The sequence below is a fragment of the Citrobacter sp. Marseille-Q5395 genome (assembly GCF_947057495.1).
Classification (GTDB): domain Bacteria; phylum Pseudomonadota; class Gammaproteobacteria; order Enterobacterales; family Enterobacteriaceae; genus Citrobacter; species Citrobacter murliniae.
This window is the reverse complement of the sequence record NZ_CAMSEL010000022.1, coordinates 1-86,575: the sequence shown is the minus strand read 5'-3', so window position 1 is coordinate 86,575 and position 86,575 is coordinate 1. Positions and strand designations below refer to the sequence as shown.

General features: G+C 50.0%; 94 protein-coding genes, 1 tRNA gene and 2 pseudogenes. 32 read left to right on the top strand and 65 right to left on the bottom strand.

What is annotated here, in order from left to right; genetic code table 11:
- Positions 1-139, bottom strand: a pseudogene (locus tag OH663_RS21745) (IS3 family transposase); the annotation flags it as partial.
- Positions 140-540: 401 nt separating this feature from the next.
- On the opposite strand from OH663_RS21745, the gene OH663_RS21740 reads away from it, so the two are divergent.
- Positions 541-807: a hypothetical protein gene (locus OH663_RS21740; RefSeq protein WP_263525870.1), complete on the top strand. Its 267-nt coding sequence runs from the start codon at positions 541-543 to the stop codon at positions 805-807.
- A 16-nt stretch (positions 808-823) separates the two neighbouring features.
- On the opposite strand, the gene OH663_RS21735 is transcribed toward OH663_RS21740, so the two are convergent.
- From OH663_RS21735 to OH663_RS21515, 46 genes and pseudogenes are all read right to left on the bottom strand, one after another.
- Complete coding sequence (locus OH663_RS21735) at positions 824-1,015, bottom strand: DUF2767 domain-containing protein (RefSeq protein ID WP_263525869.1); 192 nt, start codon at positions 1,013-1,015, stop codon at positions 824-826.
- 107 nt (positions 1,016-1,122) lie between these two features.
- The gene (locus tag OH663_RS21730) at positions 1,123-1,875 is read right to left on the bottom strand and encodes a hypothetical protein (protein WP_263525868.1); all 753 of its coding nucleotides are present in this window, start codon (positions 1,873-1,875) and stop codon (positions 1,123-1,125) included.
- Between the two features lie 86 nt (positions 1,876-1,961).
- Positions 1,962-2,396, bottom strand: coding sequence for a tail fiber assembly protein (locus OH663_RS21725; RefSeq protein ID WP_263525867.1), 435 nt, complete (start codon positions 2,394-2,396; stop codon positions 1,962-1,964).
- On the bottom strand, positions 2,397-2,663 hold the full coding sequence (locus tag OH663_RS26135; RefSeq protein ID WP_476579520.1) for a gp53-like domain-containing protein: 267 nt from the start codon (positions 2,661-2,663) through the stop codon (positions 2,397-2,399).
- Positions 2,658-3,380 (bottom strand): annotated as a pseudogene (locus tag OH663_RS21720) (hypothetical protein); the annotation flags it as partial. The gene OH663_RS26135 and the pseudogene OH663_RS21720, both read right to left, overlap by 6 nt.
- A 722-nt stretch (positions 3,381-4,102) precedes the next feature.
- Positions 4,103-4,729, bottom strand: a complete 627-nt coding sequence (locus OH663_RS21715) for a hypothetical protein (RefSeq protein WP_001650739.1) — start codon at positions 4,727-4,729, stop codon at positions 4,103-4,105.
- Positions 4,713-5,939, bottom strand: coding sequence for a baseplate J/gp47 family protein (locus OH663_RS21710; protein WP_001650740.1), 1,227 nt, complete (start codon positions 5,937-5,939; stop codon positions 4,713-4,715). The genes OH663_RS21715 and OH663_RS21710 overlap by 17 nt, the downstream gene beginning before the upstream one ends.
- Positions 5,936-6,268, bottom strand: a complete 333-nt coding sequence (locus tag OH663_RS21705; RefSeq protein ID WP_050186215.1) for a hypothetical protein — start codon at positions 6,266-6,268, stop codon at positions 5,936-5,938. The genes OH663_RS21710 and OH663_RS21705 overlap by 4 nt, the downstream gene beginning before the upstream one ends.
- Positions 6,265-6,981: a hypothetical protein gene (locus OH663_RS21700; protein WP_045441420.1), complete on the bottom strand. Its 717-nt coding sequence runs from the start codon at positions 6,979-6,981 to the stop codon at positions 6,265-6,267. Before OH663_RS21700 ends, OH663_RS21705 begins: the two co-directional genes overlap by 4 nt.
- Positions 6,978-8,021 carry a hypothetical protein gene (locus OH663_RS21695; protein ID WP_045441415.1) on the bottom strand — a complete coding sequence of 348 codons (1,044 nt, stop codon included), beginning with the start codon at positions 8,019-8,021 and terminating at the stop codon, positions 6,978-6,980. The genes OH663_RS21700 and OH663_RS21695 overlap by 4 nt, the downstream gene beginning before the upstream one ends.
- Positions 8,021-8,296: a phage baseplate plug family protein gene (locus OH663_RS21690; protein ID WP_045441413.1), complete on the bottom strand. Its 276-nt coding sequence runs from the start codon at positions 8,294-8,296 to the stop codon at positions 8,021-8,023. The genes OH663_RS21695 and OH663_RS21690 overlap by 1 nt, the downstream gene beginning before the upstream one ends.
- Entirely contained in the window at positions 8,293-9,009 is a 717-nt protein-coding gene (locus OH663_RS21685; protein WP_045441411.1) for a hypothetical protein, read from the bottom strand. Before OH663_RS21685 ends, OH663_RS21690 begins: the two co-directional genes overlap by 4 nt.
- Positions 9,009-10,922: a lytic transglycosylase domain-containing protein gene (locus OH663_RS21680; protein ID WP_045441409.1), complete on the bottom strand. Its 1,914-nt coding sequence runs from the start codon at positions 10,920-10,922 to the stop codon at positions 9,009-9,011. Before OH663_RS21680 ends, OH663_RS21685 begins: the two co-directional genes overlap by 1 nt.
- 123 nt (positions 10,923-11,045) lie before the next feature.
- Positions 11,046-11,633 (bottom strand): hypothetical protein, encoded by a 588-nt coding sequence (locus OH663_RS21675; RefSeq protein WP_077942018.1) that lies wholly within the window; start codon positions 11,631-11,633, stop codon positions 11,046-11,048.
- Positions 11,633-12,070, bottom strand: coding sequence for a hypothetical protein (locus OH663_RS21670; RefSeq protein ID WP_001650747.1), 438 nt, complete (start codon positions 12,068-12,070; stop codon positions 11,633-11,635). Before OH663_RS21670 ends, OH663_RS21675 begins: the two co-directional genes overlap by 1 nt.
- 3 nt (positions 12,071-12,073) lie before the next feature.
- Positions 12,074-13,468, bottom strand: coding sequence for a hypothetical protein (locus OH663_RS21665; RefSeq protein WP_001650748.1), 1,395 nt, complete (start codon positions 13,466-13,468; stop codon positions 12,074-12,076).
- Between the two features lie 4 nt (positions 13,469-13,472).
- Entirely contained in the window at positions 13,473-14,411 is a 939-nt protein-coding gene (locus tag OH663_RS21660; RefSeq protein WP_001650749.1) for a hypothetical protein, read from the bottom strand.
- Entirely contained in the window at positions 14,395-14,826 is a 432-nt protein-coding gene (locus OH663_RS21655; RefSeq protein WP_001650750.1) for a hypothetical protein, read from the bottom strand. Before OH663_RS21655 ends, OH663_RS21660 begins: the two co-directional genes overlap by 17 nt.
- Complete coding sequence (locus OH663_RS21650) at positions 14,823-15,248, bottom strand: hypothetical protein (RefSeq protein ID WP_200013071.1); 426 nt, start codon at positions 15,246-15,248, stop codon at positions 14,823-14,825. The genes OH663_RS21655 and OH663_RS21650 overlap by 4 nt, the downstream gene beginning before the upstream one ends.
- 8 nt (positions 15,249-15,256) lie before the next feature.
- Positions 15,257-15,745 (bottom strand): hypothetical protein, encoded by a 489-nt coding sequence (locus tag OH663_RS21645; RefSeq protein ID WP_001650752.1) that lies wholly within the window; start codon positions 15,743-15,745, stop codon positions 15,257-15,259.
- Positions 15,746-15,810: 65 nt separating this feature from the next.
- A complete protein-coding gene (locus OH663_RS21640; protein WP_050186211.1) occupies positions 15,811-16,842 on the bottom strand; it encodes a major capsid family protein in 1,032 nt (343 codons plus the stop codon).
- Between the two features lie 17 nt (positions 16,843-16,859).
- Complete coding sequence (locus tag OH663_RS21635) at positions 16,860-17,732, bottom strand: hypothetical protein (protein WP_045441399.1); 873 nt, start codon at positions 17,730-17,732, stop codon at positions 16,860-16,862.
- A 20-nt stretch (positions 17,733-17,752) separates the two neighbouring features.
- Positions 17,753-19,327 (bottom strand): NUDIX domain-containing protein, encoded by a 1,575-nt coding sequence (locus tag OH663_RS21630; protein ID WP_050186209.1) that lies wholly within the window; start codon positions 19,325-19,327, stop codon positions 17,753-17,755.
- Positions 19,328-20,203 carry a hypothetical protein gene (locus OH663_RS21625; protein ID WP_046595062.1) on the bottom strand — a complete coding sequence of 292 codons (876 nt, stop codon included), beginning with the start codon at positions 20,201-20,203 and terminating at the stop codon, positions 19,328-19,330.
- Entirely contained in the window at positions 20,175-21,614 is a 1,440-nt protein-coding gene (locus OH663_RS21620; protein WP_001648831.1) for an anti-CBASS protein Acb1 family protein, read from the bottom strand. Before OH663_RS21620 ends, OH663_RS21625 begins: the two co-directional genes overlap by 29 nt.
- Entirely contained in the window at positions 21,614-22,885 is a 1,272-nt protein-coding gene (locus tag OH663_RS21615; RefSeq protein WP_263525866.1) for a hypothetical protein, read from the bottom strand. Before OH663_RS21615 ends, OH663_RS21620 begins: the two co-directional genes overlap by 1 nt.
- Complete coding sequence (locus tag OH663_RS21610) at positions 22,875-23,903, bottom strand: terminase small subunit (RefSeq protein WP_228099660.1); 1,029 nt, start codon at positions 23,901-23,903, stop codon at positions 22,875-22,877. The genes OH663_RS21615 and OH663_RS21610 overlap by 11 nt, the downstream gene beginning before the upstream one ends.
- 215 nt (positions 23,904-24,118) lie before the next feature.
- Entirely contained in the window at positions 24,119-24,529 is a 411-nt protein-coding gene (locus tag OH663_RS21605) for a hypothetical protein (RefSeq protein WP_194209000.1), read from the bottom strand.
- Entirely contained in the window at positions 24,519-25,070 is a 552-nt protein-coding gene (locus OH663_RS21600; protein WP_194208999.1) for a DUF2514 domain-containing protein, read from the bottom strand. Before OH663_RS21600 ends, OH663_RS21605 begins: the two co-directional genes overlap by 11 nt.
- The gene (locus OH663_RS21595) at positions 25,067-25,678 is read right to left on the bottom strand and encodes a glycoside hydrolase family 19 protein (RefSeq protein ID WP_173781939.1); all 612 of its coding nucleotides are present in this window, start codon (positions 25,676-25,678) and stop codon (positions 25,067-25,069) included. The genes OH663_RS21600 and OH663_RS21595 overlap by 4 nt, the downstream gene beginning before the upstream one ends.
- A gap of 2 nt (positions 25,679-25,680) precedes the next feature.
- The gene (locus OH663_RS21590) at positions 25,681-26,034 is read right to left on the bottom strand and encodes a phage holin, lambda family (RefSeq protein ID WP_001648823.1); all 354 of its coding nucleotides are present in this window, start codon (positions 26,032-26,034) and stop codon (positions 25,681-25,683) included.
- Between the two features lie 489 nt (positions 26,035-26,523).
- Positions 26,524-27,102: a DUF1133 family protein gene (locus tag OH663_RS21585; protein WP_115643621.1), complete on the bottom strand. Its 579-nt coding sequence runs from the start codon at positions 27,100-27,102 to the stop codon at positions 26,524-26,526.
- A complete protein-coding gene (locus OH663_RS21580; RefSeq protein WP_139754434.1) occupies positions 27,099-27,392 on the bottom strand; it encodes a DUF1364 domain-containing protein in 294 nt (97 codons plus the stop codon). Before OH663_RS21580 ends, OH663_RS21585 begins: the two co-directional genes overlap by 4 nt.
- Positions 27,389-27,985 (bottom strand): DUF1367 family protein, encoded by a 597-nt coding sequence (locus OH663_RS21575; RefSeq protein ID WP_263525865.1) that lies wholly within the window; start codon positions 27,983-27,985, stop codon positions 27,389-27,391. Before OH663_RS21575 ends, OH663_RS21580 begins: the two co-directional genes overlap by 4 nt.
- A 447-nt stretch (positions 27,986-28,432) precedes the next feature.
- Positions 28,433-28,771 (bottom strand): hypothetical protein, encoded by a 339-nt coding sequence (locus tag OH663_RS21570; protein ID WP_181626059.1) that lies wholly within the window; start codon positions 28,769-28,771, stop codon positions 28,433-28,435.
- Entirely contained in the window at positions 28,771-30,843 is a 2,073-nt protein-coding gene (locus OH663_RS21565) for a DNA cytosine methyltransferase (RefSeq protein ID WP_263525864.1), read from the bottom strand. Before OH663_RS21565 ends, OH663_RS21570 begins: the two co-directional genes overlap by 1 nt.
- On the bottom strand, positions 30,807-31,079 hold the full coding sequence (locus OH663_RS21560) for a hypothetical protein (RefSeq protein WP_181632690.1): 273 nt from the start codon (positions 31,077-31,079) through the stop codon (positions 30,807-30,809). Before OH663_RS21560 ends, OH663_RS21565 begins: the two co-directional genes overlap by 37 nt.
- Positions 31,076-32,209, bottom strand: coding sequence for a DNA-methyltransferase (locus OH663_RS21555; RefSeq protein WP_181632691.1), 1,134 nt, complete (start codon positions 32,207-32,209; stop codon positions 31,076-31,078). The genes OH663_RS21560 and OH663_RS21555 overlap by 4 nt, the downstream gene beginning before the upstream one ends.
- On the bottom strand, positions 32,206-32,457 hold the full coding sequence (locus tag OH663_RS21550; protein WP_032947062.1) for a hypothetical protein: 252 nt from the start codon (positions 32,455-32,457) through the stop codon (positions 32,206-32,208). Before OH663_RS21550 ends, OH663_RS21555 begins: the two co-directional genes overlap by 4 nt.
- Positions 32,458-32,482: 25 nt before the next feature.
- Positions 32,483-32,731, bottom strand: a complete 249-nt coding sequence (locus OH663_RS21545; protein WP_149911964.1) for a hypothetical protein — start codon at positions 32,729-32,731, stop codon at positions 32,483-32,485.
- Positions 32,732-32,734: 3 nt separating this feature from the next.
- Positions 32,735-33,415, bottom strand: coding sequence for a hypothetical protein (locus OH663_RS21540; protein WP_263525863.1), 681 nt, complete (start codon positions 33,413-33,415; stop codon positions 32,735-32,737).
- 38 nt (positions 33,416-33,453) lie between these two features.
- Positions 33,454-34,842: a replicative DNA helicase gene (locus OH663_RS21535; protein ID WP_263525862.1), complete on the bottom strand. Its 1,389-nt coding sequence runs from the start codon at positions 34,840-34,842 to the stop codon at positions 33,454-33,456.
- On the bottom strand, positions 34,839-35,822 hold the full coding sequence (locus tag OH663_RS21530; protein ID WP_181626064.1) for a helix-turn-helix domain-containing protein: 984 nt from the start codon (positions 35,820-35,822) through the stop codon (positions 34,839-34,841). The genes OH663_RS21535 and OH663_RS21530 overlap by 4 nt, the downstream gene beginning before the upstream one ends.
- A 2-nt stretch (positions 35,823-35,824) precedes the next feature.
- Entirely contained in the window at positions 35,825-36,049 is a 225-nt protein-coding gene (locus tag OH663_RS21525; protein WP_001648809.1) for a hypothetical protein, read from the bottom strand.
- Between the two features lie 22 nt (positions 36,050-36,071).
- Positions 36,072-36,518 (bottom strand): toxin YdaT family protein, encoded by a 447-nt coding sequence (locus tag OH663_RS21520; protein ID WP_016152513.1) that lies wholly within the window; start codon positions 36,516-36,518, stop codon positions 36,072-36,074.
- A gap of 64 nt (positions 36,519-36,582) precedes the next feature.
- Complete coding sequence (locus OH663_RS21515; RefSeq protein ID WP_234610671.1) at positions 36,583-36,783, bottom strand: Cro/CI family transcriptional regulator; 201 nt, start codon at positions 36,781-36,783, stop codon at positions 36,583-36,585.
- An 81-nt stretch (positions 36,784-36,864) separates the two neighbouring features.
- Between OH663_RS21515 and OH663_RS21510 the strand changes: the two genes are divergently transcribed.
- From OH663_RS21510 to OH663_RS21470, 8 genes are all read left to right on the top strand, one after another.
- A complete protein-coding gene (locus OH663_RS21510) occupies positions 36,865-37,275 on the top strand; it encodes a helix-turn-helix domain-containing protein (RefSeq protein ID WP_234610672.1) in 411 nt (136 codons plus the stop codon).
- Positions 37,276-37,465: 190 nt separating this feature from the next.
- Positions 37,466-37,612 (top strand): hypothetical protein, encoded by a 147-nt coding sequence (locus OH663_RS21505; RefSeq protein WP_263525861.1) that lies wholly within the window; start codon positions 37,466-37,468, stop codon positions 37,610-37,612.
- Positions 37,613-37,955: 343 nt separating this feature from the next.
- Complete coding sequence (locus tag OH663_RS21500; RefSeq protein ID WP_263525860.1) at positions 37,956-38,279, top strand: hypothetical protein; 324 nt, start codon at positions 37,956-37,958, stop codon at positions 38,277-38,279.
- A 45-nt stretch (positions 38,280-38,324) separates the two neighbouring features.
- Complete coding sequence (locus tag OH663_RS21495; RefSeq protein ID WP_263525859.1) at positions 38,325-40,598, top strand: exonuclease family protein; 2,274 nt, start codon at positions 38,325-38,327, stop codon at positions 40,596-40,598.
- The gene (locus OH663_RS21490; RefSeq protein ID WP_149911973.1) at positions 40,598-41,152 is read left to right on the top strand and encodes a siphovirus Gp157 family protein; all 555 of its coding nucleotides are present in this window, start codon (positions 40,598-40,600) and stop codon (positions 41,150-41,152) included. Before OH663_RS21495 ends, OH663_RS21490 begins: the two co-directional genes overlap by 1 nt.
- A gap of 2 nt (positions 41,153-41,154) precedes the next feature.
- Positions 41,155-41,337: a hypothetical protein gene (locus tag OH663_RS21485; RefSeq protein WP_016152506.1), complete on the top strand. Its 183-nt coding sequence runs from the start codon at positions 41,155-41,157 to the stop codon at positions 41,335-41,337.
- A 212-nt stretch (positions 41,338-41,549) separates the two neighbouring features.
- Positions 41,550-41,774, top strand: coding sequence for a DUF4224 domain-containing protein (locus tag OH663_RS21475; RefSeq protein ID WP_149911975.1), 225 nt, complete (start codon positions 41,550-41,552; stop codon positions 41,772-41,774).
- Positions 41,775-42,794: a tyrosine-type recombinase/integrase gene (locus OH663_RS21470; protein ID WP_001648800.1), complete on the top strand. Its 1,020-nt coding sequence runs from the start codon at positions 41,775-41,777 to the stop codon at positions 42,792-42,794.
- 106 nt (positions 42,795-42,900) lie between these two features.
- Here OH663_RS21470 and OH663_RS21465 read toward each other — a convergent pair.
- Together OH663_RS21465 and OH663_RS21460 are read right to left on the bottom strand one after the other, a co-directional pair.
- Positions 42,901-42,988: transfer RNA gene (locus tag OH663_RS21465), tRNA-Ser, on the bottom strand.
- Between the two features lie 143 nt (positions 42,989-43,131).
- On the bottom strand, positions 43,132-44,760 hold the full coding sequence (locus OH663_RS21460) for an ABC transporter substrate-binding protein (protein ID WP_200013093.1): 1,629 nt from the start codon (positions 44,758-44,760) through the stop codon (positions 43,132-43,134).
- A 270-nt stretch (positions 44,761-45,030) separates the two neighbouring features.
- Between OH663_RS21460 and yccA the strand changes: the two genes are divergently transcribed.
- On the top strand, positions 45,031-45,690 hold the full coding sequence (gene yccA, locus OH663_RS21455; RefSeq protein ID WP_043015806.1) for an FtsH protease modulator YccA: 660 nt from the start codon (positions 45,031-45,033) through the stop codon (positions 45,688-45,690).
- Positions 45,691-45,778: 88 nt separating this feature from the next.
- Positions 45,779-46,108: a sulfurtransferase TusE gene (gene tusE / locus OH663_RS21450; RefSeq protein WP_045441362.1), complete on the top strand. Its 330-nt coding sequence runs from the start codon at positions 45,779-45,781 to the stop codon at positions 46,106-46,108.
- On the opposite strand, the gene yccX is transcribed toward tusE, so the two are convergent.
- Genes yccX through OH663_RS21435 form a run of 3 tightly spaced genes read right to left on the bottom strand, consistent with a single transcriptional unit; the run spans position 46,105 to position 47,797 of the window.
- A complete protein-coding gene (gene yccX / locus OH663_RS21445; protein ID WP_045441361.1) occupies positions 46,105-46,386 on the bottom strand; it encodes an acylphosphatase in 282 nt (93 codons plus the stop codon). The genes tusE and yccX overlap by 4 nt on opposite strands.
- A 58-nt stretch (positions 46,387-46,444) precedes the next feature.
- Complete coding sequence (locus OH663_RS21440) at positions 46,445-47,233, bottom strand: helix-turn-helix transcriptional regulator (protein WP_200013095.1); 789 nt, start codon at positions 47,231-47,233, stop codon at positions 46,445-46,447.
- A 15-nt stretch (positions 47,234-47,248) separates the two neighbouring features.
- Complete coding sequence (locus OH663_RS21435; RefSeq protein WP_200042401.1) at positions 47,249-47,797, bottom strand: kinase inhibitor; 549 nt, start codon at positions 47,795-47,797, stop codon at positions 47,249-47,251.
- A gap of 212 nt (positions 47,798-48,009) precedes the next feature.
- Between OH663_RS21435 and rlmI the strand changes: the two genes are divergently transcribed.
- Positions 48,010-49,221 carry a 23S rRNA (cytosine(1962)-C(5))-methyltransferase RlmI gene (gene rlmI, locus OH663_RS21430; RefSeq protein ID WP_045441358.1) on the top strand — a complete coding sequence of 404 codons (1,212 nt, stop codon included), beginning with the start codon at positions 48,010-48,012 and terminating at the stop codon, positions 49,219-49,221.
- A 57-nt stretch (positions 49,222-49,278) separates the two neighbouring features.
- Entirely contained in the window at positions 49,279-49,596 is a 318-nt protein-coding gene (gene hspQ / locus OH663_RS21425; protein ID WP_045441357.1) for a heat shock protein HspQ, read from the top strand.
- 105 nt (positions 49,597-49,701) lie between these two features.
- Here hspQ and OH663_RS21420 read toward each other — a convergent pair whose 3' ends face one another.
- On the bottom strand, positions 49,702-50,115 hold the full coding sequence (locus OH663_RS21420) for a CoA-binding protein (RefSeq protein ID WP_045441356.1): 414 nt from the start codon (positions 50,113-50,115) through the stop codon (positions 49,702-49,704).
- Between the two features lie 172 nt (positions 50,116-50,287).
- Here OH663_RS21420 and csgI point away from each other — a divergent pair, with 172 nt between their 5' ends.
- The gene (gene csgI / locus OH663_RS21415) at positions 50,288-50,950 is read left to right on the top strand and encodes a curli synthesis inhibitor (protein ID WP_045441355.1); all 663 of its coding nucleotides are present in this window, start codon (positions 50,288-50,290) and stop codon (positions 50,948-50,950) included.
- A gap of 93 nt (positions 50,951-51,043) precedes the next feature.
- Entirely contained in the window at positions 51,044-51,502 is a 459-nt protein-coding gene (gene mgsA / locus OH663_RS21410) for a methylglyoxal synthase (protein ID WP_045441354.1), read from the top strand.
- Positions 51,503-51,534: 32 nt separating this feature from the next.
- On the opposite strand, the gene helD is transcribed toward mgsA, so the two are convergent.
- Positions 51,535-53,589, bottom strand: coding sequence for a DNA helicase IV (helD, locus tag OH663_RS21405; protein WP_048221744.1), 2,055 nt, complete (start codon positions 53,587-53,589; stop codon positions 51,535-51,537).
- A 125-nt stretch (positions 53,590-53,714) separates the two neighbouring features.
- On the opposite strand from helD, the gene OH663_RS21400 reads away from it, so the two are divergent.
- Both OH663_RS21400 and yccS read left to right on the top strand, forming a co-directional pair.
- Positions 53,715-54,161: a YccF domain-containing protein gene (locus tag OH663_RS21400; protein WP_045449541.1), complete on the top strand. Its 447-nt coding sequence runs from the start codon at positions 53,715-53,717 to the stop codon at positions 54,159-54,161.
- 18 nt (positions 54,162-54,179) lie between these two features.
- Positions 54,180-56,333, top strand: coding sequence for a YccS family putative transporter (yccS, locus tag OH663_RS21395; RefSeq protein WP_200013100.1), 2,154 nt, complete (start codon positions 54,180-54,182; stop codon positions 56,331-56,333).
- Here yccS and OH663_RS21390 read toward each other — a convergent pair.
- Positions 56,311-56,925: a TfoX/Sxy family DNA transformation protein gene (locus tag OH663_RS21390; protein ID WP_045441352.1), complete on the bottom strand. Its 615-nt coding sequence runs from the start codon at positions 56,923-56,925 to the stop codon at positions 56,311-56,313. The two genes, yccS and OH663_RS21390, sit on opposite strands and share 23 nt — an antisense overlap.
- Positions 56,926-57,141: 216 nt before the next feature.
- On the opposite strand from OH663_RS21390, the gene sulA reads away from it, so the two are divergent.
- On the top strand, positions 57,142-57,651 hold the full coding sequence (gene sulA / locus OH663_RS21385; protein ID WP_045441351.1) for an SOS-induced cell division inhibitor SulA: 510 nt from the start codon (positions 57,142-57,144) through the stop codon (positions 57,649-57,651).
- Between the two features lie 355 nt (positions 57,652-58,006).
- On the top strand, positions 58,007-59,065 hold the full coding sequence (ompA, locus tag OH663_RS21380; RefSeq protein ID WP_045441350.1) for a porin OmpA: 1,059 nt from the start codon (positions 58,007-58,009) through the stop codon (positions 59,063-59,065).
- A gap of 86 nt (positions 59,066-59,151) precedes the next feature.
- Here the strand turns inward: ompA and matP are convergent, their stop codons facing one another.
- Entirely contained in the window at positions 59,152-59,604 is a 453-nt protein-coding gene (matP, locus tag OH663_RS21375) for a macrodomain Ter protein MatP (protein WP_045441349.1), read from the bottom strand.
- A 185-nt stretch (positions 59,605-59,789) separates the two neighbouring features.
- On the opposite strand from matP, the gene OH663_RS21370 reads away from it, so the two are divergent.
- Complete coding sequence (locus OH663_RS21370; RefSeq protein ID WP_200013102.1) at positions 59,790-61,550, top strand: AAA family ATPase; 1,761 nt, start codon at positions 59,790-59,792, stop codon at positions 61,548-61,550.
- Between the two features lie 68 nt (positions 61,551-61,618).
- Positions 61,619-62,137, top strand: a complete 519-nt coding sequence (fabA, locus tag OH663_RS21365) for a bifunctional 3-hydroxydecanoyl-ACP dehydratase/trans-2-decenoyl-ACP isomerase (RefSeq protein WP_010429339.1) — start codon at positions 61,619-61,621, stop codon at positions 62,135-62,137.
- 107 nt (positions 62,138-62,244) lie between these two features.
- Here fabA and rmf read toward each other — a convergent pair whose 3' ends face one another.
- The 6 genes from rmf to rlmKL all read right to left on the bottom strand — a co-directional run bounded on the left by rmf (position 62,245) and on the right by rlmKL (position 70,170).
- Positions 62,245-62,412, bottom strand: coding sequence for a ribosome modulation factor (gene rmf / locus OH663_RS21360; protein WP_003035871.1), 168 nt, complete (start codon positions 62,410-62,412; stop codon positions 62,245-62,247).
- 256 nt (positions 62,413-62,668) lie between these two features.
- Complete coding sequence (gene pqiC, locus OH663_RS21355) at positions 62,669-63,232, bottom strand: membrane integrity-associated transporter subunit PqiC (protein ID WP_200013104.1); 564 nt, start codon at positions 63,230-63,232, stop codon at positions 62,669-62,671.
- The gene (gene pqiB, locus OH663_RS21350; protein WP_045441346.1) at positions 63,229-64,869 is read right to left on the bottom strand and encodes an intermembrane transport protein PqiB; all 1,641 of its coding nucleotides are present in this window, start codon (positions 64,867-64,869) and stop codon (positions 63,229-63,231) included. Before pqiB ends, pqiC begins: the two co-directional genes overlap by 4 nt.
- A 4-nt stretch (positions 64,870-64,873) precedes the next feature.
- Positions 64,874-66,127 carry a membrane integrity-associated transporter subunit PqiA gene (gene pqiA / locus OH663_RS21345; protein WP_048221747.1) on the bottom strand — a complete coding sequence of 418 codons (1,254 nt, stop codon included), beginning with the start codon at positions 66,125-66,127 and terminating at the stop codon, positions 64,874-64,876.
- A gap of 14 nt (positions 66,128-66,141) precedes the next feature.
- On the bottom strand, positions 66,142-68,049 hold the full coding sequence (locus OH663_RS21340) for an ABC transporter ATP-binding protein (protein ID WP_045441344.1): 1,908 nt from the start codon (positions 68,047-68,049) through the stop codon (positions 66,142-66,144).
- A 12-nt stretch (positions 68,050-68,061) separates the two neighbouring features.
- Entirely contained in the window at positions 68,062-70,170 is a 2,109-nt protein-coding gene (gene rlmKL, locus OH663_RS21335) for a bifunctional 23S rRNA (guanine(2069)-N(7))-methyltransferase RlmK/23S rRNA (guanine(2445)-N(2))-methyltransferase RlmL (RefSeq protein ID WP_200013107.1), read from the bottom strand.
- Positions 70,171-70,268: 98 nt separating this feature from the next.
- Here rlmKL and OH663_RS21330 point away from each other — a divergent pair, with 98 nt between their 5' ends.
- Positions 70,269-71,378, top strand: coding sequence for a YcbX family protein (locus tag OH663_RS21330; RefSeq protein ID WP_045441342.1), 1,110 nt, complete (start codon positions 70,269-70,271; stop codon positions 71,376-71,378).
- On the opposite strand, the gene zapC is transcribed toward OH663_RS21330, so the two are convergent.
- Both zapC and pyrD read right to left on the bottom strand, forming a co-directional pair.
- A complete protein-coding gene (gene zapC, locus OH663_RS21325) occupies positions 71,375-71,917 on the bottom strand; it encodes a cell division protein ZapC (RefSeq protein ID WP_045441341.1) in 543 nt (180 codons plus the stop codon). The genes OH663_RS21330 and zapC overlap by 4 nt on opposite strands.
- A 167-nt stretch (positions 71,918-72,084) precedes the next feature.
- Entirely contained in the window at positions 72,085-73,095 is a 1,011-nt protein-coding gene (gene pyrD, locus OH663_RS21320; RefSeq protein WP_200013108.1) for a quinone-dependent dihydroorotate dehydrogenase, read from the bottom strand.
- A gap of 244 nt (positions 73,096-73,339) precedes the next feature.
- On the opposite strand from pyrD, the gene ssuE reads away from it, so the two are divergent.
- The 5 genes from ssuE to ssuB are packed head-to-tail and all read left to right on the top strand — an operon-like array spanning position 73,340 to position 77,591.
- Positions 73,340-73,915 carry an NADPH-dependent FMN reductase gene (gene ssuE / locus OH663_RS21315; protein ID WP_045441339.1) on the top strand — a complete coding sequence of 192 codons (576 nt, stop codon included), beginning with the start codon at positions 73,340-73,342 and terminating at the stop codon, positions 73,913-73,915.
- A complete protein-coding gene (locus OH663_RS21310; protein WP_200013109.1) occupies positions 73,908-74,882 on the top strand; it encodes a sulfonate ABC transporter substrate-binding protein in 975 nt (324 codons plus the stop codon). Before ssuE ends, OH663_RS21310 begins: the two co-directional genes overlap by 8 nt.
- Complete coding sequence (gene ssuD, locus OH663_RS21305) at positions 74,879-76,024, top strand: FMNH2-dependent alkanesulfonate monooxygenase (protein WP_200013111.1); 1,146 nt, start codon at positions 74,879-74,881, stop codon at positions 76,022-76,024. The genes OH663_RS21310 and ssuD overlap by 4 nt, the downstream gene beginning before the upstream one ends.
- An 11-nt stretch (positions 76,025-76,035) precedes the next feature.
- Positions 76,036-76,827 carry an aliphatic sulfonate ABC transporter permease SsuC gene (ssuC, locus tag OH663_RS21300; protein WP_200013113.1) on the top strand — a complete coding sequence of 264 codons (792 nt, stop codon included), beginning with the start codon at positions 76,036-76,038 and terminating at the stop codon, positions 76,825-76,827.
- A complete protein-coding gene (ssuB, locus tag OH663_RS21295) occupies positions 76,824-77,591 on the top strand; it encodes an aliphatic sulfonates ABC transporter ATP-binding protein (protein WP_045441335.1) in 768 nt (255 codons plus the stop codon). Before ssuC ends, ssuB begins: the two co-directional genes overlap by 4 nt.
- A gap of 37 nt (positions 77,592-77,628) precedes the next feature.
- Here the strand turns inward: ssuB and pepN are convergent, their stop codons facing one another.
- Complete coding sequence (pepN, locus tag OH663_RS21290; protein ID WP_200013114.1) at positions 77,629-80,241, bottom strand: aminopeptidase N; 2,613 nt, start codon at positions 80,239-80,241, stop codon at positions 77,629-77,631.
- A gap of 265 nt (positions 80,242-80,506) precedes the next feature.
- Here pepN and pncB point away from each other — a divergent pair, with 265 nt between their 5' ends.
- The 5 genes from pncB to OH663_RS21265 form a co-directional block, all read left to right on the top strand.
- Positions 80,507-81,709: a nicotinate phosphoribosyltransferase gene (pncB, locus tag OH663_RS21285; protein ID WP_200013115.1), complete on the top strand. Its 1,203-nt coding sequence runs from the start codon at positions 80,507-80,509 to the stop codon at positions 81,707-81,709.
- Positions 81,710-81,875: 166 nt separating this feature from the next.
- Positions 81,876-83,276 (top strand): asparagine--tRNA ligase, encoded by a 1,401-nt coding sequence (gene asnS, locus OH663_RS21280; RefSeq protein WP_048221751.1) that lies wholly within the window; start codon positions 81,876-81,878, stop codon positions 83,274-83,276.
- A gap of 588 nt (positions 83,277-83,864) precedes the next feature.
- Positions 83,865-84,938: a porin OmpF gene (gene ompF, locus OH663_RS21275; RefSeq protein WP_045441278.1), complete on the top strand. Its 1,074-nt coding sequence runs from the start codon at positions 83,865-83,867 to the stop codon at positions 84,936-84,938.
- Between the two features lie 183 nt (positions 84,939-85,121).
- On the top strand, positions 85,122-86,312 hold the full coding sequence (gene aspC / locus OH663_RS21270) for an aspartate transaminase (RefSeq protein WP_200013118.1): 1,191 nt from the start codon (positions 85,122-85,124) through the stop codon (positions 86,310-86,312).
- Positions 86,313-86,412: 100 nt separating this feature from the next.
- A partial coding sequence (locus tag OH663_RS21265) for a helix-turn-helix domain-containing protein (RefSeq protein ID WP_023892047.1) occupies positions 86,413-86,575 on the top strand: 163 nt, incomplete at its 3' end.

Below are 86,575 nucleotides of genomic sequence, written 5' to 3'. Positions count from 1 at the left end.
GAACGGTGGAGCGCCCCTGAATACCATACCGCTGCTGGGCCTGTTTATAGGTCATCTCGCCTTTTTCAACCTGCTCAACAACAGCTATTTTAAAGGATAGAGGGTAATCGCGTTGGGTGCGTTTGAATTCAGTCATCATCACGTTCTCCGTATTTAAGTCAGGAACGTGTCAACGCTATTCAGGATGGGTCATAGATGTAAAAAAAGCCCGTCTAAACGGGCTTTTTTTGTACCACTTTATGCACCATAAAGTCAAAACCATGCTTCAAGTTATTGACTTTATTACAAATTTGGCGGAAGCGTAGAGATTCGAACTCTAGAACCCTTTCGGGTCGCCGGTTTTCAAGACCGAAAAATAACTATTTAAAATCAATGTGATAACACACTAAAAAAGAATAACAGCATTATATTAAGCATATGAAAAACAATATGTTATACATAACACAACTATCGATATTCTTCTGAATTATGCAGAATGTCTTGACTGATGATCTGCTACTCAACATAATCACTGTATAAAAACACAGTGTCGGACCCCCAATGAAAAACAGAGAATCCAACGTTAGCAGCTTACCCGAGCTCACCAGTTTTGAAGTAGGCTATTCCCTTCTGACTAACGAAGTTTACTTGTCTGCTTCATTTACAGATAACATGGCCTGCATACCAAATTGGCCAATTAAAGAGTTTCCTGACCAGTTTATGTGTATCTCTCGTACGCGGGCGGTTGCACTCATAGGTGAGCTTCAAAAAACTATCGACTACATGAATGCAGGGATAGAACGCCGCTCAGGAAGCCTAATCCAGTAAAAACGGACAGATTACCCTATTCCATTACATCTTTTGCAACAGCATAGATTCTTGACAGATACGCATCATCACTCTGATCCGAGTGCGCTTGCAACATCAGGTTTATGCTGTTTTTGGTAACTGGCTGATTAGTTTCTTTTAGTATGACGACTGCACGTCCAATAACCCTGCATACATCATCAAAAACTGCTTGTTTTTCTTCATCCATCGTTAAATTTCCGTATACACCGCCGAAGAATTTTATTCGCTAGTGGCAAACAACAGGACAAAAACTACACCAATTGGTATTTGTCCTTTATAGACACGGGTAGAGTACTACCCCTTTGTACAGTCATAGGCATCAATCCTGCCTGCATGTTCCGTTTGCTCCGTATCTATAATAATGCCTCTAGAAAATTGTCGTAATATATAATTATTATACGTATCTATTGAATAGCTATTACCGTCATAACTTGCAATAACAGTTATTGCTTTATCATCAGTTTGACCAACCCTGATACCAGATGCCTCATCAACAACTTTTAGTATAGGGGAAATCAATTTATAACCGTTGGAAAAAATAAACCCTACGGTGTCAATATTGTCTTTTACACCGACTCGAATTCCACTATCAGTGCGTTCCAATGAAGGATTGAACGCTACTTTACAATAAAACAAATCACCTTTTTGTACTGGTAACTTTTTACTTCGCTCAGATATAATTTGCTGTTTATACTCATTGGCGACTTTAGTTTGTTCTGCAATAATTTTTTTATTTTCAGCATTGGCAGCATTTACATAGTAATCATATGCGCACAAATCTGATGTAGAATTGTAGCATTGCGAAATTAGCCCTGAGAGAAATTCATCGCTCTCCTCACCATGCCCAATATAATTACGCCTCGCCTCATAGATATTGGAAGGGTCGCCAGGATGACGATTATTAACTGTAAATGGAGTCCACTTTAAAAGAACATCTCTTTTTTGTTGTAAGGTGCCTGCTGATTCTCGATCCCGAGATCTTTCATATTGATAACCGCAACCTGATAAAAGAAGAGAGATTAATAGCACTGAATAAATCTTTTTCATTTTTCATCCCTAAACATATGCACCGATAAGCGCAGTGTACACCATCATCACAGCGCCTCAAATCAACCTGTAAGGTTTGCGACTATTCAGGTTTCCGGCCATTCAATTCCATCGTATGACTCTATGTCGGTAATATGACTCAAATCAAGCCGGCGTAGCTCAGAGCGATAAGTACGTAATGCTGTCAGTTCAATTTCCTCCTCTGAGGTGATATCGCCATCCTCCTGTGCTGCCTCCAACCAGTTAATGCGCTTTGTGGCCTCAGCCATGCGGTTGTCACGTTCATCTGCCGCAATGGCGACATAGTCAATTAGTGCAGGTGTCAGAACCGGATTGCCTTCTGCATCTGCTGAAATTACATTTCCCTCTGACTGACCCGCCATTAAGCGCCGATGTTGTTCGTTTGTAACCCTCACCCCATTATCAGGCCAAATCCCTGACTTTTTATATTCGCTCATGAGCGCCAGTGCATAAAAGGCGTTCGTGGAAGCATCATAAATATACGAATAATTACCGGTCATTTAATACCCCTTTGCAATCCAGTTCAGACCGAAAGTCGACGACGAACCGCGCACAGTAAACCCATGCGTATCGGTCTCTGTCATTGAAATTGCCAGCGTTCCCGTTCCAGTATCATTACCCACAACAGCAGTGCAGACGTTCGGGAATACCGCCGGGAAATTAATACGCTGACCACTGGTAAAACCACCAGACCCCCACTGTGTAATCAGTCCGGTTGCATTATCCCGGTGCCAGCCATTAATCCCTAAACCCGCTGTAGGTAACATCCCGGTTGTCGCCAGAAATACACCAGAACCATCGTCATGAAGCATGAATGGCTTTGTTTTGTCATTCTGGAACACACCGACCTGCGTGATGTACTGGCGTCCAGGCTTAGCGGCTACAAATGAACTCAGCCAACCAGGTCCGCTACCACCGCCCCATATATCACCGTATACGTCGCCATTTTTGTTGAATATCGCACTTCCAGCCTGCAAATTTTCACCAGCAGCGATAACACCGAGTCGGGTACTGATATACGCCCGTATAGCCAGGTCTGCTGAGTTCTGAAATCCGATACCATTCCATGACTTAATGTTCAGGTTGTTACCATTAAAACCTGCACCATCAACGCCACCTATAGCCATCCCCCCAGAACCATCTCCAACCGTAACAAGGGTATCGCCACGCATATTTGGAGCAGAAATATCACCCGTAAAGGCAGCGCCTTCCAGCATCGCCACATGGCGCCACGAAGTAATTCCCGCACCAGTGCCATGACCAAACAATACTTCATGACCAGAGATAGCCAGCACATCCACAACGGAGGTCGGACTTACGACCTCGCTAAGGCTGATTACCTGCCAGTAACTTACCTGGTCTGGCGCATCAGGTGCCTGGTGTGCTCGCATGAACTGGCATCCAGTAGCTGCCCGCGCGCCAATTGAAGTTTTGTCGGCTGCATCGCTGATAAAGGTACCAGCCAGAAGCCTGCCGGCACCTACCTCCATCACATTACCAGGGTTGGTTCCTACATCCCGATATGCAGCTGTACCCAAACCAGCATAAATAGCCCCCGGATTGGTCACGTTGAAAAACGTTTTGGTGTTATCCAGAAGACACATCAGACCAACATCTTTCTGAATGTCGTTGGCGACCAGTTCGGTCTTGTTCCCTTTATAAAGTTTGAACGACCCCAGAACGCGACCGCCCATCGTCAACTGCAATGTACTCGGCCCGGTATTATTCTGCGTCGGGTAAACGACAATCGGCGTCCGCAATGTCCAACCGGTCGCACCATTAACAAAATACGTGGCCGGAAGCTCCAGCGTCAGTGCATTCGCAGTGCCACCAGCAACCCCGGAAATGTAATGCCCGCTCTGGAGCTGCTCAATCTGAACAAACTGGTTTTCTGAACCTCGGGTAGCAAAGTTAGCAATCACGTCATTAAGTGCCCACCCTTTCGCTGTGGTGCCCTCCTGGCCTCGAACCACCGTCAACACATCATTATTGACCGAAGTCAGATGGCAGATTTCGAAAACCGTTTCTTTCGCATCCGTAAGTGTGATTTTGGCGTATGTTTGCAGAGGGTTAGAGGCATTGGCGTAATCGTAGCTAAGCAGACCTGCAAATTTCGCCCCGGTACCTGGCATCACCTGAATCGTTGTCTGCCCGGCGGTAATGTCTGCTGCCAGAGATGAAATGACGTTATTACCGAATCCAGTAATCATTTTTGAACCACCGTTACTGTAAATGTGTAAATAAATGGCAATTTCACCAGTTGCTGGGTGATCGCATCCTTGAGGAAATAGCCAACACCATCGCCGTAATCCGGAATAGTGATAGAAAAAACGCCCTTATCGGGCGTCACACTGATATCGAAGGTATCCTGAACTGGAGGGTCGATCCCGTTGGCTCCGTGTATGAACCGCGCAAGACGCCTTTTCAGCCAGTCGATACAAAAATGCGAGCCGTCACCTTTGTAAAAATTCCAGGTCAGGATCCGCTTAAAGTAATCGTCAGGGACATAAGAAGCAGAACCGGGAACGTAGTTTTTAAGGCCTGCATAAGTGATGGCGTTATACTCAATCGTGTTATACGCCCCGCGCGCAATCGCATCCTCTGAAATCTGGAGTAAAGGTCGACTTTCCCCGTAAATCCCCAGCGCAATCCAGTCCAGCAGATCGCCGGTAATGCTCGGTGATGTCCAGCACGGAAGATTTAGTGCATTCAGATAATCAAGGTTGGCCTGAGCAAGTGAGTTAAAAGCATCAAAGAAAGCGGTAATGTTGGAGTCGTCGTTATATTGAGTGTAAGGATAAGCTGGAATAATCTTTTCAATTAGAGCCTGCATATTGCTTAACCTGAATTTGAGCTGCTGAGGTAGAGAAATAGGCGTACGTGTCGCCGTAAACAAGGCTTGAACCTGCATCAGGCGGCTTGATAACGCCATTGATGCCGACCTGAACATCGATCATTGATACCAGGGAAGGCGCAACCAGACCCGACACCGAACTCAGGAAGATATCCTGAACCTCGAAAATATTTATGGGCTGTCCTACTGCGATTGCGTTGATATAGTCAGCGATGTTTTGTTGTACCGCTTTTGCTATGCCGTCCGGATCGATGTAGATAGTGGAGGCTGTGTTCCAGGTGATCAGGATTGTCGCGTTTTGCGAGGAAGGAACCACAAACGGCACCTGATACACGTCCGGATAAACAGTGATCGCGATGGTCTTCTTCTCCACTGGCGCTCCGGATGGATTCGAAACATCATTAGTCAGAATGGAGATATCCGGCACGGCCTTGTAAATGGCGTAGGCCACTTCGTAGGGGTCACCGCCGCCGACAACCGCAACCCAGCGCCCTAAGGTTGCCTGTCTGTACGAGAGCAGGTTTTCCTGCACCCCATAGACCAGTTTTAGCTCGGTACGATAACAGTCTGGGGTTCCTTGCACTCCGTACATCCCCGCCTGCATAACCTGCGCGCGATATGATGCGTAGTTTTGCTCCGCCGCGCCGGGTAGCCCCGCGGTGAGATTGGTACAGGTTATCTCATAGTCACTCGGCACCGAGGTTTTGATCTGGTTAACAGAACCCGCAGGCACAGCCCATGTCCCTTCTGTTGTCGCCAGGCAATACACAGGGGCTGTCTGGCCGCTCTCAGGGATCACCGTATCACGCAGCACCGTGTAGGTGTAACTTCCATCACCGACGGTAAAACCCTTCGGGATTGGAAACCCTGGCGGCCCCATAAAGACAACGTAAACTGAGGTGTTTGTACCCACCCCGCGCGGGACGCCGTAAATCGCGCCCAACTGCGCCAGCAGGTGAATATTGGCGCTGTACGGGCTGCAGGAGTTAATCAAATCAACACGAGCCTGGTCGCAAACTACCAGCGCACCGACGCTGGTCCCAACCATGTCATCAATTAAAGAGCCGGGTAAATCCGTGGTTATCCCCGGAGACAACGCGGTGGCCGTATTGATAACCTGCTGCCGTAGCGCATCAGTCGTCTGCGGCACCGGGCCAGAAATTGTGTAACTAACGGGTAAATCACTCATACATATACCTGCGTGACAATTTTAGAGCCTGAGTTGGTAATTGCAGAAATGCTGTATACCGGAGGGTCGGTTTCTGTCAGCGCAATCTGCAGAGAGGAAAAATACGGGCTGAACTGCTGCTGTAGCCGGTTAACATAGAATGTCGGCAGTATCTGCTGAATGACTGAGCCATTAGCCGGTATGCCGTGATTAGCGAAGAATGGGGATTCCTGCGGCGCCAGTTTCAGATTTTGCACCAGCGTTGTGAGATACACCGAATCGTTAAACCCGTTTTCGTCCGTCGTGACTGTCACCCATTTCCCGTCTTTATCTCGTCCGTATGTCCTCATTCTGTAATACTCCCGTTGAATTGTGACGTTGGCCTTCCGGTGTTCTGTCCGTTGTTGCCGTTAGAGTGTTGATGTGAATTCAACCATGCTAGAAGTTGCTTCCATCCCTCATGCATAACCTTGGGGCTGGTGCTGGCGGCACTGTCCTGAATTTTTCCACTCTGGCCGGTAAGAGACCACATGCCCTCCGTCAGAGTCAGCACTGTGCCACCGACCGTTACCTTAAATTGTGCAGGCGTAACAATGGTGATGCTCTCGGGGGTAAGCAGAAAAGTTGTGTTGCTGCCAGAATCCCGAAGCGTGATGCCTTCGGGTCCGTAAAGCGTCAGAACGTCATAATCAACGTCCTGCCACTCCGTATTGCTGATAGGCAGGAATACCAAAGCGCTGAGATTTGCCGGAGGTGTCAGGTCAGCTGTTCCACCGCCTAGGCCACTGGCCCCGCCCAGATAGGTATCAGCAGGAATAACGATACCTTTGCTACCCTTGCGCATTGGGTAACGAATATATTCTGGTCCAAACAGTGGGATCGTTAGCTGTGGCAGAACATAGGGGATGTTTCGCAGAAGAAAGGAGACGGTAACCATGTGTCCATCCCGAGCTACCACCGTTGCCGGTAACACCTTACCGGCCATCTGCATCGCATCGGCAATTTTACTTTCGGCGAAATTATTCATATTTCCGCCAAAGTTCATTTTTTGATTTACGCTCATGATGCGGCAACTCCTCCTGTAGGGTGAGCTTCGAGCAGCGTGATCCAACTGTTAGCGTCCGGTTGCCTGCTGTTTCCTATTAAACGGACCGACGACACAAGAAAGTCACCAGTAAAGGCAGAATCGTCTCGAAACTGAGAATATGAAGATGCCTGGATCATCGGCCGCAGTTTCGGCGGCATCCGGATGTAATCCCCCACCTGAATGTCACTGCGCATGACACAGGGAATAGAGACGGTACCGAACTGCACCCAGGTCGGCTGCCCCACCAAATCAGTAAAAACTATTTGTATAGGATTTTTACTTCTGTACGATGCGCTTTTGTTTGAGTCTTTATCCTGGTGGTGGTCAAAATCATTATCGAACACGCGAATCTCTTTACCATTCACCATGGTAATTTCCACACCTGAATAATTACTGTCTTTGATAATGCTTTTACTCAGCGTATTTAACCGCTGTGCAAGCTCAGTCAGACTTCCACAATACATTCCGCTATCGTAGTTATTTATTAACCTGTCACTAACGCTGATAGAGAAACGATAATCCCCGCCCATATTCTGAAAACACTGAGTGAGCGCTACCGAGAGTTTTATCCCCTTATTCCATGGAAGGGTTAAATTAATCGGCGCAAGCGGTGCAGGGTTCACGCTCGAAACCGCACCTGCGGTAACGATAAGATCCATTCTTAGCTCGGTACCCTGCCAGTTACCCAGAACCTGCCAGATGGTTCCTTCAAGCACCAGACCATTCTGACCAGGTTTGGCCAGTGGGAGCCCTTTCGACATACCCAGCCACATTTTGATCGTCATACCAAACATATTTTGTCTGGCCTGCTGCATATCCTGTGGGCTAATCCCCCAGATGGTGATTGTGCTCTGGCCTTTTGGCGTTGATTCACCAAATCGCAGTAGGTCAAACTCAATCATTAAATTACCAGGGTTGAAAACACCGTTTTTAAGGCTGGAATATTGTTTGAAGAGTTTTCCGGGATTACCGTTTTCATCAGGAGGGGAAAAAATCTGGATATCATAATAGCGCATCAGTTAATGACCTCTATTTGCCCCTTTGAGTATCGCCAGACCATTTTTGAAATATTGAACGCTCCGACAAGCAGATTAATATCGTACCCAACTGGAGACGCTACTATCGGAATAGTCAACTGCCGGTTGCCGGAGTTATCCGTAATGTTCAGATACCAGCGCTGAGCTGCTATATTCCATTTCGTCTGGCAGTTATAAACCTCACCATCGAGCACAGGCGTAAAAATCATGCTCTTTTGCTCATTACCTGAGAAAGGATAAATTGCTATGCTCATAGGCCAAATGCCCCACTTAATTTACCGATAAGTCCGATTACGGCCCCAGATACACTGCTACCAAGTGAAGTGTTACCGATTGCAGAGAGAGTATTTGTCCATGCGCTTTCCGTCGTTTTATCACCATTATCAATCTTACTCAGGTAGCTGTTGATAGCCTGATCAGTACCTGTTTCAGTGATGAGAGGTTGCTCGAAATCCCACAACCATTGCCGCTGTGGCAACGGATCATTAGATCCCGTCACATCGCGCACAGTCTTCAATATGCAGCTGTTGTAAATAATGGCTGGCGTTGCAACTATGTACGTCCCGCCAAGATTCGCATGCGCCTGCAGCACAGCCTGTAGCGCGCTGAGCGTGACCAGTTTTGTCATAGCGCCGGTATTATCGTTCACGGGCGCATCCATCAACATAGAAACACGTAGCGGCTGAGCAAGCAGCGCATTCGCGGCAACAGCCTGGTTAGCGAAAGGATAGCGACCGATATCATATTCAATCATCGTCGCCCCCTGCGCCGCCCGCCAGTGGCAAAAATATTTATCCAGATCGGTGAGTTCCATTGCTCCGCCCAGCAACCCGGTAACAAAACTGGCGCTCTGGGTCAACGCCACAATCGGGAGCATCCCTCCGGGAATACTCTGCGCAATACCGTCACAGAGGATCACCGGGGAAATTTCAAAACCTAGTTTGTATAGTTCACGAGTAAATGCCATCAGCCAAATCCTCCGAGTTGCGTGCTGGAAACCACGGCACTACCTCCCGTATTGTTGTAAATCACCACCCCCTGAGAATTACCGCGCCGCTGGTTTTCAGCTATTTGTCGCAAAAGCTGCGTATCTTCAGTATTTCGCTGAGGAGGCATACCCTGAGTTGCCGGAGTGTTCTGGCTGGAGCCAGGCATATCAGTACCGTAAATTTTTCGGTACTGTTCGTTAACCCTGCCAGCATATTCGCGATTCTCTTTGCTGCCCCTGTTTTTGCCGCCGTTGTACCAACGCAGCATTTCTTCTGTATCACCTCCAGCCTGTTTTTTCGCCCAGGACATAACACGCGCACCAGCCATTATGTTATCGCGGGGATCCCATGGATTTTCCCCTGGCTGGAAGTTAGCCGGCATAACCTGCATCAACCCCTGAGCCTGTAGCCCGGAACGGGTTACCGGGCCTTTAGCGTTCTGATCCCACGATGACTCTGCAGCGGCTGTGGCCTTAAGTATTTTGGGGTCGAGGTTGTACTTTTTAGCAGCCTCTTCAAAATACTCGTCATATTCTGAGGGTGCCGTGCCTGTTATTTTATTGAGCGAACGACCGGCCGATTTCAGCCATGACCAGACGGCCGGATCGTTCTGACCGCCTTTCACATAACTTTCCCCGGTTGTAGTGTCTGTTACTGGCTCATTACTGAGTATTGAGGAGTGAGATTTCACATCGTCTATGGATATGCTGGATTTTCCTGCTATCCAGTCGATAACTTTCCCAATAACCGTCGCTAACCGCTCAACACCTGTCATAAAGGCCGCTACATCATTTTTAAATTCGGGTGAGGCGAGATAATTACCAAAGCTCCGGATCCCCTCAGACAGGCCATCAATCCATTTTCCCAGTTCCGGGGATTTCAGAACCGTTTCGATCGCACCTGAAAATGCATCCGACAGTTTTCCCAGCTCTGGCGCCAGAGGAGCGAGCCCCCGGATAAAGGTATTGCCGATACTGACTTTGCTGCGGTCAAGCTGAACATTGAAATCCTGCCATTGCTTCAGCTGTTGATCGGTAATCTGTAGTCTCTGAGTATCCTTCTGGGCCTGTTTTGTCATCGCATCGATTTCTGCATCGCTCATGTTTTTAAAGCGATTCAGATCGTCGAGAGTGAAGTAGTTGGTCAGACCGTAGGCCTCGGCCCCTTGCTGAGTACTGCCATTGCGCACAAAGATATCGCGGGCAGACTTAATCATCTGGGGCAATAACGTTGCCGGATCCTGATTGGGGTTAACACCCATCGCGTTAAACTGCCAGCGCTTGCTGAGGTCCAGTTGTGAATCCCGGATAGCACCGAGTGTACCGACAGGGTTACCCAGTACCTTCTGATAATTGATGGCGGCAGAATTAAGACCGCCAGCGGTCGTGCCCAGCCCCATAGCCGTAAACCGCTGTGCAGAGGCAGTACCCGCAAGACGATTCATCCCCCACAACCCACCAGCGCCAGCCAGCCCAGTAAAGAGCCCCAGCACTGTCCCCCAGGATAACAGGCTGGTGGTGGCATCCTTGATGTGACCCGCGAGTGATTTGGCATCCTTGCTGGCTTTGTTCAGAAAGTTACGAACGCCGCTGGTTTTTTTGTTGAGCGCAGTCTGTGATTTGTTGGCCTTTTCCAGATTGCCGTTCAGCCTGTCCAGCCCATCATTGACGGATGCAATTGCGGCCACACCATCAGTGAAGGCCTGCGTTATCGCCTCGGTACTGCCGCGAACACGTTCCGTTTCCTTTGCTGTTTCGCTCAGGCCATGAACGGCACCGCGCCACTGCTCGGGTAACTCCTCAAGCGCTTTTTGATATTCGTTGAATTTTTCCAGAAATGACTGAAATTTTTCATCCTGAACATCAATTTCAACAACGGATTTAGCCACCATTGAAATAGCCCTTTTTCCTTATCTCTTCGAGAATGAACCGCTGCCGGAAGTGGAGCGGGCTTTTGTAGTCACCACAGTCCAGTTCCCGGCATAGTTCGGCGAACCCTTCACAGGACGCCCAGGTCAGGAGGGAATGTGTGATTGTTCCTGCGGGGCTGTCAGGGTCGGGATAGCAGTAGCCGTTTTCGACTTCGGCAAAGAATCGCGATACTCCGTAATGCTCAATGAGACGAGTTGCCCACTGTACATTTCGAGCGCGTGCCCCATCGTGCCCGCCACAAGGTTCGCTTTCTGAATAGCAGAGCTCACCATAAAAAAAACGATTTCACCCTCGATCTCCCGATATTCATCCGGAGTAATGAGGTCGTTTTTAAATGCAGCGTCCAGCGGGGAAGTTTTCCACACCCCGTTATCATTCCAGATAACCGTAGTCAGGCGCTGAATATCATCAATGATCGTCGGCGCACCCGGAGCAATGTCCCCATTCTCCTGTCGCGACTTGATGATATTTCGTAGCATCATTGCAGCCACACGCGGCGCGCCAACGGTACCAACAAGGGTAAAAAAGTTATTGAACAGATTGCCCAACAACACGCAGTTTTGCTCAACCACTTCATAAGGAAATGGCACTACGTGCAGGTAAACCATTGAGCCATCATCGCGAGTGATCGTGCTGACGAAGTTAAGTTTTTTATCAATTTTCACGGTAATTAATCCCACATTTTATCGTTGGTGATCAGGTACCCGGACAGCGTAACTACGTAACCCGCATCCATACCGTTGAGCTGTAGCTCGTTAAAATTGACCAGATAGCAGTTCAGCACGGTGTAGTTGCCGAACGTGGTCGCGTCCGGCGTCACCACTACTTCGCCCAGCGCGGTATCGGTAGCAAACTGCTTTTGATAGCTGGCTCCCAGCCCCTGTGTTTTCAGCAGATGAATCGTCAGCGTGACCTGCTGATACGGAGCCTGGCTGCCAACGGTCCCGGTGAGCGTGGGTAAAATATCCGTTGCGGCCGTGTCTGGCCGCATGCTAATCCCCTCTTTTCCGAGATAGGACGCGCTGACATTCAGTGCCGGGTTATCGGTGACGGTCACCGCCCCACGAACCCGGTTAAGAAATCCCTGTGGTACTAATGGATTTGGCATTTATTACGCCCCCACAAAATTGGTTACGTTGAGATTAAACGTGATGGACTCAAAGCCGCGTTTCGGCGTAATGACGGCGCTCAGGCCGTTATATTTACCATCGGCGTAATCGGACTGGTTTAGGCTGGTGTAGCTGGCGAATGGCACCGCGTTAATGACGGCGCTGCCCGCATAGGTGCCCTTCTCATACGCTTCATTGAAAGCGTCCTGAGTCAGGCGGGTGTCGATAACCTGCCCGAGGATCAGCCCATAGCTGATGCCAGAACGTAACGTTTTCAGCGCACGGTTCTGCAGGCGGTCGATACCTCGCTGCTCGTAGTAGAGCGGGTTTGTCGTCGTGTTCGAGCCGTTGATCACCTCATTTGCCAGGTCCAGCTCAAGGTTAATGGCGCACCAGGCGACGGAGTACCAGTAGTTGAACGGCATACCATCGAGCATGTGGCCCGCCACCAGCATTTTATTGCTCAGGCCACCTTCTGCCGCCGTGCCGATATAGTTGATGTTGTTGTCCTGCAGTGTTTTCAGCAAAGTACCGTTGCCCGCTGGCGGGTACTCGGTCACGCCGTACATGAACCGGTACGCCATCGGCGGCACCATGTTGGACGAACCCGGATCGTTAGCCAGGGACGACTGAAACGGAGCAGCCATCGAAAACTCTGTGGCACCAATCGCCGGAGCCTCAACCCCTGCGAACACGTTCGGATATTTTCCCGATACCCATGCTTCGTAGGTTGCGATCGTGGTAGTAACGAAAAATTTCACCAGCGAGCCCGGCGACGTGTAATTGTTTGCCAGCGTCTTAAACGTGGTTTCTGTATCCCACTCCCGCGGCACCAGATAAGAGAAAAACTTCTGGTAGGTGTTGCCCAGGGAAATATCTTCATCAATGAAGTTGCCCAGCGCCGCAACGGCAGCAGGAACACTCAATTCCCCCAGCTCCAGAACATATACCGCCCGGCTGGTGCCCTGCGCCCAGTACGTGGTATTCATCTGCTGGATTTCACCCGCAGCGACGGCGGTGACGGTCCCCATCGTGGTAGCAGAGCCCGGATCAGTGTTCAGCGTGTAGGTCAGGGTTTTATCGCCGGTCACCGTAGCTGTATATGCTCCGTTGTAGCCTTTCGGTGCAACGCCATCAATAAAAACGGGAACCTTATCGCCGTCGCTCCAGCCGGGCGACTCAACCAGCGTGACAGTGACGGTATTGGTTGCCCATGCAATGGCTGAAATTGCTTTAGCCGGAGAGACAAGCGATTTCAGATCGTCTTTTGAAGTCAGCAGCTGAAAACTGCCGGGTGTTAACGTCGTGCCGCCGGTAGAGACTAGGGCGCCGGATTTTAACAGGTTCGACGGCTTTGGCGGATTCGTCACCGACACATTAATATTAACAATTGCCATTACATTATTTCTCCACGTAAATGGACGGAATTGCAGACGTGATCAGCTGACGGGCGACATTCCTCATCCGCTGCTGATAATAATTAACTTTGAATTTGATGATTTTTCGCATCGCCATAACGTTGAGCTCGTTCTGCGTCACGCGGTCATCTTTAATAACGGGGATATTCATCACCCCCATTTCAGCCGTATCATTCAGCGTGTAGTCCTGCACATAGCGAAGAAAATCCTCAGCTGCGGCATTCCGTAGCCCGGTGACGTATACCGTCACATCCTCCGTCACCAGCTGATACTGGTTCTGATTTTCGTCAAGGTAAAACGCACCGGCTACAGGCTCAGGATCCCCACATTTCACGGTGGCATAAGGTGGGGAAAGGTTCTGCAAAGAAAGTTTTGCCGGATACATCGGCATGAATTGGCTCAGGGAGAGCCAGATCGGTAGCGAGTTAGAAACCACCACATCTGCAAGATCAATATCGTCAGGCGAGTCAACTATCTGTGACAGCATGTGTGGATAAATCGCATTCCCGGTGTAATGGTAAATATTGGCAGGTTCGTTCAGCCCAGAGCGCCGGGAAAACGCAAACTTAATGCCGTAAAACTCACCTATGTACAGTACCTCAGAACCGATATCGTTGAACGGGTCAATGTCAGACTGAGCAGTGAACGTGACCACATTTTTATCGTAGAGCTGCTCCTCATCCTGGATACTTTCCGTCGTTAAATGCAGGTAACCTTTGACGTCTTTATAGTCGGGTTCGCTATCTGGATCATCTGCAAGAATCGAAGCCTTAACCCAGAAAACGAACCCATCTAACGGCAGCACCTTGCGAACATATTTTGTGAAGGTCACTGAGGCCGAACGGCTTAAATCGTCCAACCCCTGAACCAGCGAAGCATTAAGCTCCGTTTTTGCCTGAGATAGCTCACTGAGGGAAGGCATTCAACACCCCGCTTACCCAGGCCCGCATAGAGGCCTGAAACATTCCCGTATCGATGAAAGAGGGGCGCGGCTCCCCTTTCTTGTTTTTGAAACGTTTGCTGATTCCTTCTAGCGCCCGGGCTGTTGGGACACCTTCGGTACCGTTCATTTCGGCGTTATCGAGAAAAGCGACAAAAAGGTGATGAACCTGCGACATTGATTCCGCAAAAGGATCGGAGGGAGGCGGCGCACCTGCCAGCAAGTTCTCAAGACCTGCAGCAAGGTCATTACTCATCAGTTGAGCAATCTCCTCACCATGCCGATCAAAGAACGTCTGCATGATGTGATATTTTCCCTCAAGAATTTCGGCCACATCTCCGGTGGTCGTATTCTCGTTTTCGTAGGGTATATCCATCACGCCCAGGTGAAGTTTCATGTAAGCCCCCACAAATCACCATATTGCTGAACGATTGCCAGGTACCAGCGACCGTAGGGATCTTTGAGTTGTTGGAGGTCAGCAAGAGAAAGATTTTTTAGCGCGTCGCTGACTTCCCGGGTCTGGCTGGTTGACTCATCTGCGGAAGCACTGATAACACCGGCAGTGAAATTATTAATACCCAGTTTTTCACGTACAGGGCCGAAAACATCCTCGGGTCCGAAGTTAATCAGGAAGGAAGCCGCGAGGTTATAAACCGCCTGCGAATAAAGAACTGGGCTGATACACGCAATCTGGCGGTTCACCCAGTCCAGCGACATTGACCAGGTAAGGTAAATAGAGGGCGCATCATCGGGTAAATCATCGACATTTACGCCCATCGTATTGCGAATAAACAGGATAAATCCGGCCAGATCAGGCATGGCGTTCCTCACTTATTTTTCTTTTTGGATCCCGCATTCACCGCCAGTGTTTCGTCAACGAATTCGGTTTCATCTTTATCATCCGTAGCGTTCAGGCGTTGCTCTGCGCTCACCTCCAACTCTCCCCGATAGCCGTTGTCTTGTTCACTGAGCGCGCTGTCTGTTGCCAGTACTGACGCTTGCCGGCGGTCATGAGCAGCACGATTCAGGTGACCATCGTTATCCCGCATGGCTTTTTCGATCACTTTTGACGCCACGGGTTTATCAATGCTGTAACACAGCCCGATATAAATACGGTTCTGGTCAATTTTTGTTGCGTCAATCAGGCCGTACTCAGCGTGCTGCTGAATAATGAGGTCGATCTCTGCGCGTGTTCCGTCAATAACGACAGCCTGTGAACCAGCATTAATCGGGTGATACACGAGGCGACCTGTTTCAGGTTTGCGATAGGCGAAATCGTGACGCTGCTTGGTGGTATTGGCGATATACAGTTTCATGTGTACTCCTGGTTAAAAAAATCCCCGCGTACCACCAGGTACACAGGGAAATCTGCGAGGGGAAATTAATTGCTGTATTTCATCGAAATGATGGTCAGCGCCTCAGGACGAAGCACCCAGCCGGAAGTGGAGCGCAGTTCGGAAAGTACGTCGATCGCCCCGCCAGCAATCGGAGTTGGGATTTCTCGCGGTGCGGCCATGTCACACAGCATCAGTGATGTCGCTTCCAACGACGGGCTAAGTTTCGCGAATTCGTTAGTGTTGATTTTCGCGTTCACCTCCGGCCGTTCAACTTCTGGCATGGCGATAATGACTGCATCAGTACCATTTGCCCCAGCACCGATTAGTGTATCGTCATAAACCCAGTCAATGCCGCAGTCTGCATCGTCTGCAACACCAGCAACGATCCCTTTAACTGTCGCAGTACCGCCGCCAGGACGCTGGTAACTGGTCAACTGAACAATCTGCTGCATCTCCATCGTACCCAGCGTACGCTGAGGGCCAAGAATAACCATTCGTGACGGACGGCCCATTTGCATAGTGCGGGTGCGGATTGCCTGAATCTGTGCCAGCAGGAATACAGCCATTTCGCCATGATCGTAAGTCAGGACGGTAGTATTTCCGCCACTGTCTGCCGGAAGACTGATAGTGGTCGCACCGTTGGTATTCAGAACACCTTCACCGCCAGCTGGATTCATGCCGTACAGCAGCGCATTTCGCAGTTGCTGGAAAATTGCCTGCCGGGTACCAAGACGCTGAGCTTCCGGCAATGCAATCCCCCAGTTCCCCGCAGCGGCCATATCATGATGATCGTAAATGGCTCGGGCGCGGAACATATACGTTGGCGTACTAACCATTCGTGCATCCAATGCAACGGAGGGTAACTGGTTGGCATTCCCTGACTGGCTGGAGGTAACCTGAGTACGAATATCCAGGCGTTTCATGTAAACGTACTGGTCACCGTCAGACAGACGAACCAGCGGGTTACCGCTGGCCATAACGGAAAACGCGCCGGATGCCTGCTGATAGGACAGGATCATTTCCGGCATGATGTACGACGGATTTACAATTTGATAAGCGGGTGTAATAGCTGGCATCTCTTAGCCTCTCCTGATTACAGCAGAATTACCGCAGCGTTTCCGCTGTCGTTCCAGGTAGCAAAACCCGTTGCCGAATCGTAAGAAACGGTTTTGCTGTTACCCATCTGCATTTCGATGATTTTTACCGGAAGGGCAACGTCCTGCACTTTTGCCGCGCCTACCGTTCCCTGAGTGGTTGCATTGCCCGCAGGTACTGAAACCGGGGTAAAGGTGAATGTGGTTGCCGTAGGAACACTGAGCACCTGAACGATGCCGTTATATGCAGCAGGAGCCGCGCCCGTAATATCCGCATAGCCGCCCACTTTCAGTCCATGAGCACTGGCTGTCGTCGCGGTAGCGAACCCTGCCGCATTGGCAGTGGGTGCAGTCCATGTGATTTCCGTAGTCGCCACATCTGCCGCTACTGTGCTGAATACATCGAGGCAATCCTCAGCAAAGTTCCAGACCAACGGCTGGTTAACGGAAATCCCCGCGCTGGCCAGAGAGATCACTGCATCAGAGGCTTTGACCGGAACACGCATCCCGGAACCAAGACGATAGAAAGACACGCTCATGTTGCTAAGAAAAAGAGGTACTGGCGATTGCGGAGTAGTCAGGCCATTGTGTGCCTGGTTGAATACAGAGAACCCCACCAGTTGTGAAAGAGTGGTAGCTCGTTTGATAACGCTGCCTCGTGGTGCTGAGGATGCTCCCGGCACCAGTTCATTGACAGCCAGACCGCCCCAGAGAGGTTTTACTTCATCGTTGGAGAGGGTACCGGACGCCAATGCATAGCGCGCAGCTGGATCATCCAGCGCAACCCCCTGAATGAGACCATCGGATTTCGTGTAGAAAGTACCGCGCGCATTTGTGGTCTGCATTGGGTTTACTGACAGAACGCTCGACATGTTAATTGTTCTCCGGTTGATTACTGGTTAATGCCAGCGAGCTTACGGCTGACTGCCTGGAACGGAGCCCACGTTGCGGACGGGTCACCGATAAAGGTGCTGATACGGCGTCCGGTGGCGTCGGTGCGAATGACTTCACGCAACCCTGCACCTGGTTCCAGACTGGATGCCGCTGATGCCTGCGCATCGGCATAGATTTTTTTCTCCGCGATGCTCAGGAGTTGACTGTCTGCAATGGCATGCAGATCCACTTCTTTATAATCAGGAGAATATTTTTGCAGACGTGTCATGATGCGGCGGCGATATGGCATCGCACGTTCACCCGCCATTGGTTGCGGCGCACGCTCCCCGAAAGAAGCGAATACACTGTCGGCTTTGCACTGGGTATCAGCGATTTCGTTACGTTCTTCGTCGCTGAGTTCCTGAGGTACACGGCTTTTCATTTCTTCCATGTCCGCACGGATTTTTTCCAGTTCAGCATCAGCTTTTGCCTTTTCTTCGGCTTCTGCATCTGCCTTGGCTTTCGCATCAGCGTCAGCTTTCGCTTTTTCTTCCTCTTCCTTGAGACGGGCAGCATCTTCATCAGCTTTCGCCTTTTCTGCTGCTTCGGCATCTGCTTTCGCTTTTTCCTCAGCATCGGCCTTTGCGCGGGCTTCGCGAGCGTCCAGCGCCTGGTTAATGAGTGCTAATACTTTTTCTTCATCCATTTTCTGGACCTCGTTCAAAAGTGTGTCGGATTTAACTCCCATCGGTTCCCCCAGCTTGTCCCAGACGCCCTGCTCACAAATAGCTAGGTGATCTAGTAAAACAGGAGTTCCTTCCAGCAGTAGCGGTTCGCCATCGACGTCGATCAGAACGTCATCGCCGCCCGTCACCGTGGGGGATGTACTGAGTTGCCGCGTTGAAAGATTCGCGGCGGCGTCGGTGTCGTAAATGCGGGCCATTCCCCACACCTCATCACCTTTAATCCAGGCAAACGTAATCGCCCCAATCGTCCTTGAGGCGAATTCTTCGCTATTGAGTGTGTTTTTTTCTGGATGCCACCAGATAACCGGCAGGCCAGAACACCGGGCGAGAAATTCATCCGTCAGGTAATTTTCAGGGGAGCGGTAGGCGTATTGCCTGAATTTGGATCGCCATGTAACACCCGTTCCGGTGATACGCAGCGCCCACAGGTACATATTTCTGAAAAATTGCGGGGATGTGAGTTGCCCGTCGGCAATAAGCCCGGCAACATCCATTTCATTGAGTGGTTCGGCATCAAGCATCGCCACCATACCAGGGTGTAGCGGATCGGGCAGTTCATTTGGCGAAAACCAGCCACATGCTTGATTTTCATCGTTCAAAACCGCGTCGAATTGCTCAGCATCATCAGCAAGGTAGGTAACATAGCCATCAATCAGGGTATGAGGCGTCAGCGGTGCGGAATAATCAAACCCGCACTCTTCCAGAACTTCACGCCTTGCCGCGGATTCCGGCGTTTCCCCCTCTTCGAGTTTTCCGCCCGGTACCGCCCACGAACCATCATCCCCACGCTTAACCAGAAATATTTTCCCGCCAGACTTAAACAGGATCCCGGCAGCGTAGGTTTTCACTTATCCTCCGTTTTTTATGGTCTCGAAGTTTGCAGAACGACGACCGACTGATTTGTTGCCTTCAATGAATTTCCGCCATTTTTCGGTTTTCATTTCATCAGGCAGGCTTCGGACGTTATAGATGAACGTCAGGTAGCAACGACAAAAGACTTCTTCGCCCGGTTGAGTGATTTCATCGAGATAGCCAGCCGGACCAACCTTCATGAATCCTTTTTTTATCGCCCAGTTGCCACGAATGGCATACACCAGCAAATCACGCTCCTTATGAGGTTCACGGAAATCATAATTTGGCTGTCGCCAGTGGCTATGCCAGACAGCAGCAATTGCCCCACCCTCAGTGGCAATGATGTTATCAATGTTGGCGATAAGCTTATGCGTCTGATCGACCATCACCCGACGCTGCTCGAAATCAATCTGGCGGGCTGATTTTGCGATGTGCTGACTAGTAGCAATTACACCAGACCGGGAAGAAGCCGACAGACCAACGCTCATTTCGCTTATCGGCGGGATACTGGTTGCCCACCCGCTGAAGCGCTGAATTGTCTTATCAATGGCCTGCGTACGGTTGAGTTTTATCAGATCGGCGGATGCCATGATCCGGCGGTCCAGCTCAGCACGAAGTTTCGGCTCAAGGTAATTTAGCGTGAAACGACTCACACCTAGATGGCGTTTCAGCGCTTTTTCCCGTCCGATCTCCAGATCATAAGCTGCAGTTAGCCGGCGGCTGACGTATCGGTACAGGTCATTTCCATCAACTTTGTTTTCTGTGGCATTCCGCAGGCGCTCAGTCCACATGATCAGGCTTTCTTCGCTGCTGTAACCGTATTCCAGAAAATGTTTAATGGCGTCACGCAGCTCTTTCACGAATGAGGCCATCGTAGTTATCCTCGTTATCGTTGCCTGTTGGAGGTGGGTCCGGAGGGCATTGCTCCAGCAATTCGTAATCCAGCTCAAGCCGATCAGCAAACAGGTTTTCGTTCATGTTGGCGTTTTCACAGGCCCATTTGATGAGCGTTGCCCTGTTTTGCGGGTCTTTAGTGAGCTGAGGCAGCAGCACGTTCAGCATCTCAGTAATCGCCTTAAAGCGGGTTTCATCAACTTTGACCTTTTCGCTTTCAGGCTCTTTCAACGCTGACGGCCAGACGTAGTCGAAATTGTTCACCCAGGAATTGAATGCCGCCTCCCAGGTGATTTTTTCGTACTCTGGCACGTCGTTTTTCAATGCTTCGAAAAATTCGCGGGACCAGGCGCGGTATTGCACGATGCGCACAAAGAAATCGTAAAGCGGCTCAAGGTCTTTACGAACGTCATCGATGTATTGCGCTACCGCTTTTGCATCCTCGGTACCTTCGCCAAATCCACGTGTGAATGTCTCGCTGTTAAGCAGAATGGCAGGCATGTCCGCCGCCGTAGCGATATTCGCCAGGATGTGATTACGGGCAGTATCCAGCGGCTTTTCGAGGTTCTGCATATCGAGCGATTCAATTTTGTCATTCTCACCGACCTGTAACACATCGCCGTTTCCGCCTCGCTTCAGCATCCAGCGCTTAATACCGGACATTTTCTGCATCATATTGTTGACGATAGAACTGGCCTGCTTGATAAACGCCACCAGCAGCCCGGCTTTAATCGTTACCATGTCATCAGCGCGCATCGACTGAATGAATGATTTCAGCGGATAGAGCGCACGCTGATAAACGCTGCGCCCGGCAAAACCGAAGGATGACGGAGTGTAGGCCAGATAAATCGGATCCTCGTTCATCATCACGCAGCAGCGGCTATGATGGTAAGGTTGCCCCGCAGCAGTCACGCTTCCCACCTTCTGGAAATCAGCAGAATTAGGATCCTGATTGAGCACCACAGAACCAGCTGTATTCATCGGATCCAACACGTTGAAGGTGATGGATTTTTTATACAGCGTGTCAAACTCAGCGGCTTCGTTCGTGGGCTCGCCGTCAATGAGCATCACCACAGCGCCTACACCGTAAATTCTGGACTGGCGCGCAGTGTTAGCAATGATGCGATCGGCTTTAATTGCTTTCCACTCGCGCTCGAAAGCTTCACGCAGGCGCCTTTCAGGTCCACGAGTAACATGTACAGTTCGTGGTTCTGACATCGCCAGTTTTATCGGGCGATCGACCATCTTTCCGCCCAGCGGGTGAAACAAATAAATCAGCTTGCAGAGCTCGTACCCTGCCTGCGCGCCGGGTTCAATGCTTCCGCCCTCCAGAATCTTACTGAGGACGCCAGCATTACTGCCCATGCAAATATCGTCGTCGTCCTGCATCAGAACCCCTCTCCGTTACCAAGTCCAAGCGCGACGCCGTAGTTAAAGCAGTCAAACAGATCGTCGTCCTGGTCTTCTTCACCGATGATGAACTTGAGCACCTGCGTCAGAAGATGATTTTTCTTCGATTGCTTGTACTCAACGATTTTGTCAAAGGCGTATTTAGAAATGCGTACTTTCCCGGACGCCACATAACCAGAAATGTTGATGGCGCGGGATTCTTTGGGAAGTGACGTTAAATCACTGTCGATAGGGTGTACGTTCCACCCCTCATTAGCGCCCTGCTGTAACAGGGTTATGCCGGTTGCCTTGTCCTCAATAAACAGGCCTGTAGTCCCCATACGCGCGCGGCATATTTCGCTAAGCTGTTTGGCCTTTCCTTCCCACTGAGGAACAATGTCCTTCAGGAAATATCCGTCAATCTGGATAATGTCCCAGTCCAGAATAACGAGGTGTGGCGATGGCAGGTTATCCAGCGCAAACCAGATGCATGCGGATCCATCGTTCTGGAGTTTCCCCTTCTGCGCACAGTCAACGACGCCATAAACCGTATCGCAGGAAAACGGGTAGTCGACAGGCGCGCCATCTTCCAAAATCCAGTCGAGTTTGAAAAAGTTCTGCCCGCGCCAGTCCACAAATCCAGCGTTATATTCCTGCTGAACCACCAGCGGCGGACGACCATCAATAATTCGCGCCAGCGCAGCCGGATTAATAGTCGGGTTGGCAGCTGTCGGTGCGTGATGTTCCTCCCAGCCCATCGATTTATCGTTACAGGCCTGATAGAAAAAATTCTCGTCATCAACGCCTTTTGGCGTACCGGCCATTACTGCATCACCGTCAAAGTCAAGCAGTGTCGGCTCAATTGCCTGTTCCCAGATATCACGCATGCCTTTCTTAACGAGGCTTCCCTCATCAATAATGACTTTGTGATATTTGCGGGAGCGACCAGCATCAGGGTTATCCAGCGTCCAGAACTCGACTTGCCCCCCACCAATGGTTTCGATAATCGCATCGGTCTTACTGGAACTAATCGTGATCGGCTTTAACAGGTCGCGTATAGCTTTAAACGACGGCAGCAGAATTTTATAAGACGGCGCAAACCAGCCTACGCGCATCTGTCGTGCTGCCCAGTTCCCTCCAGCCTGCTCCAGCATCGTTGTCTTACCGTAACGACGCCCGGCACGGATAACTTTTCGTTTTGCAGGAGAACGATAAATTTTCTTTTGCCCTGCATGGAACGGCAGGAACTCTATAACGTGTTCAGTCGCCATCAGGGGAATTCACCAGTTTAATGATCACCGTTGGCTCGCTGCCTTTGCCATTTCCTTTTTCCTTGCCCGTTCCGGGGCCACGAGCAACAAGCAATCTGGCTAATTCACGACGAGCAGCATCCTTATCCGCAGTATTTATTTCGATGCCGAATTTACCGAGCTTCACGCCCTGCAACAGATAACGCGCATCGCCCTCTAAATCACGGGTATCAGCAAAGAACGCCTCCCCCTTTCCCTCCCCGTTGCATCGAGGACAATCAGGGTTAGGATCAGCGTTATCGACAAAACCAATTCCACCGGAAAGTTCCGGGAGCGGTTTATTTTCCGACTCGGCTTTTTTTTCTGCCCTTATCTGCTCTTCTAAATCACGCCACTGGTATTTGTGATTCTCACCCCAGCAATAACGGCAATTGACGCGCCTGTATTGCGCGATTTCATTGGGGTCGGCGTTGATAATGGCGACGAGCTGAGTAATCACATCATCCAGCTCGGCGGAGTAGCGTTTCTGCCGCTCGTTCCTGAGGTGGTGAACATAACGAGAAACCCTGGCATTTCTTAGCATGCGGGATGCATTGGAATATGCTGTGTTTCCTTCGCCTTTGTACCCGGCCAAGCGGTAAGCCTCGACTCTGGTTTTTCCATCCACTACAAATTGTGCGAACGTCATTAACTGGTCAGAGAGCCCGAAATCATCAGGCGTTTCGTCATCCTCGCGAACAGACCGCGACGCAGATAATTTTTCTGCGATTTCCCCTTTATCAGCGCTTTTTTCTTCGCGTTTTACCGACTCCGAATTCGCACTTTTTTTCGGAGTTTTTTTTCGCGATTTTCGCTCCGATTTTTCTGTTTCATCTCCCCATCCAGCCAGCAATGCTTTCGCCGCTTTTATCGAGATATACGCTTTCGCAGTTCCCCACGAAAAACCCTCTCTTTCGCACCACTCCTTAGGAGATATTCCCGTCCGCTTCCATTCATCAGCGAACAGGGATAATCGTTCCTCCCAGTTCACTCTGGACATACAGAATAATCCTCTGGTCTGAAAACTATTACTCCGGCAATACGTGAGAACGAGAAGATCAAAAACAGATCCTTTATGCTGCCGTGAGCGCCAAACCTGCCGGGAAATCAGAAGAAAATAAAAAGCTGCATGTTGTCATGCGCAGGGTGCGCGGTAGGAAACAACATTCGGCTTTGCATTATCGCAGACACTCAGGGAATGCCTGCTGTAATGCCTTAGTCTTTCACAAACTCATCCGTTTTCACCACATACTGACTTTCCAGTAACTCAGCATGTGTACTGGTCACAATAGCCTGGTGGTGTGGATGAACATTTTCAGCCAACCATTTAATCAGCGGATTAGCAGCTTCCTGAAAAGTGCCGTCGTTCTCATAAATCGGCGTACATCTGAATTCATGAACGCGACTGATGCGGACGGATCGAGTTTTCAGTGAATCAGGCTCACAAAAAAGGGTGATAAACTTTTCCCCATCCATGACTGCTTTTCTCAGGTCAAATTGGATGTTGGAGTATCCTGTAAAAAAAGGTCTCCTTTCTTCACAGGAAATTATTCCACTGATCACAGAGTTGGATCTGGGAGCATCAAATAATTCAACCTTCCAGTATTTAATCAACTTAATTTCCATTACCGTTCCCCGTTACTTTGTCGTAAGTGCGCTCGCAGGTTCTTCCGGCGACATAACTCTCATCAGCCTCTTTTGCGAATTTTCCCGCCAGATCGTCAGCTTCGCCGAGCAACTGGGCGAGCAATATTCCGGCCTCGGCTTTTGCCTGGCTTGCTGCTGCAATTGCGGAAATTCTGCCGGTTTCACTTGTTGCGAGTTGCCGTTGTATTTCGGCGAGCTGCTGTTGCAACCCACCGCGAGCACGCTTAGCAGCGTCAGCATCAGCCTGTACTTTTGCCAGTTCTTCATCGGCTTTCTCTCGTTCTTCATTTACGGCGCGCTGGCGGCGCTGCTCTTCAGCTCTTTCGGTTACTTCACGCTGCAACGTAGTGGTCGCATCAGTAAGGTCACGCTGGGCCCACTGCAATTTCCAGGATGAATCCGCTTCTTGGTAACCACGTGAATAACACCAGTACGCTGCCGCACATAACAAAAAAGCCACCAGCAGTATTTCTGCTAATGGCTTCCAGAGTTTTTTGATTACAGCGAAAAGTGTGCTCATACCAACACCGATTTCGCTTTTTCATAGCGGGCTTTACGGTCATCAAGACCATTAGTGCCACCGTTAATTATTTTCGTAACAGCCTTAATATCACCGCTACGTTTTAGACAACCTTTCGAGGCAAAGAACCACGCCGCCGAACGAGCTGCATATTCGTCCTGCTCCAGTAACTGTGGGGACAGTATCAAATCGGCCCCCAGTCCTGCGCCGCAATCCCGATAATTGTCATGACCGGTAATCTGAATCAGGCCACGCCCGCGATAATTCCAACCGTCGTTCTCTTCAATGTTTCCCATTCGGTGGGCGTAAACAATATTAGCGATAGCTTTCTGGTTCGCAGGGTGATCAGCAGTGCGCCCGTAGAGCTGCGCTGTATCACCAGGAAAATATTTCCCGAATGTCGCTTTCAAACCATCAGCAGAATAATTTAGGTTCTCGACAATGCGGGTAAAACCGCCGGACTCATGCCCGACCTGAGCAATGAACATCGCCTGATCGTCTGCAGATTCAATACCAAACTCTTTCATTGCTGCATTTAATGGTTGAAACCATCGCGAGGTAAGGTCGCCGCTGAGATTTGCAGCCTTTTGGAGCTGATCCTTATTCATAATCACACCTTGTTATTGTCGCTACCGACACCAAGTCGATTGCCAATTAACCGCATTGCAAATCCTCGGATGGCATCAACACCAATCAGCCCGACGCCGCCACCGATGGCCACAGACAGAGATTTAGGCCAACCGAAATATTCCAAGGCTGATGAGAAGGTCAAAGTCAGAGCACCACAAAGAAGAATTTCGAGTGTTTTTTTCTTCCAGCCGCCACCACCACCAAAGTAAGCGATGCGTAAACCAGCCATGAATAACGACATGAGAACAGCGCCCAGCGGCGTATCTCCGCGCCACCAGCTCTGGAATAATTCCAGCCAGTCCGGCCAGGTATTGGGGTTATGAGGCATTTTCATGATCTCTCACCTCGCGCATATTGCGGGTGCTAATTGAGGGAATAAAAAATCCCCGAACATCCAGGAGCGGAAACGGGGAAAGGCGTTGCGCTAAACGGACCTGTCAGCGGCCTTAAATGAAAAAGCCCCGGCGTATGCCGAGGCCCATGTGAATAATTGATAGCTATCGATCTTCTAGTTTCTTGCTTGAAATCAAACCACTTGTCATTTCATAACCGTTTATATGACCACAGTAAGGACAGACAATAGGTTCTTTCTCTTTTCCACCGGGAAATCCTCCACTATGTTCCCAGTAGATGAACTCCTTCTTACAGCTCTGGTTGCTACACACTGTATTACTCATTGCATCACTCCATTTAAGGCAAGGAAGTAAACACATAACACAACCAAAGCTTGAGTCGAAGATTTAAATCAATAAAAAACCCGCCTTATGTGAGCGGGTCTTTTTGATTTGTCGCTGCGGGTGTAGCTTCGCGAGCATAGCTGAATTCAAGCAATCCCCGCGCAACTTTGCAACCGGAATCGATCAGCTTTTTTATCGAATACATCACACATTGGTAAGTACAGCATGGCTTCTGCCATCTGCAACCAAACATCAATTCGACTTTCGCAGGTACGTAGGCACCATTCCGGGTGACGAGTATTCAGTTCTCTTGCCATGGCCTTCTTACTCATACGATCCTTGTACCGATCAACTACCAGTTTAAAAAGGCGCTGATGACCTGTACGAACCAATATTTCACCGATCACAGCATCCATTAACAGGCCTTCTTCATCGGTACAGAATGCAAGGTTGCTTTTTTCTTTTCCGGAAAGCATGTCCAGAAAATATGACATCAGTTCACCGTGATCCAGACCCGATGATTTGAGATGCTTCAACACCTGCTGAATAGCAGTTTTACTGACTTTTTTTGACGCGAGAAGGTTATTAAACATGTGACCACCTGAACCAGATCCAATATATGACCATCGGCCCCACATTCGAAGTTTACCCTGAATCCAGACTGACTCGAGGGTGTTTAATCGCAGCATTTCACCACCCTTTCCTGTCGTTGATGGGTTAATCATATAAACGCCTCCTCTCTCCAGATTTGTTGGGTACGGAAAACACCTTCGGCGTGATATAGCCTTAGGGTGTCCTGATCAATATCGGTTTTCACACGACCATCGATTACGTCATGGCAACAGTTGCAGGCAATTGCTGCCTGCATGTCATGTGGTTTGATTCCCATCCCGCAGGTGTCACTCATACGATAATGGGCAAGGACGCTGGTTTCTGGATCAAAATTGCAGATACCAGGAATGCGCACGGTACATATGCGCCCGCGCGCTTGTTTGGTGAGATCGATTTTCTTCATGCTGCATAACTGAATAATTGAGAGGCTGCGTTTTCTGCGGCCTGCTGGGTGGGAAATGTGCGGAACAAAATATAATTCCATAGCACATCAAGTACGGATTTATAGAGTTGGGAAAACTCGAGATCGTCCATTTTGGCAAACGATATGGATTTGGGTTCGTTGCGGGTAGTACCGTCAGGCATTTCGTATTGAGTATAAAAACCCGCCTCAATAGTTACCCAAGCTCGGAATGCTTCAAAGGATTTTACAGCGCTGATATTGCCGGCGCGTTTTTCTGCCTCCTCACGCAGGTACTGATCGGCCAACTCCTGGAGTGTTTCTTCATGACCAGCATAATGGGCCACCAGCTGCACATACCCACGAACCAGCTTTTTATCTGCCGGAGATATTGCACCGCCCGACGGTTGCCAATAATCAAAACCAAGATTCAAGAGAGCAAAAAATTTACGGTGAAATGCCGCATTACGTGCCTGTTTAAAGTCAGCATATAAAACTGCACCAAGACGGAATTTTTTCTCGATAAATTCCCGTGCGTCAGGCGTCGCCGGTATTAATACCCCGCCTGCTGATTTTATAAATGAATACTGCGCCATTGGTTTCCCCTTTAGCGCAGCAATTGCTCAGAAATACAGGTGCCGGGTGTTCAGTCCGGTACCATAATTATATCTTAGTTTTGCCTCTTTGAACAACGACACAACCTGCTTGTTCTGCCAACTCTAACAAAGACTTAAGCGATGCCACATGCTCATCATCGTAGATGTTTCTGAGTGCTGTCACCTTACCATTCTTGCAGGTTATGAGAACGCGACCGTTATCGGGGAGATGTTCCCCTACCTCCGTCTTTTTGAACACGTTCCCTCCTTCACAAGATGACTGTATAAATATACAGTATATATACTCCCAAGTGGCAGTAAGTGCAAACTTTTAAAGGCACAAAACGTTAAAAAATCAAGGCTGGTTAATTTGTACCCATCTGTTTAATAAAGAAAAACCGCCATTATCTGGCGGTTCTCTTTCTTGCTTTTGGTTCTCGTGACATGTCACATTGTCAGTTTCACCGCATGCCATCCGTGAGTAACCCAGCACTGAGAATCACCTGCGCACGGGCATGATTTAACCGGGAGCGCATCCCCGCATTTACCGCATCGGTTCGCGCTGATTGATTTGATATGCCACTTTACACGCGCATCATCCTGGCGAATGAGAAGCGCGATGTATTCACCCATTTCATAGGGTGCGCGGCCCGGTCGACGATCTGCGCAGTTTCGGACAAGCATTTCCATTTCCTGTGCATCCAGCACCAGTTCAAGTTTCCGCTCACCAGCGGCAGACTGTCTGGCACGCTGTGCTGCTTTACGCTCTGCTGCTGATTTTGCCATTACGCGGCCTCCCTACTTACACATAATTCAGGTAAATTAGCCCTTACCAGTGCCTCAGCAAAAGGCGGAGGAACGGCGTTACCGCAGCGAGCAACCTGTTTGTCCTTCGCGTACTTCTTTCCCCGATAGTCCTGGTCGATGATGTACCACTCCGGGAAGCCCTGTGCGCGGTAAAGCTCATGCGGTTGCAGCATGCGCATGCCAATATCAACGATGCGGTAAGTTATGCCGTCAACTGTCACTAGCCCGTCGCAATCCTCGCCGCAGTATTCCCGCAGAAATGCCAGCGTCTGCTGTGCTCGGTGCTCGTCATACCCGTCAGCTGCCAATGTGGTTTTTACCTCCCCTACGTGCTGGCCACCAGCTGTGACCGTTGGCATGGGTTCGTCTGTGCGCTGCCCGTCCCGGCATGTACCGCGCAACTTCACCAGATGTGAGGCAACAACAGCATGGTGATCGACGGTGGTTATCGAGTGTGCTGGTTCGTCCAACCCGACGCCCGGCCCGGAGTAATTCCCGCCGTAATGCTTCGCAAGGAATGCGCTCACCGTCGCGAACTTATTGCCGCCGGCAGTAACGGTACCCAGCGGATTATCCAGTTGCAGCACTCGCGGCTCCTGACCGGGGCGCTCGCCATATCCCATCTGGATCAACGTTGGTGTTACCAGTTGAGATTTACCGCCACCGCCAGCGGTGATGGTGGCGCTCGGTTCATCTGCCCGGTGGCCGACGCTGGCCCCAAACTGGCGGGCTATCACTGGCGCAACAAGACATGCGCGGGATTGTTTCAGAATTGTGTGCGCAGGTTTATCCAGCGGGCGTGGTTTAGCCTGGTATTCACTACCACCATTACCCGCCAGAAATGGTGTCAGCGCGGCTTCTACCAAACCAAGAGCATGCCCATTCCCGCCCGGGCGTTTTGATGTACCAGCAGTTACCGTCGGTACCGGTTCGGTAACGGGCTGCCCGGTTGCGCCGGTACGGAACTTTGTCAGGTGTGGAACGGCTAACGCGTAGCCATGGGTTTTGGTAATGGTCTGCAATGGCTCACTCAGTGCCTGCCCACGGAAACAGTCGTATTTCCCTTTGGTCGTAGTGTGGTTGCATTTCACGATGAACGGCGATGCACTGTCGATAACAAAGCGCTGTATACCGCGCGCGATGCGCTTCAGGGTATTTTCTGCCAGCGTTTTTTTGCGGTCGAAAATCGACGGTGCCGGAATTGTCCAGTCGATACACTCCGCAGCTGTACGCCATGGCGCCAGCCTGCCAGCCTGAACCGCAGGTGATTTCGGATCCCCATGCGTTGGTTCCGGCCACACAATCGGCTTCCCATCGCGGCGCATGACCATGAAGAAACGTTTTCTGATTGTCGGTGCGCCATAGTCGCAGGCGCGCAGTTCGCGATACTCCACGACATAGCCCAGACCTTTAACCAGCCGTGCGGCATCCTCGCTATCAAGCGAAATATTCAGAAACTCACAACATTCAGCCAGCGCCGGATGTGATGCAGAAATACCTGTCGTCAGCATTGCGACAAAGGCGTTAAAGGTCTCACCGATACGCGCCGGGTCAGGACGCTGTTCGACTGGTTCAGGTGGTCCGATAAATTCATCAAGGAAGCGATCCGCGTGACTGATGAATGGCATTTCGCGTAATAATGGCCCCCACGTTTTAAACTCTTCGACGTTCTCCAGTTTCATTACCCGCGGCTCAACATCCAGCCCCCAGCGTAATACTACCCAGGCCAGTCCGCGGATCGCTTTCTCAACGGGTTTAGCGCCTTTAGCTTTAGAAAAGTGGCGGCAATCTGGAGAAAACCACGCCAGCGCCACCGGACGTCCTGCGGTAGCTACCTTTGGTCGAACCTCATACACAGACTCGCAGTAGTGCAACGTATCAGGGTGGTTCGTTGTATGCATCGCCACGGCGTTCTCGTCGTGGTTAATAGCAATATCAACGCTGCGACCGATCGCCATTTCAATACCGGTTGACGCACCGCCACCACCGGCAAAATTATCAACGATGATTTCTCTCACGCGTATTTCTCCATAGCGGTAGCCAGCGAACATGCTGCGATGATGATGGCCGGAACCGGCATTTTCTCCAGCCACATACGGTTGATGTGATGTTTCAGTCGGCGCTGGTGATGTGCCGGGAGATCCCCGGCGTTTTTAACCTGAGAAAAAACCATTTTCACTTCCACTGGCCAAACCGTTTCAGAAATATTAGGAAGAAGTAAGGTTTCCAACTCAACAATCCGACGATATGCATAACCCAATAAAGCGCCCTGTAGCTCAGCGTTCATAGTGCCTCCGCTTTTTCATTTGCATATTTTTTTAACGAGAAAGCCAACCTCGCAGATGCAATGGTTACATAGTCGGGATCAAGGTCGATGCCTACAAAATTGAACCCCTCTTCAATCGCAGCACGTCCGGTGCTTCCGCTACCCATCCACGGATCCAACACAGTACCGCCAGGCTGAGTGATGAGCCTGCAGAGATATTTCATCAGAGCTATTGGTTTAACTGTCGGGTGATTATTTTTCGCGCCCTTCGTACGGCCAGCACCGGCGCGCGGATCATTAATACCCGCGCTTCCCTCTTTACGCCCTCCGGTCATATCACTGGCAGATGTCGCTATAAAACGCTCAAGCCCCTCATCACGTTCGCTCGGTTTTACTTTGGCACAGTAAAAGAATCTGGCGGCACTCCCTTTGTCGCCGTGGTGAACGGTAGCGACACGCTGACGCATACCAAGAACTTGCCCCGTAGAGGCCGCAGAGGGTTCATTACCTGTTACCGGCGCAGCAGCACCAGCATTAGCAGGGAAACAGGCAATCACATCATCACTGCCATCATGGATAATGTTCGCTGGCCAACGGCCTCCCGCAGATTGTTCATAGTCTGCGGCTGGATCTGTTCCGTCGCGTTGATGAGAAAGCAAACAACCAGAACCACCAGATAATTGCTCTCCGGTTGGAATGCGGCAGGCGTTGATATTAAGTGCGCCGGTACCATGCGCTACCATATTTTCTGCAACCGTCGTTTTAAATGGCTTGCGAGCCATTAAGATTGGTTCATGTGCTGGTTTAAGTGCAGTCCCCCAGCCGTCCCATTGGCCATCTAGATTATGTGACTTAGGGAAACCACTACCGTAAATCCAAAGAATTTGGTCACGAATTTCGAAACCAGCATCCTCGGCATTTACAACCAGGCGGTGATAGGTTCGAGACCCACCAAACGCCAGAAGATGACCGCCGGGCTTCAATACCCGCAAACATTCCTGCCACTGCTCTACGGATGGAACGTCGTAATCCCATTTATGATTTTGAAATGAGAGCCCGTAAGGTGGATCAGTAACAATCGAATCGACTGAATTGTCAGGTATTGACTTAAGCACCACCTCACAACGCCCCACATGCAACTGGTACGTCATGGTCTCGCCCCCTCAAGCGTCACTGCAATTTCTTCAAAAAATCTTTCCCGGGTATGGCTAGTCATTGCCGGTACAAACGCGCTCATTAGCCTTGACTGGTCACAGTTTTCATCATCAACGAATAGGATTATTTTTTTATCGAGGCGTGTTTTTGCTTCCTGCAATTGCTCATTTTTGCTGGCTCGCTGGATGTAATCAGCAATAATTACAATGGCTTTATTTGTATATTTTTTGGTGAACTCAGTCATGAGATCCCCCGCATCTTCCAGTTGTTTATCCACCTGATCCCCCTTCGTGCTGCTGCCGCCAATAATTCAAACGTTGTCTGAAAAACTCCCGATAACTCTCCGGCGTCGCGTCAATGTGCTGAATAACAGTCTGGCGAGTAACTTTACGCTCATAGAGCTGACGAACGAGCGCAGCGGCGCGCATGTCGTAATGCTCTTTGAGTTGGCACTCTTGTGGCCATTTCGCACGATTGAGCGGGAGACCGGGCGGGAGGTAATCCGATTGCCCGGTCATGCCTTAAGCCCTCATGTTTTTCTCTGAGTGAACGTAGAAACGGGGATCAACGCTTTTCAGCGTGAAGTGTGTAACCGGCATATCGTCATGCCGTTCGATGCCAACAAAGTTCGACATGCAAAGAGCAAAGACGCGTTTCTGGAGCTGATCCAGGGTAATTTTGATGTCCGGGTAATATTTTTTAATCGCTGACATAATCCCCTGATATGAGAGCGTTTTACCCTTCATAATCGCCACGAGGTATTCCGCCGGCAGTTCGCTGGATTTTTGGGGTAATTGGGATTCAGTAGGATTCTCAATGGGTTTTATGGTATCCAGCAGCAAACGACAGCGGCTGGTAATACCAACCCTATAGCCCGTTTTTTTGTCATAATTCTCTTTGCTTCCGGAAGTCCATACAGTTGCCGTTTCGCGGAGTTTTACGGTCTTCTCTCCATCTGAATAAATAACGGTTCCGGTATGCGTCTTACTGAAACACCGTGGGTTGGTTTCAACAGGTTTTGATTTTTTATTTTTTGGGGCCGCGCGAGCAGTTAATCCCGGAACAGGAACCGGACGCGGGCAAGGTACATAAACCGAACGACTGCGAGCCCTGGCACCTGCGTTCATCCGCCAGATGATTACGTTTGTCCAGTCACAGGCATCGTCAAGTGTCGCTACTTTAGGATAAATTAAATCGGTCATTGGTCTTTCCTCATTGTATTTCACGCTGGTCAGGCGTTTTAAAATGCGTCGGTGTTGTACTTCTCTGCATACTTACGGTGCGTTTTTCTGGGTTTTGCGGCCTCCAGTTGAATCCGTGTTTTTTCTTTGCCGATGTGCTGATCGATCGGCAGAAAGTGTCCGTTTTTAAACTCCTGGTAAACTACGGTACCAGCAGCTGCAAAACGGCATTTACCGAGGATGACCTCAGCTACACCTGCAGCCGGGCTTTCGGGGTTATAAACTTCATCCCTGTACAGAAACAGAATGCTGTCAGCATCCTGCTCAATAGAGCCTGAATCACGCAGGTCTGACATTACCGGGCGGCGCTGTGCCGCCGGGCGCGCATCAACAGCGCGGGAAAGCTGACTCAGTGCAAAGGTTGGCGTGTGCAGGCGCATAGCCATCGTTTTAAGATTTCGGGAAATATGCGCTACAGCGAGATCGTTACGTTCCGCTTTTGGTTTTTTAATCAGGCCGAGATAGTCGACCATGATCATCGCCAGATGCGGGTGACGTCGTTTGTGCGTTTCGGCAATAGCGCGAATCTGTTCAACCGTAAGGTCGGTTGCATCGACAATCCAGATATCGCGATCCGTAAGCTCACCTATCGCAGCGGTTAATCGTGCCCAGTCCTCATCGTACATATCCTGAGGGTTACGCAGACGGGAAACAGACAGATTTCCGGCACCAGCCAGTGAGCGTTCAACAATCTGAGCAGCGGCCATTTCCATGCTAAAAATTAGCGCGCCTCCGCCTTTAGCGGTTACGCCTTCCACAACTGTAAGAGCAAATTCGGTTTTACCCATACCAGGTCGACCAGCAACGACAATCAGATCCTGCGGGTTAATACCTCCTGTAGCATTATCGAGATCTACAATCCCGGTCAGAAGGTTACGAGTGGATTCATCACCTTCCATGCGTTTCTGTACGGTGTCCATGTAGGCGGGCAACAGCTCGTTAATGTGTACCGGTTGGACGTCGCCGCTTTCAGCGGTCATATCCAGTAGCTGCGCCACAGCCTTTTCCACAACCTGATCACGTTGTTCCTGGTTGGTAGCATTGCGGATGCCGTCGGCGCCATCCTGCAAAAGTTTCGCTAGCGCACGGCTACGCCATGCTTTAACCATCTTCCCTGCATACCCTTTGAGATTCGGAATCGTTGCTGGTATGCGGGAAATTTCCGACAAATCAGCCAGGCTTGAACCGCCCAGCGCCTCACTGATGAAAAGCATGTCGATCATGCCGTTAGTCAGTGCCTGTTTTTTTATTTCGCTGAATGCGCGGCGATAAAAACCAATGCTGAATGATTCCTCTGGCGTGGATGCGATCACGTCAAATGCGTCAGGTGTAGCGCCGCCATTCAGCAACCCTGCCAGCACACACGCTTCCAGTTCCTGCGGGGTCATAGCGAACCTTCCCGGGTATTACGTAAAGTTTCTGGTTTCATCAAATAATCAAAGCTGGCGCGCCATCCACCGTTAGAACCGAAATAAAAGTCAGGGGCATCAGCACGGAATTTTTCGAAGTAACCCAGGAATGCTCCCGTAGTTTTATTTTTCATATGGGCCGCCAAGCGAATAATCATCCGGCGGCGATCTGCATCCAGTTCAGCAGTAGGCAGTGTGTCAGCGAATATCTCGTTGTAGCCGTTCATGACTGCATCCGGATCGACATCAGCCTCCATAGTGGCCCATGCTTCGGCATCTGCGAGATAACCATCAAAGCGATTTACACGGCAGATATTGGCTGGTTTAGGTAAGCCAGAACCACGGCGGCGCCATGTCGCCAGAACCCAACGAATAACTAATTGCAGCTCAGCCAGTGTGTATGCTTCCCGCGTTTGTGTCGGCGTAAGCATGAGAACGAACGGCTTAACATCACGGCAACGGGTACCGGTTTGTTCGTTGTAGAATTCCAGGGCTTTTTTAGCGTCAGCAAGGATCCATTCATCGCCCTCCCCCTTCTGGGGGTTAGGGGGATCATTAGGTTCATTGACTGGTTCAAAAGAGTGACTGGTTCTGGTGCCACCACATGGCATAGGGGGTGTGTTTTCTAACGGCATACCTGTGATTTTTGACGGCATAGGGGCTGTGCTTTTTGGTGGCACAGGGTTATCAAGATTCAGGTAATACACATTCGATGTATTTCCCTTACCATTGTTAATACCCATACGATTTTCTTTTGTTAAAACGCCCATGCCAATAAGCGCGTCAATATGCGTACGAACAGCACTCCTGCTGCATTCGCAATGATCAGCAATGTGCTGATAAGATGGCCAGCATTCACCATTATCATTGGCGTTATCAGCAAGTTTTATCAGCACCAGTTTACGGATTGGGTTTCCGGTTTTTATTGCCATAGCCCGGGCCATTAGGGTCATGCTCATAGTCAGATCCCCAGCAGCTCAGCCAGTTCACGACAGGCTATTTCGTAGTCTTTTGGTGTGAGAAAAACGCACGTCTCGATCATCTCAGCTTTGCGTTTCTCATAAATTTCCCATTTTTTAGCGGACAGGCGTTCTTCAAATATTCCCCGTACGTCATGCGCACAGGATGGCTCGCCATTTAAACGCCAGCCGTTCCGCCAGGTGATGCGGTCAGTTGATGTCTGCATATTGGTCTTTCCTCGATACAAGTTAAACGCTGGTCAGGCGCTGTGTTTCCTGTATGGCTTGTAATGCCTGTGCTATCCGCTGTGGTCGATCTCTGGCATCAAGCAACAAGGCAATAATCGCCGCGGCAAAATCACGAATCGCGATGCAAATTAACTGCTGAGTGGTCATCCCCAGCTGTGCATATCGTTCCGCAGGCAATGCAGCCTCCATCGCCATGGCCAGCGCTTTAGTTTTGATTCTTGCCGCTTTCGTTTCACCACGTAGCCAGCGAAAAATCTGCTGCCGGTTGTTGTTGATCGCCCGCCAGTCAGCATTACCTTTTGAATCTTCCATCGGGTGCAGCTTTACGCAGCTGGTATTGCCGCCCATTCGAAACCACATACGAGTGATCTCGATAGCAACATGTTCCTGCCCACGCTCAGCAGCCCAGTTGAAGATTTCTCTTTTCAGTTCGTCGAGGTTTTCCACTTCGTCGCGTCTCCTGTCGCTGAAAACCTGATTAAGCGTAATCAGATTTCAAATACGCCCTTTGTTAAGCTGCAGTTGTGTTGTTCGGTTCCAGATAAAATTCAGGGTCATATTTCAAAGCCCCATCTGTAACGCGGTCCAACCTTGCAGCTCGGCGCTCAGGTATCACATTTCCCCAGCGAGATACTGCTGGAAGAGAAACTCCTGCGGCTTGAGCCAGCTTTGTGGCGCTCCCAAAGAACGCTAAAGCATCGTTTTTAAACATTGCCGATCTCCACTTTGTTAACTTTCGGAAACAAAATTACGAGTTAAAGAAAATTAAGTCAAGTAAATTTATATTAACTACATGAACAAAATCAGCCCTGGCGAGCGCATTAAAAAGCGACGTAAAGAACTCAACCTAACTCAGCGTGAAGTCGCAAAACTCGCGCAGGTATCGCACGTCACAATCTCTAAATGGGAAAGTGATGATAACGAGCCTCAGGGCAGGAACCTGTTCCAGTTGAGTCAGGCCTTGCAATGTTCGCCCACCTGGATTTTATACGGGGACGAAGACAAACAACCTGCTCTTCCAGCCGTATCTGAAGAAGATAAAATCACATTAGATGAGCTTGAAGAGCAGCTACTCGAGCTTTTTAGGGCGCTACCTCGTTCAGAAAAAGAACGTCACGTAACTGAGCTTCGCGGAAAAGTGGATGATTTTAATCGTCTGTTTTACGAATTGCTCCAAGCACGAAAAACCTCCAAGAAAAAATAAACCCGTTTAAATCAAGTAAATGGATGAATCACGCCCCTAAATTTAACTTTTATAAACAAATTATTGTTGACTGATAATTTAACCTTTATTAAATTAACTTCCATCAACGACGCACTAACCACGCGGCAGTTGTTCAGAAAAACGTTCTGACGGTCTGGAAAGACAGACGCCGAATTGAGGAAAGACCAATATGACCAAGAAAGACATGACCGATATGCTGATCAGAGCTCATGGGGTCTCGTGGGAAACCGCGTATCAGTACCTTTTGGAATCAGAATGGGTCTTCTGGATGGCTTCAGCATGTATCCGCGAAGACCAAGCAAGCGGACTTATTTAACGAGAATTGCCTCGGGTCGCCGACAGTACGATGACATGCGGGAAAGACCGCAACGAATCCAAAATCGCTGTGTGTAGTCTTTGCCCAGTCCCTACGATGGGCTCCTTTTTTCACACGGCAATGACTACCGAGGAAAGACCAATGGGCATGACCAGCCCTGACTGCCGGGAAAGACCGGCAAACTTTAGACGTAAAAAAGCCCACCTGAGTGGGCTAATTTACCCCAGCGGAGACCAATCCGCCAGGAAGGTGCCACAGGGGACCAACCCTGTAGCGAGGAAAGACCAATGCAGGACAGAGCCAACATTGATCGGCTCTGAGTATACATCACTAAGGAGCCGCTATGGAAGCGCTTGCCATACCAGTAAAACTGTACATTCACTACCACACCCAAACGTTTTCTTCGGATAAATACATCGTTGCCACCTGTGACATGTCACGCAACTTTCCGGACACCTACGTTTTGTTGGAAACCCGTGAAATTACCCTTGATATAAACCAGCCAGAGCCATTCGACATCATTGCTCTGCAGGTCGACCAGCTGCGCGGCCAGAAAGAGACGATTGCGGCGGAAGCACAACATCAGATTGACCGTGTCGACGACAAAATACAGCAACTACTGTGTATTGATCATACCCCTGTTCAGGAAAGCGATATCCCATTTTGATCAGCCGGCGCCAGACCAGCGCCAGTAACCAAAGAGGAAAGACCAATGACCATCTACAACGGCTTATTTGAGCCAAAAAAATCAGCGGTTAAAGATTGCGGGGCCGTTCAGCTGGCGATCGCAATTGATGCGCCAAATAAAAAAGTGGCAGAAAGCATCATGACCGGCAAACTCTGGGAAGCCTACCCAGCCAACGGTGACAACTATTTCAAACCCAAGTTATGGGAACATGCTGAAGGTCTGCCGCTGCCGGTTGTTGGTAAGTTCGATGAACAATTTGCCCTGGCACACACATTCGACGGGGAAAAATGGATCATCAACGAACCTGAGACCAACGTTTCAAACCTGCCAGCCAGTAACGAGATTATCGATCTGGCAAAGCTACCATCCCGGGAACGCTTCGCGGCCGTCCTTATGTTCAGCGATTCTCCCATTGATGGCGTTCTTTACTCTCAGGTGCTGGACTATCTCGATAATTTGGAAAATAACGATGAATCCTTTGATGAGGATGATCGGGTTAATCTCAATATTCTCCACGCGCTGCACAATAACGAACCCGTGCAACATATGCATGTTGAAGGGCTGAATAATCTCATTCAGGCCATTTACGCAAACTTTGAAGATCAAACACCGGGTAAGGCTGCGATTTCACAATTTATTAAACGCTGGCTGGAAAACCCAAGTAAGCGTGATGAGATGGTGCCAAACAAAACATCATCACTTAGTACCTGCGTTAAAAATGACAATGTCGCACTGGCGCCACAACGTGGTTATAAGCACACCTACGCAACACTGGATCAGGAAATTGCCGTTGCCCTACTTCCCATCGCTCCTGATGCGCCTGTGTTATCAGGAAATCTCCGTGATGCGGAAAAAATGATTTCCGATGACCGGGAAGATTTCAAACGTTGGTCAGCGGCATTGCGTACCACCATGCATATTCTCAAATATGACCGACCGAGTATCTTTGGGGTTATTCAGAATGTCCCCTCTAAAGATACATACCATTTCCCTGAGTCACTGCGACGCCATATTGATTCATGGCTGGCTGAACATGGTCAGCTCGAATGTGTTGAAACTGATGCAGAAAAAACCGGCAAACAACTTGCAGCCGCGCGCGGCGAATATGTGGAAGGTATCAGCGACCCAAATGACCCTAAATGGGTTAAAACTGATACCCAACCACAGGATTCAACCCACGATGACGGAACGCTTTCGCGTGATGGAACTATGTCTGAAACAGCCTCAAATGAAGGTGAAAAACCGGAAGTGGCAGAGCAGGAAACAGTTACAGAAGACCAAGCGGAACAAGCTCGTGAAACGCTAAATAATATGGGTTACGGAGTATATGCGACCAGCCAAGACACCACTGACCAGCAGAATGAAAATCTGAGCGATAAAGTGAAAACAATTGTTCAGGATGCGGATCAGCTCGTCGATCGCATTAAGCATGAAGAACAGCTTCCCCAGGCGTCAGAACTGGTCAAGAGCATTAATGAAATGCGGGCTGGCGAAAGCGACAACCTGGAGTTGTGGAAAGAAGTATTCAAAACAGATGAGCGCTTTACCTCCGCATTCTCTGTGAATGGCGGCGGAACCTCAATCAATGGCACCTACATGACCATGATCGCTACCCGCGAATTTGGTCCGAAAGGTATCGGCTGGGGTGTGGATATTCTTGAAGAACGCTTTGACGATGGCGCGCCAATTACTCGCACAGTCAAAGGGGCTGACGGTAATAACACATGGGAACTCATCCCGGACGGTATCGGTGGCGTCCTCACAGAAAAACACCATGTTATCAAAATCAGTCTTTGGTACATCCGGAATGGTGCGCGCGGTGAAGAGATTTCATTCGGGTGTACCCCGTATATTTACGGCAGCAAATACGGCCCAATTTGCGATGGTGAAGCGACAAAAAAATCACTGACTGACGCAACCAAGAAAGCATTGTCTGCACTAGGTTTCTGCGCGGATATTTTCATGGGCCTGTACGATAACCCGGAATATCGCCAGAAAAATAAAGCTGAATTTGCACTCAAAAACGCCAGCGAAAACGCAGAGGATGCAGCCCGCGTACGTCAGGAACTGGACGATAAACTGACCCGAGTAGCAAATACTCTTGCATCAGCTGTGTCTGAGAACGAGATCAATAAGGTTTATTCTTCGATTGCCCGTGAAGCAGAGGTGCATCGCAAGGACGCAGAAGCGAAGGGTGACACGCAACATGCGCGCTATTTAAGTGGGCGTCTGCGTCGCCTGACATCCATCAAAGATGAACGTATCGCTGAACTGAATAAATCCCAGGAGAATGCATAATGACTACTGCAATCGCGTTAGCTGCTGACTACACCAATCTTCTGCAATTGCTGGAAAGCTCTGATGAACTAACTCCGGAAATGATCACCGATACACTGGAAGGAATTGAAGGAGAACTGGCGGATAAGCTGGATGCCATCATGGTCATCGCACGTAATAACCTTGGCCATGCCAAAACATGTGATGAAGAAATAAAGCGCCTGGCTGAGCGTAAAAAGTCTTTCGAAAATAAAGATAAAACGCTGCGTAAATATATTCTGTCTTGCCTGCTTGCAGCCAATCTGGACAAGCTCAAGACCTCTAAAAACAGCTTTACTGCCCGAAAAGGTAGCGTCAGCGTTGTTATCGACAATGAAAAGCTATTACCGGATGAGTTGGTTACTGTTCAGACGATTGTTGCTCCGGACAAAAAAGCCATCAAAGAAGCGATTGAGGCTGCGGAAGCTGCCGCAGCACAAATCACTGCCGATGGTGGTGAAGTGCCAGCAGAACTGTTAAACCCGGTACCGGGTGCCCACCTTGAGATCGGCGAACGCTCACTACAGGTACGATAACTATGCTGAAACTATCCCTCAAACGTGGCGATGCGGTTCACGTAGTATTTTCAGATGGCAGTAACGGCATTATTGAAGCTCGTAGCCGTTGCGAGTTGGGAATGCACCTGCCGAAAAGCGTTAAAGTAACTCGTGAGAAAGGAGCATTCCTACCCGAAAACCTGATTAAGCGTAATCAGAAATAAAATCACACTATCGCTAGCATTGTAGCCTCACCCAACACAGGAGGCTGCAATGCTGCGATGGCAACCCGGAGCTACTCTGCTCACAGATTTCGATATAAAGATTGGCCGGTTATCGGCAAGCGTACGAAAGAAGACCCTGACCCAGTCAGATATCGAACGCGCATGCAGCGATGCTGATAATGCCGTGTACCGGATGATGAGGAAAGACCAACATGGCCAGAGAAAACGATCTGCTAACAGACGCAGAACTGATTGAGTTTACCGGTTATCAGAAAGCATCCAAACAAAGGGAAATCCTCGACCGCGGCGGTGTCTCGTACATACCCGATCGGGAAGGTCGCCCGATGGTTACCTGGACACACATTAACGCTGTTTTGAACGGGCAGATCATCGTTCAGACCAGCACAGAAGAAAAACCCGATTTCGGAGCTATTTAAATGGGGCGCAGAAGAAAGGATCCTGGAGATAACAAGCTGCCGCCACGCGTATCCAAAACAAAAACGCGTTACTACTACAAACCGACGTCACGGGAAACAGTGACACTGGGGCCAATCACTCTCACAATGTCAGCGTTATGGAAACGGTATGAGGAAGAACGACGGAATTACTCAGATGTAATGACGTTCGAAAAGCTCTGGGGAATGTTTCTCAAAAGCGCCTACTACACAGAGCTGGCAATTCGAACCCAGCGTGACTATCTGCAACATCAGAAAAAACTACTCGCTGTATTCGGCAAAGTTAAAGCTGACATAATCAAACCTGAAGACGTGCGACAGTTTATGGATCGTCGTGGTCTGCAAAGTAAGAATCAGGCCAACCAGGAAATGAGCAGCATGTCTCGCGTTTACCGCTGGGGATATGAGCGCGGATATGTTAAGGGAAACCCCTGTGCCGGCGTCAGCAAATTTTCTCTCAAGGCTCGTGAGCAATACATCACTGACGAAGATTACCTGGCAATTTATAAACATGCAGATCACGTCGTCAGAGCCGCAATGGAAATATCTTACTTATGCGCCGCGCGACAAGCTGACGTACTCGAACTACGTTGGATGCAAATATCTGATAAAGGGATTTTTATACAACAGGGCAAAACCGGGAAAAAACAGATAAAGGTCTGGACACCTCGCCTGCAGGAAGCGCTGGAAACGGCACAGGCAGCATGTCCGAAGCTTTCACCTGACGCATTGGTTCTCTATAACAGCGATCGCGGCCAGTTCATCCGCAAGACATTCAATAATCGCTGGCTAAAGGCCGTGCGGGCCGCACAGAGTGAACTTAACCGGCAACTGGATTACACATTCCACGACATTAAGGCAAAAGCTATCTCAGATTTTGAAGGGAGCAGCAGGGATAAGCAGATATTTAGCGGACACAAGACTGAAAGCCAGGTGCTTATTTATGACAGGAAGGTACAAATTAGCCCGACGCTTGATCGCCCGGTAATCGGTAAGAAGTGATTTTTTATGCAATTGGGGGAAGACGATATTCTTTTCGAATATTCTTTCTTAATTCTTCTGCTCAAAAAACAAAGGGGTCAGCATTTAGCTAACCCCTTGTTAAATTTGGCGGAAGCGTAGAGATTCGAACTCTAGAACCCTTTCGGGTCGCCGGTTTTCAAGACCGGTGCCTTCAACCGCTCGGCCACGCTTCCAATGAGGCGCACTATAAACATCCCGAACGGACCTGTAAAGCACCAAAGTGTTCGTTTGCCTGAAAAACAGCCAAAATAATGTTAATTGACTGAAATAACAACAAATTGACCGTTTATTCAGCACGTATCTTGCTCTCTTTGGTTTAATGTTTTTTGATGAACATATCTTTGGTGTAATAATTTCCACGGTTATCAGGAGCAAATCCCCCAACCCACGGCTTCACCAGATGCGTATGGACATAGTGATAAACAGGTATTGCCGGAACATCTTCGCCCAAAATGTCCTCAGCCTGCTGGTAGTATTTCCCTCGCTCGTCCAGCGAGCCTGCTCTCGCCGCATTGAGCATCGCTTCATCATAGGCAGGATTACTGTACTTAGTGGTATTCTCACTATCACCGGTACGGAAAATATTGAGGAAGCTCGAGGCATCGTCATAATCGGCTATCCACGCATAGCGCACGACATCAAAATTGCCGGTGTGCATGGTGTCCAGCATGGTTTTCCATTCCTGATTCTGCAGCTTTACCTCGACGCCGAGGTTTTTCTTCCACATCGACGATGCGGCAATCGCAATACGTTGATGCGTTTCGAAAGTGTTGTAGAGCAAATTTAACGAGAGCGGATGCTCCGGACCGAAACCGGCTGCGGCTAACAGTTTTTTCGCTTCAGCAATGCGTTTATCGCGCGGCCACGCGGCATACTCCGGTGCGTGCAGTTTGACACCGCCAATTTCAGGCTGGCTGATTACCCACGCTTCACGCTGCCCCTGCGCCATGACCTTTTGGGCAATGATCTCTTTATCCAGCGCCATATTCAGCGCCCGGCGCACACGCGGGTCATTAAACGGCGCGCGAGTCGTATTGAACTGGTAGTAATAGGTTGAAAGCAGAGGTGAAACGCGCAGCTCATCTCCCATCGTCTTTTTCAACTGCGCGAACTGGTTTACCGGCACGCTAAAGACAATATCAATTTCCCCGGCCTTGTAGCGGTTAACGTCAGCTGCTTCTGAGCTGATGGGCAGATAAGTGACTTTATCAATTACCGTATGCTGATCATCCCAGTAGTGCGTATTACGTACGGCAACAATCCGCTCATTGACCACCCACTGAGAAAGCTTGTATGCACCGCTACTGACAAAATGCTCTGGCCTGGTCCACTTATCACCAAAGCGGCTAATCAGCACTTTATCCAGTGGCACCAGCGACGGGTGAGCCAACATAGCCAGAAATGCAGCCGTTGGCTGCGTCAGGGTAATCTCCAGGGTGGTGTCATTGAGTGCTTTTACACCCAGTGTAGCGGGCTCCTTTTTCCCAAGCGCAATGTCGAGTGCATTCGCGACGTGCATATTGCCGAGATAAGAGGCATACGGCGAAGCAGTTTGTGGTGAAACAAGACGCTGCCAGCTCCAGACAACATCCTGTGCGGTAATGGCTGAACCATCTGACCAGGTAATACCTGGACGTAAATGAAAGGTCCAGACGGTATTGTCTTTATTCTCCCAGGATGACGCCAGGCGCGGCTCAATCTCCCCTTGCAGATTGACAGAAACCAGCCCATCTAACATATCACTGATTAAATTAAATTCAACGTTGCTTTCGACTTTATGTGGATCCAGCGATGCAGGCTCGCTGCCGTTATTTCTGACCAGTTCCTGTTGTTCTGCCAGCGGTGTTCCTGTAGGAACATTTGCTGCCCATGCCACACCGTTTATAGACATCAAACAGACAGCCAACAGCGTAAACGTCAATACCTTCGGTCTATGTTGAGCCATTCCCTTCACCTTATTGTTCTGTTATATGATGACACCGCTGTAACTCTTAAAGGATTCAGGTGATAACGCAATATTTTTCAGCCACCTATAAGATGTCGATCTGACATTTGCAGACAATAAGTGATAACATCTAATTCAGGAGCTTTTGCTGAAATAAAATGCTTAAGCCTGGCGGGTTAAAATGCGTAAAGATGGGTAAAACCGCTGTGTCATTTCCAGCGATTTAATTATCCTCCTTCATTAATTACATCTGTCATAAGAGAGTGACTCATGGATCGTATTATTAGTTCTTCGCGCGACCGTACATCGCTACTCAGCACGCATAAAGTGCTGCGCAATACCTATTTCCTGTTGAGCCTGACGCTGGCATTTTCAGCGATCACGGCGACCGCCAGTACGGTACTGATGCTGCCATCTCCAGGTCTTATCCTGACGCTGGTAGGTATGTACGGACTGATGTTCCTGACGTATAAAACGGCAGATAAACCGGTTGGCATTCTGTCAGCTTTCGCTTTCACCGGTTTCCTCGGCTACATTTTGGGGCCAATTCTGAACACCTACCTGTCGGCAGGCATGGGTGATGTTATCGCTATGGCCCTGGGCGGTACTGCTCTGGTCTTCTTCAGTTGCTCAGCGTATGTGCTGACCACCCGTAAAGACATGTCCTTCCTCGGCGGTATGCTGATGGCTGGTATTGTGGTGGTGCTGATCGGTATGGTTGCGAATATTTTCCTGCAACTGCCAGCTCTGCATCTGGCCATCAGTGCGGTGTTTATTCTGATTTCCTCAGGTGCAATCCTGTTCGAAACCAGCAACATCATCCGTGGTGGTGAAACCAACTACATCCGTGCGACAGTCAGCCTGTATGTATCGCTGTACAACATCTTCGTCAGCCTGCTGAGCATTCTGGGCTTCGCCAGCCGCGACTAAAACGTCAAAACGTATTACCCGGCCCCGCTTATGCGGGGCTTTCTTTTTTGGTAAACTGCCGCCAGTCTGACTAACGTAGTGAAGAAATATGTTGATCTTTGAAGGTAAAGAAATCAGTACCGATAGCGAAGGCTATTTAAAAGACACTACAGAATGGAGCGAACCGCTGGCAGTTGTCATTGCTGAGAATGAAGGCATCACCCTTTCGGCTGAACACTGGGAAGTGGTGCGTTTTGTGCGCGATTTCTATCTGGAGTTTAATACTTCTCCGGCAATCCGCATGCTGGTAAAAGCGATGGCTAATAAGTTTGGCGAAGAGAAAGGCAACAGTCGTTATCTCTATCGCCTGTTTCCCAAAGGTCCGGCAAAACAGGCGACAAAAATCGCAGGCCTGCCAAAACCGGTAAAATGTATTTAATAACGAATACTAAATCCCTTTAGTTCGTCGCCAGGGCGATGCGGTTCACTGAGAACCCTGTCTACCCTGGCACTGCGTGGCCCACCGGCTTTTAACCACTTCATCAGTTGTTCCACCTGCTGGCTTTCACCACAGGCGACAATCTCTACGCTGCCATCATCCATATTCTTCGCATACCCGGTTAATCCGAGTCGCTGCGCTTCATGCTGCGTCGTATAGCGAAATCCCACTCCCTGTACCCGACCGTGTACCCAGGCAATGATGCAGACTTTCGACATGGAGGTTCTCCCTCTTATTGTAAATGGGCATACTTTCACACTGTAAATGTGAATACCATTAACGTACCTGCTTCGGCAGACACCCGTAATGCTGGCGGAATCTTGCCGTAAATCTCGAACCAGACATATAGCCACAGCGTATTGCAATCTCACCAATCGGTAATTTCGTCGACTGCAACTGAGAAAGAGCGTACGACATACGTACTTCCTCGACAATTTGTCTATAGCTCTGTGATTCCTGCTGTAGCCTTCGACGTAATGTAGAGGTGCCCATCGCTAAACGACCGGCAATTTCATCTGCTGTCCATAGCTTAGCAGGCGACAACATAATGAGTTGCCTCACCTGTTCCGCCAGCTTAAAACTGCGCTCAATCAGAAGTGGCACGGCAGCTCCTTCATGTAAGAGAGCCAGAAGTAATCCCATCGCCTGATGTTCCTGTAGTTTTACCGGCAGGCCCTGACGCACAGCATCCAGCAAACTCGCCCACATAAACGCCAGGCTATGGCTCATTGGTGTACATAACGATCTTAGCTTCGCGGGGGGATAATCCTGCACATACGAACTTTTAAATCGCGTAATGATCTCAGGCGAGAGTAGCAACAAATCTGAACGAAAAGCACCCTGTGCGGGTTGATTGATAATCTCAAGACAGGAATCTGCAGGGATAATAAGCAATTCGCCTGTGCCGGCAACCAGACGGTTATCATCCTGGATGATGACTTTACTACCGTGAGTGATGTGACATATCGCCGCAGAAAAAAACTTAACACGATGCAAGCGGTGCAGTTGGCTGGAGTTTACCTCTGCCGCGGTAAGCACATTATGTTTGAAATATACGTCCTGCACCGTGTGTCCCTCAGTTTATCTTCCGTATGTGGCCGTTAATTCAGCTTTAGCGATGACATGGCTGTTAAGCATAAAACCCACCAGCGCACCGCTCGCATTACTATCGATGGGCAACATTTCCGTATTCAGCGCCCACACGGTGAACTGGTAACGATGAGGTTTATCGCCTGCTGGTGGACAGGCACCGCCAAATCCAGAATAACCGAAATCATTCCTCCCCTGAATAGCCCCTGCGGGTAACTTATCTTTTCCAACGCCAGATGGAAGAGTCTGAACGTGTGCTGGAATATTCACCACCGTCCAGTGCCACCAACCACTTCCTGTTGGGGCATCTGGATCAAATAACGTAATGGCATAACTTTTGGTCCCGGCTGGCGGGTTTTGCCAGCTCAGTTGCGGCGAGATATTCTCACCATTACAGCCAAAACCATTAAAAATCTGTTTCTGTGTTAATTGAAGGTTATCTGTAATATCCGTACTGCTAATACGGAACGCTGATGCCGCAGTTACATTAAAACTTATCGCCGTTATCGTGATGGCTAGCAGAGAAGAGACTGTTTTCATTGTGTTTCCTTAACCATATGAAGAAATATCAATGTAATGGTTATGCTTTAAGGAAACTGTGCTGCTGTGATTCCATTTTGTGCTGAAATGCTCGCAACCATACTCTGATGATTGCCCCCTTCATCTGTGCTACCCTACGCGCCATTTTGTTTTAACGGTATCAGGTTGGTTCTCATCCAGCCCGCATCGCTGTTTGTGAGAGGTTGCTCCGCATGACTGAATCTAAATTTCCGCAATATCCCCGCATGGTGTTAGCTAAAGGGCGCGAAAAATCATTACTTCGCCGCCATCCATGGGTATTCTCCGGTGCCGTCGCACGTATTGAAGGCAAAGCCAACCTTGGTGAGACCATCGATATTGTTGACCATCAGGGTAAATGGTTAGCACGCGGTGCATATTCTCCTGCATCACAGATCCGTGCGCGTGTCTGGACATTCGACAAATCTGAATCCATTGATACTGATTTCTTTGTCCGTCGTCTGCAACAAGCGCAGAAGTGGCGCGACTGGCTGGCGAAGAAAGACGGGCTGGACAGCTACCGTCTGATTGCCGGTGAATCTGATGGGCTGCCCGGTGTCACCATTGATCGCTTCGCTAACTTCCTGGTTCTGCAACTGCTCAGCGCAGGGGCCGAATATCAACGTGCCGCACTGATTAGCGCCCTGCAGATAGTTTTCCCTGAATGCGCCATTTATGACCGTAGCGACGTTGCCGTACGTAAGAAAGAAGGTATGGAGCTTACGCAGGGACCTGTTACCGGCGAACTGCCCCCTGCTCTGCTGCCAATCGAAGAACACGGTATGAAGCTGCTGGTTGATATTCAGCGCGGTCACAAAACAGGTTATTACCTGGATCAACGTGACAGCCGTCTGGCGACGCGTCGCTACGTCGAAAATCAGCGCGTTCTGAACTGTTTCTCTTATACCGGCGGTTTTGCCGTGTCGGCATTAATGGGGGGATGCAGCCAGGTCGTGAGCGTTGACACCTCTCAGGAAGCGCTCGACATCGCCAGACAAAACGTTGAACTGAATAAACTGGATCTGACTAAAGCCGAGTTTGTGCGTGATGATGTGTTCAAACTACTGCGAGCCTATCGCGATCGCGGAGAGAAATTTGATGTCATCGTGATGGATCCGCCGAAGTTTGTTGAAAACAAAAACCAGCTGATGGGCGCCTGTCGTGGCTATAAGGACATCAATATGCTGGCTATTCAGCTTCTGAATCCTGGCGGTGTGCTGCTGACATTCTCCTGCTCCGGCCTGATGACCACCGATTTATTTCAGAAAATCATCGCTGATGCCGCAATAGATGCTGGTCGTGATATACAATTTATAGAGCAGTTCCGTCAGGCCGCCGATCATCCGGTGATCGCTACCTACCCGGAAGGGCTGTATCTGAAAGGGTTTGCCTGTCGCATCATGTAACTTGAAAAGTGGAATATTACCCTTACATAAAGGGTATCTATTTCCCGGGAGGTGACTATGATTGCCAGCAAATTCGGTATCGGCCAGCAGGTCCGCCATTCCCTGTTAGGTTACCTCGGAGTGGTCGTGGATATCGACCCGGAATATTCGCTTGATGAACCGTCACCCGATGAGTTGGCGGTAAACGACGAACTTCGCGCCGCTCCTTGGTATCACGTGGTGATGGAAGATGATAATGGCCTGCCAGTACATACGTATCTGGCGGAAGCACAGTTGAGCAGTGAGCTACAGGAAGAGCATCCGGAGCAACCCTCAATGGATGAACTGGCGCGGACAATCCGCAAACAGCTTCAGGCTCCACGCCTGCGCAACTGATTTTAGCACTTGCCCGATGACGCTTCGTTTATCGGGCTTACGCGTCTTATCCGGCCACGAACCGCAGGCCGGATAAGTAACGCGCCATTCGGCAATAACACAGGCTTACTTCGCCAGCCCGAGTCGAGGGATCTCAATTGCCGGACAACGATCCATCACCACCGCCATACCGGCATCACGTGCCAGCACAGCCGCCTGTTCATTGATCACCCCTAGCTGCATCCATAAAGTTTTCGCCCCAATGGCAATTGCCTCCTGCGCAACGCCCCAAGCTGCTTCTGAATTACGGAAGACATCCACCATATCCACTTTCTCAGGTACATCTGCAAGGGTCGCATAGCCCTGCTGTCCCAGCAGCGTTTTCCCGGCAACCTTGGGTGAAACGGGGATAACGTGATAGCCCTGATCGAGCAAATATTTCATCACCCGGTAGCTAGGGCGCTCGGGTTTATCACTCGCGCCCACCAGCGCAATCGTACGGGTGGATGTCAAAATGCCAGCAATATCGGTCTCTTTCATTATCTTCCTCCAGGCTGTTTTGCAAAGTGTACGACAAACCTGACGTTGCAACCATTCATCCCATACTGGCGCATGAGAGCTAAACTGACAAATATGTCTATATGTTAGTAAACATGATTACCGAAAAATTTTGATACATCTTACTCAGGCATTTTCTGGACAGGAGAAACCTATGAGAGCCGGCATTGTGACAGTCTTGATTGCCCTGTGTTTGCCGGTAACCGTTTTGGCCACCTCACTACGTTTGTCTAATGATATTGATCTACTGGTACTGGACGGAAAAAAGGTCTCAAGCTCATTACTGCGTGGTGCCGACAGTATTGAGCTTGAGAATGGCCCCCATCAGCTTGTTTTTCGCGTAGAGAAAACTATCCGCCTGTCCAGCCATGAAGAACGCCTCTATATTTCCCCACCACTGGTCATCAGCTTTAATACTCAAATGGTCAGTCAGGTTAATTTTCATCTTCCGCGCCTGAGCAACGAGCGTGACGCAACACATTTTGATAGCGCCCCGCGCGTCGAATTGCTTGACGGGGACTCCATGCCCATTCCAGTGAAACTGGATATTATGGCGATCACTTCAAAGGCAAAAATCGTGGATTATGAAATTGAGACTGAGCGCTATAACAAAGCCGCCAGGCATGCCTCGTTACCGCAATTTGCCCCAATGATGGCAGATGACAGCTCATTGCTCTCCGGAGTTTCTGAACTGGACCGGGTTCCGCCTCAGTCGCAAACACTCACCGAGCAGCGTTTAAAATATTGGTTTCAGCAAGCCGACTCACAAACGCGAAGTAACTTTTTGCAATGGGCGCAAAAACAGCCACCTTCATGACATTTATGTTCATATACGCATTTTTTTTGTCTTTCTCTTGCAGCGTCAAGTGCTTCCAGTACTCTGTAACGAGGTTAACTTGGGAGCTGTACTATGGAATTGACGACTCGCACTTTGCCAGCGCGCAAGCATATTGCGCTGGTTGCACATGATCACTGTAAACAGATGTTGATGAGCTGGGTAGAACGCCACCAACCGTTGCTGGAAAAACACGTTCTCTACGCGACAGGAACGACAGGAAACTTAATTCAACGCGCTACTGGTATGGATGTAAATGCTATGCTGAGCGGCCCAATGGGCGGCGACCAACAGGTGGGCGCGCTGATCTCTGAAGGGAAAATCGATGTGCTGATCTTCTTCTGGGATCCGCTCAATGCCGTCCCTCACGATCCTGATGTAAAAGCCCTATTGCGCCTGGCCACGGTCTGGAACATTCCGGTCGCGACCAACGTTTCTACCGCCGATTTTATCATCCAGTCGCCAAACTTCAGCGATGCGACAGAAATCCTGATCCCGGATTACGCCCGTTACCTGGCAGAGCGCCTCAAATAATCGTCAGGCAGGCGGTACATGCCGCCTGCTTATCAGGGTTTTCTGCTTACCGGTACATCCAGTTGTTTAAGTTCATCGACAAAACACGACGGCGTGTCTTTGTTAAACAGTAACCATACCCGATGCCGCGCACGTGTTAGCGCCACGTACAGTAACCTTCTCTCTTCTGCATCAGGGAAGTCTTCAACAACAGGAAGCAACGCCTCTTCCATAATTGACTCGCGGGCCGGCGCCGGAAAACCATCATTTCCTTCATGCAGCCCGACGACAATAACGTAATCTGCCTGCTGCCCTTTACTGGCATGGATAGTCATAAATTCAAGCTGTAGCCTGGGCCAGCGAGTAGCCGCTTTTTCCAGACTGGCGGGTTTTAGATGATGGTAACGCGCCAACACCAGAATTCGCTCTTCAGCTTTCGCAAATCCAGAAAGCTTATCCAGCAATAAATCCAGCTGACTTTCCTCCAACAGCGTCACCGCTTTTTTATCCCCTGACGTCAGGCTGTTGAGCGGTTTCGCAAGCTGATGTGGGTTTTTTTGGATAAACCGGTTTGCGACCTCGCCAATGCGGCTATTAAAACGGTATGTAGTATCCAGGTCACAGCGATCACCCTCGCCAAAGGTATGATGGAATGCGGTAGTCAACGAAAGCTGCGCGCCGCTAAAACGATAAATCGCCTGCCAGTCATCCCCCACCGCAAACAAAGTGGTCTGCGAGTTTTGCTTACGTAATGCAGCCACCAGAGCGGCACGCTGTGGGGAAATATCCTGAAATTCATCGACCAGAATATGTTTCCAGGGGCTGATAAAGCGCCCCTTTTCCAGAATGACAATTGCCTGATGGATCAACCCGGAAAAATCGACAGCATTTTCTTCCTTCAGAGCTCCCTTCCAGGCCTTAAGCAGCGGCGCCATCAGTTTAATGCGTTTACTGAACAGATCGCGAATTTCCTCCGGGGCATTGGCAATCATTTCAGCCTGTGCTCCGCCATGCATGCGCATAAGTCCAACCCAACGATCTAATCTTGTGGCCAAACGACGCTGCAACTTTTCGTCGTCCCAAAAATTGCCCTCAGGCACAGTCCACTGCATCTCCTCTTCTAACCACTGCCGCCAGCCTTTGGCCTGCGCCTTTTTCTCGCTGCACTGCTGACGCCAGGTGGTGATAAAGAGTTTATGCCGCGCGGCAGTATCGTTTTCAAGCTTACTTACCGTTGGAACTTTTTTACTGCCCTGCTGAATGATATGTAGCGCCAGCGAGTGAAACGTCCGTGCGCTGATCTCTTCTGTATGCAGTCGCTCGCGGATACGATCATCCATCTCCTGGGCTGCTTTGCGACCAAAGGCTAACAGCAGAATCTGTTCAGCAACGGCTTCCCCCTGCATCAACAGCCACCCAGCGCGAGCCACCAAAACAGAGGTCTTGCCGCTTCCGGCTCCCGCGAGCACTAACAGTGATTTCTCACCATTTACTACCGCTCGCGCCTGGGCCGCATTCAGCGGCGAGGATTCGATATGTGCAAAGAACTCAGCATGCTCCGCCAACATTGCGTCGGTATACGCCTGATTATGTTGTAAACGACACACTTCAATGTCCTTCAACCAGGCCTGACATTGTCGTAATGCCTCACGACAATTATCAAATTCTTCTAATCGATTAACCGGTAGAGGCAACGCGGCAAAGGCGCGGCGGATCTGCTGTTGTAACCCAGAGGTTTGATCACGCGTCAGCCATTTATTCTCCCCGGTACGAACGGCTATCGCCTGCAGTTGCTCCTGCAAAACACCGGCTGCCACTTCGCTCATCTCCTGGCTCCACTGCTGCCAGAGTGTATTCAAATGGTGATGGAAACGCTGAGTTTCAGCCCACTCTGTACCGTGCAGGCGTACAACCTTATCTTCCGGAAGCACAAACTCCAACTCCCCCCAGACAAGGCCTCGTTTGCAATGTATAGCCAGTAACTGATTGAATGGAATAAGATACTCATGACGATCGCCGGAAACCTTTATCCCGGCATTGAGAATAACGGCTCGATCGTAAGGGTGTTGCGCCAGACGTTTTCCAAGAGAAGTTGCTTTCAGTTCCATAAGACTTACGCGGATCCACACGAAGAGGTTTACTTATCAGTGTAACCGCCAGAGAAAACGTGCTCCAGCCCAAAAAAACGTTACAATTGCCAAATTCACTGAAAACCAGAGTTAACCGAGAGTTTATGCGTACTGTTCTGAATATTTTAAATTTTGTGCTGGGCGGGTTCGCCACTACCTTAGCCTGGTTACTGGCTACGCTGGTCAGTATCGTGCTTATTTTCACCCTGCCCTTGACCCGTTCGTGCTGGGAGATAACTCGCCTCTCATTGTTCCCTTTTGGCAACGAAGCGATTCATGTTGATGAACTCAACCCAGCAGGTCAAAGTGTACTGATGAATACCGGCGGGACATTACTCAATATTTTTTGGCTGATTTTCTTCGGCTGGTGGTTGTGCCTGATGCATATTGTCTCCGGTATTGCCCAGTGCATTACGATTATTGGTATTCCTGTAGGCATTGCGAACTTTAAGATCGCCGCGATTGCACTCTGGCCCGTCGGACGTCGCGTGGTGTCAGTAGAAACTGCCCGCGCAGCTCGCGAAGCCAATGCGCGTCGCCGCTTTGAATAATCAGGACGCATGGTCTTTATGTTAAGTCCTCTGCTCAAACGCTATACCTGGAACAGCACCTGGCTGTATTACGTGCGGATATTCATCGCGCTTTGCGGCACAACGGCTCTGCCCTGGTGGTTGGGCGACGTAAAACTCACTATCCCACTCACACTGGGCATGGTTGCTGCTGCGCTTACCGATCTGGACGATCGTCTTGCGGGACGACTACGCAATTTGATCATTACGCTGATCTGCTTCTTTATTGCCTCTGCCTCCGTCGAACTGCTCTTCCCCTGGCCATGGCTTTTTGCCATTGGATTAACCATCTCCACTAGCGGATTTATTCTGCTGGGTGGATTAGGCCAGCGTTATGCGACAATCGCCTTTGGGGCATTGCTCATCGCGATTTATACCATGCTGGGGACTTCACTCTATGATCAGTGGTATCAGCAACCGATACTTCTGCTCGCTGGCGCCATCTGGTACAACCTGCTTACGCTGACCGGACATCTCTTGTTCCCGATTCGCCCCCTGCAGGATAATTTGGCTCGTAGCTACGAACAATTAGCGCACTATCTGGAGCTGAAATCGCGTCTTTTCGATCCTGATATCGAAGATGAAAGTCAGGCACCGCTCTATGACTTAGCGCTGGCCAATGGGCAACTAATGGCCACGCTAAACCAAACTAAAGTGTCATTACTGACCCGCCTGCGCGGTGACCGAGGGCAGCGGGGAACACGTCGTACACTGCATTATTATTTTGTGGCACAGGATATCCACGAGCGCGCAAGTTCCTCGCATATTCAATACCAAACGCTTCGCGACCATTTCCGTCACAGCGACGTGATGTTTCGCTTCCAGAGATTAATGTCAATGCAGGGACAAGCCTGCACACAGTTGTCGCGCTGCATTATCTTGCGCACCCCATACCAGCACGATCCACACTTTGAACGCGCCTTTACGCATATAGACGCCGCACTCGAGCGTATGCGCACTAACGGTGCCCCTTCAGATCTGCTCAATACACTGGGATTTTTGCTCTCAAACCTGCGTGCCATCGACGCACAGCTGGCTACCATTGAGTCCGAACAGGCTCAGGCAATCTCGCGTAATGAATCAGAAAATCAGCTTGCTGATGACAGCCCACATGGTTTCAGCGACATCTGGTTGCGTCTGAGCCGTAATTTCACACCTGAATCCGCCCTTTTTCGCCATGCTATCCGCATGTCACTGGTGCTCTGCGTCGGTTACGCCATTATTCAGATCACTGGAATGAACCATGGGTACTGGATCCTGCTGACCAGTCTGTTTGTCTGTCAGCCTAACTACAACGCCACCCGCCATCGCCTGGCACTAAGGATTATCGGCACACTAGTGGGAATAGCCATCGGCTTGCCTATTTTGTGGTTCGTTCCCTCACTTGAAGGGCAACTGATACTATTAGTGATTACTGGCGTGCTCTTTTTTGCATTTCGCAACGTACAGTATGCTCATGCAACTATGTTTATCACTCTGTTGGTACTGCTGTGCTTTAACCTGCTTGGCGAAGGTTTCGAAGTCGCCCTGCCACGCGTAATTGATACGTTGATCGGCTGCGCAATCGCCTGGGCGGCCGTCAGTTTTATCTGGCCAGACTGGCGTTTTCGTAATCTGCCACGAGTAATTGAACGAGCAACTGACGCGAACTGTCGTTACCTCGACGCTATTCTCGAACAATATCATCAGGGTCGTGATAATCGGCTCGCATACCGTATTGCCCGACGTGATGCACATAATCGCGATGCTGAGCTTGCGTCCGTAGTGTCGAATATGTCGAGTGAACCTGACGTCACAGCACAAACGCGGGAAACAGCATTCCGCTTGCTGTGCCTCAACCATACTTTTACCAGCTATATTTCGGCTCTGGGTGCACACCGGGAACAACTTACCAACCCGGACGTTCTGGCGTTACTGGATGATGCCGTCTGCTATGTAGATGATGCGCTTCATCATCAGCCAGCTGATGAGCAACGCGTATACCAGGCACTTGAAGGTCTGAAGCAACGGATTCAGCATCTTGAACCGCGCCCGGACAGTAAAGAACCGCTGGTCGTTCAGCAAGTTGGGTTATTGATTGCATTGCTACCGGAAATCAGGCGACTCCAGCAGCAAATTGCCGCCTTGCCGTCTAATACTCCAGTTCCGGAGTAAGTGAGCGTACCCACTCAACAAGCTCCTGGCGACGAATCGCCGGGAGCGCCGCCTCATGGACCCCGCCAATCGCCCCTTCGAGGGCATAGAGTATTTTCACTGTCAGAGCAGGATTAATCTGCCGTAATTTAAGCCAGCACATTTGAGCTCCCAGCATACGCAATGTACTTTCATCGTTAACACCCGCTTCGTTAAGCAGAGTCTCGAGATGAAATGTCATGTTCGGCAGCTCTCTCAGGCGGTGTTGCAAAAAGCGGCTCTGTTTTTCCTTCACTGCTGCATCCAGCGAAAACTTCGATAAAGACACCAACTGTTGTTGGTTTCGCCACAAAGCATCGTCCACCTTGTAGTAATTGAGAATAACCGGTCGTCCGCGCTTCATAAACGTCAGCCAGACTGGCGAATGTTTTACACAGTACTGTACGCTCTGCTCACAAGCTCGAAGGTACAACTCACCGCTGGCGACCATTGCAAAGACCGTATCCTCAACCGTTAGACTGTAGCTACCAAACAATGAGCGATAGCGAATCGTCCCCAAAGAGGCCAGGCATTCTTGTGATTTATAGATCTTGTCATAAGAGAGCTTTTTCATAAAAATCCTTTTAAATCATAATATAAGAGAATGATTTGCAGTAGCGGATCCGTTAATGACGAAAATAGGCAACTTATTCTCAGGGAGCAAGATGAATTTTGTTTTTGCTGTTATGACAGCGAAAAATTGCGAACCAGTTTCCGAAAATAAAGTTGATCTTTATGGATAGCAGGGTTACTGTATATTCATACAGTAACTCACAGGGCTGGATTGATTATGTACACTTCAGGCTACGCAAATCGTTCTTCGTCGTTCTCTTCCACATCAAGCAATATTGCGCGCGTTTCTTCAGAGAACGTTACCGCCGGGCTTATCAGTGAAGTGGTCTATCGCGAGGACCAGCCCATGATGACGCAATTACTGCTGCTCCCCCTGCTTCAGCAATTAGGGCAGCAATCGCGCTGGCAGCTTTGGCTTACACCTCAGCAAAAATTGAGCCGTGAATGGGTACAGTCTGCAGGGCTGCCTTTAACAAAAGTCATGCAAATTAGCCAACTCTCACCGTGCCATACGTTGGAGTCAATGGTTCGCGCTTTGCGAACAGGCAATTACAGTGTGGTAATCGGCTGGCTGACCGAAGAATTAACGGAAGATGAACATACTGAACTGGTAAAAGCTGCAGATGAGGGAAATGCGATGGGATTTATCATGCGTCCTGTTCGTGCGCAGTCTCTTGCCGGGAGACAGCATTCTGGGCTAAAAATTCACTCGAATTTGTATCATTGAGTAAAATTAGGAATTATCCTGGAATTTTTTTTCATGTCCAAATTCGACTTTGAGCTTTAACACTTTTTTTGTGAGAACGCCTGTGTGAAGCGGTTTCCACGATGTTTGCAGTACAATTAATCATCCATAAATGTTAAATATTGTGTATACAAGCTTTTTTTTTTCATATGCCTGACGGAGTTCACACTTGTAAGTTTTCAACTACGTTGTAGACTTTACATCGCCAGGGGTGCTCGGCTTAAGCCGCAGATATCGGTAGAGTAACTATTGAACTGGTCCCCGGGTGAAGGATTTAACCGTGTTATCTCGTTGGAGATATTCATGGCAAATTTTGGATGATAACGAGGCGCATAAAATGAAAAAGACAGCTATCGCAATTGCAGTGGCACTGGCTGGTTTCGCTACCGTGGCGCAGGCCGCTCCGAAAGATAACACTTGGTACACCGGTGCTAAACTGGGCTGGTCTCAGTACCATGATATCGGCAACAACCAGATCAACAACGCTGGTCCTACCCATGAAAGCCAACTGGGTGCTGGTGCGTTCGGTGGTTATCAGGTTAACCCGTACGTTGGTTTTGAAATGGGTTACGATTGGTTAGGTCGTATGCCGTACAAAGGCTACACCGACTCTACTCATCAAAACGGCGCTTTCAAAGCTCAGGGCGTTCAGCTGACCGCTAAACTGGGTTACCCAATCACTGACGATCTGGACGTTTACACTCGTCTGGGTGGTATGGTTTGGCGTGCAGACGCTAAAAACAACGAAGGCTTCAAAGACCACGACACTGGTGTATCCCCAGTATTCGCTGGCGGCGTAGAGTATGCAATTACTCCTGAAATCGCTACCCGTCTGGAATACCAGTGGACCAACAACATCGGTGACGCGAACACCGTTGGTGGTCGTCCGGATAACGGCCTGCTGAGCGTTGGTGTTTCTTACCGCTTCGGCCAGGGTGAAGTAGCTCCAGTAGTTGCTCCGGCTCCGGCTCCGGCTCCAGAAGTACAGACCAAGCACTTCACCCTGAAGTCTGACGTTCTGTTCAACTTCAACAAAGCAACTCTGAAACCAGAAGGCCAGCAGGCTCTGGATCAGATGTACAGCCAGCTGAGCAACCTGGATCCGAAAGACGGTTCCGTAGTGGTTCTGGGCTTCACTGACCGCATCGGTTCTGACGCTTACAACCAGGGTCTGTCTGAGAAACGTGCTCAGTCCGTTGTTGATTACCTGATCTCTAAAGGTATTCCTTCTGACAAAATCTCCGCACGTGGTATGGGCGAATCCAACCCGGTTACCGGCAACACCTGTGACAACGTGAAAGCTCGCGCTGCACTGATCGACTGCCTGGCTCCGGATCGTCGCGTTGAGATCGAAGTTAAAGGCATCAAAGACGTTGTAACTCAGCCTCAGGCTTAAGTTTTCGTCTTATAAAAAAACCCCGCTATGCGGGGTTTTTTTTATCTGAAGAACACCATTGCTCAACACATTGAAAATATCATTGCCTACTCTTTTCCCAACAATGCCTGCAAATCCTGTTTCAACGTGGACATTTTGTTGGCGTACTTCTCTTTATGCTCTGCATCCTCAATCAGTTGCACGATCGTTTCTGAAAGCGTTTTGCCGCGCCGTTGCGCAAGTCCGGCTAATCGCTGCCAGACGATGAACTCCAGATCGATAGATTTCTTACGCGTATGCTGATGTTCAGCATTAAAATGCCGTTTACGCCGCGCCCGTATAGTCTGTTTCATACGATTTTGCAGCGCAGAGTTCATGTGTTCATCAATCCAGGCATTGACCCGAACCGGCTCATTCTCGAGGGTTAGCAACAAATCAACGGCTTCTTCGGCAGCGCTGGTTTCCACGTAACGGGTAATCAACTCCCCCTCACGATGCTTCTTCACCAGGTACTTCCATTTCCAGCCGCTTTCAAGGTTTTCAAGTTGTTGATATTTCATTGCGATCTCAATGTTACCGTGTAACTCTTATCAGAATATCAGCTTTTTGGGCATCTGAAGAAAAGAATATCCAGCCTGTGAACTGTCGCGCGTCATCGCATCTGTTTAGCCGTGCTTTCCGCGTGTGCAGTGCTGACGGTTACGGTATAATCTCGTTTTTTACAACAGACTAAAAAACATCAACTTTGACCATTACGAAACTTGCATGGCGTGATCTGGTTCCTGATACCGACAGTTATCAGGAAATATTTGCACAGCCGCACGTCACTGACGAAACCGACACCTTACTCAATGATACTCAGCCACGTTTACAATTTGCGCTAGAGCAACTTCTTCAGCACTGGACGACGTCCTCCTTTATGCTGGTGAAAGCGCCGGAAGAGCTTGAGTATCTCAATCTTATTTCATCAGCTGCACGCACATTGCACATGGATGCCGGAAGCCTGACCGGGGGTCACTACGATATCTCTGGCCACACTATTCGTTACCGTGAAGCAGAAAATGCAGAAGACAATTTTGCGACCTTAACTCAGGTGGTAAATGCTGACTGGGTTGAAGCCGAACAACTGTTTGGCTGCCTGCGCCAGTTTAATGGCGAAATTACCCTGCAACCGGGTCTGGTACATAAGGCCAACGGCGGCATACTGGTTATCTCATTACGCACGCTTCTGGCTCAACCACTGCTGTGGATGCGCCTGAAAGCCATTGTCAGCCACGAGCGCTTTGACTGGGTGGCCTTTGATGAGTCTCGCCCGCTTCCTGTCTCCGTTCCTTCTATGCCGCTTAAAATGAAAGTGGTGTTAGTGGGAGAGCGCGAATCACTGGCAGACTTCCAGGAAATGGAGCCGGAACTGGCAGAGCAGGCAATTTATAGCGAGTTTGAAGATAATTTGCAGATAGTGGATGCCGAAACCATGACGCAATGGTGTCAATGGGTGACGCATACCGCCAGACGCAACGCTCTGCCTTACCCCGCCCCTGATGCCTGGCAGGTATTGATCCGTGAAGCTGTTCGCTACACCGGTGAGCAGGATACTTTGCCGCTTAACCCACTGTGGATCATCCGACAGCTTAAGGAAGTAGCTCCTTTATGTGATGGGGATACTTGCAACGCCGAACAATTCAGCCTGATGCTTGCACAGCGTGAATGGCGGGAAGGTTTTCTCGCCGAACGTATGCAGGATGAGATCCTGCAAGAGCAGATCCTTATCGAGACTGAAGGTGAGCGTATTGGTCAAATCAATGCCCTGTCAGTGATTGAATTTCCGGGTCATCCACGCGCATTTGGTGAACCGTCACGTATCAGTTGCGTCGTTCATATTGGCGATGGCGAATTTACTGATATCGAGCGTAAAGCCGAGCTTGGCGGAAATATTCATGCTAAAGGCATGATGATAATGCAGGCTTTCCTGATGTCGGAGCTACAGCTTGAACAGCAGATCCCGTTTTCTGCCTCACTGACTTTCGAGCAATCGTACAGCGAAGTGGATGGCGACAGTGCATCAATGGCAGAACTGTGCGCGCTGATCAGCGCTCTCGCAGATGTGCCTGTAAATCAAAGCATTGCGATTACCGGCTCTGTTGATCAGTTCGGTCGTGCACAGCCTGTCGGTGGTCTGAATGAGAAAATTGAAGGCTTCTTTACTATCTGCCAGCAGCGTGAATTAACCGGTACTCAGGGTGTCATTATTCCTTCAGCCAACGTCAGGCACCTGAGTCTACAACCAGCTCTGCTACAGGCCGTTGAAGAAGAAAAATTCACTATTTGGGCGGTGGACGACGTGACCGATGCGCTGCCGCTTTTGTTAAATCTTGTGTGGGATGGTGAAGGCCAGACAACGCTGATGCAAACTATCCAGGAGCGCATTGCTACGGCAACGCAACAGGAAGGCCGTCATCGTTTCCCCTGGCCGCTACGTTGGCTGAATGCATTTATTCCGAACTGATCGGACTTGTTCAGCGTACACGTGTTAGCTATCCTGCGTGCTTCAATAAAATAAGGCTTACAGAGAACATGGTAGATAAACGCGAATCCTATACAAAAGAAGACCTTCTTGCCTCTGGTCGCGGTGAGCTGTTTGGCGCAAAAGGCCCACAACTGCCTGCACCAAGCATGCTGATGATGGACCGTGTCGTCAAGATGACCGAAACCGGTGGTAACTTCGACAAAGGTTATGTTGAAGCTGAACTGGATATCAACCCGGACCTGTGGTTCTTCGGATGCCACTTTATCGGCGATCCGGTGATGCCAGGCTGCCTGGGTCTGGACGCTATGTGGCAGTTGGTTGGATTCTATCTCGGCTGGTTGGGCGGCGAAGGTAAAGGCCGTGCACTGGGCGTAGGCGAAGTGAAGTTTACTGGCCAGGTTCTGCCGACCGCGAAGAAAGTCACTTACCGCATCCACTTCAAACGCATCGTTAACCGTCGTCTGATCATGGGCCTGGCTGATGGTGAAGTGCTGGTTGATGGTCGTCTGATCTACACGGCTAATGATCTGAAAGTAGGTCTTTTCCAGGATACTTCTGCGTTCTGATTCAGGACTGCGTAGACTGTCTGATAGCGACGTTATTACGTTTTATCGGGCCTACAAAAAGGCGAAACCTCCGCGTGCGGAGGTTTCTTTTATCTAAAGAGACAGAATCAGGCCATTAACACCCTATCCCCCATGGCTTCTCGCCAGCCTCCCAGCCAGTATGACCTTTGATTCAGCGTCTGATAGGGACACATTTCTTTTGAGCGTCCGGCAATGCCGGCCTGATAACCACGTTGATGTGCCCGTTCCAGGCGATCTCGTTTTTGTCTCTTCATGCCTCGTTTCCCTCATTTTTAGGTCTGGTGGAAAAGAAAACAGTGATTACTAAGTATGCAATCACACTAAACGAATACCCCGAAACATCATGCCCGTCAATGCGCAAAATTCACGCCAGTGTCATATTTGTGAGCTAGCTGGTAAATCATTTGTACAAAAATTTGCTGTCAGAACAGCTATCTCAACCGCTAAAAAAATAAAAAAAACCGCCCCGGGCACTAAACCAGAGGCGGTAAAATTTACAATTATTTAAACTTAAGGGATCCTTTTCAGCTCTTGAGCGATAGCCGTCGCTTCCTGGCTCCAGGCAGTAGCCAGAACCTTCACCATCTCATCATAGCCATCCTGAGTCTGTACGGCTTCGATGTGGAACGGACGCTTGATCAGCTGTCCCTGATGGTTCAGCAGCCATTCGCCGCTCACTATCACCTTCCCGTCATAGCGGCCATGGAAGCCTGTCACCGTCACATTAAGCGTGTCCTGTGTGCTTCCCAGAGGCTGAGAAGCAACAACCCATCCCGGCAACTGCATACTGAGGTTGGCGACAAGCGTATTGCGCAATTGCTGATCTAACGGACTGGCCCAAAGATTACTGTTGGCAATGACGTACTTAACATCGCTGGTCTGGTACACAACCCCATTTCCCGCCAGATAATCCGGCACCGCTACCTGCTCAACCCACAGCAGACGGTTCCCCTGATTGGCCGTACTCTGCACACCGCCCTGCGCAATGGGAAGCTGGTAATAGCTTTTATTTTCTCCACTGGAGCTGCATGACGTCAGCCAGACCGCCATAATCACCACTAGCCACTTTTTCATTGTTTCGCCCTCTTCGGCTCTGGATCTTTTTTATCCTTCGCTTCAAATACCAGCGCATTGCTCTTATCGTTCAGCGTTTTCAGCACCGGCTGCAGTTCACGCAGAACCTGATCAAGACGTTGCATATCTGCCACCATCTTGTTGTAGGCCGCGGAACCAGGCTGGAAGCCTTGCATACTACGATTAAGCTCGCGCAGCGTGTTCTGCATATCCGCCGGAAGCTGCTGCATCGACTGGCTACCGGTTATCTTATTCATGTTATCCAGCGTGGTTTGCAAATGCTTCATCGTACGCTGGCTTTCCGTCAGTGTACTGGTCGCCTGCTCAATCATCGGGTTCAACGGCAGATTGTTTATCTTATCCAGCGCTTCCATTAAACGCTGTTGGATTTGCGCCAGGCCACCGCTAACAGTCGGGATAATTTGATAACCATTAAACTCACGCACACCCGTAATCGGCGGATCTTTCGGATAGAAGTCGAGATCGACATACAGAGCCCCCGTTACCAGGTTCCCTGTCTTCAACGATCCTCTTAATCCACGTTTGAGCAATTCAGCCAGATGGGCACCGACATCAGTATCTTCACCTAACTGCGCTTTCAGGCGTTCAGGCTCAATACGTACCAGCACCGGAATGCGGTAATCATCGTTGAAGACCTGGCGCATATTCGGTGCAAAGAAAGGCACTTTGCTTACTGTACCAAGGCGAATACCTCGGAACTCAAGCGGTGCTCCTGGTTGCAACCCACGAATCGAATCCTTAAAGAACATCAGGTAATCGATATGGTCTGTGTACAGGGAATCCTGAATACTTTTTTGATCATCATAGAGAGTAAATGAGGCCTGCTGCGCAACCGGCTGGCCTTGCTCTAGTCCTTCCGGTACATCAAAACTGACTCCGCCGCCAAACAACGTGGTAAGAGAACCCATTTCCACACGCATGCCTGCCGAGGTGAGATCCACTGCAATTCCGCTGTCTTTCCAGAAGCGTACGTTGCTTGTCACCAGGCGATCGTTTGGTGCATTGATGAAAAGCTGATAGCTGATCGTACGTTTTTGCGCATCAAACATACTGGTCTCAACCGACCCCACGCGATATCCCCGGAACAGTACCGGATCGCCAGGGCTTAACTGGCCGGCTTTTTTACTGTCGAGGATTACACGGATCCCCTTCGCATCTGGTGGTGCCAGCGGAGGAGAGTCCAACAGTTGGTAGTTTTCCAGTCTGCTACCTTTATTCCCGGGTTGCAGTTCAATATAAGCCCCGGATAACAACGTACCTAAACCGCTGATGCCTTCACGTCCCACCTGTGGCTTCACCACCCAAAAGACTGAATCTTTATGCAGCAGCTTTTCCATACCAGAATTGAGGCGGGCTTTAATCTCTACATGAGTTAAATCATCTGTCAGCGTCGCGCTCTCAACCACGCCGACGTCAACGCTGCGGCTTTTAATCGTTGTCTTACCACCTTCGATACCTTCAGCATTGGTCGTGATCAACGTGACTTCCGGCCCCTGATGACTGTAATGATAAAACAGCACCCATGCGCCGATGAGCGCAGTGACGATCGGAAATATCCATACGGGTGACCAGTTCTTCACCTTCTGCACTTTGGCTTCCCCACTTTTAGATTCCATGCTGTCAGGACTCCTCATGATCTGGTTCTGGTTCACGGTCCCACGACAGACGTGGATCGAACGTCATCGCAGAAAACATTGTCATAATGACGACTAAAGCAAACATCAAAGCACCCATTGCAGGATAAATGTTCATCAACCCTCCCATGCGCACCAGCGCAGAGAGTACCGCAATAACAAAGACATCAATCATTGACCAGCGGCCAACAAACTCTACGACCTCATAAATGAAATGCATCCGCTCGCTGTCACGTTTACCATGCCCTTTCGCATCCCAACACAACCAGGCAATAGCGATCATTTTTAGCGTTGGCACCAGAATACTGGCGATAAATATTACCGCAGCCACCGGGTATGAACCTTCGCTCCAGATTAAAACAACACCCTCAATAATCGTTGACGGCAGCTTTGACCCTAACAAATCGGTGATCATGATCGGCAAAATATTGGCTGGAAGGTAAAGCATGATCGACGTGAACAATAACGCCAGCGTCCACTGTAGGCTGTTTTTACGTCGAACGTAGCCTTTTGTCTGACAGCGGGGGCAGACATGTTCATCAGCAGGAAGAATAGCCGTGCAGCAGGAACATGAACGTAACCCCTGTCGAATACCGGGAACGCCAGGCTTTAAAACTTGCTTAATAACCGGCATGGGTGCGATATCATCCCACAGCCAGCGACGATCGACACACTGAAATGCGCGTAGTTGCAAAATACAAAAGAAGCACCACGGAATGAAGCTGCTGCCCACGCCAATATCGCCATAGGCCATCAACTTAACAAAGCTGACTAACACCCCTGCAAGAAAGATTTCCGCCATTCCCCAGCTTTTTAACTGGAACAAGACACGTGCTAACCGGGCTTTAAGCCGGCCAGGCATCTGAACCCGATTCACCAGCAGCAAGATGGTCAGCAAGCAAAAAGCGGGAACCATTTGAACGAATAATAAAAAGAAAGTCCCGAGGCTGGCATAGTTCTCTGAAAAGAGAACGCTGGGGATCTCCAGCAGCGTCACTTCACTTCTCACCCCTGCTACGTTCATGTTTACAAAGGGAAAGAGGTTGGATAAAAGCAGCATAAAAAGCGCCGCTAAAACATAGGCAGTGGGACGCTGTCTTGGCGCGTCCCACTCAACGGTTAACGTAGTGCCACATCGTGGACATGCCGCTTTCTGACCATGCGTAAGGCTAGGTAACGCCACCAGCATGTCACACTGCGAGCATAATATATGCTTCGCGGCATGGTGATGTTCGCACATATGTGCTCCTTTAATTATGCGCCATTCTTCAAAGACTCAAGATACTCCCAGCGCTCAAAGGCTTGCTCAAGTTCTTGTTCCGCTTCGCTCAGGTTAGCGAGTACCTGTTGCGTTTGCTCATGCGGCTGGCTGAAAAAGTCAGCGTCAGCAACCTGAGCCTGTAACGTTTCCAGTTTAGCTTCCAGCTCTTCAAGCAATACGGGGAGCTGCTCCAGTTCGCGCTGTAGTTTATAGCTTAGTTTGCTAGTCGTGCGTTTTACAATTTCTGCTTTAGGGGCAGCAACTTCCTCTGTTTTTTTCGCTACAGGCTGTTTAAACGCCACATATTGTGTCTGCTGACCACGCGCATCATGGTAACCGCCCACATAACGACCAATTTTGCCGCCGCCTTCGAAGATCCAACACTCGGTAACCGTGTTATCGACAAACTGACGATCGTGACTCACCAGCAGAACGGTGCCCTGATAGCCGTCAATCAGTTCTTCAAGCAGTTCCAGAGTTTCGACGTCAAGATCGTTAGTTGGTTCATCGAGGATCAGAAGGTTACTGGGCTTCAAAAACAGACGCGCCAGCAGCAGACGATTTCGTTCTCCGCCGGAAAGAGCACGCACAGGTGTCATCGCACGTTTCGGATGGAACAGGAAGTCCTGAAGATAGCCCAGAACATGACGCGGCTTACCATTAACCATGACTTCTTGCTTACCTTCAGCAAGGTTATCCATTACGGTTTTATCGGGATCGAGTTCCGCACGATGTTGATCGAAATAAGCAACTTCCAGTTTTGTCCCGACATGAATACGACCGCTGTCTGCCTGAAGCTGACCTAACATCAGCTTGAGCAGCGTCGTTTTACCGCAGCCGTTAGGTCCAATTAAGGCAATCTTGTCGCTACGTTGCACCTGCGCGGAGAAGTCTTTCACCAGCTGTTTACCCTCAACCTGGTAATCAACATTCTCCATCTCGAAGACAATCTTGCCTGAGCGGCTCGCCTCTTCAACCTGCATCTTCGCCGTGCCCATCACTTCTCGGCGTTCGCCACGTTCCCTACGCATTGCCTTCAGCGCACGGACGCGACCTTCATTACGGGTACGACGCGCTTTAATACCCTGGCGGATCCAGACTTCTTCCTGTGCCAGTTTGCGATCAAACTCCGCATTCTGTAACTCTTCTACTCGCAGCGCTTCTTCTTTATCCAGCAGATATTGATCATAATCCCCCGGATATGACACCAGCTTGCCGCGATCGAGATCGACGATACGCGTTGCCATATTGCGAATAAACGAACGGTCGTGGGAAATGAAAATAATTGTTCCGTTGAAGGTTTTCAGGAACCCTTCCAGCCAGTCAATGGTTTCAATATCCAGGTGGTTTGTCGGTTCATCCAGCAACAATACGCGCGGATTGCTGACTAACGCCCGGCCCAGCGCCGCTTTACGCAGCCAGCCGCCAGAGAGCGATGCCAGCTCCATGTCTGGCTCCAACCCAAGCTGCTCCAGTACTTCATTAATGCGGTTTTCCAACTGCCACAGATTGTGATGATCCAGTAGTTCCTGAACCTTCGCCAGTTCCTGCAGGTTTTTATCGCTCGGATCGGTGATCACCAAATGCGAGATATCGTGGTAACGCTTGAGGTAAACCGCTTGTTCTGCAATCCCTTCAGCGACGAAATCGTAGACACTACCCTGCACGTTACGCGGCGGATCCTGTTGCAGACGCGCCACAACCAAATCCTGCTCATAAATGATACGTCCGTCGTCAAGACCCTGCTCACGGTTAAGGATCTTCATCAGCGTCGACTTGCCTGCGCCGTTACGGCCAACCAGGCAGACGCGTTCGTTATCCTCGATATGCAGTTCTGCATTATCAAGAAGCGGCGCATCGCTAAACGACAGCCATGCACCATGCATACTGATTAATGACATTTACTTTTCCTTTCAGGCTGAGGTGATCAGCCAGCAGTTGTGGATCTGACGGTTACGGGCAAAGTCCTGAGAAAGCGTTTTTTGGGTAATTTCTTGTGCTTTCAGTCCCAGCTCGGCCAGCCCATCAAGATCCATACGGAACCCACGTTTGTTGTTGGAGAACATGATCGTGCCGTCTTTACGCAGCAGACGTTTCAGATCTTTCATCAGCGCCAGATGATCGCGCTGCACGTCAAACGAGTCTTCCATACGTTTAGAGTTAGAGAACGTCGGTGGATCGATGAAGATTAGATCAAACTGTTCATTGGCTTCACGTAACCAGCCCAGGCAGTCGGCCTGAATTAAGCGGTGTGCACGACCACTCAGCCCGTTGAGTCGCAGGTTGCGTTCCGCCCACTCCAGATAGGTGCGTGACATATCTACCGTTGTGGTGCTACGTGCACCGCCTAATCCCGCATGTACGCTGGCGCTGCCAGTATAAGAGAACAGATTGAGGAAATCTTTACCCTTGCTCATCTGGCCCAGCATGCGGCGTGCAATACGGTGATCGAGGAACAGACCGGTATCAAGATAGTCGGTCAGGTTAACCCACAGGCGCGCGTTGTACTCGCTAACCTCAATGAATTCACCCTTTTCATTCATCTTCTGATACTGGTTTTTCCCTTTTTGCCGTTCACGGGTTTTCAGCACCAGTTTGTTTGGTGCGATCTCCAGCACCGACAGCGTGGCGGCAATGATGTCGAACAGACGCTGGCGCGCTTTCTGCGCATCAACCGTCTTCGGCGGCGCATATTCCTGAACCACTACCCAGTCACCGTAGCGATCTACCGCAACGTTGTATTCCGGCAGATCGGCGTCATACAAGCGATAGCACTCAATCCCCTCCTGGCGCGCCCACTTTTCCAGCTTCTTAATATTCTTACGCAGACGGTTAGCATAGTCTTCTGCCACCGTTGCAGGTTTGCTCTCCGCTGTCGTTTCCGCAATGTGATAGTTTTTCTGTACACAATCCAGCGGACCATTTTTCGCTTTGAACTGCTTATCAGCACGAAGCTGCAGGCTGCTGAGCAAATCCGGGGAGGCGCTGAACAACGACAGGTTCCAGCCGCCAAACTGGTTTTTCATCGTGCGTCCCAGCAGGCTGTGCAACGCGATCAGCGCCGGTTCGCTATCCAGACGTTCACCGTATGGCGGGTTGCTGATAACCGTACCATACGGCCCTTTCGGCAGCGGATTACTCAGTTTAGCCACATCTTTGACATCAAAAGTCATCAGCTCGCCAATACCGGCGCGACGGGCGTTACTGCGCGCTTTTTCAATGACGCGAGCATCGCTATCGGATCCATAGAAATGCGACGTATAGTCCGCCAGTCCTTTACGCGCACGAACCTGTGCTTCAGCTTTAACCTCTTGCCAGACAGCTTCATCATGTTGTGCCCAGCCGCTAAAACCCCAGTAGCCACGATGCAGGCCAGGTGCACGATCGGTTGCCCACATCGCCGCTTCAATCAGCAACGTACCGGAACCACACATTGGATCGAGTAACGGTGTCCCCGGCTGCCAGCCAGAACGCATAACAATCGCGGCAGCCAGCGTCTCTTTGATTGGTGCCTGCCCTGCACGCTCACGGTAGCCGCGCTGGTGCAGACCATCACCGCTCAGATCAAGCGCAATACTGGCGGTATCTTTATTCAACCAGACGTTGATACGTAGATCAGGAGATTCGCGATCCACATTCGGTCGCGGGAGATTTTTTCGGGTAAAGGCATCGACAATCGCATCTTTTACTTTCATCGCGCCGTACTGGCTGTTACGAATCGTATCGTTCAGGCCGCTAAAGTGAACTGCGAATGTAGCCCCCGGATTAAATATCTCTGTCCAGTCGATTGCCTGAACACCGAGGTACAGATCAAGATCGCTGTAGACCTTGCATTCTCCCATCGGCAGGATAATGCGCGAGGCCAGGCGGCTCCACATCAGGCTCTGGTAAACAAGCCGCGTGTCGCCCTTAAAATGGACCCCACCCTGAACTACCTGACACTCCACGGCGCCGAGGTTTTCCAGTTCAGTTTTTAACAGCTCTTCCAGCCCACGGGCCGTACTGGCAAACAGAGAATTCATAATGTCACTTTTACTCCAGGAAAATTGCTGCGCATTATAGCCAATCTCACGCGCATGTCATAAAGTTGAAGGCTTATTTTCGTTCGAGGGACTTTACAGTGGTAACGTTAACCCGACTTTTTATTCATCCGGTTAAATCAATGCGCGGCATTGGGCTTACACACGCCCTGGCAGACGTTAGCGGTCTAGCCTTTGATCGCATATTTATGATTACCGAACCTGACGGAACGTTCATCACCGCCCGACAGTTCCCACAGATGGTACGCTTCACCCCCTCACCTTTGCATGACGGGCTGCATCTCACAGCTCCAGACGGCAGTAGCGCACTGGTTCGTTTTGCCGACTTCGCCACGCAGGATGCACCAACGGAAGTCTGGGGAAACCATTTTACCGCGCGTATCGCACCGGCGGCGATCAACCAGTGGCTCAGCGGCTTTTTCTCCCGCGAAGTACAATTGCGTTGGGTTGGTCCGCATCTGACGCGTCGGGTAAAACGCCACGCTGGCGTGCCTTTATCTTTCGCCGATGGTTTTCCTTATCTCCTGACTAATGAAGCATCACTGCGTGACGTACAACAGCGCTGCCCGGCAAGCGTCAAGATGGAGCAGTTTCGCCCCAATCTCGTAGTCTCGGGAGCCGCGGCATGGGAAGAAGATACCTGGAAGGTTATACGCATTGGCGACGTTATCTTTGACGTCGTCAAACCCTGCAGCCGTTGTATTTTTACCACCGTCAGCCCAGAAAAAGGTCAGAAGCACCCGTCTGGTGAACCGCTGGCTACACTGCAAACTTTCCGTACTGCGCCAGATAACGGCGACGTCGATTTCGGTCAAAACCTCATTGCCCGTAACAGCGGCGTGATCCGTGTTGGCGATGAAGTCGAAATCCTGGCAACCGCCCCAGCTAAAGTCTATGGCGCGGCAGAATCTGACGATACCGTACCGGAAAAACAGTCTCCTGATGCAACACTACTTATTGACTGGCAGGGACAAACCTTTCGCGGAAACAATCAGCAGGTATTACTTGAGCAACTGGAAAACCAAGGGATCCGTGTACCCTATTCATGTCGGGCGGGGATTTGCGGATGCTGTCGAATTCGACTGGTAGAAGGTGAAGTCAGCCCGCTGAAAAAAACAGCAATTGGTGATGACGGGACGATTCTTTGCTGCAGTTGTGTGCCGAAAACGGCAATCAGGCTGGAGAGTTAAACCGCCTGCTCCAGGCTGAAACTGTCGGCAGGGATCTGCGGTTTCAGTCTGTCGTTCATAATTTTGATGGCGTCACCGAGTTGCATCGTGCGTCCGGCAATAACGACTCCAGGCTGTGCGAGCAGACAAAGCGCGGCATTTTCACCAGGTTCAACCACTAACAAATTCACCTGTTCTTCGGTATCACTTAACCAGACACAGGCAGCATCTCCCACGGTCGGAGACCAGTTAAGGGTATGCGCTACAAAGTGCCAGCTTTTTGGCATCTGCGGTTTGAGATAACGAATAGCCACCAGCGCATTAAGCACCAGTTCAGCTTTTTGTTCTTTGGCTAAATCCAGGTAACGGCATTTTTCTTCAAAAGAAAAATAAAGTGCGGCATCATCAACACAAAAACCGGACGGAGAAAATGCATCAGGGGTGAGCATTTTGCGAGCAAAACGCGAGCGAAATAACATGCCATTGGCTAAATCGAGCATCATACGATCGTGCTCTTCATCATAATACCAGCGCCAGTTATCGTCAGGTTTAATTCGCATCAGTTTCTCTCCTTTCCTTAATCATCGCCGTCGCGGTAGTATCCTTTTTTCCGCTTCGTTAATTGCCCTAATAATAAAAGCCTAAAATGTTTAAATAAGCAACAGTAAAGGAATATAAAACAACCAGGACTAGAAATAAAGCCCTGGTTGTCTGATTAAGGCAAAGTTCAGATATTGGTGACGATTTCTTTAATCAACGGCGGACCTTTAAAAATAAAGCCGGAATAAATCTGAACCAGCGAAGCACCCGCTGCTATTTTCTCACGCGCAGCAATAACGGAGTCGATACCGCCCACACCGATAATTGGCAGTTGCCCTTTTAATTCACGAGACAACATGCGAATAATTTCCGTACTTTTTAATTGCAGCGGTCGACCACTCAACCCACCCATTTGATCGCAATTTTTCATTCCCTGAACCAGAGAACGATCGAGTGTTGTGTTAGTGGCAATAACGCCATCGATATTATGGCGAACTAAACTATCAGCCACCTGGATCAGTTCTTCCTCAGAAAGATCCGGCGCGATCTTTACCGCCACTGGAACATATTTATGATGGATCGCTTGCAGATCGTTTTGTTTATTTTTAATTGCCGTCAGCAAATCATCCAGCGCTTCGCCGTATTGCAGCGTGCGTAATCCTGGGGTATTTGGCGAGGAAATATTCACCGCAATATAACCAGCATAAGCATAGACTTTTTCCATACAAATCAGATAGTCATCTTTGCCATTCTCTACCGGGGTATCTTTATTCTTACCAATATTAATCCCCAGAATGCCGTCAAAATGCGATTTCTTAACGTTCTCCACCAGGTTATCAACACCCAGATTATTAAACCCCATACGGTTGATCAGACCTTCTGCATCCACCAGACGGAAAAGGCGCGGCTTATCGTTACCCGGTTGAGGTCGTGGCGTCACGGTGCCTATCTCAATCGAGCCGAATCCCATTGCGCCAAGTGCATCAATGCACTCCCCGTCCTTATCCAACCCGGCTGCCAGGCCAAGCGGATTTTTAAACGTCAGCCCCATACAGGTAACCGGCTTTGCGGGTACTTTCTGACGGACAAGCGCTTCAAACGGCGTGCCCGTAATGCGACGTAATTGCTGGAATGTAAATTCATGAGCGCGCTCAGGATCGAGCTGAAAAAGGGCTTTACGAACGAAGGGGTAGTACATGAACTCTCCTGGATTCCCGGTGTGCAAACCGGGGGCGTATTATGTGCGATCGCGAGCAAAAAGGGAATTGACCTGTGGCAATAAATAGCAAACGTTTCCCTCCCGAGGTTCGTTTTATGCATTTTTCAGCTTTTCTATTCCGTATAAATCATTTCGATAAACAAAATCTCTCTGCCAGACTGCACAAATTGTTATCAATGTTAAATAAAAGCGAACAATTAGTTATAAGGAGAGTTTATAAATTATGCGCGTTATCACCCTAGCGGGAAGCCCACGCTTTCCCTCTCGCTCCAGTGCCTTACTGGAATATGCACGAGAAAAACTGAACGGGCAGGATGTCGACGTTTACCACTGGAACCTTCACAATTTTGAGCCAGAAGATCTGATCTATGCACGCTTTGACAGCCCAGCCCTGAAGGCGTTTATCGAACAGTTAAAAGATGCTGACGGACTGATTGTTGCCACTCCTGTATATAAAGCCGCTTACTCTGGCGCTCTGAAAACGTTGCTCGACCTGCTTCCTGAACGCGCGCTGGAAGGAAAAGTTGTTCTGCCATTGGCGACCGGCGGCACAGTTGCACATCTGTTGGCTGTCGATTACGCGCTGAAACCGGTGCTGAGCGCACTCAAAGCCCAGGAGATCCTGCACGGCGTTTTTGCCGACGATTCGCAGATCATCGATTATCAACATAAGCCGCAGTTTACGCCAAACCTGCAATTGCGCCTGGACAGCGCACTCGACACTTTCTGGCTGGCGTTGCATCGCCGCGATGTGCAGCTTCCACCATTGAACGCTCTGCGAGGTGCGGCCCATGTTTAATTTACTAAAGCGTCACACTTCGTGGCTGGCGCTGAGCGGACTGCTTTCTCTGTCAACACTGGCTCACGCCGCAGACGCGGCGCCAGACGTACTGCGTATCGGCTATCAGAAAAGTAGCATCAGCATGGTGCTGGCAAAAAACCATCAGCTACTGGAAAAACGCTATCCGCAGACGAAAATCTCCTGGGTAGAATTTCCAGCCGGCCCGCAAATGCTGGAAGCATTGAATATCGGCAGCATCGATCTGGGCAGCACCGGTGATATCCCGCCGATCTTTGCCCAGGCTGCCGGAGCCGACCTGGTCTACGTGGGCGTCGAACCCGCCAAGCCGAAAGCCGAAGTCATTCTGGTGCCGAAAAATAGCCCAATTCAAACCGTTGCAGAACTGAAAGGACACAAAGTCGCCTTCCAGAAAGGCTCAAGTTCACACAATCTACTGCTCCGTGCCCTGCAACAGGCCGGGCTGAAATTTACCGACATTCAAGCTACTTATCTGACGCCCGCTGACGCCCGTGCCGCCTTCGAACAGGGAAACGTTGATGCCTGGGCTATCTGGGATCCGTACTACTCCGCAGCCTTGCTGCAAGGTGACGTTCGCGTGCTGAAAGACGGTACCGACCTCAAGCAGACCGGTTCTTTTTATCTCGCCGCATGTCCTTATGCCGAGAAAAATGGCGCTTTTATCCTCGGCGTCCTCGACACCTTTAGCCAGGCCGATGCCTTAACGCTCAGCCAACGTCAGCAGAGCATCACGCTGCTGGCTAAAACCATTGGGCTGCCAGAACCGGTTATTGCCTCCTGGCTGGATCATCGCCCACCAACCACCATTACGCCCGTCAGTAACACAGTCGCCGCATTACAGCAGCAAACCGCCGATCTGTTTTATGACAACCGTCTGGTACCGAAAAAAATCGATATTCGCCAACGCATCTGGCAACCCACTCAGCAGGCAGGAGCAAAATTATGAGTCTGAATATGTTTTGGTTTTTACCTACACACGGTGATGGGCACTATCTGGGGACAGAAGAAGGTTCACGTCCGGTCGATCACAGTTATCTGCAACAAATCGCGCATACTGCCGATCGTCTGGGTTTTACCGGCGTACTGATCCCAACTGGTCGCTCATGCGAAGATGCCTGGTTGGTCGCCGCCTCAATGATCCCGGTTACGCAGCGGTTAAAATTTCTGGTCGCTCTGCGTCCAAGCGTGACGTCGCCAACGGTTGCCGCTCGCCAGGCCGCAACGCTTGACCGACTGTCTAATGGTCGGGCGCTGTTTAACCTGGTTACAGGTAGTGATCCGCAAGAGCTGGCGGGTGATGGTGTTTTTCTCGATCACACTGAGCGTTATGAAGCCTCTGCTGAGTTCACTCGGGTATGGCGACGTCTGTTGCAGGGCGAAACCGTGGATTTCAACGGCAAACATATTCACGTTCGCGGGGCGAAGCTCTTTTTTCCACCGATACAACAACCTCATCCTCCACTTTACTTTGGCGGTTCTTCCGATGTGGCACAGGATCTTGCCGCTGAACAGGTCGATCTCTACCTGACATGGGGTGAACCACCTGAACTGGTGAAGGAGAAAATTGAACAGGTCCGGGAAAAAGCAGCGGCACAGGGACGCAAGATCCGTTTCGGTATTCGCCTGCATGTGATTGTACGTGAAACCACTGAAGAGGCGTGGCAGGCGGCAGATCGTCTGATAGCCCATCTTGATGATGACACTATTGCAAAAGCTCAGGCTGCGTTCTTGAGAACGGACTCTGTCGGCCAGCATCGAATGGCGGCATTGCACAACGGTAAGCGCGACAAACTGGAAATTAGCCCAAATCTGTGGGCTGGCGTAGGTCTGGTGCGTGGAGGCGCAGGCACGGCGCTGGTTGGTGACGGTCCCACGGTTGCAGCACGTATTAACGAGTATGCCGCACTGGGTATCGACAGTTTTGTCTTATCCGGGTATCCGCACCTGGAGGAAGCCTGGAGAGTCGGTGAACTGCTGTTTCCGCATCTGGATGTTGCGATCCCGGAAATACCGCAACCCCAGCACCTGCATCAACAAGGCGAAGCGGTAGCTAATGAATTTATCCCGCGTAAAGCCGCGCAAAGCTAAGGAGTATGCTGATGGCAACGCCGAAAAATACATGGCTGCTGCGTCTTGCCCCCTGGTTTTTACCAGTAAGTCTGGTGACGCTCTGGCAATTGGCATCCTCAATGGGCTGGCTGTCCACCCGTATTCTGCCCTCTCCAGAGGGTGTTATAGAGGCCTTCTGGACGCTCTCATCCAGCGGTGAACTTTGGCAGCATCTGGCGATCAGCTCCTGGCGGGCGCTGATCGGGTTTTCAATCGGTGGATCCATTGGACTGACGCTGGGGCTGATAAGTGGTTTATCCCGCTGGGGCGAACGCCTGCTGGATACCTCCGTACAGATGCTGCGTAATGTGCCACACCTGGCGCTGATCCCACTGGTGATTTTGTGGTTCGGTATAGATGAATCCGCCAAGATCTTTCTCGTCGCGTTGGGTACCCTGTTCCCGATTTACATTAACACCTGGCACGGGATCCGCAATATCGATCGCGGGCTGGTGGAGATGGCTCGCAGCTATGGTTTATCCGGCGTTTCACTTTTTATTCATGTCATCTTACCCGGTGCCCTGCCCTCAATTATGGTCGGTGTGCGTTTTTCCCTCGGGCTGATGTGGCTAACGCTGATCGTGGCAGAAACAATTTCCGCTAATGCCGGAATTGGCTATCTGGCGATGAACGCCCGCGAATTTTTGCAAACGGATGTGGTGGTGGTGGCGATCATTCTTTACGCCCTGCTTGGCAAACTTGCCGACGTCAGCGCGCAATTGCTGGAGCGTATCTGGCTACGCTGGAACCCGGCTTACCACGTGAAGGAGGCTACAGTATGAATACTGCTCGTTTAAATCAGGGAACGCCGCTTTTGCTAAGCGCCGTGACGAAACGCTACGCCGGGAATACGGTACTGAATCAGTTAGATTTGCATATTCCCGCAGGGCAATTTGTTGCGGTAGTCGGTCGCAGCGGCGGTGGAAAAAGTACTTTATTGCGGCTGCTTGCTGGGCTGGAATCGCCCACCGCAGGTGAGTTACTTGCCGGAATCACTCCACTGGCTGATATTCAGGATGACACTCGAATGATGTTTCAGGATGCCCGCCTGCTGCCGTGGAAATCCGTGATCGATAACGTGGGTCTGGGCCTCAAAGGTAACTGGCGAGATGCTGCCTGCAAGGCACTAACCGCAGTAGGGCTGGAAAACAGGGCGACAGAGTGGCCTGCTGCTCTTTCTGGTGGACAAAAACAGCGCGTCGCACTGGCGCGTGCATTGATACACCGGCCCGGCCTACTGCTGCTCGACGAACCGCTCGGTGCGCTGGATGCATTAACCCGCCTCGAAATGCAGGATCTGATTGTTTCGTTGTGGCAGGAACACGGATTTACCGTTTTGTTGGTGACGCATGATGTCAGCGAGGCTGTAGCAATGGCCGATCGCGTGTTGCTGATTGAAGACGGGAAAATCGGACTGGATCTGACTGTAGATATTCCGCGTCCGCGTCGGCTGGGGTCGGTACGATTAGCCGAGCTTGAAGCGGAGGTATTGAATCGGGTCATGCAACGCGGATATACGGAGCAGCCGGTTCGTCGACACGGCTGATAATGCCGGATGGTGATACAACCATCCGGCAAAATTATCAGGCTAACGCTTTGGTGATCTTCTCGAACAGGTCGCCAGAGAGATTCTCCAGTCCTTTCAATTGCTCCAGCGCTGCACGCATCTTCGCCTGTCGTTTTGCATCATAACGTTTTAAACGAATCAGCGGTTCAATCAGACGAGAGGCAACCTGTGGATTTCGGCTGTTCAGCTCGGTCAGCATGTCGACCAGGAACTGATAACCGCTGCCATCTTCTGCATGGAATGCCGCCGGGTTGCTGCCCGCGAAAGCGCCAATCAAAGAACGGATACGGTTTGGGTTGCTCATGCTAAAGGAGCGATGCTGCAACAGGCCACGTACCGTTCCCAGCACATTGTCCGCCGGGCTGGTGGATTGCAGGATAAACCATTTATCCATTACCAGGCCGTCATGATGCCACTTGTCGTCATACTCCTGCATCAATGCATCACGGCACGGCAACTGCGCTGCTACTGCTGCAGACAGAGCCGCCAGCGAATCAGTCATATTATTGGCTTCGCGGTACTGCTTACTAACCAGGGTATCCGCCAGATGGGTTTCACCAAAAGCCAGGAAGCGCAGGCAGGCATTGCGCAGAGTGCGCTTACCAATATCGGCATGTTCAACACGGTATTCATCAAGATGATTGGCGTTATAAATTGCCAGGAATTCATCTGCCAGTTCGGTTGCCAGCGTACGGGTTAGCGCCTCACGTACTTCCGTAATCGCCACTGGATCGATAATCTCAAACAGCTCAGCAATTTCATTCACCGAAGGTAGCGTCAGGATCTCTGCCGCCAGAGCCGGATCGATTTTCTCATCCAGCAGAATCGCGCGGAATGCGTCGGCAACATGTACCGGCAGCGACAATGGTTGTCCCTGCTGATGACGGGCAACGTTCAGCTTAATGTACGTCGCCAGCAGGCTTTGCGCTGCGTCCCAACGAGAGAAATCGTTGCGTGCGTGACGCATCAGGAACGTCAACTGCTGATCGCTCCATTTATATTCCAGCTTCACCGGTGCGGAGAATTCGCACAGCAGTGCCGGAACTGGCTGGAAGTAGACATTATCAAAGACGAATGTTTGCTCAGCCTGCGTGACGTTGAGCACCGAATTCACCGGGTGCCCGCCTTTTTGCAATGGGATCACTTTACCTTCGTTGTCGTACAACTCAATGGCAAAAGGAATGTGCAATGGCTGCTTTTCCGCCTGATCCGGCGTAGCTGGCGTACGTTGACTGATAGTCAGCGTGTACTGCTCTGTTGTTGGGTTATAGTCATCACGCACTGTCACAATGGGCGTTCCGGACTGGCTGTACCAGCGGCGGAAATGTGAGAGATCGACATTTGAAGCATCTTCCATCGCCTGAACAAAATCGTCACAGGTCGCGGCGCTACCGTCATGGCGTTCGAAATAGAGCTGCATCCCTTTCTGGAAATTAGCCTCACCCAGCAAGGTGTGGATCATGCGAATCACTTCTGCACCCTTTTCGTACACCGTCAGGGTATAGAAGTTGTTCATTTCGATGACCATGTCCGGGCGGATAGGATGCGCCATCGGGCTGGCATCTTCGGCAAACTGCAAACCACGCATGGTACGCACGTTGCTGATGCGATTGACCGCACGGGAACCCAGATCGGAGCTGAACTCCTGATCGCGGAACACGGTTAAACCTTCTTTCAGGCTTAACTGGAACCAGTCGCGGCAGGTCACGCGATTGCCAGTCCAGTTGTGGAAATATTCATGGCCAATGACGCGCTCAATATCGAGGTAGTCTTTGTCGGTGGCGGTATCAGTACGCGCCAGAACATATTTGGAGTTAAAGATGTTCAGACCTTTATTCTCCATCGCGCCCATATTGAAGAAGTCCACTGCGACAATCATGTAGATGTCGAGGTCATACTCCAGGCCAAAACGCTCCTCATCCCATTTCATGGAGTTTTTCAGGGAGGTCATTGCCCACGGTGCGCGGTCCAGATTGCCGCGATCGACGTACAATTCCAGCGCCACGTCACGCCCGGAACGGGTCGTAAAGGTGTCGCTCAGCACGTCAAAATCACCGGCTACCAGCGCGAACAGATAACACGGTTTCGGGAACGGATCCTGCCACTGGACCCAGTGACGACCGTTATCCAGCTCACCCTGAGCAATACGGTTTCCGTTAGAAAGCAGGAAAGGATATTTGGTTTTATCAGCGATGATCTTAGTGGTAAACCGCGCCAGCACGTCCGGACGGTCAAGATACCAGGTAATGTGACGGAAACCTTCCGCTTCACACTGTGTACAAAGTGCATCGCCGGACTGATACAGCCCTTCCAGCGCGGTATTTTTCGCCGGGCTGATCTCATTTACGATACACAGGGTAAAACGTTCCGGCAGGTGACTAATGACCAGAGCACCCTCTTCTTCTTTATACTCTGTCCACGGCACATCGTTCACGTGGATTGACACCAGGGTCAAGTCTTCGCCATTCAGGCGAAGAGGAGCATCAGACGCACCATGGCGGACAGCCTGGCTCAGTGCTGTGACCACGGTTTTTTCAGCATCCAGGTCAAAGGTCAAGTCAATATCAGTAATCTGGTAATCCGGTGCACGATAGTCGTGACGGTATTTGGCTTGTGGCTGTTGTGTCATAAAAAACCTTTAGCATCTTTTGTAGAGTCTCGGCTTCAGTCTATTCCTGTTGCGTAAATCGCGCTACGCAGAATGTTCATCTTTTCAGGCACAAACACCCTTTTTGCTACATTTTAATAACACGAGGCACAAAATGCCCTCGACCAGAAAGAGCGCTTATGGTGTGATCGGGGTTCAATAAATCGCTAAACAGGGTATACTCCAGCGGTTTTCTTAGTTGTTTATTGTACTAAACGCTCCCGTGAGAGGATGCTACTGCGCACCTATGACACAATTCGCTTCTCCTGTTCTGCACTCGCTGCTGGATACAGACGCTTATAAGTTGCATATGCAGCAAGCCGTTTTTCACCACTACTATGATGTACAAGTAGCGGCTGAATTTCGTTGCCGTGGCGATGACCTGCTCGGTATTTATGCCGATACTATTCGAGAGCAGGTGAATGCTATGCAGCACCTGCGACTTCAGGAGGACGAGTACCAGTGGCTCTCCGGCCTGCCCTTCTTTAAAGCTGACTACCTTACCTGGTTACGCGATTTCCGCTACAACCCGGAACAAGTCTGCGTCACCAACGATAATGGTAAGTTGAATATCCGCTTAACCGGCCCGTGGCGTGAAGTGATCATGTGGGAAGTCCCTCTGCTCGCGGTCATCAGCGAACTGGTGCACCGTTACCGTTCGCCAGAATCTGGCGTACCGCAGGCACTGGATGAGCTGGAAGGCAAACTAGTCGAATTCTCTGCTTTAACGAAAGATATCGATATGTCCCGCTTCCATCTGATGGATTTCGGCACGCGTCGTCGTTTTTCTCGTGAAGTACAGCAGGCAATTGTTGAACGTCTCCAGCAGGAACCGTGGTTTGTTGGCACCAGTAACTACGATCTTGCCCGTCGTCTGTCATTAACGCCGATGGGAACCCAGGCGCATGAATGGTTCCAGGCGCATCAGCAAATCAGTCCCGAACTGGCTACCAGCCAGCGCGTTGCGCTTGCTGCATGGCTTAATGAATACCCCGACCAACTCGGCATCGCTCTGACCGACTGCATTACCATGGACGCGTTTTTACGCGACTTTGGCGTTGAGTTTGCTACCCGCTATCAGGGCTTACGCCATGACTCAGGCGATCCGGTGGAATGGGGTGAAAAAGCCATCGCGCATTACGAGAAACTGGGGATTGATCCGCTCAGCAAAACGCTGGTGTTCTCAGATAATCTCGACTTGAAGAAAGCGATTGAACTCTATCGTCACTTCTCTTCTCGCGTACAATTGAGTTTTGGCATCGGGACGCGCTTAACCTGCAACATCCCCCAGGTTAAGCCGCTGAATATTGTAATCAAGCTGGTTGAATGCAACGGTAAGCCGGTGGCAAAGTTATCTGACAGTCCGGGTAAAACAATCTGCCACGATAAAGCATTTGTCCGCGCATTGCGCAAAGCCTTTGACCTTCCACATATCAAAAAAGCCAGTTAATCCCTTCAGGGAGTCGTTTCGACTCCCTTTTAACGTTTATTTCTGAAATCTTTCACTCCAGCTACGAATTCTGCTTGTCTGATTGCAGATGCCAGGTAACATAGGTATCCCCCCCATTACGGGTGGACATGTGTTTATATATCCGACTATTAACAGAGAGAATATTATGAGCGTTGTGCCTGTAGCCGACGTACTCCAGGGCCGCGTAGCCGTTGACAGCGAAGTCACCGTGCGCGGATGGGTACGTACCCGCCGAGATTCAAAAGCTGGCATCTCCTTCCTCGCCGTTTATGACGGTTCCTGCTTTGATCCTGTACAGGCCGTCATCAATAATTCTCTGCCCAATTACAATCAGGACGTATTACGCCTGACGACGGGTTGTTCAGTTATCGTAACGGGTAAAGTCGTTGCGTCACCGGGACAGGGACAGAGCTTTGAAATTCAGGCCACTGAGGTTGAAGTAGCTGGCTGGGTTGAAGATCCTGATACCTATCCAATGGCAGCAAAGCGTCACAGCATTGAGTATCTGCGTGAAGTGGCTCACATGCGTCCTCGTACCAACATGATTGGTGCTGTCGCGCGTGTACGTCATACGCTGGCGCAAGCGCTGCATCGCTTTTTCCATGAGCAGGGTTTCTTTTGGGTCTCCACGCCGCTGATCACTGCCTCCGATACCGAAGGTGCTGGTGAAATGTTCCGCGTGTCTACGCTGGATCTGGAAAACCTGCCGCGTAACGATCAGGGCAAAGTCGATTTCGACAAAGATTTCTTTGGTAAAGAAGCTTTCCTGACTGTTTCCGGTCAGTTGAACGGCGAAACCTACGCCTGCGCCCTGTCCAAAATTTATACATTTGGACCAACTTTCCGTGCAGAAAACTCCAACACCAGCCGCCACCTGGCAGAGTTCTGGATGCTGGAGCCGGAAGTGGCTTTCGCCGATCTGAACGATGTAGCAGGACTGGCTGAAGCCATGCTGAAGTACGCGTTCAAGGCCGTACTGGAAGAACGTGCAGATGATATGAAATTCTTCGCAGAACGTGTCGACAAAGACGCGGTTTCACGTCTGGAGCGTTTCATTGAGGCAGATTTTGCGCAGGTTGATTACACCGATGCGGTGAGCATCCTCGAAAAATGCGGCAAAAAGTTCGAGAACCCGGTTTACTGGGGGGTGGACTTATCTTCCGAGCATGAACGTTACCTCGCCGAAGAGCACTTTAAAGCACCGGTGGTCGTTAAAAACTACCCGAAAGACATTAAAGCGTTTTACATGCGCCTTAACGAAGACGGTAAAACCGTTGCTGCGATGGACGTACTGGCACCAGGAATCGGTGAAATCATCGGTGGTTCTCAGCGTGAAGAGCGTCTGGACGTGCTTGATGCCCGTATGCTGGAGATGGGACTGAACAAAGAAGATTACTGGTGGTATCGCGATCTGCGTCGTTATGGCACCGTTCCGCATTCCGGTTTCGGTCTGGGCTTTGAGCGTCTAATCGCTTATGTCACTGGCGTACAAAACGTCCGTGATGTTATCCCGTTCCCGCGTACTCCGCGTAACGCCAGCTTCTAATCCAGAATTTTTAAACCTATAAGGCCAGCAATGCTGGCCTTTTTTATATTCAGACTCGCATTACTCCTTAAACACAATCCCAAAACTCTCCCATCCTGTTACTTAATATTTCCTTGCAACATATTTGCACAAAAAATAATCACTGATTTTATTGTGGATTAGCATTTTCTGATTATATAGCACATTTTTTAACCAACTACATGGCATTCTGGACGTCTATAAATAGTCAAGTGTAAAAATGGATCTTTCTCATATGACACAGGGAAAATGCCATTAGCAAAATTAAGTATAAGGAAATCATATAAATAGAAATAAACGGAGCAATTTTAAGCACAGAGACAGCCGAAATTTGAAGTCGTTCACAAAGTTGCACAAAAATAACATTTAGTTACACATTTTTTCTTTTTGAAACTAAATCTTTATATTTGTAGCACTTTGACGGTAGCGGAACGGTAGTTTGAATGGAAAGATGCCTGTCAGACACATAAAGACACCAAACTCTCATCAATAGTTCCGTAAATTTTTATTGACGGAATTTATTGGCGGCAGTGGCAGGTGTCATATAAAAACCGATGAGGGTAATAAATAATGATGAAGCGCAATATTCTGGCAGTGGTTATCCCTGCTCTGCTGGTAGCCGGGGCAGCTAACGCTGCAGAAATCTACAACAAAGATGGCAACAAAGTAGACCTGTATGGTAAAGCAGTAGGTCTGCACTATTTTTCCAAGCACAACGGTGACAATGCTTACGCCGCTAACGGCGACCAGACATATGCCCGTCTTGGTTTCAAAGGGGAAACTCAGATCAATTCCGATCTGACCGGTTACGGTCAGTGGGAATACAACTTTGCTGGTAACAACGCTGAAGGCTCAAATGCTCAGGACGGTAACAAAACCCGTCTGGCATTCGCTGGTCTGAAATTCGGTGATGCTGGTTCCTTCGACTACGGTCGTAACTATGGCGTCGTTTACGATGCACTGGGTTACACCGATATGCTGCCAGAATTCGGTGGTGATACTGCCGCTTCTGACCAGTTCTTCTCCCAGCGTAACGGTGGTCTCGCAACTTACCGTAACTCCAACTTCTTCGGTCTGGTTGAAGGCCTGAGCTTCGCTGTCCAGTACCTGGGCAAAAACGAGCGTGATGACGTTCGTCGCTCTAACGGTGACGGCGTTGGCGGTTCTGTAAGCTACGAATTCGATGGTTTCGGTATCGTGGGTGCTTACGGTGCAGCAGATCGTACTGATGCACAACAGAACCCGACTCTGCGTGGTCATGGCGATAAAGCTGAACAATGGGCGACCGGCTTGAAATACGATGCTAACAGCATCTACCTGGCGGCGAACTACAGCGAAACCCGCAACGCTACCCGTATTTCTAATGGCTATGCTAACAAAACTGAAGACGTGCTGTTAGTTGCTCAGTATCAGTTCGACTTCGGTCTGCGCCCGTCCATCGCCTATACCAAATCTAAAGGTAAGGATATCGAAGGCATCGGTGACGTAGATCTGGTGAACTACTTCGAAGTGGGTGCGACTTACTACTTCAACAAAAACATGTCCACCTATGTTGATTACATCATCAACCAGATCGATTCTGACAACAAACTGGGCGTAGGCTCTGACGACACCGTTGCAGTTGGTATCGTTTACCAGTTCTAATAGCAGACCTCTTTGTTAAATGCCTAAAAAACAGGACTTCGGTCCTGTTTTTTTATCTGTGCCAGCGGATTCTTGCGTCTTCAAAAAACCCCTCTGCTTTTTGTCAGTAACGGTTGGCATTTTGTAAATCTACCGTTAACCTGATAGCGGACTTCCCTTCTGTAATCACAATGGAACCTCGTCATGTTTGAGAACATTACCGCCGCTCCTGCCGACCCTATTTTAGGTCTGGCTGATTTGTTTCGTGCCGATGACCGCCCAGGAAAAATCAACCTTGGGATTGGTGTATATAAAGATGAGACAGGCAAAACGCCGGTGCTGACCAGCGTTAAAAAAGCCGAGCAGTATATACTGGAAAATGAAACCACCAAAAACTACCTTGGCATTGACGGTATTCCAGAGTTTGGTCGTTGCACTCAGGAATTGCTGTTTGGTAAAGGTAGCGTTCTGATTAACGACAAACTCGCACGTACAGCACAGACCCCTGGCGGTACCGGTGCATTGCGTGTGGCTGCTGATTTCCTGGCAAAAAACACCTCAACCAAACGCGTATGGGTGAGTAATCCAAGCTGGCCAAACCATAAGAGTGTATTTAACTCTGCTGGTCTGGAAGTACGTGAATACAACTATTACGATGCGGCAAACCATTCTTTAGACTTTGATGCGCTGCTGGCAAGCCTTAGTGAAGCGCAGGCAGGTGACGTGGTGTTATTCCACGGTTGCTGCCATAACCCAACCGGTATTGATCCTACACTGGAACAGTGGCAGACGCTGGCGCAACTGTCTGTCGAAAAAGGCTGGTTACCGCTGTTCGACTTCGCTTATCAGGGCTTTGCCCGTGGCCTGGAAGAAGATGCTGAAGGCCTGCGCGCATTCGCTGCGTTACATAAAGAGCTTATTGTCGCCAGCTCCTATTCCAAAAACTTTGGTCTGTACAATGAGCGCGTAGGCGCCTGTACGCTGGTTGCTGCCGATGCCGAAACCGTCGATCGCGCATTCAGCCAGATGAAGTCTGTCATTCGTGCCAACTATTCCAACCCACCAGCACACGGTGCGTCGGTTGTGGCAACCATCCTGAGCAATGATGCCCTGCGCGCTATCTGGGAGCAAGAACTGACCGATATGCGTCAACGCATTCAGCGCATGCGTCTGCTGTTTGTTAATACACTGCAGGAGAAAGGTGCAAACCGCGACTTCAGCTTTATCATTAAACAGAACGGCATGTTCTCATTCAGTGGCCTGACAAAAGAGCAGGTTCTGCGTCTGCGTGAAGAGTTCGGTGTTTATGCCGTAGCGTCCGGACGTGTAAACGTTGCAGGAATGACGCCAGATAACATGGCGCCACTGTGCGAAGCGATTGTTGCTGTGCTGTAAGCTATTGAGCACTAAAAAGGCCGCAATAGCGGCCTTTTTCATTTATCTGACCCGTCCTGAATAGCGTTGACACGTTCCTGACTTAAATACGGAGAACGTGATGATGACTGAGTTCAAACGCACCCAACGTGATTATCCTCTATCCTTTAAAATAGCTGTTGTTGAGCAGGTTGAAAAAGGCGAGATGACCTATAAACAGGCCCAGCAGCGGTATGGTATTCAGGGGCGCTCCACCGTTCTTGTCTGGTTGCGTAAGTATGGCC

What these genes read in the sequence shown, in the direction of transcription:
- OH663_RS21740 (WP_263525870.1), top strand. Translation starts at nt 541, where the DNA reads ATGAAAAACAGAGAATCCAACGTTAGCAGCTTACCCGAGCTCACCAGT.
- OH663_RS21735 (WP_263525869.1), bottom strand. Translation starts at nt 1,015, where the DNA reads ATGGATGAAGAAAAACAAGCAGTTTTTGATGATGTATGCAGGGTTATT.
- OH663_RS21730 (WP_263525868.1), bottom strand. Translation starts at nt 1,875, where the DNA reads ATGAAAAAGATTTATTCAGTGCTATTAATCTCTCTTCTTTTATCAGGT.
- OH663_RS21725 (WP_263525867.1), bottom strand. Translation starts at nt 2,396, where the DNA reads ATGACCGGTAATTATTCGTATATTTATGATGCTTCCACGAACGCCTTT.
- OH663_RS26135 (WP_476579520.1), bottom strand. Translation starts at nt 2,663, where the DNA reads ATGTTACCTACAGCGGGTTTAGGGATTAATGGCTGGCACCGGGATAAT.
- OH663_RS21715 (WP_001650739.1), bottom strand. Translation starts at nt 4,729, where the DNA reads ATGCAGGCTCTAATTGAAAAGATTATTCCAGCTTATCCTTACACTCAA.
- OH663_RS21710 (WP_001650740.1), bottom strand. Translation starts at nt 5,939, where the DNA reads ATGAGTGATTTACCCGTTAGTTACACAATTTCTGGCCCGGTGCCGCAG.
- OH663_RS21705 (WP_050186215.1), bottom strand. Translation starts at nt 6,268, where the DNA reads ATGAGGACATACGGACGAGATAAAGACGGGAAATGGGTGACAGTCACG.
- OH663_RS21700 (WP_045441420.1), bottom strand. Translation starts at nt 6,981, where the DNA reads ATGAGCGTAAATCAAAAAATGAACTTTGGCGGAAATATGAATAATTTC.
- OH663_RS21695 (WP_045441415.1), bottom strand. Translation starts at nt 8,021, where the DNA reads ATGCGCTATTATGATATCCAGATTTTTTCCCCTCCTGATGAAAACGGT.
- OH663_RS21690 (WP_045441413.1), bottom strand. Translation starts at nt 8,296, where the DNA reads ATGAGCATAGCAATTTATCCTTTCTCAGGTAATGAGCAAAAGAGCATG.
- OH663_RS21685 (WP_045441411.1), bottom strand. Translation starts at nt 9,009, where the DNA reads ATGGCATTTACTCGTGAACTATACAAACTAGGTTTTGAAATTTCCCCG.
- OH663_RS21680 (WP_045441409.1), bottom strand. Translation starts at nt 10,922, where the DNA reads ATGGTGGCTAAATCCGTTGTTGAAATTGATGTTCAGGATGAAAAATTT.
- OH663_RS21670 (WP_001650747.1), bottom strand. Translation starts at nt 12,070, where the DNA reads ATGCCAAATCCATTAGTACCACAGGGATTTCTTAACCGGGTTCGTGGG.
- OH663_RS21665 (WP_001650748.1), bottom strand. Translation starts at nt 13,468, where the DNA reads ATGGCAATTGTTAATATTAATGTGTCGGTGACGAATCCGCCAAAGCCG.
- OH663_RS21660 (WP_001650749.1), bottom strand. Translation starts at nt 14,411, where the DNA reads ATGCCTTCCCTCAGTGAGCTATCTCAGGCAAAAACGGAGCTTAATGCT.
- OH663_RS21655 (WP_001650750.1), bottom strand. Translation starts at nt 14,826, where the DNA reads ATGAAACTTCACCTGGGCGTGATGGATATACCCTACGAAAACGAGAAT.
- OH663_RS21650 (WP_200013071.1), bottom strand. Translation starts at nt 15,248, where the DNA reads ATGCCTGATCTGGCCGGATTTATCCTGTTTATTCGCAATACGATGGGC.
- OH663_RS21645 (WP_001650752.1), bottom strand. Translation starts at nt 15,745, where the DNA reads ATGAAACTGTATATCGCCAATACCACCAAGCAGCGTCACGATTTCGCC.
- OH663_RS21640 (WP_050186211.1), bottom strand. Translation starts at nt 16,842, where the DNA reads ATGCCAGCTATTACACCCGCTTATCAAATTGTAAATCCGTCGTACATC.
- OH663_RS21635 (WP_045441399.1), bottom strand. Translation starts at nt 17,732, where the DNA reads ATGTCGAGCGTTCTGTCAGTAAACCCAATGCAGACCACAAATGCGCGC.
- OH663_RS21625 (WP_046595062.1), bottom strand. Translation starts at nt 20,203, where the DNA reads ATGGCCTCATTCGTGAAAGAGCTGCGTGACGCCATTAAACATTTTCTG.
- OH663_RS21620 (WP_001648831.1), bottom strand. Translation starts at nt 21,614, where the DNA reads ATGCAGGACGACGACGATATTTGCATGGGCAGTAATGCTGGCGTCCTC.
- OH663_RS21615 (WP_263525866.1), bottom strand. Translation starts at nt 22,885, where the DNA reads ATGGCGACTGAACACGTTATAGAGTTCCTGCCGTTCCATGCAGGGCAA.
- OH663_RS21610 (WP_228099660.1), bottom strand. Translation starts at nt 23,903, where the DNA reads ATGTCCAGAGTGAACTGGGAGGAACGATTATCCCTGTTCGCTGATGAA.
- OH663_RS21605 (WP_194209000.1), bottom strand. Translation starts at nt 24,529, where the DNA reads ATGGAAATTAAGTTGATTAAATACTGGAAGGTTGAATTATTTGATGCT.
- OH663_RS21600 (WP_194208999.1), bottom strand. Translation starts at nt 25,070, where the DNA reads ATGAGCACACTTTTCGCTGTAATCAAAAAACTCTGGAAGCCATTAGCA.
- OH663_RS21595 (WP_173781939.1), bottom strand. Translation starts at nt 25,678, where the DNA reads ATGAATAAGGATCAGCTCCAAAAGGCTGCAAATCTCAGCGGCGACCTT.
- OH663_RS21590 (WP_001648823.1), bottom strand. Translation starts at nt 26,034, where the DNA reads ATGAAAATGCCTCATAACCCCAATACCTGGCCGGACTGGCTGGAATTA.
- OH663_RS21585 (WP_115643621.1), bottom strand. Translation starts at nt 27,102, where the DNA reads ATGATTAACCCATCAACGACAGGAAAGGGTGGTGAAATGCTGCGATTA.
- OH663_RS21580 (WP_139754434.1), bottom strand. Translation starts at nt 27,392, where the DNA reads ATGAAGAAAATCGATCTCACCAAACAAGCGCGCGGGCGCATATGTACC.
- OH663_RS21575 (WP_263525865.1), bottom strand. Translation starts at nt 27,985, where the DNA reads ATGGCGCAGTATTCATTTATAAAATCAGCAGGCGGGGTATTAATACCG.
- OH663_RS21570 (WP_181626059.1), bottom strand. Translation starts at nt 28,771, where the DNA reads ATGGCAAAATCAGCAGCAGAGCGTAAAGCAGCACAGCGTGCCAGACAG.
- OH663_RS21565 (WP_263525864.1), bottom strand. Translation starts at nt 30,843, where the DNA reads ATGTTCGCTGGCTACCGCTATGGAGAAATACGCGTGAGAGAAATCATC.
- OH663_RS21560 (WP_181632690.1), bottom strand. Translation starts at nt 31,079, where the DNA reads ATGAACGCTGAGCTACAGGGCGCTTTATTGGGTTATGCATATCGTCGG.
- OH663_RS21555 (WP_181632691.1), bottom strand. Translation starts at nt 32,209, where the DNA reads ATGACGTACCAGTTGCATGTGGGGCGTTGTGAGGTGGTGCTTAAGTCA.
- OH663_RS21550 (WP_032947062.1), bottom strand. Translation starts at nt 32,457, where the DNA reads ATGACTGAGTTCACCAAAAAATATACAAATAAAGCCATTGTAATTATT.
- OH663_RS21545 (WP_149911964.1), bottom strand. Translation starts at nt 32,731, where the DNA reads ATGACCGGGCAATCGGATTACCTCCCGCCCGGTCTCCCGCTCAATCGT.
- OH663_RS21540 (WP_263525863.1), bottom strand. Translation starts at nt 33,415, where the DNA reads ATGACCGATTTAATTTATCCTAAAGTAGCGACACTTGACGATGCCTGT.
- OH663_RS21535 (WP_263525862.1), bottom strand. Translation starts at nt 34,842, where the DNA reads ATGACCCCGCAGGAACTGGAAGCGTGTGTGCTGGCAGGGTTGCTGAAT.
- OH663_RS21530 (WP_181626064.1), bottom strand. Translation starts at nt 35,822, where the DNA reads ATGAGCATGACCCTAATGGCCCGGGCTATGGCAATAAAAACCGGAAAC.
- OH663_RS21525 (WP_001648809.1), bottom strand. Translation starts at nt 36,049, where the DNA reads ATGCAGACATCAACTGACCGCATCACCTGGCGGAACGGCTGGCGTTTA.
- OH663_RS21515 (WP_234610671.1), bottom strand. Translation starts at nt 36,783, where the DNA reads ATGTTTAAAAACGATGCTTTAGCGTTCTTTGGGAGCGCCACAAAGCTG.
- OH663_RS21510 (WP_234610672.1), top strand. Translation starts at nt 36,865, where the DNA reads ATGAACAAAATCAGCCCTGGCGAGCGCATTAAAAAGCGACGTAAAGAA.
- OH663_RS21505 (WP_263525861.1), top strand. Translation starts at nt 37,466, where the DNA reads ATGACCAAGAAAGACATGACCGATATGCTGATCAGAGCTCATGGGGTC.
- OH663_RS21500 (WP_263525860.1), top strand. Translation starts at nt 37,956, where the DNA reads ATGGAAGCGCTTGCCATACCAGTAAAACTGTACATTCACTACCACACC.
- OH663_RS21495 (WP_263525859.1), top strand. Translation starts at nt 38,325, where the DNA reads ATGACCATCTACAACGGCTTATTTGAGCCAAAAAAATCAGCGGTTAAA.
- OH663_RS21490 (WP_149911973.1), top strand. Translation starts at nt 40,598, where the DNA reads ATGACTACTGCAATCGCGTTAGCTGCTGACTACACCAATCTTCTGCAA.
- OH663_RS21485 (WP_016152506.1), top strand. Translation starts at nt 41,155, where the DNA reads ATGCTGAAACTATCCCTCAAACGTGGCGATGCGGTTCACGTAGTATTT.
- OH663_RS21475 (WP_149911975.1), top strand. Translation starts at nt 41,550, where the DNA reads ATGGCCAGAGAAAACGATCTGCTAACAGACGCAGAACTGATTGAGTTT.
- OH663_RS21470 (WP_001648800.1), top strand. Translation starts at nt 41,775, where the DNA reads ATGGGGCGCAGAAGAAAGGATCCTGGAGATAACAAGCTGCCGCCACGC.
- OH663_RS21460 (WP_200013093.1), bottom strand. Translation starts at nt 44,760, where the DNA reads ATGGCTCAACATAGACCGAAGGTATTGACGTTTACGCTGTTGGCTGTC.
- yccA (WP_043015806.1), top strand. Translation starts at nt 45,031, where the DNA reads ATGGATCGTATTATTAGTTCTTCGCGCGACCGTACATCGCTACTCAGC.
- tusE (WP_045441362.1), top strand. Translation starts at nt 45,779, where the DNA reads ATGTTGATCTTTGAAGGTAAAGAAATCAGTACCGATAGCGAAGGCTAT.
- yccX (WP_045441361.1), bottom strand. Translation starts at nt 46,386, where the DNA reads ATGTCGAAAGTCTGCATCATTGCCTGGGTACACGGTCGGGTACAGGGA.
- OH663_RS21435 (WP_200042401.1), bottom strand. Translation starts at nt 47,797, where the DNA reads ATGAAAACAGTCTCTTCTCTGCTAGCCATCACGATAACGGCGATAAGT.
- rlmI (WP_045441358.1), top strand. Translation starts at nt 48,010, where the DNA reads ATGACTGAATCTAAATTTCCGCAATATCCCCGCATGGTGTTAGCTAAA.
- hspQ (WP_045441357.1), top strand. Translation starts at nt 49,279, where the DNA reads ATGATTGCCAGCAAATTCGGTATCGGCCAGCAGGTCCGCCATTCCCTG.
- OH663_RS21420 (WP_045441356.1), bottom strand. Translation starts at nt 50,115, where the DNA reads ATGAAAGAGACCGATATTGCTGGCATTTTGACATCCACCCGTACGATT.
- csgI (WP_045441355.1), top strand. Translation starts at nt 50,288, where the DNA reads ATGAGAGCCGGCATTGTGACAGTCTTGATTGCCCTGTGTTTGCCGGTA.
- mgsA (WP_045441354.1), top strand. Translation starts at nt 51,044, where the DNA reads ATGGAATTGACGACTCGCACTTTGCCAGCGCGCAAGCATATTGCGCTG.
- helD (WP_048221744.1), bottom strand. Translation starts at nt 53,589, where the DNA reads ATGGAACTGAAAGCAACTTCTCTTGGAAAACGTCTGGCGCAACACCCT.
- OH663_RS21400 (WP_045449541.1), top strand. Translation starts at nt 53,715, where the DNA reads ATGCGTACTGTTCTGAATATTTTAAATTTTGTGCTGGGCGGGTTCGCC.
- yccS (WP_200013100.1), top strand. Translation starts at nt 54,180, where the DNA reads ATGTTAAGTCCTCTGCTCAAACGCTATACCTGGAACAGCACCTGGCTG.
- OH663_RS21390 (WP_045441352.1), bottom strand. Translation starts at nt 56,925, where the DNA reads ATGAAAAAGCTCTCTTATGACAAGATCTATAAATCACAAGAATGCCTG.
- sulA (WP_045441351.1), top strand. Translation starts at nt 57,142, where the DNA reads ATGTACACTTCAGGCTACGCAAATCGTTCTTCGTCGTTCTCTTCCACA.
- ompA (WP_045441350.1), top strand. Translation starts at nt 58,007, where the DNA reads ATGAAAAAGACAGCTATCGCAATTGCAGTGGCACTGGCTGGTTTCGCT.
- matP (WP_045441349.1), bottom strand. Translation starts at nt 59,604, where the DNA reads ATGAAATATCAACAACTTGAAAACCTTGAAAGCGGCTGGAAATGGAAG.
- fabA (WP_010429339.1), top strand. Translation starts at nt 61,619, where the DNA reads ATGGTAGATAAACGCGAATCCTATACAAAAGAAGACCTTCTTGCCTCT.
- rmf (WP_003035871.1), bottom strand. Translation starts at nt 62,412, where the DNA reads ATGAAGAGACAAAAACGAGATCGCCTGGAACGGGCACATCAACGTGGT.
- pqiC (WP_200013104.1), bottom strand. Translation starts at nt 63,232, where the DNA reads ATGAAAAAGTGGCTAGTGGTGATTATGGCGGTCTGGCTGACGTCATGC.
- pqiB (WP_045441346.1), bottom strand. Translation starts at nt 64,869, where the DNA reads ATGGAATCTAAAAGTGGGGAAGCCAAAGTGCAGAAGGTGAAGAACTGG.
- pqiA (WP_048221747.1), bottom strand. Translation starts at nt 66,127, where the DNA reads ATGTGCGAACATCACCATGCCGCGAAGCATATATTATGCTCGCAGTGT.
- OH663_RS21340 (WP_045441344.1), bottom strand. Translation starts at nt 68,049, where the DNA reads ATGTCATTAATCAGTATGCATGGTGCATGGCTGTCGTTTAGCGATGCG.
- rlmKL (WP_200013107.1), bottom strand. Translation starts at nt 70,170, where the DNA reads ATGAATTCTCTGTTTGCCAGTACGGCCCGTGGGCTGGAAGAGCTGTTA.
- zapC (WP_045441341.1), bottom strand. Translation starts at nt 71,917, where the DNA reads ATGCGAATTAAACCTGACGATAACTGGCGCTGGTATTATGATGAAGAG.
- pyrD (WP_200013108.1), bottom strand. Translation starts at nt 73,095, where the DNA reads ATGTACTACCCCTTCGTTCGTAAAGCCCTTTTTCAGCTCGATCCTGAG.
- ssuE (WP_045441339.1), top strand. Translation starts at nt 73,340, where the DNA reads ATGCGCGTTATCACCCTAGCGGGAAGCCCACGCTTTCCCTCTCGCTCC.
- OH663_RS21310 (WP_200013109.1), top strand. Translation starts at nt 73,908, where the DNA reads ATGTTTAATTTACTAAAGCGTCACACTTCGTGGCTGGCGCTGAGCGGA.
- ssuD (WP_200013111.1), top strand. Translation starts at nt 74,879, where the DNA reads ATGAGTCTGAATATGTTTTGGTTTTTACCTACACACGGTGATGGGCAC.
- ssuC (WP_200013113.1), top strand. Translation starts at nt 76,036, where the DNA reads ATGGCAACGCCGAAAAATACATGGCTGCTGCGTCTTGCCCCCTGGTTT.
- ssuB (WP_045441335.1), top strand. Translation starts at nt 76,824, where the DNA reads ATGAATACTGCTCGTTTAAATCAGGGAACGCCGCTTTTGCTAAGCGCC.
- pepN (WP_200013114.1), bottom strand. Translation starts at nt 80,241, where the DNA reads ATGACACAACAGCCACAAGCCAAATACCGTCACGACTATCGTGCACCG.
- pncB (WP_200013115.1), top strand. Translation starts at nt 80,507, where the DNA reads ATGACACAATTCGCTTCTCCTGTTCTGCACTCGCTGCTGGATACAGAC.
- asnS (WP_048221751.1), top strand. Translation starts at nt 81,876, where the DNA reads ATGAGCGTTGTGCCTGTAGCCGACGTACTCCAGGGCCGCGTAGCCGTT.
- ompF (WP_045441278.1), top strand. Translation starts at nt 83,865, where the DNA reads ATGATGAAGCGCAATATTCTGGCAGTGGTTATCCCTGCTCTGCTGGTA.
- aspC (WP_200013118.1), top strand. Translation starts at nt 85,122, where the DNA reads ATGTTTGAGAACATTACCGCCGCTCCTGCCGACCCTATTTTAGGTCTG.